This window comes from Vibrio sp. LQ2 (assembly GCF_023920125.1).
In the GTDB taxonomy this organism is placed as follows: Bacteria; Pseudomonadota; Gammaproteobacteria; order Enterobacterales; family Vibrionaceae; genus Vibrio; species Vibrio fluvialis.
In genome coordinates this window covers 1,784,527-1,899,869 of the sequence record NZ_CP085308.1, presented here as the reverse complement: position 1 = coordinate 1,899,869, position 115,343 = coordinate 1,784,527, and the positions used below count along the sequence as shown (strand labels likewise).

General features: G+C 50.1%; 109 protein-coding genes and 4 pseudogenes (1 of these 113 running past the window's edge). 58 read left to right on the top strand and 55 right to left on the bottom strand.

The genetic code is table 11. From position 1 onward, the window contains the following. The 5 genes from LGV68_RS08910 to ectA all read right to left on the bottom strand — a co-directional run. Positions 1 to 746 carry the 5' portion of a Cof-type HAD-IIB family hydrolase gene (locus tag LGV68_RS08910; protein ID WP_061055408.1) on the bottom strand. Its footprint begins 58 nt before the window's first position, so only the first 746 of its 804 coding nucleotides appear in the window; its start codon is at positions 744 to 746; the stop codon falls past the left edge of the window. A gap of 405 nt (positions 747 to 1,151) precedes the next feature. Beyond that, positions 1,152 to 2,588, bottom strand: a complete 1,437-nt coding sequence (locus tag LGV68_RS08905) for an aspartate kinase (RefSeq protein WP_202642927.1) — start codon at positions 2,586 to 2,588, stop codon at positions 1,152 to 1,154. A gap of 83 nt (positions 2,589 to 2,671) precedes the next feature. Then, positions 2,672 to 3,064, bottom strand: coding sequence for an ectoine synthase (locus LGV68_RS08900; protein ID WP_020329026.1), 393 nt, complete (start codon positions 3,062 to 3,064; stop codon positions 2,672 to 2,674). Positions 3,065 to 3,073: 9 nt separating this feature from the next. Continuing rightward, a complete protein-coding gene (ectB, locus tag LGV68_RS08895; RefSeq protein WP_252536568.1) occupies positions 3,074 to 4,339 on the bottom strand; it encodes a diaminobutyrate--2-oxoglutarate transaminase in 1,266 nt (421 codons plus the stop codon). Positions 4,340 to 4,350: 11 nt separating this feature from the next. Continuing rightward, a complete protein-coding gene (gene ectA, locus LGV68_RS08890) occupies positions 4,351 to 4,917 on the bottom strand; it encodes a diaminobutyrate acetyltransferase (RefSeq protein WP_252536566.1) in 567 nt (188 codons plus the stop codon). A gap of 591 nt (positions 4,918 to 5,508) precedes the next feature. Between ectA and LGV68_RS08885 the strand changes: the two genes are divergently transcribed. Beyond that, a complete protein-coding gene (locus LGV68_RS08885) occupies positions 5,509 to 6,408 on the top strand; it encodes an AraC family transcriptional regulator (protein ID WP_024375521.1) in 900 nt (299 codons plus the stop codon). Positions 6,409 to 6,473: 65 nt separating this feature from the next. On the opposite strand, the gene LGV68_RS08880 is transcribed toward LGV68_RS08885, so the two are convergent. Continuing rightward, a complete protein-coding gene (locus tag LGV68_RS08880; RefSeq protein ID WP_172571675.1) occupies positions 6,474 to 7,241 on the bottom strand; it encodes a TerC family protein in 768 nt (255 codons plus the stop codon). A gap of 198 nt (positions 7,242 to 7,439) precedes the next feature. Then, positions 7,440 to 8,297: an AraC family transcriptional regulator gene (locus tag LGV68_RS08875; RefSeq protein WP_061056060.1), complete on the bottom strand. Its 858-nt coding sequence runs from the start codon at positions 8,295 to 8,297 to the stop codon at positions 7,440 to 7,442. A 97-nt stretch (positions 8,298 to 8,394) separates the two neighbouring features. Between LGV68_RS08875 and LGV68_RS08870 the strand changes: the two genes are divergently transcribed. Then, positions 8,395 to 9,786 (top strand): MATE family efflux transporter, encoded by a 1,392-nt coding sequence (locus LGV68_RS08870; protein WP_061055406.1) that lies wholly within the window; start codon positions 8,395 to 8,397, stop codon positions 9,784 to 9,786. A gap of 106 nt (positions 9,787 to 9,892) precedes the next feature. Here the strand turns inward: LGV68_RS08870 and LGV68_RS08865 are convergent, their stop codons facing one another. Continuing rightward, entirely contained in the window at positions 9,893 to 10,225 is a 333-nt protein-coding gene (locus tag LGV68_RS08865) for a 4a-hydroxytetrahydrobiopterin dehydratase (protein WP_020329019.1), read from the bottom strand. Continuing rightward, on the bottom strand, positions 10,218 to 11,009 hold the full coding sequence (phhA, locus tag LGV68_RS08860; RefSeq protein ID WP_061055405.1) for a phenylalanine 4-monooxygenase: 792 nt from the start codon (positions 11,007 to 11,009) through the stop codon (positions 10,218 to 10,220). Before phhA ends, LGV68_RS08865 begins: the two co-directional genes overlap by 8 nt. 227 nt (positions 11,010 to 11,236) lie before the next feature. On the opposite strand from phhA, the gene LGV68_RS08855 reads away from it, so the two are divergent. Together LGV68_RS08855 and LGV68_RS08850 are read left to right on the top strand one after the other, a co-directional pair. Continuing rightward, on the top strand, positions 11,237 to 13,222 hold the full coding sequence (locus LGV68_RS08855; protein WP_061056059.1) for an acetoacetate--CoA ligase: 1,986 nt from the start codon (positions 11,237 to 11,239) through the stop codon (positions 13,220 to 13,222). A gap of 106 nt (positions 13,223 to 13,328) precedes the next feature. Next, positions 13,329 to 14,252, top strand: a complete 924-nt coding sequence (locus LGV68_RS08850; RefSeq protein ID WP_024375478.1) for a LysR family transcriptional regulator — start codon at positions 13,329 to 13,331, stop codon at positions 14,250 to 14,252. 246 nt (positions 14,253 to 14,498) lie between these two features. On the opposite strand, the gene LGV68_RS08845 is transcribed toward LGV68_RS08850, so the two are convergent. From LGV68_RS08845 to LGV68_RS08810, 8 genes are all read right to left on the bottom strand, one after another. Further along, positions 14,499 to 15,917: an ATP-binding protein gene (locus LGV68_RS08845; protein ID WP_020329015.1), complete on the bottom strand. Its 1,419-nt coding sequence runs from the start codon at positions 15,915 to 15,917 to the stop codon at positions 14,499 to 14,501. Continuing rightward, the gene (locus LGV68_RS08840; protein ID WP_024375479.1) at positions 15,907 to 16,563 is read right to left on the bottom strand and encodes a response regulator; all 657 of its coding nucleotides are present in this window, start codon (positions 16,561 to 16,563) and stop codon (positions 15,907 to 15,909) included. The genes LGV68_RS08845 and LGV68_RS08840 overlap by 11 nt, the downstream gene beginning before the upstream one ends. Before the next feature lie 2 nt (positions 16,564 to 16,565). Then, positions 16,566 to 17,201, bottom strand: a complete 636-nt coding sequence (locus LGV68_RS08835) for a TPR repeats containing protein (protein WP_047459868.1) — start codon at positions 17,199 to 17,201, stop codon at positions 16,566 to 16,568. Between the two features lie 11 nt (positions 17,202 to 17,212). Then, the gene (locus LGV68_RS08830) at positions 17,213 to 18,025 is read right to left on the bottom strand and encodes an SDR family oxidoreductase (RefSeq protein WP_020329012.1); all 813 of its coding nucleotides are present in this window, start codon (positions 18,023 to 18,025) and stop codon (positions 17,213 to 17,215) included. A 10-nt stretch (positions 18,026 to 18,035) separates the two neighbouring features. Continuing rightward, positions 18,036 to 18,719 (bottom strand): iron-containing redox enzyme family protein, encoded by a 684-nt coding sequence (locus LGV68_RS08825; RefSeq protein ID WP_061055404.1) that lies wholly within the window; start codon positions 18,717 to 18,719, stop codon positions 18,036 to 18,038. A 34-nt stretch (positions 18,720 to 18,753) separates the two neighbouring features. Further along, entirely contained in the window at positions 18,754 to 20,238 is a 1,485-nt protein-coding gene (locus tag LGV68_RS08820; RefSeq protein WP_222763315.1) for an AMP-binding protein, read from the bottom strand. Further along, positions 20,235 to 20,855 carry a thermostable hemolysin gene (locus LGV68_RS08815; RefSeq protein ID WP_024375483.1) on the bottom strand — a complete coding sequence of 207 codons (621 nt, stop codon included), beginning with the start codon at positions 20,853 to 20,855 and terminating at the stop codon, positions 20,235 to 20,237. The genes LGV68_RS08820 and LGV68_RS08815 overlap by 4 nt, the downstream gene beginning before the upstream one ends. Before the next feature lie 130 nt (positions 20,856 to 20,985). Beyond that, a complete protein-coding gene (locus LGV68_RS08810; protein ID WP_222752638.1) occupies positions 20,986 to 21,567 on the bottom strand; it encodes a class I SAM-dependent methyltransferase in 582 nt (193 codons plus the stop codon). Positions 21,568 to 21,846: 279 nt separating this feature from the next. Between LGV68_RS08810 and LGV68_RS08805 the strand changes: the two genes are divergently transcribed. From LGV68_RS08805 to LGV68_RS08795, 3 genes and pseudogenes are all read left to right on the top strand, one after another. Further along, entirely contained in the window at positions 21,847 to 22,725 is an 879-nt protein-coding gene (locus LGV68_RS08805) for a LysR family transcriptional regulator (RefSeq protein ID WP_252536564.1), read from the top strand. Between the two features lie 201 nt (positions 22,726 to 22,926). Then, complete coding sequence (locus LGV68_RS08800; protein ID WP_024375351.1) at positions 22,927 to 23,823, top strand: cation diffusion facilitator family transporter; 897 nt, start codon at positions 22,927 to 22,929, stop codon at positions 23,821 to 23,823. A gap of 248 nt (positions 23,824 to 24,071) precedes the next feature. After that, a pseudogene (locus LGV68_RS08795) lies at positions 24,072 to 24,590 on the top strand (adenylate kinase). Positions 24,591 to 24,632: 42 nt separating this feature from the next. Here the strand turns inward: LGV68_RS08795 and yddG are convergent. From yddG to LGV68_RS08770, 5 genes are all read right to left on the bottom strand, one after another. Then, positions 24,633 to 25,556, bottom strand: coding sequence for an aromatic amino acid DMT transporter YddG (gene yddG / locus LGV68_RS08790; protein WP_252536562.1), 924 nt, complete (start codon positions 25,554 to 25,556; stop codon positions 24,633 to 24,635). 52 nt (positions 25,557 to 25,608) lie between these two features. After that, on the bottom strand, positions 25,609 to 26,181 hold the full coding sequence (locus LGV68_RS08785) for a sugar O-acetyltransferase (protein WP_100267889.1): 573 nt from the start codon (positions 26,179 to 26,181) through the stop codon (positions 25,609 to 25,611). Between the two features lie 81 nt (positions 26,182 to 26,262). Then, on the bottom strand, positions 26,263 to 26,868 hold the full coding sequence (locus LGV68_RS08780; RefSeq protein ID WP_024375354.1) for a DUF1294 domain-containing protein: 606 nt from the start codon (positions 26,866 to 26,868) through the stop codon (positions 26,263 to 26,265). Positions 26,869 to 26,966: 98 nt separating this feature from the next. Beyond that, positions 26,967 to 27,368, bottom strand: coding sequence for an OsmC family protein (locus LGV68_RS08775; RefSeq protein ID WP_252536560.1), 402 nt, complete (start codon positions 27,366 to 27,368; stop codon positions 26,967 to 26,969). A gap of 104 nt (positions 27,369 to 27,472) precedes the next feature. After that, the gene (locus LGV68_RS08770; RefSeq protein WP_252536558.1) at positions 27,473 to 28,039 is read right to left on the bottom strand and encodes a hypothetical protein; all 567 of its coding nucleotides are present in this window, start codon (positions 28,037 to 28,039) and stop codon (positions 27,473 to 27,475) included. Positions 28,040 to 28,254: 215 nt separating this feature from the next. On the opposite strand from LGV68_RS08770, the gene LGV68_RS08765 reads away from it, so the two are divergent. From LGV68_RS08765 to LGV68_RS08750, 4 genes are all read left to right on the top strand, one after another. After that, positions 28,255 to 28,674 carry a hypothetical protein gene (locus tag LGV68_RS08765; protein ID WP_252536556.1) on the top strand — a complete coding sequence of 140 codons (420 nt, stop codon included), beginning with the start codon at positions 28,255 to 28,257 and terminating at the stop codon, positions 28,672 to 28,674. A 12-nt stretch (positions 28,675 to 28,686) separates the two neighbouring features. Beyond that, positions 28,687 to 29,403 (top strand): DUF6035 family protein, encoded by a 717-nt coding sequence (locus tag LGV68_RS08760; RefSeq protein ID WP_289781663.1) that lies wholly within the window; start codon positions 28,687 to 28,689, stop codon positions 29,401 to 29,403. 100 nt (positions 29,404 to 29,503) lie between these two features. Next, positions 29,504 to 30,364, top strand: coding sequence for a hypothetical protein (locus LGV68_RS08755; RefSeq protein ID WP_252536554.1), 861 nt, complete (start codon positions 29,504 to 29,506; stop codon positions 30,362 to 30,364). Continuing rightward, positions 30,361 to 31,464 (top strand): phosphoribosyltransferase, encoded by a 1,104-nt coding sequence (locus LGV68_RS08750; protein WP_252536548.1) that lies wholly within the window; start codon positions 30,361 to 30,363, stop codon positions 31,462 to 31,464. Before LGV68_RS08755 ends, LGV68_RS08750 begins: the two co-directional genes overlap by 4 nt. 105 nt (positions 31,465 to 31,569) lie before the next feature. Here LGV68_RS08750 and LGV68_RS08745 read toward each other — a convergent pair. Further along, positions 31,570 to 31,686, bottom strand: a pseudogene (locus LGV68_RS08745) (osmotically inducible protein OsmC); the annotation flags it as partial. Positions 31,687 to 31,717: 31 nt separating this feature from the next. Beyond that, entirely contained in the window at positions 31,718 to 32,365 is a 648-nt protein-coding gene (locus tag LGV68_RS08740) for an exopolysaccharide biosynthesis protein (protein WP_202642906.1), read from the bottom strand. An 822-nt stretch (positions 32,366 to 33,187) separates the two neighbouring features. On the opposite strand from LGV68_RS08740, the gene LGV68_RS08735 reads away from it, so the two are divergent. Together LGV68_RS08735 and LGV68_RS08730 are read left to right on the top strand one after the other, a co-directional pair. Next, the gene (locus LGV68_RS08735; RefSeq protein WP_252536546.1) at positions 33,188 to 33,652 is read left to right on the top strand and encodes a cytidine/deoxycytidylate deaminase family protein; all 465 of its coding nucleotides are present in this window, start codon (positions 33,188 to 33,190) and stop codon (positions 33,650 to 33,652) included. 255 nt (positions 33,653 to 33,907) lie between these two features. Continuing rightward, positions 33,908 to 35,722, top strand: a complete 1,815-nt coding sequence (locus tag LGV68_RS08730; RefSeq protein ID WP_202659517.1) for a bifunctional diguanylate cyclase/phosphodiesterase — start codon at positions 33,908 to 33,910, stop codon at positions 35,720 to 35,722. On the opposite strand, the gene LGV68_RS08725 is transcribed toward LGV68_RS08730, so the two are convergent. Then, a complete protein-coding gene (locus LGV68_RS08725) occupies positions 35,700 to 38,351 on the bottom strand; it encodes an ATP-binding protein (RefSeq protein ID WP_222735536.1) in 2,652 nt (883 codons plus the stop codon). The two genes, LGV68_RS08730 and LGV68_RS08725, sit on opposite strands and share 23 nt — an antisense overlap. A gap of 119 nt (positions 38,352 to 38,470) precedes the next feature. Here LGV68_RS08725 and LGV68_RS08720 point away from each other — a divergent pair, with 119 nt between their 5' ends. From LGV68_RS08720 to LGV68_RS08695, 6 genes and pseudogenes are all read left to right on the top strand, one after another. After that, positions 38,471 to 38,911 carry a hypothetical protein gene (locus tag LGV68_RS08720; RefSeq protein WP_233920973.1) on the top strand — a complete coding sequence of 147 codons (441 nt, stop codon included), beginning with the start codon at positions 38,471 to 38,473 and terminating at the stop codon, positions 38,909 to 38,911. Further along, positions 38,908 to 39,951 (top strand): hypothetical protein, encoded by a 1,044-nt coding sequence (locus LGV68_RS08715; RefSeq protein WP_044362682.1) that lies wholly within the window; start codon positions 38,908 to 38,910, stop codon positions 39,949 to 39,951. The genes LGV68_RS08720 and LGV68_RS08715 overlap by 4 nt, the downstream gene beginning before the upstream one ends. A 356-nt stretch (positions 39,952 to 40,307) precedes the next feature. After that, entirely contained in the window at positions 40,308 to 41,744 is a 1,437-nt protein-coding gene (locus tag LGV68_RS08710) for a glyceraldehyde-3-phosphate dehydrogenase (RefSeq protein ID WP_024375360.1), read from the top strand. 462 nt (positions 41,745 to 42,206) lie between these two features. After that, complete coding sequence (locus LGV68_RS08705; RefSeq protein ID WP_252536544.1) at positions 42,207 to 45,323, top strand: DUF748 domain-containing protein; 3,117 nt, start codon at positions 42,207 to 42,209, stop codon at positions 45,321 to 45,323. A gap of 331 nt (positions 45,324 to 45,654) precedes the next feature. Continuing rightward, positions 45,655 to 46,131 (top strand): annotated as a pseudogene (locus tag LGV68_RS08700) (CSS-motif domain-containing protein); the annotation flags it as partial. A 297-nt stretch (positions 46,132 to 46,428) separates the two neighbouring features. Further along, positions 46,429 to 47,244 (top strand): EAL domain-containing protein, encoded by an 816-nt coding sequence (locus tag LGV68_RS08695; RefSeq protein ID WP_229601561.1) that lies wholly within the window; start codon positions 46,429 to 46,431, stop codon positions 47,242 to 47,244. Here the strand turns inward: LGV68_RS08695 and LGV68_RS08690 are convergent. Together LGV68_RS08690 and hcp are read right to left on the bottom strand one after the other, a co-directional pair. Continuing rightward, positions 47,241 to 48,266 (bottom strand): hybrid-cluster NAD(P)-dependent oxidoreductase, encoded by a 1,026-nt coding sequence (locus LGV68_RS08690; RefSeq protein ID WP_252536543.1) that lies wholly within the window; start codon positions 48,264 to 48,266, stop codon positions 47,241 to 47,243. The genes LGV68_RS08695 and LGV68_RS08690 overlap by 4 nt on opposite strands. Before the next feature lie 49 nt (positions 48,267 to 48,315). Next, complete coding sequence (gene hcp, locus LGV68_RS08685; RefSeq protein WP_252536542.1) at positions 48,316 to 49,977, bottom strand: hydroxylamine reductase; 1,662 nt, start codon at positions 49,975 to 49,977, stop codon at positions 48,316 to 48,318. A 277-nt stretch (positions 49,978 to 50,254) separates the two neighbouring features. On the opposite strand from hcp, the gene LGV68_RS08680 reads away from it, so the two are divergent. Beyond that, positions 50,255 to 50,470 (top strand): hypothetical protein, encoded by a 216-nt coding sequence (locus tag LGV68_RS08680; protein ID WP_061055395.1) that lies wholly within the window; start codon positions 50,255 to 50,257, stop codon positions 50,468 to 50,470. Positions 50,471 to 50,577: 107 nt separating this feature from the next. Here LGV68_RS08680 and LGV68_RS08675 read toward each other — a convergent pair whose 3' ends face one another. From LGV68_RS08675 to LGV68_RS08660, 4 genes are all read right to left on the bottom strand, one after another. Next, on the bottom strand, positions 50,578 to 51,192 hold the full coding sequence (locus LGV68_RS08675) for a LysE family translocator (protein ID WP_024375202.1): 615 nt from the start codon (positions 51,190 to 51,192) through the stop codon (positions 50,578 to 50,580). A 73-nt stretch (positions 51,193 to 51,265) separates the two neighbouring features. Further along, the gene (locus LGV68_RS08670; RefSeq protein ID WP_252536541.1) at positions 51,266 to 52,192 is read right to left on the bottom strand and encodes a LysR family transcriptional regulator; all 927 of its coding nucleotides are present in this window, start codon (positions 52,190 to 52,192) and stop codon (positions 51,266 to 51,268) included. Next, positions 52,185 to 52,559 (bottom strand): nuclear transport factor 2 family protein, encoded by a 375-nt coding sequence (locus tag LGV68_RS08665; protein WP_100267897.1) that lies wholly within the window; start codon positions 52,557 to 52,559, stop codon positions 52,185 to 52,187. The genes LGV68_RS08670 and LGV68_RS08665 overlap by 8 nt, the downstream gene beginning before the upstream one ends. Then, positions 52,560 to 53,009 carry an Lrp/AsnC family transcriptional regulator gene (locus LGV68_RS08660; RefSeq protein WP_020328986.1) on the bottom strand — a complete coding sequence of 150 codons (450 nt, stop codon included), beginning with the start codon at positions 53,007 to 53,009 and terminating at the stop codon, positions 52,560 to 52,562. Between the two features lie 307 nt (positions 53,010 to 53,316). Here LGV68_RS08660 and yjeH point away from each other — a divergent pair, with 307 nt between their 5' ends. After that, positions 53,317 to 54,576: an L-methionine/branched-chain amino acid transporter gene (yjeH, locus tag LGV68_RS08655; RefSeq protein WP_252536539.1), complete on the top strand. Its 1,260-nt coding sequence runs from the start codon at positions 53,317 to 53,319 to the stop codon at positions 54,574 to 54,576. A 55-nt stretch (positions 54,577 to 54,631) separates the two neighbouring features. Here yjeH and LGV68_RS08650 read toward each other — a convergent pair whose 3' ends face one another. The 3 genes from LGV68_RS08650 to hutX form a co-directional block, all read right to left on the bottom strand. Next, positions 54,632 to 56,755 (bottom strand): methyl-accepting chemotaxis protein, encoded by a 2,124-nt coding sequence (locus tag LGV68_RS08650; protein WP_238851094.1) that lies wholly within the window; start codon positions 56,753 to 56,755, stop codon positions 54,632 to 54,634. 351 nt (positions 56,756 to 57,106) lie between these two features. Further along, positions 57,107 to 57,637, bottom strand: coding sequence for a heme utilization protein HutZ (gene hutZ / locus LGV68_RS08645; protein ID WP_047461044.1), 531 nt, complete (start codon positions 57,635 to 57,637; stop codon positions 57,107 to 57,109). A gap of 23 nt (positions 57,638 to 57,660) precedes the next feature. Further along, on the bottom strand, positions 57,661 to 58,164 hold the full coding sequence (gene hutX, locus LGV68_RS08640; protein WP_252536537.1) for a heme utilization cystosolic carrier protein HutX: 504 nt from the start codon (positions 58,162 to 58,164) through the stop codon (positions 57,661 to 57,663). 319 nt (positions 58,165 to 58,483) lie between these two features. Here hutX and LGV68_RS08635 point away from each other — a divergent pair, with 319 nt between their 5' ends. Genes LGV68_RS08635 through LGV68_RS08610 form a run of 6 tightly spaced genes read left to right on the top strand, consistent with a single transcriptional unit; the run spans position 58,484 to position 63,039 of the window. Beyond that, positions 58,484 to 59,248, top strand: a complete 765-nt coding sequence (locus LGV68_RS08635; RefSeq protein ID WP_252536536.1) for an energy transducer TonB — start codon at positions 58,484 to 58,486, stop codon at positions 59,246 to 59,248. Then, positions 59,248 to 59,940: a MotA/TolQ/ExbB proton channel family protein gene (locus LGV68_RS08630; RefSeq protein WP_055452551.1), complete on the top strand. Its 693-nt coding sequence runs from the start codon at positions 59,248 to 59,250 to the stop codon at positions 59,938 to 59,940. Before LGV68_RS08635 ends, LGV68_RS08630 begins: the two co-directional genes overlap by 1 nt. Further along, positions 59,937 to 60,353 carry a biopolymer transporter ExbD gene (locus LGV68_RS08625; RefSeq protein ID WP_024375210.1) on the top strand — a complete coding sequence of 139 codons (417 nt, stop codon included), beginning with the start codon at positions 59,937 to 59,939 and terminating at the stop codon, positions 60,351 to 60,353. Before LGV68_RS08630 ends, LGV68_RS08625 begins: the two co-directional genes overlap by 4 nt. A gap of 11 nt (positions 60,354 to 60,364) precedes the next feature. After that, a complete protein-coding gene (locus LGV68_RS08620; RefSeq protein WP_158129397.1) occupies positions 60,365 to 61,219 on the top strand; it encodes an ABC transporter substrate-binding protein in 855 nt (284 codons plus the stop codon). Next, positions 61,220 to 62,257, top strand: a complete 1,038-nt coding sequence (locus tag LGV68_RS08615) for an iron ABC transporter permease (RefSeq protein ID WP_154183183.1) — start codon at positions 61,220 to 61,222, stop codon at positions 62,255 to 62,257. Further along, on the top strand, positions 62,257 to 63,039 hold the full coding sequence (locus LGV68_RS08610; protein WP_047461025.1) for a heme ABC transporter ATP-binding protein: 783 nt from the start codon (positions 62,257 to 62,259) through the stop codon (positions 63,037 to 63,039). The genes LGV68_RS08615 and LGV68_RS08610 overlap by 1 nt, the downstream gene beginning before the upstream one ends. 64 nt (positions 63,040 to 63,103) lie before the next feature. Here LGV68_RS08610 and LGV68_RS08605 read toward each other — a convergent pair whose 3' ends face one another. Continuing rightward, complete coding sequence (locus LGV68_RS08605) at positions 63,104 to 63,565, bottom strand: TetR family transcriptional regulator (RefSeq protein ID WP_020328974.1); 462 nt, start codon at positions 63,563 to 63,565, stop codon at positions 63,104 to 63,106. 557 nt (positions 63,566 to 64,122) lie between these two features. Between LGV68_RS08605 and LGV68_RS08600 the strand changes: the two genes are divergently transcribed. Together LGV68_RS08600 and LGV68_RS08595 are read left to right on the top strand one after the other, a co-directional pair. After that, a complete protein-coding gene (locus LGV68_RS08600) occupies positions 64,123 to 64,425 on the top strand; it encodes a YfcZ/YiiS family protein (protein WP_020328973.1) in 303 nt (100 codons plus the stop codon). Between the two features lie 155 nt (positions 64,426 to 64,580). After that, entirely contained in the window at positions 64,581 to 65,180 is a 600-nt protein-coding gene (locus LGV68_RS08595) for a hypothetical protein (RefSeq protein WP_047461022.1), read from the top strand. Between the two features lie 66 nt (positions 65,181 to 65,246). Here the strand turns inward: LGV68_RS08595 and LGV68_RS08590 are convergent, their stop codons facing one another. Then, positions 65,247 to 66,353 carry a 1-acyl-sn-glycerol-3-phosphate acyltransferase gene (locus LGV68_RS08590; RefSeq protein WP_020328971.1) on the bottom strand — a complete coding sequence of 369 codons (1,107 nt, stop codon included), beginning with the start codon at positions 66,351 to 66,353 and terminating at the stop codon, positions 65,247 to 65,249. Between the two features lie 249 nt (positions 66,354 to 66,602). Between LGV68_RS08590 and LGV68_RS08585 the strand changes: the two genes are divergently transcribed. Beyond that, positions 66,603 to 67,211 carry an AraC family transcriptional regulator gene (locus LGV68_RS08585; RefSeq protein ID WP_158125885.1) on the top strand — a complete coding sequence of 203 codons (609 nt, stop codon included), beginning with the start codon at positions 66,603 to 66,605 and terminating at the stop codon, positions 67,209 to 67,211. Positions 67,212 to 67,262: 51 nt separating this feature from the next. Here the strand turns inward: LGV68_RS08585 and LGV68_RS08580 are convergent, their stop codons facing one another. Further along, positions 67,263 to 69,083, bottom strand: a complete 1,821-nt coding sequence (locus LGV68_RS08580; RefSeq protein ID WP_061055384.1) for a hybrid-cluster NAD(P)-dependent oxidoreductase — start codon at positions 69,081 to 69,083, stop codon at positions 67,263 to 67,265. A 258-nt stretch (positions 69,084 to 69,341) separates the two neighbouring features. Here LGV68_RS08580 and pyrC point away from each other — a divergent pair, with 258 nt between their 5' ends. Then, positions 69,342 to 70,370, top strand: a complete 1,029-nt coding sequence (gene pyrC / locus LGV68_RS08575; RefSeq protein ID WP_222759426.1) for a dihydroorotase — start codon at positions 69,342 to 69,344, stop codon at positions 70,368 to 70,370. Between the two features lie 97 nt (positions 70,371 to 70,467). On the opposite strand, the gene rlmC is transcribed toward pyrC, so the two are convergent. Beyond that, positions 70,468 to 71,601, bottom strand: coding sequence for a 23S rRNA (uracil(747)-C(5))-methyltransferase RlmC (rlmC, locus tag LGV68_RS08570; protein WP_252536534.1), 1,134 nt, complete (start codon positions 71,599 to 71,601; stop codon positions 70,468 to 70,470). Positions 71,602 to 71,693: 92 nt separating this feature from the next. Beyond that, a complete protein-coding gene (locus LGV68_RS08565; RefSeq protein WP_222726767.1) occupies positions 71,694 to 72,602 on the bottom strand; it encodes a DUF808 domain-containing protein in 909 nt (302 codons plus the stop codon). A gap of 183 nt (positions 72,603 to 72,785) precedes the next feature. On the opposite strand from LGV68_RS08565, the gene LGV68_RS08560 reads away from it, so the two are divergent. Beyond that, a complete protein-coding gene (locus LGV68_RS08560; RefSeq protein ID WP_020328965.1) occupies positions 72,786 to 73,703 on the top strand; it encodes a M14 family metallocarboxypeptidase in 918 nt (305 codons plus the stop codon). A 24-nt stretch (positions 73,704 to 73,727) separates the two neighbouring features. Here the strand turns inward: LGV68_RS08560 and LGV68_RS08555 are convergent, their stop codons facing one another. Then, positions 73,728 to 74,516, bottom strand: a complete 789-nt coding sequence (locus LGV68_RS08555) for a helix-turn-helix transcriptional regulator (RefSeq protein WP_020328964.1) — start codon at positions 74,514 to 74,516, stop codon at positions 73,728 to 73,730. Positions 74,517 to 74,615: 99 nt separating this feature from the next. Here LGV68_RS08555 and LGV68_RS08550 point away from each other — a divergent pair, with 99 nt between their 5' ends. The 3 genes from LGV68_RS08550 to LGV68_RS08540 all read left to right on the top strand — a co-directional run bounded on the left by LGV68_RS08550 (position 74,616) and on the right by LGV68_RS08540 (position 77,311). Further along, positions 74,616 to 75,518 (top strand): DMT family transporter, encoded by a 903-nt coding sequence (locus LGV68_RS08550; protein WP_047461010.1) that lies wholly within the window; start codon positions 74,616 to 74,618, stop codon positions 75,516 to 75,518. A 163-nt stretch (positions 75,519 to 75,681) separates the two neighbouring features. Continuing rightward, positions 75,682 to 76,443: a DeoR/GlpR family transcriptional regulator gene (locus LGV68_RS08545; protein ID WP_020328962.1), complete on the top strand. Its 762-nt coding sequence runs from the start codon at positions 75,682 to 75,684 to the stop codon at positions 76,441 to 76,443. Between the two features lie 145 nt (positions 76,444 to 76,588). Beyond that, complete coding sequence (locus LGV68_RS08540) at positions 76,589 to 77,311, top strand: LuxR family transcriptional regulator (RefSeq protein ID WP_020328961.1); 723 nt, start codon at positions 76,589 to 76,591, stop codon at positions 77,309 to 77,311. Between the two features lies 1 nt (position 77,312). Here LGV68_RS08540 and LGV68_RS08535 read toward each other — a convergent pair whose 3' ends face one another. After that, complete coding sequence (locus LGV68_RS08535; RefSeq protein WP_020328960.1) at positions 77,313 to 77,894, bottom strand: acyl-homoserine-lactone synthase; 582 nt, start codon at positions 77,892 to 77,894, stop codon at positions 77,313 to 77,315. A gap of 337 nt (positions 77,895 to 78,231) precedes the next feature. Here LGV68_RS08535 and LGV68_RS08530 point away from each other — a divergent pair, with 337 nt between their 5' ends. Together LGV68_RS08530 and LGV68_RS08525 are read left to right on the top strand one after the other, a co-directional pair. Continuing rightward, positions 78,232 to 78,723, top strand: coding sequence for an acyl-CoA thioesterase (locus LGV68_RS08530; RefSeq protein ID WP_020328959.1), 492 nt, complete (start codon positions 78,232 to 78,234; stop codon positions 78,721 to 78,723). Between the two features lie 135 nt (positions 78,724 to 78,858). Further along, positions 78,859 to 79,110 (top strand): hypothetical protein, encoded by a 252-nt coding sequence (locus LGV68_RS08525; protein ID WP_020328958.1) that lies wholly within the window; start codon positions 78,859 to 78,861, stop codon positions 79,108 to 79,110. A 338-nt stretch (positions 79,111 to 79,448) separates the two neighbouring features. Here the strand turns inward: LGV68_RS08525 and malG are convergent, their stop codons facing one another. The 3 genes from malG to malE form a co-directional block, all read right to left on the bottom strand. After that, complete coding sequence (gene malG, locus LGV68_RS08520; protein WP_020328957.1) at positions 79,449 to 80,339, bottom strand: maltose ABC transporter permease MalG; 891 nt, start codon at positions 80,337 to 80,339, stop codon at positions 79,449 to 79,451. A gap of 14 nt (positions 80,340 to 80,353) precedes the next feature. Beyond that, positions 80,354 to 81,925 carry a maltose ABC transporter permease MalF gene (gene malF / locus LGV68_RS08515; protein ID WP_024375421.1) on the bottom strand — a complete coding sequence of 524 codons (1,572 nt, stop codon included), beginning with the start codon at positions 81,923 to 81,925 and terminating at the stop codon, positions 80,354 to 80,356. Between the two features lie 79 nt (positions 81,926 to 82,004). Further along, positions 82,005 to 83,186, bottom strand: coding sequence for a maltose/maltodextrin ABC transporter substrate-binding protein MalE (malE, locus tag LGV68_RS08510; RefSeq protein ID WP_024375422.1), 1,182 nt, complete (start codon positions 83,184 to 83,186; stop codon positions 82,005 to 82,007). A gap of 745 nt (positions 83,187 to 83,931) precedes the next feature. Between malE and malK the strand changes: the two genes are divergently transcribed. Continuing rightward, the gene (malK, locus tag LGV68_RS08505) at positions 83,932 to 85,056 is read left to right on the top strand and encodes a maltose/maltodextrin ABC transporter ATP-binding protein MalK (RefSeq protein ID WP_252536532.1); all 1,125 of its coding nucleotides are present in this window, start codon (positions 83,932 to 83,934) and stop codon (positions 85,054 to 85,056) included. Between the two features lie 43 nt (positions 85,057 to 85,099). Here the strand turns inward: malK and LGV68_RS08500 are convergent, their stop codons facing one another. From LGV68_RS08500 to LGV68_RS08490, 3 genes are all read right to left on the bottom strand, one after another. Continuing rightward, positions 85,100 to 85,375, bottom strand: a complete 276-nt coding sequence (locus LGV68_RS08500) for a hypothetical protein (protein WP_055452561.1) — start codon at positions 85,373 to 85,375, stop codon at positions 85,100 to 85,102. A gap of 98 nt (positions 85,376 to 85,473) precedes the next feature. Further along, entirely contained in the window at positions 85,474 to 86,385 is a 912-nt protein-coding gene (locus tag LGV68_RS08495) for a hypothetical protein (protein ID WP_020328949.1), read from the bottom strand. Between the two features lie 69 nt (positions 86,386 to 86,454). Continuing rightward, positions 86,455 to 87,096: a curlin subunit CsgB gene (locus LGV68_RS08490; RefSeq protein WP_202659502.1), complete on the bottom strand. Its 642-nt coding sequence runs from the start codon at positions 87,094 to 87,096 to the stop codon at positions 86,455 to 86,457. A gap of 263 nt (positions 87,097 to 87,359) precedes the next feature. Here LGV68_RS08490 and LGV68_RS08485 point away from each other — a divergent pair, with 263 nt between their 5' ends. Genes LGV68_RS08485 through LGV68_RS08475 form a run of 3 tightly spaced genes read left to right on the top strand, consistent with a single transcriptional unit; the run spans position 87,360 to position 89,108 of the window. Continuing rightward, complete coding sequence (locus LGV68_RS08485) at positions 87,360 to 87,812, top strand: CsgE family curli-type amyloid fiber assembly protein (protein ID WP_075990041.1); 453 nt, start codon at positions 87,360 to 87,362, stop codon at positions 87,810 to 87,812. A 25-nt stretch (positions 87,813 to 87,837) separates the two neighbouring features. Continuing rightward, positions 87,838 to 88,248, top strand: coding sequence for a curli assembly protein CsgF (locus LGV68_RS08480; protein WP_229601532.1), 411 nt, complete (start codon positions 87,838 to 87,840; stop codon positions 88,246 to 88,248). 23 nt (positions 88,249 to 88,271) lie between these two features. After that, positions 88,272 to 89,108 carry a CsgG/HfaB family protein gene (locus LGV68_RS08475; protein WP_020328945.1) on the top strand — a complete coding sequence of 279 codons (837 nt, stop codon included), beginning with the start codon at positions 88,272 to 88,274 and terminating at the stop codon, positions 89,106 to 89,108. 48 nt (positions 89,109 to 89,156) lie between these two features. On the opposite strand, the gene LGV68_RS08470 is transcribed toward LGV68_RS08475, so the two are convergent. Next, positions 89,157 to 90,062: a DMT family transporter gene (locus LGV68_RS08470; protein ID WP_038127602.1), complete on the bottom strand. Its 906-nt coding sequence runs from the start codon at positions 90,060 to 90,062 to the stop codon at positions 89,157 to 89,159. A 97-nt stretch (positions 90,063 to 90,159) separates the two neighbouring features. Between LGV68_RS08470 and LGV68_RS08465 the strand changes: the two genes are divergently transcribed. The 4 genes and pseudogenes from LGV68_RS08465 (at position 90,160) to LGV68_RS08450 (ending at position 92,913) form a co-directional block, all read left to right on the top strand. Continuing rightward, entirely contained in the window at positions 90,160 to 91,581 is a 1,422-nt protein-coding gene (locus tag LGV68_RS08465) for a PLP-dependent aminotransferase family protein (protein ID WP_252536530.1), read from the top strand. Between the two features lie 69 nt (positions 91,582 to 91,650). Next, a pseudogene (locus tag LGV68_RS08460) lies at positions 91,651 to 92,055 on the top strand (DUF2391 family protein); the annotation flags it as partial. Positions 92,056 to 92,136: 81 nt separating this feature from the next. Continuing rightward, the gene (speG, locus tag LGV68_RS08455) at positions 92,137 to 92,658 is read left to right on the top strand and encodes a spermidine N1-acetyltransferase (protein ID WP_020328940.1); all 522 of its coding nucleotides are present in this window, start codon (positions 92,137 to 92,139) and stop codon (positions 92,656 to 92,658) included. A gap of 3 nt (positions 92,659 to 92,661) precedes the next feature. After that, positions 92,662 to 92,913, top strand: a complete 252-nt coding sequence (locus LGV68_RS08450) for a Rho-binding antiterminator (RefSeq protein WP_020328939.1) — start codon at positions 92,662 to 92,664, stop codon at positions 92,911 to 92,913. Between the two features lie 59 nt (positions 92,914 to 92,972). On the opposite strand, the gene LGV68_RS08445 is transcribed toward LGV68_RS08450, so the two are convergent. The 4 genes from LGV68_RS08445 to kdgR form a co-directional block, all read right to left on the bottom strand. Next, complete coding sequence (locus LGV68_RS08445) at positions 92,973 to 93,581, bottom strand: 2OG-Fe(II) oxygenase (protein WP_020328938.1); 609 nt, start codon at positions 93,579 to 93,581, stop codon at positions 92,973 to 92,975. Positions 93,582 to 93,696: 115 nt separating this feature from the next. Then, positions 93,697 to 94,413: an exonuclease domain-containing protein gene (locus tag LGV68_RS08440; RefSeq protein ID WP_222739569.1), complete on the bottom strand. Its 717-nt coding sequence runs from the start codon at positions 94,411 to 94,413 to the stop codon at positions 93,697 to 93,699. 3 nt (positions 94,414 to 94,416) lie between these two features. Continuing rightward, positions 94,417 to 96,291: a putative nucleotidyltransferase substrate binding domain-containing protein gene (locus LGV68_RS08435; RefSeq protein WP_238779063.1), complete on the bottom strand. Its 1,875-nt coding sequence runs from the start codon at positions 96,289 to 96,291 to the stop codon at positions 94,417 to 94,419. Between the two features lie 83 nt (positions 96,292 to 96,374). Next, on the bottom strand, positions 96,375 to 97,157 hold the full coding sequence (gene kdgR, locus LGV68_RS08430; RefSeq protein WP_032080597.1) for a DNA-binding transcriptional regulator KdgR: 783 nt from the start codon (positions 97,155 to 97,157) through the stop codon (positions 96,375 to 96,377). 260 nt (positions 97,158 to 97,417) lie between these two features. Here kdgR and kduD point away from each other — a divergent pair, with 260 nt between their 5' ends. The 7 genes from kduD (at position 97,418) to LGV68_RS08395 (ending at position 102,508) form a co-directional block, all read left to right on the top strand. After that, positions 97,418 to 98,179 (top strand): 2-dehydro-3-deoxy-D-gluconate 5-dehydrogenase KduD, encoded by a 762-nt coding sequence (gene kduD / locus LGV68_RS08425; protein WP_252536529.1) that lies wholly within the window; start codon positions 97,418 to 97,420, stop codon positions 98,177 to 98,179. 22 nt (positions 98,180 to 98,201) lie between these two features. Then, complete coding sequence (locus LGV68_RS08420; RefSeq protein WP_252536527.1) at positions 98,202 to 98,723, top strand: YgjV family protein; 522 nt, start codon at positions 98,202 to 98,204, stop codon at positions 98,721 to 98,723. Between the two features lie 14 nt (positions 98,724 to 98,737). Continuing rightward, a complete protein-coding gene (locus LGV68_RS08415; RefSeq protein WP_024374998.1) occupies positions 98,738 to 99,061 on the top strand; it encodes a cupin domain-containing protein in 324 nt (107 codons plus the stop codon). A 51-nt stretch (positions 99,062 to 99,112) separates the two neighbouring features. Then, positions 99,113 to 99,748 carry an RpiB/LacA/LacB family sugar-phosphate isomerase gene (locus LGV68_RS08410; RefSeq protein ID WP_024374999.1) on the top strand — a complete coding sequence of 212 codons (636 nt, stop codon included), beginning with the start codon at positions 99,113 to 99,115 and terminating at the stop codon, positions 99,746 to 99,748. Between the two features lie 111 nt (positions 99,749 to 99,859). Beyond that, positions 99,860 to 100,774, top strand: coding sequence for an alpha/beta hydrolase (locus LGV68_RS08405; RefSeq protein WP_252536525.1), 915 nt, complete (start codon positions 99,860 to 99,862; stop codon positions 100,772 to 100,774). Between the two features lie 173 nt (positions 100,775 to 100,947). Then, positions 100,948 to 101,874: a sugar kinase gene (locus LGV68_RS08400; RefSeq protein ID WP_061055370.1), complete on the top strand. Its 927-nt coding sequence runs from the start codon at positions 100,948 to 100,950 to the stop codon at positions 101,872 to 101,874. A gap of 10 nt (positions 101,875 to 101,884) precedes the next feature. Further along, on the top strand, positions 101,885 to 102,508 hold the full coding sequence (locus LGV68_RS08395) for a bifunctional 4-hydroxy-2-oxoglutarate aldolase/2-dehydro-3-deoxy-phosphogluconate aldolase (RefSeq protein WP_020328928.1): 624 nt from the start codon (positions 101,885 to 101,887) through the stop codon (positions 102,506 to 102,508). Positions 102,509 to 102,660: 152 nt separating this feature from the next. On the opposite strand, the gene LGV68_RS08390 is transcribed toward LGV68_RS08395, so the two are convergent. The 3 genes from LGV68_RS08390 to LGV68_RS08380 form a co-directional block, all read right to left on the bottom strand. Continuing rightward, a complete protein-coding gene (locus LGV68_RS08390) occupies positions 102,661 to 103,692 on the bottom strand; it encodes a pectinesterase family protein (RefSeq protein ID WP_252536523.1) in 1,032 nt (343 codons plus the stop codon). Between the two features lie 316 nt (positions 103,693 to 104,008). Continuing rightward, entirely contained in the window at positions 104,009 to 106,234 is a 2,226-nt protein-coding gene (locus LGV68_RS08385; RefSeq protein ID WP_252536522.1) for an exopolygalacturonate lyase, read from the bottom strand. Between the two features lie 83 nt (positions 106,235 to 106,317). After that, positions 106,318 to 107,037 (bottom strand): oligogalacturonate-specific porin KdgM family protein, encoded by a 720-nt coding sequence (locus LGV68_RS08380; RefSeq protein WP_020328924.1) that lies wholly within the window; start codon positions 107,035 to 107,037, stop codon positions 106,318 to 106,320. 653 nt (positions 107,038 to 107,690) lie between these two features. Between LGV68_RS08380 and LGV68_RS08375 the strand changes: the two genes are divergently transcribed. The 6 genes from LGV68_RS08375 (at position 107,691) to LGV68_RS08350 (ending at position 115,293) form a co-directional block, all read left to right on the top strand. Then, complete coding sequence (locus LGV68_RS08375; RefSeq protein ID WP_020328923.1) at positions 107,691 to 108,575, top strand: sugar ABC transporter permease; 885 nt, start codon at positions 107,691 to 107,693, stop codon at positions 108,573 to 108,575. A 2-nt stretch (positions 108,576 to 108,577) separates the two neighbouring features. Next, a complete protein-coding gene (locus LGV68_RS08370; RefSeq protein ID WP_020328922.1) occupies positions 108,578 to 109,489 on the top strand; it encodes a carbohydrate ABC transporter permease in 912 nt (303 codons plus the stop codon). 33 nt (positions 109,490 to 109,522) lie between these two features. Continuing rightward, entirely contained in the window at positions 109,523 to 110,665 is a 1,143-nt protein-coding gene (ugpC, locus tag LGV68_RS08365; protein ID WP_202659496.1) for a sn-glycerol-3-phosphate ABC transporter ATP-binding protein UgpC, read from the top strand. Between the two features lie 21 nt (positions 110,666 to 110,686). Beyond that, on the top strand, positions 110,687 to 111,973 hold the full coding sequence (locus LGV68_RS08360; RefSeq protein ID WP_020328920.1) for an ABC transporter substrate-binding protein: 1,287 nt from the start codon (positions 110,687 to 110,689) through the stop codon (positions 111,971 to 111,973). Between the two features lie 189 nt (positions 111,974 to 112,162). Beyond that, a complete protein-coding gene (locus LGV68_RS08355; RefSeq protein WP_252536520.1) occupies positions 112,163 to 113,800 on the top strand; it encodes a pectate lyase in 1,638 nt (545 codons plus the stop codon). 32 nt (positions 113,801 to 113,832) lie between these two features. After that, entirely contained in the window at positions 113,833 to 115,293 is a 1,461-nt protein-coding gene (locus tag LGV68_RS08350; RefSeq protein WP_143683400.1) for an EmmdR/YeeO family multidrug/toxin efflux MATE transporter, read from the top strand. Positions 115,294 to 115,343 lie beyond the last annotated feature (50 nt).

Here is a 115,343-nt window from a genome sequence, read left to right as displayed (position 1 = left end):
GGCGCGCGGAAACGGGCGTACGTTTTGACTTGTTCATGAGCATTATCAACCGCGTATGAGTAGTAGCTCGCCTGCAACATTTCAACATCGTTGAAGTAGTCGCCGAAGGTCATGGTTTCCTGCTCAGTAAAATCAAACTTCGCCTGCAACTGCTTGATGGCAGTGCCTTTCGATGCTTCTGCGTTCATCACATCCAGCCAGATTTTCGCACTCACCACCACTTTGTGGCTGTGACCAAATTTCGCGTTAATGCTCGGATTAACCCATTGCTCAGTGCCATCAAAATGGCAAATCGCGACCTTGATAAAGTCATCCTCAACCGCCAGAAGATCCGACACCGACTCGCAGCGATGGTAGTACTTCTGAATCTCTTCCATTGCCTGTGGATCCTCTGTCTCGATGTACGCCGAGCGTTTACCGCACAGCACAACATGAGTTCCGGCAATGTTTCTTGCTTCGTTGATGATCGCAGCAACCGCCGATTTATCGATGGTGCTGCTGTAGAGTTCTTCGCCTTTGTACATCACCAAAGTGCCGTTTTCGGCGATAAACATGATGCGATCCTGAATCTCGGCAAAAGTGTCGAGCAAGCTGTAGTACTGGCGACCAGACGCAGCAGCGAACAAAATGCCGCGTTCATCCAATTGCTTGTGCAGGGAGAAAAATTCTGGGTCGAGCTGGCCCTTCTCGTCGAGAAGCGTGCCGTCCATATCAGTTGCGATGAATTTGATGTTTCGTTGTGACATAAAGTGAAGACTCGTAGATTCAAAATGCGTGGGCCCGCTCATCCTACCATATTCCGTCGCGGCTTATTCAGTTTGCTGTCAGAATACCTTCGGCCGAGCGTCTGACGGCCAAGCCACTAATTCGTTGATATTTATTGAACCCTCAATTAAAACTCAAAAATATTTGTAATGAACTCAAAAAATGTTTAGTTTGTCAGCAGATTTATTTGAGGAAGTGTCATTATGAGCTTTAAACAAGCCTACCTGTTTTACCTAACTTGCGCCGCCACCATCAGCTTTGGTTTTTCGTTTCTGGTTCTTTACCTGGCGGTAAACAGCTAAGTATCACTGAACACGATAAGTATAAGAAAAGCCGCTGCAGAGATTGTCTGCGGCGGCTTCATTTTTTGGCTTGAAGATGCAATCTTATGCGGCTTTAATCGGTTTGGCGTTCGCCGCGCTTTGGCGCGTTTTCTCACTAATTAGCGCTTCGTGCAGTGCGCAAATCGCACTGTTGTAATCGCTGTCTTCAACCACAAATTGCACATTGACATTACGCATTGAAGAGTGTGCCGCCATCGGATTCACATTCAGTTCCGCCAAGGCGTGCATACCGCGCGCCAACGCTTGGTTGGTGTTGATGTTCGCACCAATGGCTGAAATCAACGCCACCATTTTTCCGGAAATCGACGCATTCGGATAACGTTTCTCCGCTTTATACAGCAACTGGTTGAGGTTATCGCTGGAACCGCTGAGGAAATAGGTCATCGAGTTGGCATTCATCTCTTTTCCAACCAGATGCACTTTGGCTTCGGCAATGATTTCCATCAGGTCATAGCTCACGTTATCCACTTTGCCGACCATGCTCTGATCAAACATGTGCAGCGCAAATACCTTGTTGCGCCCGGCAATAATCTCGACCTTGTTGTCTTCAGGCTGATGATGATTGGAGATCAGCGTGCCCGCGTGGTCCGGCTCAAAGGTATTTTTCACCCGCAGTTCAATCTCCTGATTACGCAGGCCCGCCGCCGCATTGGGGTGGATTGCTTCCATGCCAAGGTTGGCCAGTTGATCGGCCACATCAAAGTTGGTCAGCCCCATCGGGCGCACTTTCTCCGGCCCCACAACGCGTGGATCGGCTGAGCTGAGATGATACTCTTTGTGAATGATGGCCTGATCAGCATGGGTCAGCGCGGCAATGCGGCTGAACGTCATCTCGCTGTACCCACGATCATAGGTTTTCATCAGGCCTTCGTCGCAATAGGCATAACCCGTCACGATCGGCAGCTCCGTCGAGACATCTATCTCTTCGAAAGCGCGCAGAATTACCTCATCCAGATTGCCCCGAGTGCCTTCGTTCCAACCCGACAGGTCAACAAAACGGGCGTTAATGCCTAGCGTTTTCAGTTTTAGTGTCGTGTTATACGCGCTGTGCGCTTCGCCAATCGAAGAGAGAAATTCGCGGATCTGAGGCAAATAGTGACGCAGCGAAAACTGCCCGTACTGGCAGGTTTCAAGAATATTGTTGATGCAGTTCACCGCTTCAGAAATGCGGGAACGAATGAACTTATCGGCGCGAATCCGGCTCATGGGATCGGCAAATAAGTTTTCATTAGTCAGCAACATACGCTGTTCCAGCTCGTACATTGCATCCGTCCAACTGTCGTCGCGTTTCGCGATCATTTGATAGATGCCAGGCTTGCCGGTGCGTTTGCACTCCAACAGGGCATCGGTCATGCCCGAATAGGCCGAGACAACAAATACGCGGTCATACGGATTACTCGGTTTAAGCAGAATATTATCAAGGACCGCGTCAAACGCAGTCATGGAAGTACCACCGATCTTTTCTACGGTGTAAGACATGGGGTCTCCTCGTTATGTTGAATTTACAGGGTGTCGCTCAAGTAAGGTTGCGGCGTCATGTCCGCAACCTCATTCAGCCAGCACTAATCGGCGATGGGATAGACGCCGTTTTCATCGTGCACTTCCGCCCCTGTCAGCGGTGGATTGAACACGCACGCCATGACCATATCGGCGCCATCGTAGGCGCGCAGGTAATGTTCATCGTGTTTATCCAGGATGTAGAGCGTTCCCGGCTTAATCGGGTAAGTTTCACCACCAACCACGGCAATTTCGCCCTCACCGGACATGCAGTAGACCGATTCCAGATGATTTTGGTAGTGAATGTGGGTTTCAGTGCCTTTGTAGATGGTCGTGATGTGGAATGAAAAGCCCATCTGATCGTCTTTGAGCAACATACGGACACTTTCCCAAGTTCCGGTTTCAGCAACGATACGGCGTTCACTTTGGCGACATTCATCCAGGGTTCTTACGATCATGACTCTTCCTTATGAGGCTTTTTTAATGAATTGAGGTGCGATGTTTTCCACCGCGCGTTCGAAAATCTCCAGGCCTTGTTCCAGCTCGGCTTCACTGATGGTCAGCGGACAGAAAAACTTCACCACTTCATCATTTGGGCCGGCGGTTTCAATCACCATTCCCAAACGGAAACATTCGCGGGCGATTCTTTCAGCCATCTCACCACTTTGGCACTCGATACCCTGCATCAAGCCTCGCCCTTTCAGGCGTGAGAACAATTCAGGGAAACGGCGCAACGACGTTTGGATGGTGCGGGTCACCTGCTGAGCTCGCAATTGAATGTGCTGAGCAAAATCATCGTTTGCCCAATAGGTTTCCAGCGCTTTGGCAGCGGTGACAAAGGCGTGGTTGTTGCCACGGAAAGTGCCGTTGTGCTCGCCCGGTTTCCACTGATCCAACTCTGGCTTAAAGAGCACCACGGCCAAAGGCTGTCCGTATCCGCCGATCGATTTCGACAGCGTGACGATGTCGGGTTCAATGCCGGCAGGTTCAAAGCTGAAGAAGGTGCCCGTACGGCCACAGCCGGCCTGAATGTCATCAACAATCACCAGTACGCCATGTGCTTTACAGATTTTACTCAGGCGTTGCAACCACTCATTGGATGCCGCGTTCAGACCGCCTTCACCTTGCACCGTTTCAACCAGAACCGCCGCTGGCTTATCCAGACCTGACGAGTTGTCGCTCAGCATGGTTTCAAACAAAGCAAGACCATCAATATCGGCATAGCCGTCGTACGGCAGACGCGTGACGCCAGAAAGGCCAAGCCCCGCACCACCGCGATGATGCTGGTTCCCCGTCGCCGCAAGAGCGCCGTATGAGCAGCCGTGAAAACCATTCGTGAAGGCAACAATATTGCTGCGCCCGGTGACTTTACGTGCGAGCTTCATCGCCGCTTCAACGGCGTTAGTACCGGTTGGGCCAGTGAACTGCACTTTGTAATTCAGGTCGCGAGGTTCAAAGATGTAGGTTTGCAAAGCACGCAGGAATTCCGCTTTCGCTTCCGAATGCATATCCAGGCCGTGCGTGATGCCATCTTTGTCGATGTACTCAAGCAGCGCTTGTTTAAAAATGGCGTTGTTATGGCCATAGTTCAGCGAGCCAGCGCCCGCCAGAAAATCGAGGTAAGCATCACCATCTTTGGTATACAGCCAGCTTCCTTTGGCGGTGGAAAACACCACAGGGAAATGGTTGGCATAAGATTGAACGTTTGATTCTTTCTTTTTAAAGATATCCATAACGATGGGATTTATCCTTTTCGGTTAGTTCGTGGATTAAGAGGAATTCGGTACAGGTATTCGGTGTCATGCTCGCCATCAAAATGGCGGGTTTCATCGAGAAACGTCGACACTTCACCCTGTTCACCGTGGGCCCGATCCAATTTCTTAAACAGACTCCAAGAGCCATTGTTGTCTCGGGTAATCGTGGTTTCCAGCACGTCAATGTCGGCCAGGTCATCGCGGGTCAACAGTTCGTTCAGCATATGGAAAGCCAGACCCATTCCGCGTGCGCTTTCATGCACAGCGACCTGCCAAACAAACAGCTCGTTTGGCTTATCCGGCTTGCGATAGGCTGAGACGAATCCCACCATGTCGCCATTACGTTCGGCGACCACGCAAGTACTTTGAAAGTGTGTAGATTGCAGGAAGTTACAGTAGGCAGAATTCTCATCCAACGGTGAACATTGCGATACCAATTCATGTACGCGTTTGCCATCCATTCGGCTTGGAATTCGGAACGACCACTCTTCCTGAGCGTTGTGCATAATTTCTGGGTATGCAACCCATGGTGCTGCTGTAATCATTGTCGGCCACATATCAATTCAATTTGAACTCTAAACAAATTCCTTTTATAAACTAACAGCTCAAATGAATATTTCAACCCCTAAACTCGACAGAATATTACAGAAAACTCATAAATTTATTTTTTATCAATAAGTTAAGAGAGAAAACAACAGTGCACCAAAACAGACAATATATTTAGATGTGTAATCAAAATGACAATTTACTTACAATGACATGTCAGACTGGATAAATAACAAGGCTGTCACTAGCAATTTGAATGGATTTCGCAATTTGCATTCGCAGAATGCAACCATTGCGGCTGAAATAGTGCCAAAAGCAGAGAAAAACGCGCAAGATATAGTCAAAACAGTGCTCTAAAACTTGGCACATATACTGCATTATATTAGTCGACCCTTATTAAGCCGAGGGTCACCTAGCCAACTGACGTTGTTAGTGAATGCATTTTGTTCACAATCTATATCGGCCAATCGTGATTATTACGATTGGCTCTTTTTTTATCTGCCATACGCAGTTGAGAGTCATTGCACACTTCTCGACACCGCGCTTTACCTCTTTGATTTCCGCAGTAAAGTGACCACGTCAACGTTCACAGATGTGTGCCCATGAAAACGGACTACCACAAACGCTTATTACCCGTCATTCGCTTTCTCGAAACCAACTTCGATCAACCGTTTAATCTGGAAGAAGTTGCGCGCATGGCTTACCTCTCTCCTTACCATTTTCATCGTATTTTCAAAGCGGTAATGGGCGAAACGCTCAACGACTATTTACGTCGTTTGAGAATGGAAAAGGCCGCCAACCATCTGTTTTATAAAAAACTGTCGGTGGTCGATGTTGCGTTATCGATGGGATTTTCCAGTTCGCAAGCCTTTGCCAAAGCGTTCAAGCAACATTTTGGCCTGACAGCGAGTCAGGTTCGCGAATGCGATAATCTGGAGGCGTTTACTCTGCTGCTACAAAACAGCAAGATAGGACACATGCTGCGCAAGTATGGACACGATTCAGAATCAGAGGCTGCCTATAATCACCAGACGTTGATAACAAGGAGTCACCAAATGGATCTACAGACTTTCGAACCGAGCGGTTTGGCATTTGTACGCGTAACCGGACCGTATGGCGAAAACTACGAGCCCGCCGTGGGCAGTTTATATGGTTGGGCGGGGCCAGCGGGACTGGCGCACCACACCTCTATTTTCATTTATCACGACAACCCGGAACTGACACCCGCTGACAAATGCCGTACGGACATCTGCCTGCTGGTTCCATCAGGTACAGAAGTACCCGCTCACATTGAGTACACCGAGTTTTCTGGGGGCAAATACGCAACTATTCGCCGCACAGTAACCGACAAATCGCAGTATGTTCTGTATTGGGATGAGTTGATGGAAAAAGTGGTGGAACAAGGGCTCGATTCTGACGATCGTCCCTGTTTTGAGCTCTACCATGAATGCAATCCAGAAACTGGCGTTGCTGACGTCAGCTTCTGCACCGCGATTCGTTAAATACACGCATCGTCCGGAAACATTAAGGGGAAGCCATCGCTTCCCCTTTCTTTATTCATGCCGAATTAACGCAGAATCGGATGACGTCTATCCAGATGCAGTGGACGAGCACGTTTTATCGTTAACGACTGCTTTTTCTTCCACTGGATATGACACAGCTCCATTACCAGACCAAACGCCATCGCGAAGTAGACATAGCCTTTGTTGATGTGCCATTCAACGCCTTCAGCCATCAGCAGGCCGCCCAGCAGTACCAGGAACAACAGCGCCAGCGTTTTGAAACCAGGGTAACGGCTGACTAACGCGTTAATCTTGGCCGCGGTCAGGATCATGATCACCGCCGACACCAGAATCGCTGCCACCATCACTGGGATATCGTTGGTCAAACCGACAGCGGTGATCACCGAGTCCATAGAAAATACCGCGTCAACTGCGACAATTTGTAGCAGTACAACGGTCAGTCCGGCACTGACATTCGCGCTTTTCTGATGCTCGACGTGGGTCAACCAAGACCACAGTTCTTTTGCGGCTTTAATGAACAAGAATGCACCGCCACCAATCAGGATAAAGTCACGGCCTGACAGCTCGTTACCCAACAGTGTGACAATAGGGCTGGTGAGAGACATCACCCAGCTGATCGAAAACACCAAACCGATACGCGCGGTCACGGCCAGCGCAATACCCAAATTACGCGCCAGCGCTCTCTGATGCTGCGGCAAGCGTTCACACAAGACGGAGATAAATACAACGTTGTCGACACCAAGCACCACTTCCAATGCCAACAATGTGGCAAAAATGGCCCAAGTTTCCGGTTGTAGTAATAGTTCTAGCATGTGGCCTCCTTAGTCAAGGAAGCGGAGTAAAACGAAGAAAGGAATGGGATTGGTCGCCTGAAGGGGTCGTCCATTAGTGATAATAACCTCTGTTACTTAGGAGGCATAAGTAAATCATTCGGCGAGATTTACGACAAGATCTCCATTTGTAACAAGCTATGTAAATATCGTACTGACCAATATTGTTTTGCATACGATTCACAACAGAAATGTGTTTTTCTTATCGTGCCGATGTTCACGCGGTGTCTTACCGCTCCAGCGTTTAAAGCGGGTACTGAAATTCGCACTGTTTGCATAGCCCACCATTTCGCCGATGTGTTGTATCGACCAGTCTGAGCGAGCCAGCAATCGTGCCGCATATTCCATACGCAGGCGGGTCAGATGTGCTTTCGGGCTGTGGTGATAATAACTCTGACTTAAGCGATGCAGATGTGGTACCGAGCACGGCACCAAAGCGGCAATTTGATCCACCGTCCAATCTCGATGCAGCTGTTTTTGTACTTGTTCAAACGCACGGTTTAAACGCACGTGCATGCGTGATTGCGCGTTTGGTGCAGGTGAACTGAGCAAATCATTAATTTGTTCCACCGCATGCTGCGCAACACGCTGTCCTAATTCCGGTGGCAGTGTCATGGTGCGTACCAGCGTTTGAATACAGGAAAACATCACGTCGGTGATTGGCGTTAAATCGTATTGTAGGTGTGTACCGGCGACACATCGCCATTCGTGACGCGGTGTCAAAAACAACCACGCCAGCTGCCAATCTTCCTCTTCGATACCAAAGCCATTCTCACAACCCGCGGGGACGACGATCAGCGATCCGGGCTCCAATACGTAACGCTCTTGCCCACTTTGCAGCCAGCCTTTGCCTTTCACCGTAAACAGCAACATATGCTGGCCCGGAGATTTCCGATACACGCTGAACGATTCGCGACACGTCGCGAGGCCACACTGCACGATGCCACTCTGTTCCAGATGCAGTGCATGTTCCTGATCGATGATCTGATGCGTCGTTTTGTCGGAAATTCGGTAATGTTCCTGCTTATCCTGAATCATGAGAGTTTGGCAAACATTTGAGAGGGAATTGAACAATACAAAGATCCGCCCAGCCCCTACACTGGCAGCGTTAATTCCTTCGAGTGAGATCTCACCCATGATGGCCTCTTTTCGTCAGCTGGACCGTCCGTTCTGGCAAAAATTAATTCAAATCGGCGTGCCTGTCTCCCTGCAGTCAATGCTGTTTTCTCTGTTGGGCGTGGTCGATATATTTATGGTCAGTCAGCTCGGTGAAGCCGCGACCGCCGCCGTCGGTGTCGGTAACCGGATTTTCTTTTTCAATCTGATCGTCATCGTAGGTGCCAGCGGTGCGGTGAGTGTGCTGGCTTCACAATATTTTGGTGCGGGCAATCTCGACGGTGTGCGCCGTGTTCTGGCGCAATCTTGGGTGGTCGCGCTGCTGTTTACTTTGCCATTTATGATGCTGTATCTGATTGCGCCGCAGTCGGTGGTGTCTGTCATCGCATCCGATCCGCAATACGTCTCGCTGGCGACAGACTATCTATGGGTCACTGGCGCCAGCCTGTTTTGCACCGCATTGGTAGTCCCCGTTGAAGGCGCTTTACGCTCGGTTGGCGAGGCGACACTGCCTACGCGAGTCAGCATCATCGCCATCATCATTAACGCGATTCTTAATGCGCTGCTGATCTTCGGCCTGTTTGGCTTTCCGGAGCTTGGCGTGCTGGGAGCAGGGATTGGCACATCCATTTCTCGTCTATGTCAAACCGCAATGCTCTTTTACGCCTTGCGCCGTCGCTACCCGCATCTCTTGCCGACCCGCGACAACTGGCGACAAGCAAAGTCACCTCAGCATCGTGCACGCTATTACAAAGTGGCTTGGCCAATGATCGTGCACGACACTGGTTGGGCAGCGGGCATTCTGGTCTACAACGTGATTGTCGGTCAATTGGGTGTCTCGGAGCTGGCGATCATCTCCCTGCTTTCGCCAATAGAGAGTGTGCTGATTTCTGCATTCCTTGGCTTTGCCGTCGCCGCGTCAATTATTTTGGGCAACGAGATAGGCGCCCAGAACTATCAACGGGTGGAAAGTACTGCCTGGTGGTATGTGCTTACCAGCTGCGCACTGGCCTTGCTACTCGCTCTGTTGTGCTATCTCGCCAAACCTTGGCTTGCCTGGCTTATCAGCCACAGTCCGCTGGAAGACTCAGCGATGGCACTCAATGTCTGCCTGGTCATGGCGTTTGGCATGGTGCTGCGGGTGTTCAACATGGTTGGCATCGGCGGCGTACTGAAAAGCGGCGGCGATATTCGCTACAGCATTTTCATCGACCTGTTCGGTCAATGGGCCATTGGTATCCCGCTCGCTTATTTCACTGGTTTAGTCTTGGGCTGGCCGTTGCACTGGGTGTTGATGGTTATTTGGCTGGAAGAAGGGGCAAAAATTTTTCTTACCACACAACGCATTTTCTCTAAACGATGGATTAACAACCTCATCAATGACGGTGACTCACCCACTCTCACTGCCTGAAACACGATGAAAAAAGCCTGACGGACGAGGGAGGGAGTTCGCGAGTCAGGCCAGAGGGTCGTGTAACTTTATTGTTGTTGTGTTTGCAATGTGACGTCGCCGCGCGCTATTGCGCTAAGTGGTCACATTTGGCCGCACAAATAAAATCGTTCTTGTGTAGGCCTTTAATCGAATGACTCCACCATGTCACCGTCACTTTACCCCATTCGAGTAAAATACTCGGATGGTGAAATTCCTCTTCAGCTAACTGTGCAATCTGATTTGCAAACGCCCAAGCCAGCTTAAAGTTCTTAAAACGGTACACTTTTTCAAGTTGCGGAATACCATCGCGATGGATAAGCGCCCATCCTTCCAGCTCGCTCAGAAGCGTTTGCTGTTCATCTTGTGTCAAAGCGGTCGCATCGGCACTGCAAGCTTCGCAGCGTAATTCATCAAGCATGAGTTTCTTCCTTCGGTGTGAATAATGGTGGCAGTAAACCTGCCGCCATGGCTTTTTCTACATGGCTCATCAGATCGGTCTGACTAAGCTGATACAACTGGCGGATATCATCCAGTACATAATAGACCGGCTGCATGATATCGATGCGATACGGTGTCCGCAGGACATTATGTAAGTTAAAACTTTCCCGATCAGGGATGGTACTGTCGAGTGAATAGATGGTTTCGCCCGGTGAGGAAAGAATACCACCACCATAAATTTTGGTATTGCTGCCCTCTTTCACTAATCCAAACTCTACCGTGAACCAGTAGAGGCGAGCGAGATAGACCCGCTGCTGTGGAGTCGCGTTTTTCCCCAGTTGTCCATAGGTGTGAGTAAACGCGGCGAAATCCGGATGAGTGAGCATTGCGCAGTGACCGAAGATTTCATGGAAGAAATCCGGCTCTTGCAGATAATCGAACTCTTCCCGGCTACGCAGAAACGTCGCAACAGGGAATTTTTTGTCCGCCAGCAGGGCAAAAAAACGGTCAAAATTAATCAGTGCGGGGACCGGCGAAACCTGCCAGCCCGTTTCTCGCATCAGAACTTCATTAATTTCAGGTAGTTGTGGAACACGATCAACGGGAAGATTGAGCATTTCCAATCCATCAAGATAAGCCTGACAAGCCCGTGAACGAATCACAGATTGTTGGCGCTGAACCAGGTCGCGCCAGATGGCATCTTCTTGCGAATCCCAGTCGACTAATCCCTTACTATTCACTGGCTTGGAATGATACTTGGTCATCACCCCTCTCCTTAACAATTCCGTTACATTAAGCCTATCGCCTTCGAAATTGGCTGCCAATGATCTGTTCAGAATACCGCCAAAAACCAGTGTAACATTTTATTTACATTGTCAGTTTTTTTGCTTATATATCAGCAAGCTGATTATTGGGCGCAGGTTTGACTTTACTGAAAAATGGTCAAAACTTGATGCATTACAAAAAAAATCACACACTCATCGAGGATGTTATGCCACACGCCACGCCCCTTTGGACTCCCAGCCAGGACCGAATTGAATCATCCAACCTGCAGCAGTTTCTCCGCCATATCAACATGCAGGGTGAAGCCTTAGATGCCTATGAGCAGTTACATCGTTGGTCGGTCACGGATAAGAAAAAATTCTGGCTCGAAGTGTGGCAATTCTGCGACGTGATCGGGTATTGCGGTGACTGCATTCACGGAGAAGGCATTGCGCGTTGGGATGAATTTGTACCGGCTCGCGATACTATCTGGTTTCCTCAGGCACAACTCAATTACGCGGAGAATTTACTCTCCTACGCGTATCAGCAGCCCGACGGTGTGGCTATTTGGTTTAAAAACGAAAATGGCCAGAGCCGCAAACTGACTTGGCAACAACTGTGCGATCAGGTTTCTGTCGTGCAGCAATGGCTGACTCAAAATGGGGTCGGCCGCGGTGACGTGGTCGCGGGTTATCTCCCCTACTTGCCAGAAACCATCGTTGCCATGCTGGCAACCACCAGTCTCGGTGCGGTTTGGACATCCACCTCACCGGACTTTGGTGTCGACAGCGTGGTGGAGCGCTTTGGCCAAGTGCAGCCTAAAATTCTTTTCTGCTGCAATGGCTACAGCTTCAATGGCAAACCCCATGTGATGGAAGAGCGCAACGCCAGCATTGTCGCAGCGATCCCTTCCATCGAAAACACCTGCCAGATTGAGTATCTCCAACAGCGTACTTACAGTCAGGATTTCAATGACACATTTTCGGACTGGCAGGCGATTCTCGCCAGTTATCTGCCACGTGGCATCGAATTCGAGCGGGTCGGTTTTAACGATCCGCTGTTTATTCTCTATTCTTCCGGCACAACGGGTCAGCCAAAGTGCATTGCGCATTCCGTTGGCGGTATCGTGCTCAATCACCTCAAAGAACATCAGTTGCATTGTGACATTCAGCCGGGTGACCGCGTGTTTTATTACACCACCTGTGGCTGGATGATGTGGAACTGGCACGTCTCCGCACTGGCGAGCGGCGCGACTCTGGTTGTTTACGATGGCAGTCCGATGTATCCCCAACCGAGCGTATTGTGGGAACTGGCTCAGGAAACGCAGATGACGCTGTTCGGCACTTCGGCCAAATACATTGAAGCGCTGCAAAAGAGTCACTTTTCACCCAGTGATTTTTATGACTTAAGCGCGCTGAAAACGCTCTGCTCAACCGGTTCAGTGCTCTACCCTGAGCAGTTTGAATACGTCTATGCCGACATTAAGGCCGATTTACACTTGGCGTCTATTTCCGGGGGCACTGACATCTGCGGCTGCTTTGTTCTGGGCAATCCGATTTCCCCCGTCTACAGCGGTGAGTGTCAGGGAGCCGGTCTCGGAATGGACATCGCGGTGTTTGATGACGAAGGTGTGGCCGTGAGTCAGCAGCGCGGTGAGTTGGTGTGCCGAAACAGTTTTCCCAACCAACCCATCGGTTTCTGGCACGATAATGGTGAACGATACCACCACGCATACTGGGACAAATATCCTGGCGTTTGGCATCACGGCGATGAGATAGAGCTTACGGCTCACCGCGGCTACCGCTTTTACGGTCGCAGTGACACCACGCTTAATCCGGGTGGCGTGCGCATCGGAACGGCGGAAATTTATCAGCAGGTCAATCAGTTAGAAGAAGTGCTCGATTCGATTGCCGTCGGCCAAAAGCAAGGCAACGATGAAGAGATCGTCCTGTTTGTTCAGTTGCACGATAAGGCATTTTTGACCGATGAACTGAAAGACAAAATTCGCAAAACACTGCGCACCCACTGCTCGCCACGCCATGTACCAGCCCGAATTTATCCCGTCAGTGAGGTACCACGCACTAAATCAGGCAAGTTGGTCGAACTGGCGGTGAAACAGACATTGCAAGGACAACCGGTAAAGAATCTGGGCGCAATTGCCAACCCGACGGTGCTGCATGAAATCGAACAGATCTTTGAAAATGAGCAACCATAACCGGGCAAGATGAACCGGATATCATGCTGGCGTGAGTATTTTTCATTACTCTATTTTTCTTTAATAATGATATGCTTGCGCCACCGTATACTGCTTTATTTATTTTATGGATTATATTCATCTATCGAGATTCAGTTTAAAGCACCTGACGGCACTGCACGTCATGCTCAGCACTCGCAGTGTCACGCAGACCGCTGCCCGACTGTGCGTCAGCCCCTCCAGCATCAGTAAAATCCTCGCTCAGTTACGTGAACTGCTCGATGACGACTTGTTTTACCGCGACAGCAATCAGTTGATTCCAACGCCCTATGCCCTGCAAATGGGTCCTGCGGTTCACAGCATTTTATCCAGCATGAACGGTCTTCTTCATCAGGCCAACTTTGATCCCAAACTCTATAACGGCCACTATCGGCTCGCCATGCGTGAGAGCACGCTCGAGCTCTTCGCCGAAGACATCGCTAACATCATTTCCGAATGCTCACCCAATCTCTCTTTGACGATCCATTCTAAGGAGTATTACGGATTTGAAGCGCTTCAGCGCGGTGTGATTGATTTCATGATTCTGCCGCACGACATCAGCCAACCTCCGACTCACGCTCAGGATCTGGTTTGGCATATTATCGCCGACGACGAAATGGTGTGCCTGATGAATCCCAACCATCCGCTGGCTCAAGGCGAAATGACCACCGAAGACTACCTGTCTTACAAACACATCGCCATTCTCGATAAGGAGCTCAGTGAGCCCTATTTTGAGAAGAATCTCGCTCAGCGTCATAAGTCACGCCAGATTGCGGTCACCACCGCAGACTTCGGCGCAGCGGCAATCATGTGCCAACATACGGATCTGCTGTTTACCTGCTCTAAACACTGGGCAGACAGAGCTCATCAGGCGCAAGGGTTGATTTACAAGACGCTGCCGTTTGACTACGGAACGGTGGCTTACAGTTTGGTATGGAATAAGCCGAGCATGAATGATCAGGCAATGAAGTGGTTGTGTAAGCGCCTCACCAAAGGTCAGTGCGGTTGCTAATCAGCGGCAAGCGATACGGGAAAAGTAAAAAGGTCAGCACATGCTGACCTTTTTATTCTGTTTTTGCTTTTATTTATTTCAAACCCTAGCCATGAGTTGTTAGTCAATAAACAGATTCTGGTATGAAAATGGTCAGGGGAACTGCTTAATAACCAAATTCATATTTGCAGTGTATGTATTGTAGGACTTTTCCGACAGTGAAATTACGTAAATAGTCAATTTACGATTTGGAAAAACCTTGCGGCCCTAGGCTTTGGGCAACGCTACCCAGAATGTATTGAGTTCATTTTCTCGTGGCATCAGTTCAATCGTGCCGCGATGCAGCTTGGCGATGTCTTTAGTAATCGACATACCCAGTCCCGCTCCATCGCCTTTTTCGGTGTTCGCACGATAGAAGTTTTCAAACAGTTTCTCGCGGGTTTCTTCGCTTAACGCTGCGCCGCTGTCGCTCACCCACACGTTGACTGCACCGCCCGCCTCTTTCAGCGTGACTTTAATTTGCGAACCTTGGCCAGAATAACGAATGGCGTTATCGACCAAATTGGTAAACAGAATGCGCAGTAGCGACTCATCCCCCAGCACATAGATATCATCACCATCGAGCGACAGTTCTTGCTGATGACGCAGCGCAAATGGCACCAGTTCCGCCAATACACCCTGCACAAGTTTAGTCAGGTTAATGCTTGAGAACGTGAGGTCGTGAATACTCTCCACTTTAGCCAGCATCAACAGCTGTTGAATCAGGCGGTCGGTACGCTCTATACCGCGCAAAATGTTGTTCAAATCAGATTTGAGCTGATCCTCATTCTGGCTCAACAATGCGTTTTCTGCGTTGAGGCGCAGGACCGTGAGCGGCGTTTTCAGCTCATGCGCAGCCATGCGGGTAAATCGTCGCTCCCGTTGCCAGGCATGATCCAGTTCCGTCAGCAATACGTTTAAGGCATCGACCAGCGGCGATAACTCCACCGTTGGATTGGACACATAGATACTGTCGAGCTTGTTGGCATTACGCTGAGTAATGGCGCGTTTGAGTTCGGAAATCGGTTGGAAATGCTTGCCGATCAATAACGTCATCACCAGCGCCAGGCAAGGGATCATAATCAATTGCGGCAGTGCGGTTGAAAGTGCCAGTTCGCGGCTCATCTCGTTTCGAATCGACTGCTTTTCCGCCACGATCACGTATTCAGGCTTGGTGTGGTAACGATCCGGCAGTGGCAACTGGAAATAACGCCATGTCTGTCCATCAATATCAAAATAACCAAAGCCGGCATAACGTGGATCGTGGGCCGTTCGGGCGATATCAGGAATGGAGCTCCACACCAGTTCACCGCTGTGATAGAACTGAATCAGAATATTGCGTTCATACGGGTGTCCAAACGTGGTAGGTGAATCATCACTTCCAGCTTGCGCTTTGATGCGCTGCATCCAGGTATCGAGAATTTGGCTGGCTCGTCTGGCTTCCAACCCTTCTTCCTTGAACGGCATGCCGAGCAGCAGCATTTTGGCCGATTGCCCCAAGCGTGCATCGTACACTTCTTCGATTTCATGCTGGGAGGCACTGAAACTGAAAAACAGCGACAGAAGAATGAGTCCGCTGGAGAGCAGAACAACCGCAATGGTGAGGCGTTTTTTGATCGAAAACGCTTTTACGTGATTATTTTTCAATGATGTAACCCACGCCGCGAATGTTTTTGATGACATCATTGGAGACTTTTTTGCGTAGGTTATGAATGTGAACTTCGATGGCGTTATCGCTCGAGCCTTCATCCCAACCATGCAGTGATTGTTGCAACTGCTCTTTGCTCATCACTCGGCCAGCATGTGTCATCAGAGACGCCAGAAGTTTGAATTCGTTGTTGGTCAGTTTCAGTCGGTTTCCCTGATAATCGACCGACTGTTCAGAGAGCGACAGTGACAACTCTCCCACTTCAATACGCGTGTCACAGTAGCCCGATTGACGGCGAATCAGTACCCGCAGGCGCGCCATCAACTCTTCCAGTGCAAACGGCTTGATCAGGTAATCGTCCGCACCGCCATCAAGGCCTTTCACCCGATCTTCGATGTCGTCACGCGCAGTCAGAATCAGCACCGGCAAAGTAAAACCCGCGCGGCGAATGTTGCGTAGCACCACCAGACCATCAATATCCGGCAGCGTGAGATCGAGGATCACCGCGATAAACTGTTCGGTTTTGAGCACGGTTTCCACACCGGAACCGCGCTCAACCCAATCGACGGTGTATCCATGGCGACTTAACGAGGTCACCATTGAGCGTCCTAACAGGACATCATCTTCTACAAGCAACAAACGCATTACTAATTGAGTTCTCCAAGTTTTTGGGCAATTTCTTGTTGTCGGCCCTGATCAGCCAGCGGACGATCCGGACGTGGCTTCGCGTGCTGCGCTTTGGTCAGATATTGAATCGCTTCTGCTTTGCGACCATCCTGAGCCAGGAAATCACCATAAAAGTAATTCGGATCAATACCTTCCGGATTTATTTCCAACGCTTTATGCAGCATTTTTTCCGCTTTGTCATCATCACCAAAGCCGATAGGCCAGCCCGGTACCTGATAGTATAGCGAACCTAAACTGGTATACGCAGAGCCATCTAACGTTTCCGGCGCTTTTTCAATAACTTGTTCCAGCAGTACTTTCGCTTCCTTCACCAACGACAACGCCCCCAGACCACCTTTCGCTCCAGCGAGTGAGGATTTATTGATCGCCAGCCACACTTTGAGATCCTGGCGCTCCGGCTCCTGCGTCAACGCCTCTTCATTGCGTTTGATGAGGTTTTCCAGACAGTAAACCTGATGATCTTTGTCTTTGGACTGATACTGACACACGGCCCATTTTTTCTGAATAGTCAGCAGCGGATCAGCACTCGCTGCTGATACCGAAAGAGAAGTCCCCAGCGTCAGCGCAGCTGCGAACATTGCCATATTCCGTTTCATTGTTTGTTCCCTCATGATTTACCGTGAACCTGATTGATGTATTGATGAATGGTGTCCTGCTGTTTGCGAATCGATTTTGACACCACTCCGGGAATGATTTGGTTGAGGCGTGCAAACAGCTTCTCTGGCCAGCCAATCCATCTCGACGCCTGTTCATCTTCCAAAATAGAGACCACGTGTTTGGCAACCACACTTGGCGCATCGCTGTGATTACCTAACTGGCGATTCATTTCAGTCACGCGATCATCGTTAAGATCGGTTTTCGTCGCACGTGGCGCCAAATACAGCACGCGAATGCCTGCACCATCAAGTTCACGATCCAGCGCTTCACTAAAGCGCTGCACGCCCGCTTTCGCCGCGCAGTAGGTGGTGTAGCCGGGAAAACCGATGGATCCAAACGTAGAACCGATGTTGAGGATGATCCCTGGTCTTTGCAGCCAATTCAGTGCCGACTGGCTGGTCAGAATCGGCGTCATCAGATTGAGGTGAATCTCCTCTTGCAGCGATTTGGCGCTGCGCTGGGCGAGGAAACTGAACTGATTGTTGCCCGCGTTGTTGATCAGCACATCAATGCGCTGCTCGTTTTGCACCTGCTCAAGCCCGAACGCTTTGAGCTGCTCTTCACTGTCCGGTTGCTGAAAATCAATGCAGAGTGTCTGATGACGTTCAGGGTCATTCAGGCTGTTCTTCAACGCTTCCAGTTTATTGCGGTTACGCGCCACCAGCACCAGCGATGCGCCTTTCGCTTCGAGCGCGTGTGCGATCTCCTGACCGATTCCCCCGGAGGCCCCCGTCAGCAGTACGCGTTTACCTTGCAAATTCATCTCTCTCTCCTTACGCTGCGCGCTGTAACGCATCAGGCGTCAGGCCACGCAACATATCGCCATACAAGCGAAACACCATATTGGCCGAATCGATAATGGCTTGCTGATCCAGCGGATCGGTGATTTGGTTCATCAGCCCTTCAAACAGCTGAATGTGGTCCTGATCGAGCACGCTGTGCGATGTCAGATAACTCATCGCGCTGTCCGGCAAATTCAGTTTATCCTTGACCAACGCCGCCACCTGACCACCGACGCCCACACTGGTACCTTCAAGCACCCAAACCATACCGAAAAAAGCCATCGGGTTGACCCGGTCAATCTGGTGATAGAGGTAAGCCACCATCAGTTCGATCGGTGCGCCGACTCTCCCTTGAGCCTGATTCGCACGCACCATACCTGCATCTGCACCACACGCTTTGATGTCGTTGAGAATCCACTCGTGGTGGCCCTTCTCTTCTTCGATGTACTCACCAATCGCCTGACGCAACCATTCATATTTCTCCGGCAAGCGCCCACCACAAGCCATCAAGAGTGGTACCGTGTGTTTCACGTGATGGTATGCTTGGGTCAGAAACGCAACGTAGGTTTCGCGGTCGATATCCCCTTTTGCACACTGGGCAAAAATCGGTGCCTGCAACATGGTTTGCTGCGCCGCTAAGGTCTGCTGTTTCAATGTCTGAAAAAATTCACTCATCCTGTATTCCTCTTTAATGCTTCAATTCAATGCGTTAACAAGATTGCTGGAGCTGGGTCGTGACGATTTTGTTGTCACTTTCTGGCAGTGTTGCCAGCCAGTTTTCAAACTGTTGACGTACCGGACGCCCATTACTGGTGAACAGCCCCGGCTGCTGCTTGAGCCCGGCGACCGTCACCACTTTACCGATGCGGGCATAATCCGGCAGTGTGTTGTTCAGTTTGTGGATGCTCTGCACCACGATTTCAGGTTGATTGCCATCCACGACCGCTGTCAGCGAAGACTGTCCTTCGCCAACCACGACCATACTTTGCAGAGCAGGCAGCAATTGCGCTTCCGATTCCAGCCACTCCGGTGAGATATTGCGTCCGTAGGCAGTGATGATTTGATTCTTTTTACGCCCGTTGATGGTCAGAAAACCTTGTTCATCTAACTCACCGAGATCCCCGGTTGCCAGCCAAGGCTGAGCGAAGGGTTCGCCGATGTAGCCCAACGCCACGTTGCCGCGCACCAGCACTTCGCCGTCTTGCGCGATTTTAACTTCCACATGGGGAAGCACCCGGCCACTGGTTCCCGGCTTTTGAGCACTTGGCGTGTTGAGACTGACGACCGATGCGCACTCAGACAAACCGTAACCTTCAAAGGCCGGAATGCCCAACGACTGCGCCTTTTGCAGTAAGGCAGGCGTCACACGTGCACCACCGACGGCCACGAACTTGAGCGAACGTGACAGCATTGGATTGAGCGTCACAATGTGGATAAGCGCCATCAGTAACGCCGGAGTCAGAACCAGACTATTTGGCTGATACTGGCTCAGGGCTACCGCGAACTGATTCGGATTGAAATGGCTTGAACCCGACAATCCCACCGCTTGTCCCGGAACCACGACTGAGGTGGCACCCAGCAGAAGCGGTACATAGACGCCGGTGATGTTCTCAAGTAGCGTCGACAGCGGCAGAAGTATCAGATGTTTCTCGCAACAGGTTTCGGTTGCAATCGAATCAGCCAGCGCGGCACTCACCAGCGCCAGTTGCTCGTCGCTTAAACAGACCCCTTTCGGCTGTCCGGTTGAACCGGAGGTAAAGGTAATTTTGCTGCTGCCGGGCAACCAGTGCGCGCCATGCGCATGTTCATTACGCCACAGTGGCAAACCTTCGATTTGCCCCAAAAGCTCAGGCTGCCAACTGTGCCACTCTCCGATCAACACATCCGCACCGGATTGCTCTAACGTGTGTGCGACCTGTGCATCACTGAAAAACATCGGGACAGGCACAGACGGGATCTGCGCCTGCATCGCGGCAAGGTCAGCGATGACCCAGTCCAGGCTGTTTTCTGCTCTCAGCGCAATACAATGAGCCGCCAAACGACTAAGCTGATCCGCCGCTTCCCGCACTCTGACCAGCAAACTCAGATAACTGATCGATTCCATTTGTTGCGTGCGCTCGCTGTATCCGGTAAACGCCGTGGCATCCGGTGTCTGCTCTGCGCGTTGGACTAACGCCTGTAAAATCTTGTTCATGAAAAACCTCCGCTTAAACGATGTTTGCGGTCGGAAAACAGAGCCTGTAAATGCGCTAGGGCTCCTTTGAGATTGCCTGCAACGATGCGTGGCTGATATTGGTAGTAATTGCCCCAAATGCTGTGGGCATCAGGAATGCGGGTCGGATCGGCTTCGGCCAGAATGGTCGGATCCAAACCAAGGCGGCACATCATGGCGTACAGGGGATCTGTGGCGGTAAAAATGCACCACTCATACCCCTGCTCCACCAGCTTCTGTGTCATCAGCAGAAAATGCAGTGAAGAAAAACCTTTGGAAAATGATGCAAGCTGACCAAATTCAATCAGCTGCGCGCGATCAATCGGACGACTGAACGCCGAGGCGAGCAATTCATCGGCCGGATGATCCAGATATTGTTCGAGAAACAGTGCCTCTTCGCTGGCAACGCGGTAACCACACAGAGATTTAATGTGGTCCTTATCCATCAACGCCATGAAGGTTGGCATAAAGCAATTGAGACGTGCATCAAACGCCAGCGAATAACGCTGAGCAATGTAGTGTTCGACCTCACCCCGCTTGGGATGGTTGCGATCAATGATCGCCAGATCAAGTGCATGATCCTGAAAAAAGTCTCTCATTCAGAAGCCCTCTGTGGTGCCTTACTCACTGAGCTTAAGGAGGCAAGCTTAAGAGAAACTTAAGAGACTTAAGAAAACAAAAAAAGCCGCGACAGGAACCCTGTAGCGGCTTGGATTGATTACAAAATTTTTATTTTCTGCCGACGCCCATGACAACTGGCATGACACCTTGCGGAGTGCTGATTTCAAACACCTTGCTCACTTCGACCATCGCAAAGCCAGCCTGTGTCAGCATGGTTTCCACATCACGTTCACTTAAACCAAATTCAGGGTCGTTATCATCCACCAGCCAATCCCAGTGAACAAACAAACCACCCTCATCCAACAAGGTGTAAATGATGTCGGCAACTTCATTCTGGTTGGGTACAAAACCACACACCGAAGACGCCACGACCACATCAAATTGTTTGCGGAATGCCGGGTGCTGCGCAACCAGACCGCGTGTTAAGTGATCCACTACTGGCTCAACATTGGCCAGCTCTTTTTTATCCAGCTCTTCGATCATGGCTTCGGATGCATCCAAAGCCACAATATCTTTTGCCATTGGTGACATCAGTTGACTTAGCAAACCCGTACCGCAACCGAAATCCAGCACATGCTTGCCTTCAAGCGAAATGAGCTTATTCAGTTGCTGAAAAACGTTCTGCGCAAAAACGGTTGTCGCTTCGTCTTTTTCCCAATCCGCTGCGTATTCGTCCCAGTCGTGTGCCATCATGGCCTCCGTGTTACTTCTTGTATTCGGGCAAACTGCCCAAGTGACCTCAAAATGGCTGGCTCATGGCCGAAAATCGATAGATTTTCTGTGAACCCATCGGTTTGAGGCAACTTGAACTCCCCAAGATTAAACCAAAACGAAGTGAAGTTCATAGAGTTACAACGCAATCTTGCGTAAGAAAATCTGAATTTGGCTCAATTGGCGATTATTAGAGCAGATAGGCAGCCACACAAAAATTGTTTATGATTCCGAGACTTTCATTGAGTTGAGCACGCTATGAACCTGTCACAAATCGAAGCATTCTGCACCATTGCCAACACCGGTTCGGTTTCAGAAGCCGCCCGTCAGATGGAGTGCAATCGCACCAAACTCAGCATGGCAATCAAAGCTTTCGAAACCGAATTGGGCGTGGAACTGTTCGCACGTACCGGAAATAACCTCACCCTCTCTGAAGCTGGCAAAGCGATTTACAAAGATTGCGAGAACATCCTGATCACCGCGACGCGCATTCGCCGCACCTGTTCACAAGTGTCTGATGAGTTCGCCGCAGAAATGTGGATCGCCCGTGACGACTCTTTGCCCGATACACTGTGGCAGGATCTGGCGCATTCACTCAATAAACTGTTTCCCAATACCTCGTTTAACATCGTGCTTGCCTCAAGTGGTGACCTTGCAAGCCTGGTTGCGACTCAACAAGTGGATTTCGCATTCGGAGTTGACTACGAACGTTTGGACGATCCCCGTATCGGTTATCAGCCGCTGGGCAAAATCCGTATGATGTCGGTGTGTAGCGCAACCCACCCGCTAACCAAAATCAAACGGGTAACAGACGAAGATCTGCGAAAATCCATGCAAGCGGTGATGGTGTATCTGAATGAACAAGACAATTCGAGTCTGGAACCTTTCTCGCGCCGCTATATCGGCTTTTCCAGCTTTGAATACATGCTCAGTACCATTCTGACGGAAAGTGCTTGGGGCGTACTGCCGGAACCGCTGATTCGTCACCACTTGCGCGAGCAACGCCTTGCGGTAATTCGCCACACCTATGGTTTGACACAAGAGGATTTTTGTATGTTTAGCGTTGCGGGTAGTTCTGAAAACCCGGCGATGCTTTGGCTCGCCGATAAGATCAGCGACTACTTGTTTGATTTCTAAATTCTTGCTTTGGGGATGCCCGACTTGCCAATGAGCCAGTCAGTGTCAATAATAATGACAGCAAAAATATAAAGCAACTTATTGATTTTAAATAAATAAAACAAAACAGCTCAAACATTGACCTGTTGAATATGCAAATCGTCGTTGTAAAGCCACGCCGTTCAGCCAAAATATCCTCAGTTTCCAACAGGTAAAAATAAAATGTGTGCTCGAACAAGTTTTAACGAAAATCGTGTCTTGACCCTCTCAGCTCTTTTTGCGTCAATGTTTGCGGGTGGTGGCTTGATTGTCGGTCTGCTTGTAGGCTCACTGGTTATCATGTTTGACGGTGTCTATTCTCTCGTCAGTTTACTGTTAACATTATTGTCGCTAGTCGCTGCTCGCTACATCAGAAAACCATCTGATGCCCAATTTCCTTTTGGCCGCGCAGTGTTCGAACCGGCGGTAATCGCCGTGAAAGGTGCTGTGATTCTACTGATCGTCAGTTATTCACTGTATTCTGCTATCGGTTCCATGTTTACTGGTGGCCGCCCAGTCGATGCGTCTGTCGCGACTGCTTTTGGTGCCATCAACGTTGTAGGTTGTGGCCTGGCTTGGTGGTATATGAAATCACTGGGTAAACGTCACGCATCAGGTCTGATTGACGCTGAAGTTAAACAGTGGCAAATGGACACGATGTTGAGCGTAGCCGTAACTGCTGGTTTCGTTATCGCATGGCTGATGACTCTGACGCCAATGGCAAAATACGCGGTATACGCCGACCCGATGATGATGCTGGCAATGTCGTTCTACTTCATCAAAGTACCATTTGAGATGCTACGCTCTGCAATGCGTGAAATCTTCCTGATGGCACCGAGTAAAGAGATTTGTCAAACCGTCGACCAAAGTGTAGTTGCGGCTGGTAAAGAATCGGAACAGGACATTGAACTGGCAGGCGTGACTAAAGTCGGTCACGAGCTGTGGGTCGACGTGGATATTTACCCAGACAGCAGCGAAGTAATTCTGGTAGAAGATATCGAACAAACACGCAATACCATCGAAAAACGTTTGTCGAAACTGCCGCTGAAACTGCAGATTACCGTCAACATCGCAAGCTAATCGCAAACCCGCCCTTCGGCGGGTTTTTCATTCCCACTTTTGTGAATACCTTCTTTAGCATTGACAAGCCGCAGCACATGTATGAAATTGATTGTATGAAAGCGAATCAGAAACACCTCAACGCACGAATTATCATCATTCCTTAGGAATGGTGGGATTGTGCTGTGCTTTTGATTTCTCGAACCCACCCCCAGAGGTGGGTTTTGTGTCACTACCTCGTGGGAATTGGCAATACCACAGGAGATCACATGAATAAAATCGCCGTTTTTGGAAAGCCCGGTAGCGGAAAATCGACGCTCAGCAAAGCGCTCGCGAAGTCTACAGGTCTCCCGCTTCATCAGTTGGATTCGATTGTTTATCAGGCTGACGGAGAGCTTACGGATCGCGAAATATTTAACCAGGCGCATCAGCAAATCTTAGCGTCAGAGCATTGGATCATTGATGGTTTCGGCCCGTTGGCTTCGTTCAATGAACGGTTGGAAGCGGCAGATACGTTGGTGTACATCGATCTGCCCTATGCATTGAGCTATTGGCTGGTGACGAAACGCTGTTTGAAAGGCTTATTGGTCAAACCTGAAGGCTGGCCTGATGGCAGTTCTGTTCTTAAAGGCACTTGGCAAAGCTATAAGGTACTTAAGCTTTGTCCTAAATTCTGGAATGATGATTTTTTGAGTCGCTTACAAGTGTAGTCAAATCATAAGCAACTGCACGTCATCAGAACTCTGGAAGAGCTCAATCATTTCGTTCAGCGACATACCCATTCATAGCCACATCTGCGCCACAGAATAACTCTGCGGCGCACTGCCTTGTCAAAAAGATTCTTGCGGCGCATGGGTAGCGCTGCTCTCTGCTGCGCGTTCACGGGTCACCCACCAGCAAATCAGTGAACCCAACGTCACCATCGCCACGCCTTGCCAGAAGCTGGTCCCCAGTAGAACCCCCAATATCAGCGAAGAAAACAGGGTGGAAATCACTGGCGTAAAATACGATAAGGTCGCCAGCAACAGCATATTGCCGCGCAAAATAGCCAGATTCCAAAGCGCATAGCCGCTCCCCATGACAATACCGGTCAATAGTAAACTGATGGTGCCGGTGCCGTTAAATACCAGCGGCCCTTCATCACTGGCCGCATACTGCCCCCAAAGCACCGCCGCCGTCGCCAGAAAAAACACACAGATGGCATTCTGACCGTTGGCAATAATCTTGGTCACATTGCAGTAAACCGCCCAAATAATGGCGCCAAAGAAGGCCATCGCGTAAGTGAGCGGATTAGTCGCGACATTATCGGCGATGAGAGAGACAGACAACCCCTGTTCGCCCGTAATAGTCCAGGCAACGCCGATAAACGCCAACGCGATACTCGGATACACCCAAAGACTGACCGCTTTACGACTGGTGAGAACAGCAAACAGCACCGTTAATGCTGGCCAAAGGTAGTTGATGACGGCCATTTCCAGAGCCTGATGACGCGAGTTAGCCATACCCAGCGCCAACGCAAGACATATCTCATAGCTGACGAACAGCGTACCGCCGATCAAAACATAGCGCAGTGAGAAACCGCGAAACTTGGGAACGCCCATGACACCGAGCAAAAACAGAGACGCCACACTGTAAATCAGTGCCGCACCGCCTATTGGCCCGAATTGTTCAGCGACCGTGCGAGTCAGCCCCATTAAGCAACCCCACAACAGGATAGCTGCAACACCAAACAGGGTATAACGATGACGTGCCAAGATATGCTCCGCGAATACTAGCAGGAAGAGAAGTGCACTGTAGCGGAAAACCTCAGAAGAGAGAAGCCTCCTCACTCGACTTGAGGTAGCGAATAATCCTCGCTGGCGTGCCGCCTACCAACGTATCCGGTGGCACATCGTGATTAACGACCGAGTTCGCCGCAATCACTGAGCGAGCGCCAATCGTCACCCCCTGATTGATCACGACATTGCCGCCGATCCAGACATCGTCTTCCACCACGATTGGCTTGCATACCGTTTCCCAAAGGCGACGGCTACGATGATCCAACGAATGGGAAGCGGTATAGAACTGACAGCTTGGTCCAATCAGCACGTTGTCGCCAATGGTAATCGGAGCGTTATCCAGCATGACGATATTCATATTTAAAAAGGTATGACGACCAATTCGAATCGTCTGACCAAATTCACAATGAAAGGGTGGCTGGACAATACTTTCCGGGCCAAAAGCTCCAAACAATTGGCTTTGCAAACGGCATCGCTCTTGTGCATCGATAGATTGATTGATGCGCACTTTGAGTTCTGTCGCTCGCTGGCTGAGTTCAATAATCGAAGGATCGTTGCCGTCAAACACCTGACCAGCCATCATTTTTTCTCGTTCTGTCATTTTGTTTTCCTTTGCTAAGTTCACAAAGGGTAACGGCTTTTAGTCAGGAAAAAAGAGAAAAACCGACAGTTTGACTTTCCCCTATTTGAGAAGCAAAGACGAAATTGTTGAGATGAGAGCGTGTAGCTGCGTTATTCCCTTAGGCGTCAGCGTCCAAATAAGCCAAACAATGTGCCCTAACACAATGCACAACATGACCAATTGGAACAGCAATGACCGAGGTGAAAGGTTCAGGTGGTATTGCCCAAGCAGTGCACCCGGCCAGCCACCCAGCAAAGACAAAAAAAGCACGGCCGATGCACCTGTTCGTGGCTTGCTGCGTTTTTCTGCTCGTTTGTCTAATGCGTAAATAAACCAAACCAGAATACTGACCGATAGGTAGTAATAACCAACAACCGGCGGATATTCCCAATAGATCACACAGCCGACTAATGCGGCAAAAAACCACATGGCGGTCAGTGACGACCACGGAAACGCACGCACACCATCAAGGTGAGTGGCGCGCCGCTTCCCTTCTTCATCCTGAACAATGCGAAACCGCACTTCTTGTCCTGAGTGGCTTTTCAGATCGACTGAGTTAGACACATCCTGCTGATAAAATTTGATGCGCAACGCGTCGGCCTCCGGAGTAACGTAGCCGTAGCCTTTGTCTGCATACCACTCTGTGATTCGTCCTTTGACCGCCATGATTTGCTGGGTTTTCTATCAACGTGCTTTAAGCATAGCTAAGCAGGCAACAACAGCGAATGCCGCCCAATAAAAAACCGGGCTTTTGCCCGGCTTTTTTATTCAGTGATGATTTCCCAACTGTGGGTCATTTCGACCCCTTTGCCCAACATGAGGCACACCGAGCAATATTTCTCCAGTGAATCGGCGGTGACTCGCGCGACCACTTCTTCGCTGAGGTTTTCACCGGACACAGCAAAGTGAACGTTTACTTTGGTGAACAGACGCGGCGCCGTTTCACGACGCTCTGTCGTCAGTTTAGCCGTGCAGCTACGAACCTTCTCACCCGCAGATTTAAGACCATCCACCACGTCAACTGAGCTGCAACCACCTGCCGCCATCAGCACCATCTCCATTGGTGAAACAATTGTACTGTCGCCCGCACCAAAGATAATCTCTTGTTTTTTATCAGCTTTACCAACGAATTTTAAATCTTCGATCCACGTTACTTCTGCTTTCATAATACTTATTTCCTACTTTATGCAACAAAGCCACTCTATCGAGTGGCTTCTATCTATTTGCTCTTTACCGATGGTATTTAGTTTACCACTGTATTTGGCTAAACCTACCGTTGAACCCATTTCTTCTTTGTTTCAGCAGATCGAACGATCTTATTACTTGATGAAAGAGCGTTGATAGCCTTTGTAAAAACTTGTCGTGATAAGCGTAACTCTTTCTGCAATGCTTCATCTAAGGCTCTTGGCTTAGATAAAGCAGCGTACAACCGTTCTTCGGCATTATCTGCCTTAGATTTTTTCTGCTCAACAGGCAAAGCGACAACTTTTGAGCTTTCTTTCGTCTGAACAGATTCCGATTTAACACTAAATCTATTGCATTGATACTGAAATGCGGAGATTAAATTTAAGTCATTGCTATGAAGCTCAAACACTACTTGCGCGAGTGATTTAAGGTCATAGTGAGCCAGAAATCTCATTAGGTAGGCAATAATACAAAAATCGGCTTGGTTAGCTCCTGATGGATAATCTGAGATGTGCTGATACATTTCTTTTTCACAAAATTGCTCTATGTTATCTGATTTTGAAAAGACAAAAACTTTATCAGATACAGAAGGAGCAATCTTCTCCACACCTTTCAGGCCAACATTCTCAGCATCTACCAGTATTATCTTCATGTTTTCACCTAAGCATCCATGTTGCATATGATTATAGACTTGTTTCCCATGTCGATGAAATCAAATAACTTAGAGACATAAATCCATAAGTATCAAACCATCACAATTGTATTTGACGCAGCTCATACTCTTGAACTCTGTGCTTTCATACAATAATCAACAATGAGCATAATTAATTTTAATACTCGGTAGTATAGGAACCGTCCATGAGGAACATGACTTCTGTATTTTTGACTCAGGAAGATAAGGTAATTGATGCTAATGAGTTCTTAGATTCTTGTGAAGAACAGGAATACTTCCAATTCAGAACCGCAATCGCGAAAAACAGAAAAACAAACCCATTGGCTCTTTGTAATGTTTGTTTTCAACCCGTAGTTTTAAGAGCCACACCGCAAAGAACCACATTCTTTGCTCACGTAAAAGACTCAGAAGACTGCCCAATCAAAACTACCACGAATCTCACAATGGAAGAGATTCAAGCGATGAAATACAACGGTCAAAAAGAGGGACGACAACACAAAGAGGGTAAACAAAGGTTAGCAGAACTGCTCAGTTCAGATCCCCTATTCTCTGATGAGATTCATATAGAAAAAACATTCCGAGAAAAGAACCCTGTTGGTATAGCCAAACACTAGCGTAGACCTGATATTTCAGCACGTTTAGCCTCGGATAACCGAGAAGTCGTATTCGAACTTCAAGTATCGACAACGTTTCTTGACGTTATCATTAGTCGAGAAGAATTCTATAAAAACAACGATGCCTATATCACTTGGGTATTTCTTGACTTTGACTCTGAAAAATTCACAACTCTCGACATAGCCTATGTCAATAAAGCTAACGTATTCGTTTTGGACAATGAGGCAAACCATGAATCCGAGGTTAACGATAAACTGGTCATGAAATGCTACTTCCGACAACCTTACATGACCGAAGAATTGACCAGCGCTCACAAGTGGGTTTCAGAAATCGTGGACTTCTCTTTGCTTAGTTTTGATGAGGCTACTAAAAAAACGTACTTCGTAGATACTGAACAATTGAGAATGCAGGTAATCGAACAAATTAATGATGAAAAGCTTAGACACAAAATCGAACTGCAAGAAAGAAATCGAGCCAGAGAAACTGCCTTACAACAAGAAAGAGATGCACAAGAGCGACTTAATAAGTTAGAACGCTTGTATTCAAATTTTCATGCGCCCAAAACCTACAGAGAAAAAGCTCATCGAAACCAGAAACTATCCTCCGTACCAACGTCAGTCAAATCTGTTGGAAGCGCCTCAATCTGCCGAAAGTGCTTGAACATAGGAAAACCTCGAAAAATGGGTAGATTAACCGTTTGCAGCAGATGCGGGCATGAAATCGATTAAAAACCAACCAATTATAGCTTACCTATTCATAGTTATTCATATATAATTTTCTATAATACAAAAAATTTCATCTATAAGTATCACATTGTAAGGAAGCAACTTGAAACAAGAAAAGCAAACAAATAGTTTGGCAAATAACTCTACATCCAGAGTAAGGAAAGTGGCAAATGTATTTTCCGAAGGAATAATTAGAGAGTTAGAGATATCGGTTAGCTCTCAATGCAACCTAGACTGCATTGGTTGTGGTTTTAATGTTCCTAACCAATTATCTCCTTACAATAAATCAGGTGTAGATGAACATATATCTGCATTAGTAAATTTAAATAAGTGCGGGATAAAAATAAATAAAATTGTTATTGCTGGCGGCGAAGCAACACTGTTTAAAGATCTAAACTCTACTATTATAAAGATAAAATCGCTGAACATATCAAATGAAATTGAATTAGTAACAAATGGTTTATATCCCAAAGGTGTATCTCCTGACTTACTTAACGTCTTGGATAGCATTGTTATAAGTGACTATATCAAAACAAATGCTTTCGAATCAGCATGGATTGATTTTCTTCAAGGCCATAACTTTAAAGGTAATGTTGATTTTAGACGCAAAGATGCTTGGGATGATCTTCTTTCAGAGGTTTTTAACAGCAAAGAAGAAACCGCACGTCATTGGCAAACATGTTTTTATAGGAAGTTCGATGTCACTTTAGAACGCAGCCGTATTTTTAGTTGCTCTCGAATAGCTAAAAAAGGTTGGGATGAACAAGGCTTATTTATTGATGATAGCACTACAATAGAACAAGTTATTAACTACTTATCTGACGAAAAACCCAAAGAAGCTTGTTATTCATGTGCAACAATAAACAGAGAATCAAGTATTAGCGTTGCAGTACAAAGTTCAGGGAATTTAGAAAGAATAGCTGAAAAATCGATACAATATTTAAACGAGAACAATAAGAAATGAATAACAAGCTTTACTTCGTAGTTGGGTTAGAGGGATCTGGTAAAACCACAGCAACAAAAGTTCTTGCTGATAGTGTCGAGGGTGGTGTAGCAGTCCAAACATCATCTCGTTTAATTTCTTTCTTAGAACAAGAAAATACATCCATCAAAGAAATAAACACCCTCTCTACACAGCAACGTGAAGAAATCATTAATAGATTTCACTATCAATTATATTATGATAAAGAAATAAACATATTTTCATTTTTTGATGGACATATGTTTGTGGATAACATTGAAAAAGGAATAAGAATTAAAGCTATGGCTACTGAAAACCGTTCAGTTAGTGATGGATTGATTTTTCTTAATGCCTCATCCTTTCAAATAAACAAAAACATTACGAATGACAATATAAATCAAACACGTTGTCGAAATGTAAAAAAAATAAATAAACTTAAAGAATTATCTGAAATTGAGTTTCAAGCAGCAGAAGATTATTGCTTAAAGAACAAACTTGATTTTGGTTTTTTAAATGCTACTGATAATAACGGGGAGTTTGCAAGTAAGCGTTTCTCTGACATTACATTTTTAAACCACTATTTATTGCCTCAAAATGAGGAGTTAAGAGATAAGTACAAAGATCAGTTTGATTTCGGTCTGAAACCATCATGCCTGAGAGAACGTCACCTTGATATTGGTCGGTTAATAGAACACTCTTTCCACACAAAGATCGATATCAGTAAAGATAACTACCAAGTCATTTCAATGGATCGCTCTGGTAACTTCATTGCAAATGGTTTTGTCCATAACTTCGATGGACAATACTCTACATACCATCAGGGATGTAGTGCTATCGACTTAGTTTCTATGGATAAAGACCTTATTATCATCGACTCAGTAATTGATACTGGTGCGACAATTGAAGACATAGTGGGAAGATTTCCAAGTAACTACAACAAACAGATCCATGTTATCTGTCTATGCATCAATATCAAATCACTTCCTAAGCTACAAGCTCTTAGCAACAAAGTTACTTTCCATTGCTTGGGTTTTTCCAATAAAGAGGATAGACCTACAGGCAAGAAAGACATGGGGGCTCGTTTATATGGTACAAGCAGCTAAATAAAGGACCTTGATGCTTCGGTTGAGCCATTCTTTGGAGTGGCTCTCATCCAGTAAAGAGACTGTTCAATTACAGAATTAATCGTTAAATTTCGGACACCCAGCCATCTCCATTGGGCTTGGCGCTGTTGCACCGCCGTTTCCATCCATCACAATAGAATGGCCCGATTGTGACTGGCCGATAAACTTAAAGTCTTCAACCCACTTAACTTGTGCTTCCATTTTTACTACTCATCTATGCCAGAACTTGGCGTCATAATACCAACATCAGCGAGTTCATCGCTATACGAACCAGAATATAGCCTATCCACACCGCAAACAGGCTGATCGCGCTACCGACTATCAAGAACAGCCCATCACGCTCAATAATCCCCAGTGCAAAAAAGATAATCGCGATGTTCGGCGGGAAGTTCACAAACGGCAGCGGCAGCACTGCGACCGCCGCGAGAACACAGATAATAATACCAATGACACGACGAGCCATCTTATTCGACAGCGGTTCCCAACGCGGTTTGATGTAATGCTCAATGCGTTCAAACCAAGGCAAAAGCTCTTCAATAAAACGAATGGTTTTCTGACGGTGCAGTTTACGTTTTTGAATGATGCGAGGCAGACGTGGTGCCTGAAAACCCAGAGCCAATTGCAGGCCAAGCAGGAAAATCGCAAACCCGGCGAAAAAAGAGATACCAGGAATCAGGCCAGCTAAACTCAGCATGATCAGCAGCGCGCCATAAGAGCGTCGCTTAAGCAGCTCCAGCAAGGTGCCAATCGACAAATAAGGCTCAGGGTGATCTTTTAAAGTTTTAACCAGAAACTCAGAGGTTTTCTCCACGTAGTGATCGCTCTCTTTATTTTGTTGGCCTGACGGAATCAGGCGGATGGGCGCATTATCATTCATCATTCTCGCCTCACGCAATCGAGATTATTGTCTTTACGACAACTTGCCATAATCACTGTTGCGCTTTGTCAGCGCAGATAAAAGAAAACCCCACTAAGCTTTCGCTTAGTGGGGTTCAGTTCTTACTCGCAGCAATCCGGCTACTAATAGGTGCTCCCTGCATCTATTCCTTGATAGTCTGCTGTATCCTTCAGCGCATTCCGTTTCATCGCCGTCCTAGCGGTGTCCCTGTTTCCGTCATCCTGACAGACTTACGCCTTAATCCTTTAGGTTGTCCATCGACCTTCCGTTGTAACCATCCTAGTTAGCAAGCGTCCAGCTAATGTCCTTCGCTTTCCATGCCGACCATTCATCCTGAATAATCGAATCTTCGTCCTGAAGATGACCTGTCCTTGGGTCTTTCCTGTTCCGTGTCTGCTTCCTGCTGACAACTTGAGATTACGACATCGGCGATTTTCAGCAAGCGGCTTACAACACGATAGATATTGAGAAAGTCTCTCAAATCAAATAAAAGTAAATAATTACAATACGTTAAAGTTAAACTTCCGTTTTTGATGATAGTTACAAACGCCGATCTCTCACATCACGTGTAAGAGATCTCGCACAAAGCCAATCCTAAATCATCCCTGTCATCAAAAAGCCCCTCGAACACAAAAGTTGATGGAGCTCTCACTCTAAAAAGCATAATAAGGAAGCAGTCAGGCTGTCTTGGCGGCTGAAGGCCAGATTTTCCTAGACTCACCCTATTAAATTAAGGATATTATTACCGATCTTAATCACATAACTGACAAAACTCACCGCTAACTCTGTTGAGGAAACCACCACATGATTTCTAAATGGGCACAACGCTTTTACCAAATGGCAGAACTTGTTGGCTCGTGGAGTAAAGACCCTTCCACGCAGGTAGGAGCCGTCATTACTAAACAGAATCGCATCGTCTCGGTTGGCTTTAACGGCTATCCACACGGTATCTCTGACAGCGCCAATACTGATGATCGTGACATGAAATATCTCAAGACACTGCACGCCGAAGAGAATGCCATTCTGTTCGCGAAACGAGATCTGGATGGTTGTGAGATATACGTCACCCACTTCCCTTGTCCGAACTGCGCAGCCAAAATCATTCAAACTGGTATTTCTGCCGTGCATTGTCCGGAGCAGTCGGAAGATTTTCTGTCGCGCTGGGGCGACAAAATTAAAGTGAGTCAGGATATGTTCCTACAGGCAGGGGTTAAAGTGAACTGGCTGCCAATTAATGAGCTGCAACCTATCAGCGAAATCAAAAAATAATATGAGCCCTCCTTTTGGAGGGCTTTATTTTTCTACCTACGCTGTCTTTTCAATCTTTCGAATTAAAACAAAAGTTAAGAGCGTTTTTTGACCGTCTCTTAAATGAGACTGAGCGGTAACTTTGCCGTGTTTGTCTGTCGTTTTGACCTGAGTCTGCTTTGTGACAGAGAAACTGGGGCTACAATTCCATTCATAAACCCGATTCGCTGCAACTCGCTTTCTCTGCAGCCCGAGCGCGACTAAAACAGGATCTCTATGGCATCAACGTCAAATAAGGCTGTTTCAGGATTAGGTACGCGTTTTATCATTACGCTGTTGTATCTGCTCGCTGTTTCCGTCATCAGCTACACGCTGCTCACCCAACATCACGTCGCGGTGCACTACTACTATGGCTATCCGGTTTGTATGCTGATCGCTCTGGTTGCCCGTCCGCGGTGGCTGAAAGCATTGGCGTCCATCACTTCTATTGCCGTTATTCTGGTGGGGAGCTATTTTGAACCGCTCAATCTGGATGCGATAGAAGAAGCATTTCTTCTGATCCCCCTGACCTACATCGTGCTCTACCCCGGTTCACTGTGGCCGTTTGCTTCAGCAATCCTGCTGATCGCCAGCTACCTGCAATACCAAAAAGTGGGAACGCCAGCTTTCAGCGAATTCACTGAAGATGCGCTTGAACTGACGGCCATCGCCTTCTTTGCCACGGTCGGTGTCTATTACAAACAGAAGCTGCAGCGCCAGCTGGAACGTTATCGCCGCGACAGCCAGACCGATTTCCTGACTCAACTGGCCAATCGCAAAGCGTTTACCCACGAAACCAAAGAGCTGGAGCGTCACCGTGATCCCACGGAACATTACGCGTTACTGCAACTGGATATTGACGACTTCAAACTCATCAACGACAGCCTTGGCCACCAGCAAGGTGACAAGCTGCTGACGGAACTGGCGAAACGCCTGCGTGAGCTGGATTTTTCGCGGGTGAATCTCTATCGCATGAGCGGCGATGAATTCGCGATCATTCTCAAAGACAAGTTCGACATTCGTTTCTACGCCGATCAGGTGGCCAACTACATTCTGGAAGCGTGCAATAAAGGCTTTAGCCTTAACAACCGTACGTATCACATGACCATGAGTATCGGCATTGCCCTGTTCGAGGATGCCATGCACGACAGCGACATCTGGTGCCGCAATGTGGACATCGCTGTGCTGCGCGCCAAGCAAAAGGGCAAAAATATCATTCAGCATTTTGATGAAGAGCTGATCAGCGAAACGATCCGCAACTACCAACTGGAAAGAGAATTGAGTAACGCCGTCGACAAGCAGCAGCTTGCGCTTTACTTTCAGCCAAAAGTCGACATTGCCACAGGCCAGGTGCATAGCGCAGAAGCGTTGATTCGTTGGCAACATCCCGATTTAGGGTTGGTCAATCCGGAAGAATTTGTGGGTGTGGCTGAAAAGAGCCAGCAGATCATTCCGATTGGTCGCTGGGTGATTGAAACCGCGTGTAAACAGGCCAAAGCCTGGCAACAAGCAGGTCACGAAATCTGTATTGCCGTGAATGTTTCTACGGTGCAGTTTTTATACGATGATATTTTTCATGTGGTGACCAAAGCCCTGCGTGAAACCGGGTTAGATCCGAAACTACTGCAACTGGAGATTACCGAAACCACGTTAATGCAGCAACCGGAGAACGTGTGTGAAACCTGTCAGGATTTACGTACGCTGGGGATACGAATTGCGATCGATGATTTTGGTGTCGCATACTCGTCCCTGAACTACCTGAAACAATTGCCCGTTGATGTGTTGAAAATCGATAAATCGTTTGTTGATGACTGCGTGCACAACCACGATGACCATATGCTGGTGCGTACCATCATTCAGTTGGGCCACAACATGGGTAAAGTGGTTACGGCCGAAGGCGTGAACAACCACAACCAACTGCATTTGCTGGCCATTGAAGGCTGCGACGAATATCAGGGCTACTACTATTCAAAACCGCTCCCTGCGAATCAATTCATTGAACGCATCGAGCGCATCGAATATCCGGAGCCTACGCGACTTCAAGCTCATTAAAAATATCGAATAGCTGCTTTGACTTATACGGTTTGGGCAAATACGCATCCATCCCTGCTTCAAAGCAGTGAGCGATATCTTCATCCAGCACACTGGCCGTGAGAGCGATGATCGGTATTTTCTTCAGCCCTTTTTCGGCTTCCCACTCACGAATTTTGCGCGTGGCGGTAAATCCGTCCATGACAGGCATCATGCAATCCATCAGCACCGCAGAGAACTGGCCGCCCTGAGTAACAATGTCCACCGCTTCCTGACCATTGCTGACAATCACATATTCCAACCCTGCTTTCTCGAGAAAAAACGTCGCGATTTTCTGATTCATCAGATTGTCTTCGACAATCAGAATGCGGGAAGTGCTATCAGCATCGACCGTCAGCAAAGGGCGTTCCTGATTAAGCGACGCTTCGCTGGATACTAACGGCATGCGGATCATCCGCTCGAAACGGCTGCCCAAAAACGGCAGTGTGATTCGGCCATTCACCAGTTCAGCCACTTCTTTATTGGTGAAGAGATGGTGCTGCAACATGATGAGTTTAGCGTGTGGAAAACGCTGTTTAAGTACCGCAATATCTGCGCGGCAGCTTTGCGCCAGACTATAGCAATACAACACGTTCACCACACTGCTGGTAAAGGCTATTTCAGCCAACTGAGCAACCGTGTTGGTTTCGACCAGATCCAGCCCCAACCGTTGACACTCACGGCGAATCGCCGCGGAATAGTTGGAATTGTTGTTTACCAGCAACGTGTATTCGCCCAAGGCCGCGATAGCGGGCTGCTCCGTTGGCAAATCCACCGGAATAATGAACTCAAACTGGCTGCCCAACCCCTTGGTGGAATGAACCTGAATTGAGCCATGCATCATCTCCAGTAGTTCGTGACAAATCGCGAGCCCCAGCCCCGTGCCGCCATACCGGCGCGTAATGCTGCCATCTTCCTGAGTAAACGGCTCAAAAATCGTTGCCAGCTTACTCTTCTCAATGCCTTTGCCCGTATCTGTCACACTGCACCGAATCATCGGAGGGCTTTGGTCGAGATAGTTCACCTCTACATTGACGTAACCATCCTGGGTAAACTTCACCGCGTTAGAGAGCAGATTCATCAGGATCTGCTTCACCCGATATTCATCCGCAATCACCAATTCAGGCAACGCAGGATCGAGCTGAATATTTAACGCAATATGCTGGCTGACCGCTTTTGAGTTCACCATGTTGACGGTGTCATACACCATTTCCGAAAAATTGAAGCTGTTGGGGTTAAGCGTAAGACTGCCCGCCTCGATTTTCGACAAATCGAGAATGTCGTTGAGCAGCATCAGCAACGAGTGGGAAGAGGTATCAATATCGGCTAAGACTTCACTCTGGTTCGTGTTGAGGCCTGTGGAGGCCAGTATCTCCGTCATACCGATAATGCCGTTAAGCGGAGTGCGAATCTCATGCGACATGTTAGCCAGAAAGAAGCTCTTGGCGCGGTTCGCCGCAACCGCCTCTTCTTTGGCGTGAATCAGTTTGGCCTCATGGGCCTGCATTTCCTGCACAATATGATTCAGGCTGCGACAGAAATCTGAAAACTCATCGTTCCCGTCAATCGGGATCTGCTTTGCGCTGTCACGTTGCTCGCGCAAACGTCCCATGGTGTCGAGAATGCGGTTGAGTTTGGATGAGATGCGATAAAAGGTGCCAAGACCCAGAATCAGCAGCAGCACGAAGACCAATGCAACGCCTGCGCTAATCGTTGTGATACGCTGCGTATCGCTGGCAACACGTTGTTCAATCTGCCGCGAAAGATGGTCGGAAAAACCCATGAATAGCTTTTGCACCGCCGCCTGGCGATTCTCAATTGACTGCACGTATCCGGTCAACTCTTGCGGTGTCACCTCCTGATGCAATATTTTATCGCGCACCAGTGCCCCTTGTCTGAAATCTTGCTGCGCGAAGAGTTTGACGATTTGATCGAGCTGTGCGGTACTGGCACCGGTATCGATAAAACGCTCCAGATGTTGCTGTTCCCGTTCTGCTATCTGAAAATACTGACCCAACTGCTGCTGATCAAAATTCCCCGTTTCCGATACGCCGCGAATAAACCACACTTCACGCTGCATCCAGTAGAGAAACCAGCTCAAGTCGTCATACACCACATCCAGCGTATGAATCTCAGACGGCGCCTGATGATTACTGCGTTTTTGAATTTCCACCAACAGTTCGTAAATCAGATCAAACGACCACTGACCGTAATCTTCCATATTGGAAGCCGACGCCGAGTTAACCTCACGCGCAAGGTTTTTAAGTTCTGCTACGTTGTTTTTGATCAGCAGTCCTGAGTTACCGATCAACCCTGTGTACGTCTGCGTATCGAGCAAACCATTCACGGCATTCAGTTCCTGATCGAGTTGCGCAAGATAGGGCTGAATATCATCGCCATTGGTGCGACCAATCATGGTTTGATACATCAGATGCGTCACATTGGTGATGTGACTGAGCATGGTGATCTTTTCTGTGATCACACGATAGGACGACAATTGTGACTGAAACTGGCCGAAGAGATTCCACGTTCCCCAACCAATCACAAGCATCGGCACTAAACAAAGCAGCATCAGGCGAGTTTTTATCGAGAAGCGAGAAGCAGTGCGCATTCCTAAACCTTGATTGTGAAGAGAGCTAGCCTATGGTTAAAGAGTAGACAGTCTTCGCACCGTTTGCGTCCATAATTTCAAGAAAGTTGAGTCAGTTAGGTTAAGGAAAACCATTTTTGGTGAAGCGAGTCTGGTTTATCGTCATAGGCTTTTTTCTGCTCTGGAGCACCGCTGCGTATCCGGAGCCTTATGCTATTGTCACACTCAACCCCAACCTTCCCCCACTCAAGTCCAGTCAGGTCAAAATGCTGTATCGAGGTCGCCTGAGCCATATTGATGAATACAACATCTCATTGCTGGATCTGCCCCATAGCTCACCTTTGCGTGAGCAGTTCTATTATGGACTGCTCGGCAAAAGCCCGGCACAGATGCAAGCCATCTGGGCCAGGCAAACTTTTTCAGGGCGCAGCAAGGCACCTTTTGAAGCCAAAAGCAGCAGTATGGAAGAAATCATGGCGTGGCTAACCCACAACAAAAACGGTATCGCCTATGTCCCCGCCAGTTGGGTCAACGAGTCAGTCAACGTCATTTATGTCTTCGATAGTGAGGAAGGACTATGAAAACAACGTCTCTCATCGGCTTATTACTGTTCTCGCCATTGGCGATGAGTCAGATCAACGTCGGAGAACACGTTCGGGTCAGCGGTTTCGGCACGGTATCGGCCACTAAATCCGACACCTCCGTACCCATTTTTGTTCATCGCAATATTGATGACGAATGGTGCTTCGACTGCGACACCACACTGGGCTTGCAACTTGATTGGATCATCAACGATCAATGGCGGACATCAGTACAAACCGTCAAACGCCCGCAAGACCACTTTTCCAGCCCGGAGCTGGAATGGGCATATCTGGAATCGGCTTGGGGGGCCTATAGCGCCAAAGTAGGACGGCTGCGTTTACCCGTCTTTATGATGTCCGAATACTACTATGTATCGGTGGCCTATCCTTGGATTCGTCCACCACAAGATGTATACGACAGTTTATTGGGTATCACGCACTACGATGGTGCTTCTTTTGAGTGGAATAAAATGTTGACCGATGCGTCACAGCTGCGTATTTCAACCTTTGCCGCACTGCCGAGTGAAAACGACTACCGACTTTACAACACTCAGTACACGCTGGATGCCAGCTCCGCTTATGGCCTGACGATGGACTGGTATCAAGACGATAACGTATTCCGCATTGCTTATCTTACTGCCGAAGCGGATCTTAAAACTGGCTCGTATAACATTTCGCACTACGATATGGATCTGCTGGCGTTGGGTATCAACTACGCGCTGGGCGATTACCACCTGTTTTCTGAATATATCTATGACAACCAACTCTACTCCAACTGGTATGTCGGCCTGGCGCGCCAGTTTGGCAAATGGCAGCCCTATGCGCAGTATGGTCAGCGACGCAAGTTATACAGCAATGACTCTTACTTGTTCGGCCTGCGCTACAACGTCGTGCCAAATGTCGCCATCAACGGCGAATGGCAAGTAGTCAATAGCACAGAAAATATCATCAGTGGTCACTTCACCAGAGAGCAAAACCCGCTGACCGGGATTGAGACCAAAGCCCACATCATCTCTCTGGCTATTTCGTTTACCTTTTAAGGGGGTAATTTGATAAAGATTACAGTTTTGTGAAACAAATAATGCAAAACCTACAAATGAAATAGATATGAAACAAAATTAGCACGAAATAAGTGTGCTGCTTTGGATTTGTCAATACGCAGAAATGCGGACTGAAACCATTTACATCCACTGCACATTTACACTTTTAAAGCTGAAAATATGGCCATTATTTTTCCTAGCAGAATAACCAGTTAGCCCTTACAATCCCGCCACATAAAAATAACAAACTCCCCCTATGCCAAACGCAGTCCAAACTGCGGGCAGAAACCGCTGTTGTTCATCCCCCTACGGATGGACAAATAAGCTCAACGAAACGTGAAAGGTCCCGAGTAAAAATGAGTCCAGAGAAACATCTCCTAGAATGGCAAACTAGCCAAACGATTGCTGAAGCTATGTCTCCCCTGATCGGTCAGCTATATCGTCAAAAAGGGGTGGAAGTGATCCTGTTCGGTAAAACACTGATCAACGCTGACACCATCGACATCATCAAAACTCATCGCATTGCTCGCCGCTACACTGGCTCCTCCCTCTCTCTGCAACAAACCATGCCAATCCTTCAACAACTGTCTGAGATGGAACTGTCTCCATGTCGCGTTGACATCGGTCAGATGGCACACCAGTTCTGGCAAGCTCATGAAGAAGAACACGGCCTGAAAGATTTTCTGGCGACGGCATTGCAAGGCGCGCTGAATGGCGAAGTGATGAATGAACCGAAAGATGTGGTTCTGTACGGCTTTGGCCGCATCGGTCGTCTGCTGGCTCGTCTGTTGATTGAGAAAAGTGGTCCGGGTTACCCGCTGCGTCTGCGTGCCATCGTGGTTCGCGGCGGCAAAGAAGGCGACCTGGAAAAACGTGCCAGCCTGCTGCGTCGTGACTCGGTTCATGGCCAATTCAATGGCAGCATCATCATTGATAACGAACGTAAGGCTCTGATCGCTAACGGTAACTACATTCAGTTTATCTACGCGAACTCTCCAGCAGACGTAGACTACACCGCGTACGGTATCAACAACGCTCTCGTGGTCGACAACACTGGCGTTTGGCGTGATTCTGAAGGTCTGGGCCAACACCTAGGTTCAAAAGGCGCGGCGAAAGTGCTGCTGACCGCACCGGGCAAAGGTGACATCAAGAACGTTGTTTTCGGCGTGAACGAATCCGTGATTCAGCCAGAAGACACCATCATTTCAGCGGCAAGCTGCACCACTAACGCGATTACGCCTGTGCTGAAAGCGATGCACGACAAATATGGCGTGGTATCGGGTCACATCGAAACTGTTCACTCGTTTACTAACGACCAGAACCTTATCGATAACTTCCACAGCGGCGATCGCCGTGGCCGTTCCGCGTCTCTGAACATGGTGCTGACTTCAACAGGCGCAGCAAAAGCCGTCGCGAAAGCTCTGCCTGAACTGGCAGGTAAACTGACAGGCAACTCGATTCGCGTCCCAACGCCAAACGTTTCTATGGCCGTTGCGAACCTGAACCTAGAAAAAGAGACCGACAAAGACGAGCTGAACGCATACCTGCGTGATATGGCACTGAAGTCTAAACTGGCGGCTCAAATTGATTACACCGAATCGACTGAAATCGTCTCAACTGACCTGGTTGGCTCTCGCTATGCTGGTGTGGTTGATGGTGCTGCGACCATCGCTCAAGGCAACCGCTGCGTACTGTATGTATGGTATGACAACGAGTTTGGCTACAGCTGTCAGGTCGTTCACTGTATGGAACAGATGATGGGTGTTCGTTACAAAACTTATCCATCAGCGTAAAGATTTAGACTCCACAACATAATAAAAACCAATCCTGAAGATGAGAGTGTGACGACTTATACCTCTCGTGACACTCCCTTCTGACGGCATACACACCCCCGTGCTTGCCGCCCTTACCTGATGTGGGCGGCTTTTTTTCTTAACTTTCCCTCACTATTCCACTGGTTACCTATTTTTTTGGTTCTGGTTCTTATTCCTCAGCAGTAAATTTAGGTACACTTACCCGCAATCTTTCTAATCCGTTAGATTGACTAAAATCTGGCTCTTTTCTTAAAAGTTGCGGGTTAGGATATACACTTAATACGAAGCCTAAAGGCGCAGAAATTGTCGTGCTGCTGCGAGAACAACACCAATAAGCATATGAATGCTATGCAATAAATACAGCCATACCATCCACGACACAGAAATTTCTTCCCCGCAGGTAAAACACTGAAGTCAAAATAAAAGGGATCACCCCCTAATATGCCAAACGCCTTGTCAAATCTTGCTCAACGCTTTAAGAAAGCACCCAAATATGTGCGCTATGGAACCTATGCGCTCTCAGCTTATGGGCTGTACGCTCTCACGCTGGGACTCATCACACCCGCCGTGCTGCAAGCTAAAGTACCCGAACTGCTTGGTCAGCAACTGGGCCGAACGGTTGTACTGAACGAAGTTCGGATCAACCCGTTCCTGCTGCGCGCTCGCATCAACGGATTTGCGATTCAGGAAGCAAACGGACAGGATGCCTTTACTCAGTTTGATCAATTGGAAGTCGAAGTCAGTTTCTGGAAAAGCGTGTTCTCGCTGACGCCAACTGTCGATCATGTGACCTTAACGGGTCCGAAAATCGCGCTGCAACGTCTCAGTTCTGGTGAACAAGCGCGCTTCAATTTCAGCGATATCGTCGACACATTGCAGGCGAGTACTCAGCAAACACCGCCTGAAACGGCCGCGACCTCCGAAACTGATTCCGCCATCCCGGCATTTCGCATTGGCAACATTCAGATTGCCCAAGGCAAATTCCAATTTAAAGATAATGTCACCGGCGCCAATCTGAACTACGACGGCCTGAACCTGAACCTGTCTCAGTTTGACAGTCAGGCATACAGCCTCACGCTGCCACAATACGCGCAGGACAAAAATACCGAACTCGCCACTGCGGCCAACCACTACAACTTTGTCATTCAGGGCGTCGACAGCAGTGAGCTGTCGCTGAAAGGTCAATTCCAACTGGCGCCATTGGAAATCGAGGGCGACATCGCCCTCAAAGGACTGACACTGCCGCCATTCTGGCCATTTACCGCCGATCAAATGAAAGCAGCGGTGACTGATGGTGCGATCAACTTCTCCGCCCATTATCTTGCTGCGCACCACGCCGATACGCTGAGTTATCAGCTGAGCGATGGTCAATTCTCCATGAACAATCTTGTTGTCAGCGATGGTAAAGCAGCGAAAGTTAAACTGCCCTCTCTGTCTGTCAACGGCATTGGGCTGAAGAGCGAAACCCAGGTTGTCGACATTGCTGGTATTCAGATGAAAGGCCTGTGGGTCGATGCACAATTCACTCGTCAGGGATTGGATCTGCAAACGTTGTTCGAGCCGAAACAGGCGAAGAAAGAGCCAACCGCTGCGGCGCCGAAAACAAGCACCAATGCAACAGACAACGCTGCGCCAAGCTGGTTGGTACGTTTGAACCAATTTGCCATGACCGACACCGACATCAACGTCAAGGAGAGCGCACAAAGTGATGGCGTCTTCTGGCGCGTGTTCCCGATGTCGGTTACCACGGGTGCTGTGGTCAGCGATCTCAGCCAACCCATTGATTATGATGTCTCACTGGCCCTGAGCTCAAGTAGCCGTTCACAGCCAGAAAAGAGCCGAGGCGAAATCAAAACCTCAGGCAGCGTCGATGCGAAAGCACTGAGTGCACAAGGCAAGCTCGCGATCAGCGATCTGGACCTGAGCCAGTTGCAACCTTATCTCAAACCTTACGTGAATCTGCATTTATCAAAAGGTCAGCTTTCCACTGCGGGTAACTACAGCGGAGACAGTCAGGGTAAAGCAACATATCAAGGTACGGCATCGGTTGATAATCTGCTCATTCGGGACACATTACAGAACCAACCTTTGGTGAAATGGCAGGCGATGAACATCGATTCACTCAATTTCGATGCTCAGAAAAACGCGCTGAAAATCAACACCATCACCTTCAATGCGCCTTACGCTAAGGTAATGATAGCCAAAGATAAACGAACCAACATTGGTAACATTGTCGTTGAAAGCAAGGCGCCGGCGGCCAAACCTGCGTCAGGCAGCCAAAAACAAGCGGTCAGCGTCAAAGCCAGCACCAGCCAATCCAAAGAGCAACCACTGGCGATCGACATTGCGGCCATCAAACTGGTCAATGGCTCAGCGTATTTCGCGGACAACTCATTAACGCCAAACTTTGCGTCAGGGATTGAGTCACTGCAGGGTTCGATTCGTCACCTTTCGTCGACACCGGGAACCAAAGCTCAGGTCGACATCGCAGGTAAGATCGATAAGTACGCACCGGTCACACTCAAAGGTGAAATTAACCCGCTGATTGAAAAACCGTATCTCGATCTGGACCTAGTGTTTAAGAGCGTTGAACTGACCTCCGTTAACCCGTATTCCGGTACTTACGCAGGTTACTACATCGATAAAGGTCAGCTTTCACTGGCACTCAACTACAAACTGGACAACAACCAGCTGGAAGGTAACAACCATCTTGTGATCGACCAGCTCAAACTGGGTAAGCCGAGCGAGTCCGATCTGGCGACCAGCCTGCCACTGACACTGGCTATCGCCATCTTGCAGGACAAAGATGGAGTCATTGATCTGGGTGTGCAGGTGTCCGGCGACGTTAACGACCCGGATTTCAGTTTCGGCAGTGTCATTCTCAAGGCACTGACCAATATCATCGTCAAAGCGGTCACAGCACCATTCTCTCTGCTCGCCAACCTGGTGGGTTCCGATGAAGAACTCAACCATGTAGCCTTTGCATTTGGCGCGACAGAGCTGGATAAAGATGAGCAGGAACGTCTGACCAAGTTGGCTGAAGCTCTGGACTCACGCCCAGGACTGAAACTGAGCATCGCGGCATCGGTGTCTGAAGCGGACGACAGCAAAGCACTGGCAGAAATGCAGGTGCAGCAGGCACTGCTGGAGCAAAGTGGGCTGGATGCTCTGCCAACCGATTTCAGTGCGAGCCGAATTTCCGAATCAGCGCCACTGGCCGATGCGGTTGAATCACTGGCCAAAAAGCAGCTGGGTCTCAACATTCGTGAAGAACGCAATAAGGTTGAACAACAACTGACCGAGCGTGCAGAAGGCAAGGAAATAACCAAGGAGCAAATCCAGACGACGTTAATGCTTGGCCTTTACAACCAGTTGGTTAACGCGACCAACATCACGCCAAACCAGTTAGGCAATCTGGCAGAAGAGCGCGCCAAAGCCGTGAAAGCGTATCTGGTGGACCAAGCCAATATTGCTCCAGAGCGTGTATTCCTGCTTGATAGCAAAACGCACCTTAAAACAGAAGACAGTGGCGCAGAGCTCACGGTTGGCGCCAACTAACTCTATCTAAAACCCGCTGACGCCCCGGATAACCCGGGGCGTTTTTTATTATTTTTGTACCATTAATATTTTATTAAAACCGATTAAAGTCAGATCAATTTTCTTATTTCCATTTATATTCAATAATAGCTTTATATAAGTACTCACTGATACGCTAAAATACGGTCAGTCATTGACTCTTTTATCCATATATACGAAGATGACAGTTCGTTTAATCAGCTCTCTCGTTTGTCAAAAATTTATCAATGACAATAAGTTGACTGGTTAAACCACCTTTAAGAATATCGCGCTCTCACCGTGAGAGTGAGACAGAGGCGGAATTCACGACTGTATGTTAACAACCCAATTAACTCCTAAGTTTTTATTGCGTAAATTAAATCGCCAATCATTAATTCATCATATATTTTTGCTTGGTTTATCAATATTAATCTACGCACTTATCTGCGTATTTTACAGCAATCGATTATTTGATTATTTGGGTAACCAATCAGTCTCACAGATTGAACAGGCACTGCAGCACACCCGCCAGCAAACACAATCCCTGATTGACCAAGTTCATACAGACGTTCCATGTAGTAACGTAGCAGAGAACCTTCGAAAGTTTGTCTTCAAGTCAGACTACGCAAAAGAAATCGGTATCTTTCATGGCTCGCCATTAATTTATTGCACCAGCTCACAAGGTGAGTCTTCGGTACGTATTTATAACTCGGTATTTCAACGTGTGGTCGCCTCCCCAACCCATGAAACTCTGACGTTCACGAAAACCGCCATAACAAAAACACACTCCGTGATATATCTCTATGCCGATGATGATTTAAACGGTGTCAGTATGGTGATTCCACCGCGTTATCTGACGAGACTTGTCACCAACATGATTGGTCATCATCATCTTCCGTTTGATATAAAAATCTACGATAACCCAGTTTTAAATAAGCAAGCTGATGGGATAATTAAAACATTAGGATTTAAATCTCAAGTATTCCCTTTAGTATTAGAATTTTATTTAACCCCAAAAACTTACGTTCATTTTTTGTATAGTGAGGCGTGGATCTTACTGTGCGTCTATTTCATCATTCTTTCTGTATATCTGTATAAACGCAAAAAAGTGATACAGAAACAGAGCCTGGAAAGCTCAATATTACATGCACTGAAAGACAAACAGTTTAGTGTTCATTTTCAGCCTATTATTCAGGCTTCAACGCAGAAGGTAACTGGTTGTGAAGCGTTATTACGCTGGAATCATCCGACGCAAGGGCAGATCCCGCCAACGATTTTTATTCCGCTCGCCGAGCGCCTCGGATTTATCGAACAACTGACTGACTTTGTGATTGAGAAAGCGCTGAAGTTGATTGAACGCAACCCGGATCTGATGCAGGGAAAATACGTCAGTGTCAACATCGACCGTAGCCTGATGTGTGATGTCGCCTTTACCTATCGCATGGTGGAGCGGGTGATGACCAACTCGAAGTTTGCCCAGCACATCGCGTTTGAGATCACCGAAAACGGCGATTTCACCGACCATGAGCTGAACATGGTTGAGCGTAATTTTCAACTACTCAGTCAGGCTGGCATCCGTTTGTTAGTAGACGATTTCGGTACCGGTTATTCGGGTCTCAACTTTGTGCGTCAATTCCACTTCGATACATTAAAAATTGACCGGGTATTCGTGAAGAATCTGGGGCATGAGCCACATCTCAACAACTTGTTGATGTCGATGCTACAACTCGCGCAGAGCTTAGATATGCAGGTGATCGTGGAGGGCGTTGAAACTCAGGAACAGCTCGACATTTTGCGTGAACTTGGGGTGGATTACATTCAGGGTTATCTCTATTCGAAACCTCTGCCTGCGCGTGAATTTGTTGACTATCTAGCAGGTAATGCGCAAGAGAGTGAAGGCCAGCTGTCACTGGCCCTCAGCTAATTCAGAGCGATTTCTACATCGGATTCCAGCACTGTTGAACAGGCCAGCACATAGCCCTGCTCTATTTCGTCAGCACTCAACGTTTCCTGACTGTGGCTGCGCACTGTTCCCGAGGTGACGCGGCACTTGCACGAACCACAAATTCCACTGCGACACGCGGCGATAATTGGCAACTGCCCGGTTTCCAGCGCTTCGAGCAGCAAACTCTCGCTGGGCGCTTCTATGTCAGCGCCGAAGGCATCGACACGTACACGAACCGATTCAGCCACAGAAGCCTGCGTGTTCTCAGCCACGGTTGGAGTAAAGCTCTCCTGATAGAAGTGCTGCATATCGAAATCGAGCGCCTCAAGGTAGCGCTTCACATCCTGCATAAAACCTACTGGCCCGCACAGATACACCGTTCGCTGATGCAAATCCGGAATCAACGTATTGAGCCAGGATTGATCCAATCGCCCTTGCGCATGCTGAGTGCTGCCAGCCTCTTTGAGCAGCAGCTTTAGATGAAACTGCGGATACTGTTGACCCAGTTGCTCCAACTCGTTGGCGTAGATCGTTTCCGTTAAACTGCGCGCGACATGCAGAAAGTCGATGTCCACATTCCCCTGCTCCAGCCACGAACGCGCCATCGACATGACCGGCGTAATACCACAGCCAGCACTGATCAGCACCACTTTATCGCGCGCCGCGCAATCGACATTGTTAAATAGTCCTTGCGGCTTCATCACGCGAATCACGTCCCCCTGACTGAGCGACTCCAATACATGGCCGGACACTTTGCCGCCAGCCACACGTTTGACAGTGAATCGTAATACCGGCTGCTGTGGCATTGAACTGATGGAATAAGCGCGGTACTCGGTTTGTCCTGCAATAGCAAAACCCAGGCTGGCAAACTGCCCCGGTTTGAAGTCAAACCCAACAGACGCATCAGGTGATACCAACTCAAAGCTGACACAATCGGCGGTTTCTGCCCATTTGCGCGCACATACTAATTCGAGAATGTCTTGTTCTGCCCAGGCAGACATATATGTTTCTCCTCTTGCTCATAGGCCCTGCAAGCAGGGCCAGGTATTGTTACGCGGCGAGAATGGTCGCCAAATCGTTTTCAACCGTCGTGATACTGCGCAAATCAAACTGTTCTTGCAGAACCGCCATCAGATTTGGCGTCAGGAAAGCCGGTGCAGTCGGGCCGGTGTAAATCCCTTTCACACCCAGAGCGAGTAGAGTCAGCAAAATCACAATCGCTTTTTGCTCAAACCAGGACAGTACCAGAGTCAGCGGCAGATCGTTCACGCCACAATCAAATTCCTCAGCCAGTGCCAATGCCAGCTGAATCGCCGAGTACGCATCGTTACATTGGCCTACATCCAGCAGGCGCGGAATACCATTGATGTCACCGAACTGATTTTTGTTGAAGCGGAATTTGCCACACGCCAGAGTGAGGATCACACTGTCCTGCGGTGCCTGTGCGGTGAAGTCGGTGTAATAGCTGCGCTCCGCTTTGTCGCCATCACAACCGCCCACCAGGAAGAAGTGTTTGATGTTGCCCTGCTTAACCTGATCCACCACCGCTGGTGCGGCAGCCATCAGTGCGTTGCGGCCAAAGCCGACCGTAATGTAGTGCTCAATTTCATCGTGCTGGAAACCTGGCTGGGCAAGCGCGCACTCAATAACGGCACTGAAATCGTCCCCTTCTACATGCGCCACACCGGGCCAGCCGACAATGCTGCGGGTAAACAGGCGATCGGCATACTGGCCCACGTTCGGATTCAGCAGGCAGTTCGACGTCATCACAATCGCGCCGGGGAAATTAGCAAACTCTTTCTGCTGATTCTGCCACGCGCTGCCGTAGTTACCGACAAGGTGCGGGTATTTGTTCAGTTCAGGATAACCATGAGCTGGCAGCATCTCACCGTTGGTGTAAACGTTAATGCCTTTGCCTTGTGTCTGTTGCAGGATTTTTTCCAGATCGTGCAGGTCGTGACCTGAAACCAGAATGCATTTGCCTTTGACAGGTTTTACGTTGACCTGAGACGGCGCCGGATGGCCGAAAGTATCGGTTTCACCTTTATCCAGCATTTCCATGATGCGATAGTTCATCATGCCGATTTGCATCGCTGTCTTCAGCAACTCGCTGATGTCGGTCGGGTCGGTACCCAACCAAGCCATGATCTGATGGTATTCGGCGTAAACCGCGTCGTCGGTCTGGCTCAGAACGCGGGCATGTTCCAGGTAGGCGGCTGCGCCTTTTAGACCGTACAAACACAGCAGACGCAGGCCAATAATGTCTTCATTCAGGCTCTCTTTGCCGCGGTTAACCGCAGCGGTTGGTGCAAATGCCAGCAGCGCCACCTTATCTTGTGGCAGTTCAAACTGCGCCGCCGCCGACAAGGGCGGGATTTCAAAGCCAGTCAGCGTGGCAGCAGCACGCACCTGTTGCTCTAACTGACGTTTGTACTGATGAGACAACTGAGCAAATTCGATGATACGTTCCGGGTCGAAGTTCACATTGGTCAATGTTGCGAAAAACGCTTTCGGCGCCCACTGGTCAATCTCTTCGATGGTGACGCCGCAAGCGCGGCCCAAGTTCGCCCAAAAAGAGACACCTTGCAGTGAATACACCAGCACGTCTTGCAGATCTGAGACTTCCGCCGTTTTGCCACACATGCCTTGAGAATAGGCACAGCCTTTAGCAACCGGGGTTTGAATGGTTTGTTCACATTGAATACAGAACATATTGAAGCTCCAGAGTTATGATGCGAGTTCATCTCGCTTATTTTCTTTCCGAAGCTCTAATGGCATATTACGTGCCAGTTTTTATCCATATGAATTTATTGAAAATTATCATTTTCATTACATTTAACAAGGTCATTTGGACTTACTAAAAAACAAACCAAATAACTCAAACATGTCATTATGACTCCCACTTTAATGAACGCATGGATAATGTTGTTCATGTTTGATTCATCTTGACCCGGTTAGAGTAACCACTCATGACACAGAGGAGCAGAACATGTATCGATTTCTAGTCACCGCACTGACTCTGATCACCGGATTCTTCGCTTTGATGTTCAGCCTGTTGCTGGCGATTCCCTTGACAATCGCAGCCATCATCACAGGCAAACGTCTGGAAAAGCAACTGAAACGCCGCCCTTTCTATCAGGCACAGGGTAACCAAGGCAACGTGATTGACGGCGAGTTTGAAGAAGTCTCAGGCCAAAGCCGATAAGCCATTCCAATACGCAAAAGCCGCTGGCAACTCAGTTGTCAGCGGCTTTTCTTTGGCGATAAAAAACATGGCTTGCAGATACAGGTGGCAACAAGCCACGGAAAAGATCACACCGTCATCACGACTCGCAGTGCCAGCGCAATCAACACAACACCAGACAAACGGTCAATCAGCACCGCTCGGGCACGCAGTTTATCCAACAGTCTCGGGCTCGAGAGCAAAAAAGTGATGAAGGTATACCACAAACCATCGACCACAAACGGCGTCACGACAATCAGCGCTTTGCTCGAAAACTCGTTACCTACCGCGACAAACTGGCTGAACAGTGCGATAAAAAACAGCGCAATTTTAGGACTGAGTAGTGAAATCATCAGGCCTTCACGCGCCGACTGCCATACACTGACACTCTCGCCCGATTCCAGCTTCGCAGCCACGCCGCCTTTTGAGCGCAGTGCATTCAAACCCAGATAAGCAAGATAAAACGCCCCGGCGTAACTGATGGTTTTGAACAGCAGCGGCGACTGATGCAACACCACAGCCAGACCAATCAGCGTGATAAACGCATACACCCCGATACCAAAGGCATGCGCCCACGCCGTTGCGAGACCATTTTTGCGTCCACCAGCCAAACTGTGTTTAGCGACCATCGCCAAGCTAGGGCCAGGCGACATCGCGCCAAGAATACAAATCGTGAAAAGGGAAAGCCAAACGGTAAACGTCATACAAAACTCCTTACTGGAGCCACGACATTAACAAGCATTAACTATCAATTGAAATCAACAATTCTCATAAAAGCTATGATTTATAGTCATAACCAATCGAATACGAGGTTTCTGTCATGATGGCGTGGACAAGGTTGCGCGCCCATTGATGGAAAGCCTGATTGTCGTATTTGGCATGCCACAACAACCAGTATTTATGCAGCGGCGTCGTCACTGGCAGGCGTTTGTAGACGACGTCGTAATGATGTTGCAGATTGCTGGCAATGTGCTCCGGAACCACCATCAAATGCTGGCTCAGGCATAGGGAACGAAACGCCGCTGAGAAGAATGGAACTTTGAGCGCAATGCGGCGCTGGTGACCCAATTTAGCCAGCGCTTGATCAATATAGGTATCTTTGTCGCCGCCCCCAATCACTTTGATGTGGGCAAAATTGAGCAAATCTTCCACACTGAGCTCGGCTTGAGCGGCCAACGGGTGCTGATTGTGCATCGCGACTACCGGGTAATCAGCGCCAATCAACACGGAGGAGACGCCAACCGGCGGTTCCGGCGACATGGTAGAAGCGAGTTGAATATCGGATTCGGCCATCTGCGACAGCAAGTCCGGTTGCCAGAGACAATATTTCACCGATACCTGCGGTGACTGCACGGCCATTGCTTCGACAATCTCCGGCAAAATAAACTGCGCCACATAATCACTGGAAGCAAGGACAAACTCCCCTTTCCACTGCGCAGGCTCAAACTCAGCTTCCACCATCAGTTCGTCCAGTTCCACAAACCAGTGTTCTAATTTGGCCTGAAGCTGCAGCGCTTTCGGAGTCGGGATCAGCTGGTTACCGTCACGCACCAGCAGAGGATCTGCAAACAGTTCGCGTAATTGGCTGAGCTGGCGACTGACTGCCGACTGAGTGATGTTGAGTTTGTTGGCGGCCTGACTGACGTGACACTCATCCAGCAGCACTTTCAGTGAGCGCAGCAGATTGAGGTTAATGTTATTCATACTCGACCCAGGCTTTGCGCCACTCCGGAGCCGGATAGTCATCCGGCCAGAACTCAACCTGACGACAAATCAGCCCGTTGGCAACCGTATGGAACGTAATGGCCGTGGCTTGAATGACCCCATCGCTGACCTTGACGTGAGTGACCACTTCCTCGCCACTGCCAATCAGCTTCTCAACCGCGAATGTCCAACGTCCATGGGCAGGATATTCGCTATTGATACGAGCGAAATTATCGCGGCCATGAATGCGCTCTTTGGATTGCGGCCAATGAATCACACAATCCTCGCTCAGCCATTGGCTGGCCTTAAAGAAATCGTTGCTGGCCATCGCTTGCCAGTAGTGTTCGACGACTTGTTGTGCGTTCATTCAGACCTGCTTAGTGGTGTTAAAAAATTCTTTGAGTACCGCATGTGTCATCAGATTGCGCAGTTGAGGATTTAGCTGTAGCTCATCGCGAATGGCATTGAGTTCAGCCATGCTTTCCACTTCCACATACAGCATCAAATCCGTTTCGCCGCTGATGGCATGGCACCACTTGATGCCGGGAATTTGATACAGCTTTTCAGCATAGCGCTCACACGAGTGCAAACTGGCCGAGGTATCGAACTTGAGCGCGAAGTAAGCGCACACATTGTTGTTTTTTTCTGGCTGCGCCACCTGAGCGTGATAGCCCAGAATGACTTTATCCTGTTCGAGCTTTTTGATCCGAGCGGTCACGGCAGAACGGGAAAGACTGACTTCACGGGCGATGTCGCTAACGGACATACGGGCATCGCGCCGAAGTAAGTCGATGATCTGATTGTCAAATTTATCCATTGTTATTATTTCCACCCAAACTGGTTTTTCTGCTCTATCCCACGTCGAAAAACCACCAACTTATCCCGTTGATTCCTCGCTAATTTGACACAAATTTTCACACGAGACCACTTGTTCTCACACTATCCAATCAGTTTCACCGTCAATTTGACGGCCAAACCGAGAAAATGCGTCACTTTGACGTGAAAGCCAGCCATTTTGTCAGCTGCATCACATTGCGCTTCAGAGTATCCTTTCAGCCATTAACCCGCCGCAGGTTCAACGCCATCAAGGCCGGGAAGAAGAATAAAAATCAGGGAACAAGAACGTGCAACAACTCAGACAAGACATTACGCTGCTATCCGGTATCGGCCAGCTTTCCACGACCTTAATGGGTACCGGCTTATTTATGATTCCGGCCATCGCGGCAGGCATCGCCGGCGAGTTTTCATTGTGGGCTTGGCTTATCCTGTTTGTTGCCATCTGTCCAATTGCCCTGACTTTCGCCGCACTGGGTAAACGCTACCCCAACGCCGGCGGCACAGCCTATTTCGTCCGACAAGCGTTTAATGCCCGCCTTGAGCGCGCCGTCGCTTGGCTTTTTGTTAGCGTCATTCCTGTAGGCGTTCCCGCAGCTGTTGCTTTAGCTGCCGGGTTTTTACAGCAACTGTTACCGGCACCACTCAATCATGCACTTTTAGCACAGGGGATCACTGTTGCGTTGCTGATTGGGGTCAATCTGGCCGGTACCAAATCCTCCGGCCGTCTGCAGACGGTCATCGCGCTAAGTATCTTCGCTCTGGTTGCCTCGTTTTTCGTTATCGGCGATGTGAGACGTGACGATCTGGTGATGCCAGCACTGACTCAAACAGCTCTGTGGCCGATTGGTGCAGCATTGGGCGTGATGTTCTGGTGTTTTGTCGGCATCGAAGCCTTTGCCCACATGGGGGAAGAGTTTAAGAATCCACAGCGCGATTTTCCTATCGCGATTCTGGTGGGCTGCTTCGTTGCTGGTGCGACTTACTGGGCGTGCTCGGTGGTCATTCTCAAATTCGGCGCTTATGGCAGCCCGCAATTTGACAGCGCCTCAATTCCCTGGCTGAGTGACAAACTGTTCGGTGCCAAAGCAGCCACTCTGATCAGTCTGGTTGGCTTTTTCGCCTGCTTTGCCAGCATCAACCTTTATACCCAAAGCTTGTCTCGTATGGTATGGGCGCAGGCGCGCGAATATCGCCCACACAGCGCCGCGGCCAAACTTTCCAGCCGCGGAGTCCCGGCTCACGCCACCTGGATAGTGGGGTTCATTTTGCTGATCTCGTGCGTGTTTGGTGAGTGGTCGGGACTGGATCTGGAATTTTTCCTTAAACTGGCTAACGGCATCTTTGTGCTGGTTTACCTGCTGGCGATGTTTGCCGCATACAAGCTGCTCAGCGGTTTTGCTAAAGTGTTAGCCGCCATCGCGTTGTTGCTGTGTACGGGTGTTTTTATCTGTTTAGGTTGGTCGATGTTTTATGCTCTGGGCATCTTCACTCTGCTCGCCGTACCATGGAAGAAATCAGCCCGTTCACCACGAACGACATCCGAATAACAGAAAAGAGAAAAGGCGGGATTTCCCGCCTTTTCTCTTTTCTGAACCATCCATATTACGACGCTTTACTCACTTCAAAGCGGCCCACCAATTGATCGAGCCGTTGCAGCGAGTTTTGCATTAAGGTTGTGCGCCGCGCCAGTTGTGATGACGCTTCCTGCAATTTCACTACGGTGTGCTGAGCAGAATCCGCCGTTTGCCGATGCTCTTCACTGTTGCGGGCAATTCCCTGGATCAAAGTAAACAGACCCGTTGCCGATGACTGTAATTGCTCGCTGCGCGTGGAATCATCCACGATCTGGGTACTATTTTCGACGTTCGTGATCCCTTCCTGCATGTATTTCACCGCCAGTTCCGACTGGCTGTGCAGGGCTTTCATCAACTCGCCAATGTTGTTCGCCGCCTGCGAGGTTTTGTTCGCCAATACCCGCACTTCATCGGCCACTACGGAAAAGCCGCGACCGTGTTCTCCCGCTCGCGCCGCTTCTATCGCGGCATTGAGGGCCAAGAGATTGGTCTGCGCGGTAATTTCCGTGATAAGCGCCACTATGCCGCCAATTTTCTGCATTTCGCTGTTCACTTCGTTCACCGTTTGCGCGGAAGACTGAACGATGGTTTTGATCGACTGCGCACTTTCCGCGGCTTTTTGATACTCCAGTTGCGCGGCTTCTACGGTCTCCTGCATTAACAGGTTCATCTCATTCGCGGTATCGTTGGCGCTGTTGATCTCTTGGCTCTGAATGCCGGCCAGTGACAACATATCGGTGATGGACGTCGCCGTCGTGTCGCTGGTCGAAAGCAGTAGTTGACTGCGGCGGAACATCGATTCCGATACGCTCTGCACTTCCCGGCTGGCAAACACCAGCTCTTTAATGATGCCTTCTAAACTGTCAATGAAGCTGTTGGTCCAGCGCCCCAAATCGCCCGTTTCATCGGCTTTGAATCGGCTGGCATCCAGTCGTCGGGTCAGGTTGCCATCGCCTTCCGCCAGCACCTGCATCACCTGCGTCATGCTTTCCAAATTTTTGGCCATCGGACGCGAAGTCACGATATGGAACATTCCAACCGCAAGCGCGCCCATAATCAACGAGCAAAACAGCAGTTGCCACTCTTGCAACGGGTACCAATAGCTGACCAGAAACGGGAATAACAGCGGCGTAAAGATGCTCAGGGTAAACTGTTGATCAAGCTTTTGCGCCAGTGAACGGTGGCGATACACCTCTTCCAGATCCGATTCACACATCATGCCCCAACGATCCACCGAGCCCGGCATGGTGAAGGTCACACCTTTACCGATGACCGGAATGTGGCGATAGTCCGAATAGCCCGGATATTCCACAAATAAGTTGCTGCCGTGGTTGATCGTTTCCCGAACTCCGGGATGCAATTTGTTGGTTGCCGGATCGTTGAACACAACTTCAAATTCGGTGTGCCGCTGAACTTTGACCACTCCCCAACGCGTATTGACGCCCTCTTTGAGGTTTTCGCCGTGGGAAAAACGGTTGTCTTCAAAACGGGAGCGCGACAGAGCCACGCCCTGTTGAATTGACGGGTCAAATTGCGACTGCACCATAAACAGGTAGTTGTCGCCCGATTCGCTGTAGATATGACCTGCCTCGCGCTGGATCAGGTCGCCAATCACATCATTAGGAACACGGCCGCACAAACAGCCAATCAGCTCACCGTCATTACGGAGCGGTTGATAGAACATCAGCGTCACTTCATCGTGAAACAATGAGCTCGACGGGCCGATCGCCAACGTGACATCGTCACGATAAGGTCCATGCAGAAAAGGCTGCGTCAGCCCTGCACGCAGAGCTGGCATCGAAGCGACCGACTTACCTTGTTGGGCCGGGTAGGTGGAGTCGATGATCTGTCCTTGCGGCGACACGATAAACAGTTCAGAAAAATCGCTGCTGCGCTTGAGCAAGCGATGCAGGGTTTCGCGGTATTCATGCGTCGCTTTGGTTGCCAGATAGAGCGCCGCATCGTGTAAAAAGGACCACTCGTTTTCCGCCCAGGTTGTGAGGATCTGTACTCGCGTATTGGCAATATTTTCAAAGGTTTGTTCAAGAGAGGCTACGCGTTTACGATTCATAAAACACGCTTTGCGCATCGCCAGTTTACCGGTACTTCCCAGCCAAGGGAGCCATCCTCGCTCCGCTGCCGTTAACTGCATAAATTCACCATCCATGTGTATGATTATTCAATTAATAAATGCAAAGCCTGTTCCAAAAACCGAGAAACCATACGCTGTGCTGAATTTCATATTCTCTCAAAACAACTTCACTACTCCTTAATGAGTAATGCAGTCATATTCTCTTATGTTATTGAATTGTTTCATTTTAATTTGCACCAACTCAAAGCATGAATTGACGATTTATTGACCGTAACGCACCATTATTGTGAAGCTCAGCGCCATACTGCACAGAAATGAGCTCGAATCGCTGGAAGCGGTGAAGAGATAACGGCCCGGCGAAAGAAACAAAAAAGGGCTGCAATGCAGCCCCTGACAATCTGGTTTAAACGCTTAGCCGTTAGAGATTTTGCGATGGCCTTCCTGCAGATGAACAAAGTCCACCAGATCATCGCCGGACACCTGATACGCCTGACCAAACCCTTTCACGAACAAACCTTTCTCCGGTTTTAGGCAGTAGAGCGTAAAGTCTTCCAACTGGCTGAGTCCGTCGATGATTTCGCCAAAGCGCGCTTTCATCTGACCAATCACTTGTTGCCATAACAAACTGTCACGGGCAACGCTTTTGGCCACGGCATCAAAAGTCAGACGCTTGCGAGCAAACAACTGCTTCGCGGCACTTTCATCTTCAATCATCATGATCGACACCTGTGGATTGATGTCGAGGTTGCGAGCGTGGCGGGCAATGTGCGAGATCAGAATGAAGTAGCCTTCCTGGTTCTGCACAAACGGCGCATAGCTCACGTTTGGACGCCCATCAGCATCGACCGTCGCCAATTGCAGCGTTGAGCGCTCCTGGCGGAACTCCTGAATTTCCGGCTCCAGACGTCCTTGCAGTCTTTCCTGCTTAACTTGCTGATCCATTTACTTTCTCCTAAAACCGATCACTATTTTTGTAGTTGTTGTTGCAATGCTTTAAAGCGGATGACCTGATCCGATAACAGCTCACGCTTTTCGTCACGTCCCAGATATACCTTAAAAATGTTGTCGCCCTGGGCACTGAAAAAACCAAAGTAGTGACTTTCACGCCCCATAAACGGTTTGCTGACTAACGCAACATGCGTAATCGTATCGAGCTTTAAATGGCCATGCAGTTGACCATCACGCCCCATTAAATTGTAGTAGCCACGTGCCATTTTCCCTTTCGGCAATGGCGCTTTAACTTCGAAAATAGAACCAAACGAATGAACAATAGTGGTCACTGTGCCCCAGTCTGCGATATCGCTGAGTAACGTTTCCGCTTCGCTGCCATCCACCACAGCCACCATTTCCGTTGGCAGGGCGTTTACCACATCAAATTCGGAAACATTGAGTCGCTCAGCCATCGCGGCTGTCAGCAGTGTCGGTTCCTGTTCAAGCAGCGTTGCAACTCGTTGTTGTAGAGATTCCATAGTTATTTCCACTGTTATCTGGCTCGTAGCGCTCTGGCCACGAACTGGTGCAATCTGAATATTGTGCAGCCTGATGAGTGCTTGTTGCAGGTTTGTCACCATTTTAATGTGACTGCAACCTTGATGACTGTCGAATGATTGGAGCCGTCGATAAACCAAATAGTTCATCCGAATCCGCTGAATCATTGCCAGTGCAGTCGTTGACACAAAGTGACAAAATCATAGATACACTAAAATGAGAATGCAATTGATAATTGATCTTATTTGCATGTTGAGTGATAATTCTGAAATTAAATGGATACGGGCTTCGGAGCTGAGAGTGAATTTCCCAAGATATTTTGTCGCAGGCGGCGTTTCTCTTGCATTGCACGCTTCACTCCTGTTGGTGGCAAAACAGTCCACCGCGCTCGCCATGCCTGCGGGTAATCAATCCACTTCGGTCGCGATCAATTTTGTCGCCGCGCCGCAAGCAACGCCCCAGGTTAAAGCGGACAACATTGCGAAATCGCCAGCCAAACCCGAACCTAAAACCACAGCAGTAACACCTGAAAAGCCGAAAGAAAAGGTCGCCCAAAGCGCTGACAAACAGAAACTCACAGCGAAAACGGCGACCCAAAAACCCATTCGTTCAGCGTCCAATAAAACAGTGCAAACATCAAAACCTGTGGCTCCGCCAGTCAAGCACAAATCAGAGACAACGCAGGCAGTGACTCACACTGCACCAGCCGCTACGCCCGTTGAAACCGTAGCGAAAGCCAAGCCGGCGCCTGAGATAAGCAGCCAAGGCGCGAATGCTGCACCAATCCTGGTTGATCGCCCCTCTTTTGTGTCACGTCCGATTCGCCCCAATTACCCACGTTTGGCACAAAAGCGCGGTATTGAAGGAGTGGCCACTTATGAAGTGTGGCTCGATGCACAAGGTCACCAAATCAAACAGATTTTAATATCTTCTTCCGGTACTGAGATGTTGGACCAATCCGCGCTGGATGCCATCAAACAGTGGAAGTTTTCTCCACACATCATCAACGGTGAAGCGCTGGCTCACCGAGTGCAAATTCCCGTTCGTTTTAGGTTGGATGGATAATGGAACCACTACATCAATTGCAACAACAACTCGGTCTGATGACCTGGCCCCTGCTAATCTGCTCAGCATTGACCGTCATGATCCTGGCTGAACGCGCCTTTCAGGTGATACTCAGTTTAGGCGTCGGCAAAGGAGCCATCCGCCGTCACCTGAACCAAGTATCGCCAACCAATGCCACCGAATTGGAAGCGTTAGCCGAGTCAATGGCTGACAAGCGCCCGCTGCTCTACCGCGCAGTGGCTATGCTACTGGCCCACCATGCCTTTCCCAAAGCGCTACGCGAAGATGCAGCTGGAATCTGGCTGCAGGAAAAACGCCATCAGCTCAATGCCGGGCTGCGCCTGCTCACTCTGATTGGCGTTATCAGTCCGTTAATTGGCTTGCTCGGCACCGTACTGGGCCTGATTGAAATGTTCAAAGGTGTAGCGGCTTCGAGCGGCAATATTACGCCCAACGATCTGGCCGATGGTCTTGGCATTGCGATGCGCACCACCGCTGCAGGCCTCATGATTGCGCTGCCCGCCATCGCTGGCGCGCAGTTACTCAGCTTATGGGCCGACAAAGTGATGGCGAAACTGGAGCACACGCTCAACTACGTCAATCTGTGGCTGGAAGGTATCAGCCTTAATACCAGTGACGCGCGCCGTTCTTCGTCAGACACCGCCGCTGCGCCTGCTGTGAGTTCATCATGATCAAAAGCGCACCGCACAAAAACGAGTTTGGCTTAACGCCGGATCTGACGCCGCTGCTCGACATCATCTTTATCGTGATGGTGTTTTTGATGCTGACCGCTGCGGTCAAGCTCGATTCGCTCGATGTCACCTTACCCACCAGCGATTCCGATGTCGTTACCGCAGTGGAGTCTCAGTCGCTGACCATTAACATCACCGCGACTGAGCCTTACTGGGCAATTGACGGCCAAGCCTACCTCGACTGGCACAATTTCACTCTCGCGCTGCTTGAGGCTCATAAACATAACCAGCGCCCAATCGTCATCGGCGCCGATAAAAATGCCGAGGTGCAACATTTGGTCAAACTGCTGGCCTTTTTGCAGGAAAACGGCATTCAAGCCACTCAACTGTTAACCGAAAAACCATCGAAATAATGAGACACACCATGAAAACCACCGTTCGAGTAGCGTGGCTGGCGGCCACTGCGTTTACTGCCTTTTCCTCTTCCACTCTGGCCGCTGAACGCATCATCAGTGCAGGTAGCAGCGTGACTGAACTCATTCTGGCGCTTGGCGCGGAGCAGCAACTGGTCGGGATTGATGTCACCAGTGTGACGCCACCTTCTCTGGCATTGCCGAAGGTCGGTTATCATCGTCAACTGTCTGCCGAAGGCCTGCTTGCGCTTGAGCCGACGCAGCTACTCGGCTCCAATGAAATGGGCCCTGACACCACATTAAACCAGCTCAAATCTGCCGGGGTGGACGTTGAAGTGATCAACAGTGATTCGACCCCGCAAGGCTTACTGCAACGCATCGATCAGATTGCCAGCCTGACCCACAGCGAAACGGCCGCTGGTCCTCTGAAACAACAGGTCAACGATGCGCTTAAAGCGCTGCAAGCCCACCAACCAGACGCATCAGCACGCAAGAAAGTGTTGTTTCTGCTGATCCATGAAGGACGCGCAGCGAACGTTGCAGGCAGTGACACGGTACCGGATGCGATGATCACGCTCGCAGGCGGCGTAAACCCGGCGGCGACCCAGTTGACATCATACAAACCGTTGTCGATGGAAGCCATGGTTGAAATGCAACCCGATGTGATTCTGGTTAGCGGCCGCAGCTACGACAAAATGGGCGGCGCCGACGCTATTCTTGCGGCCATGCCAATGCTTGCCGCCACACCAGCAGGTCAGAGTAAACAGATCATCACTGTCGATGGCCACGCGTTGGTCGGTGGTTTGGGACTCAAAAGCTTAGCAGAAGCGCAGCGCCTGCAGGCGTTGCTCTATCCACAGGGTTAAATGCGCGTGTTAAGACAGGTTCCTCTTTATCTGACCACGCTGGTGTTGGGGTTGATTGTGGCGATTTCCGCCATTTACTCCATCACGGTTGGTCCCATGAACATCAGTTTCCGTGACAGCCTGAGTAGCTTGCTGCTGCAAAGTGACGATATCGCCAAGCACATTAATTTGGTGATCCATGAGATTCGTTTCCCACGCACCCTGTTATGTATGCTGGTCGGCGCGATTCTCGCGTTGTGTGGCACCGTGATGCAAGGGCTGTTTCGCAACCCATTGGCGGAGCCCGGCATCATCGGCGTCTCTGCCGGAGCGTCTTTGGGGGCCGCGCTGGCCATTGTACTGCTGGGCAACCTCAACTTTGACGCGCGTTGGATGAATGCGATCACGCTGCCACTGTGCGCTTTTCTCGGTGGCGCTCTGACCACCATTGTGGTGTATCGACTCGGCACCAATAAATTCGGGACTTCCGTCACCATCATGTTGCTGGCCGGGGTCGCGATCAGCGCCGTATCCGGCGCGGGCATTGGTTATCTGAACTACGTCGCCGACGATCAGATGCTGCGCGATCTCACCTTGTGGTCCATGGGGTCGTTTGCCGGTGCGAACTGGCAAAGCATTACGCTGTGTGGCATCACGTTACTGGGTTTGTACTTCTACTTCACCCGCCGTGCGATGGCATTGAATGCTCTGCTGCTCGGCGAGTCAGAAGCGCGCCATCTGGGGATTCCGATTCAGCGCCTCAAGCGAGCATTGATTGTGCTCAGCGCGGTCGGCGTCGGCGTTACCGTCAGTGCCGCCGGTATGATTGGCTTTGTCGGTCTGGTGGTGCCTCATCTCGGTCGAATGTTGGTCGGGCCGGATCATCGCAACCTGCTGCCCGTTTCTGCGCTGCTTGGCGCGCTCTTGCTGACCATCGCTGACATGTTTGCCCGCGTCGCGGCAGCCCCGGCTGAGCTGCCGATCGGTATCGTCACTGCCTTAGTCGGTGCGCCCTTCTTCCTCTATCTTCTGTTTCAGCAAAAGGGAAAAATATTCTGATGTCGTCTATCGCCCTTCAGGCACAGGGGTTGTCTGCCCATTTTGGCGCCCGCACCGTGCTGAATGAAATTGATATCGAAATTCGCTCGGGTGAAGTCACTGCGCTACTCGGCCCCAACGGCGCCGGGAAAAGTACCCTGCTGAAACTTCTGAGTGGTGAACTCGACAGCAGAACGCCGATCCACGTTTTTGGCAAGGCGCGGGAGATGTGGTCACCCTCTGATCTCGCCCGTCATGTTGGTCTGCTGCCACAGAGTAGCAGTCTGAGCTTTCCCTTTACCGCGCAAGAAGTGGTGGAACTGGGCGCGATTCCGCTCAATGCTTCGCAACAGGAAACACGCAGGCTCGCGCGTCATTACATGACCCAGACCGATGTGATTCACTTGGCGGATCGTTTGTATCCGGCTCTTTCCGGCGGTGAAAAGCAGCGCCTGCATTTGGCTCGCGTGTTGACGCAATTGCATCAAGGGGGAGAGCAAAAAATACTGATGTTGGATGAACCCACTTCGGCGCTCGACCTTGCCCACCAGCATAATACACTGCGAATTGCGCGCGATTTAGCCCGCAACGAAGCGTGTGCGGTGATTGTCGTGCTGCACGATCTCAACCTCGCGGCACAATATTCCGATCGTCTGGTTTTGCTGCATCAAGGCAAACTGGTGTGCGATGCGCCGCCATGGCAGGCGCTTAACAGCGAACTGATTGAACGGGTTTACGGTTATCGGGCAATCGTCGCGCCTCATCCACAGCTCGATTTTCCGATGGTTTATCCAGCGGCTTAGAGCTCTCAGATTCTGCGCATAAAAAAGGCCAACTCACGTTGGCCTTTTTATTCAATCCTGCCGGTTATTGGCTCATGGTAACCAGTGATTTACCGATCAGCCATTCCACTTGTCTGTCACTGCCATTGCCCAGCTTTTCGTCCGCCAAGCGGTACAAACGATCAATGCCGTTGGACGCAAAGCTTTCTGCTCGCTCTGCGGTCACAATGTGGTGGAACAGCAGGCGAAGAATGGCGAGAAACTCTGAATTGTCTAACGCTTTCATCCAGCTGGATGAGAACGAATCTGTGCCATTGTCGAAATCCAGATGCTCGACAAACATTTTAAAAATGCGGCTATCCAGCGCTGAAGCAAAATCCGTTTTCTTCGGGAAATGGTGACTAATCCCGGTTCGTGATACACCCGTTTGCTGACTTAACGTCGTGTATGACATTTTGTCGTACCCTAATCGCAACAGCTGATCAACGACGGCGTCCATGATCTTCTGAATCGTGATTTCGGTATCTTCTTTACTACGCTTTGGCATGGTTAAGGCTCTTCTTATGTAAATCCATATTGTCTATTCTGCAATGAAATGCCCGCGTTGAACTTAATGGGGTTCCACACTGTATACGCGTGGTTCAACGGGTCATCCTAGCGAACAGAAATTTCATTTTTTCTTTTTATCAATGCCTTACACTCTGCCTTCATGACAACACACAAGTGCCCTGAGTACACCCGTGTGCCAAACCGAATGCGTCATGAGAGCGACAGAAATGGCGACAATGAACGGATGAAAACACCCTACTAAACGTCGTTTAAATCACGACAAAATATTGTTACCTCGAGTAGGGATAATCTTACAATCCATAAGCTATAGCAATGAAATAGGTAGCATTATGCCAAAATAATGGCACCTTAACTCACAAAAAATTGACTCAAGTCACATCTATCCGTCAGATATTCGCCATTCCTCTCAATACCCTGCGTCTATTGATACAAAACATCAAACTGTTAATTGGCAGAAAAACAGCGGGGTCTGACTCTGGAATACGGTTGCATACAGGGTTAAAATGACCATAACTTTTGTAAGAGGATTATGAGATGAGTAACGAAAGCTACGTAGAAACCGAAGTGTGCGAAGCGTGTGGCGTGGCCGGTGAAATGGGCTACATCATTCGTGAAGGCGACGATGTGGCAGAAGTGTCCATTTTCGCAGAGAGCCTGGAGCAACTGAACGCTGAACTCGATAAATACCTGGCTGTCGCTAAACAGGTGAATGAGAATGTACAGTACGAAGTTCTGCCACTGGCTGACAATGCAAAAGAAATGCACGCGCGCTTTAAGTTTGAAGTGAGTGCTGAAAAACTGATTTTCGAACTGAAGACCCGTTCTTTGGCGCGTTAATTACGCCGTCATTCAAACGAGATTTAACGGGCTTGATTGGCCCGTTTTTTGTGACTTTCCCCCGACTCCTCCCGCCTTTCAAGCATTAGGCATTGAAGCAATACCCGATGCTGGCGATACTAACAGCGTTAACGTTTTGACTACCGGAAGCCGCTATGCCGCGCCTGCTGATTTGTTTGCTGCTGTTGTTACCTGGCGTTCAGGCCACGGCAGAGCCTTTGGACCAATACCATATCCTGAATTATCTCGATAACTACGGAAATCTGGATTTGCGTAACAAGCCCTTTACCAGCCTGCCTGATGGGCTGGAAGTCAAAGGGAATCTGAACATCGCGAAAACCGGCATTACCCGTCTGCCCAGCGGATTGAAAGTGCAGGGCAGCCTCGATGCCACCAACAGCAAATTGGAGCGCATTCAACGCGGTACCTATATCCGTGGTTACGCCAACCTGCTGGGTTCACAAATCAAAAACTGGCCTGCCGGCATCAATGTCGGCGGCTATATCAATCTTACCGACACGCCGCTGACTAAACTGCCGCCGCGCCTGACTGTCAAGGGCGATCTGAGCGTGATTCGTACTCCGCTGACTGAGCTTCCTGAAGGACTGGTCGTGCAGGGTAGTCTGTTTATCGGCGGCTCCAAAATTACCACGTTTCCCGATACGATGACGGTGAACGGCAACATCTATCTGGGCGGCAATCAAATTACCAAGTGGCCGACCAAACTGACTCTGGGCGGAGCGGTCGCTCGTTAATATCACCGCGCAGCCATAAAAAAAGAGAAGCCGAAGCTTCTCTTTTTTGTGTCCGAATGGATACCGTTACTTGCGGTTACGCACCGGGTTTGCGTAGCTATCGAGCAGATAGGCATGCGCCCCTTCTGGTAGCTGCGCGAGTTTCTCATTGAGTTTGGCACGCACAGCTGGCGTGATATCTTCACTCTCTTCGCCCGCTGCCAGCAGGTTAATTGGGTAAAGCTGGTAGTTTTCATGAATTTGGCGATCAATCTCATCGGCCAGCGCTTCCGGCGTTTCGAACGTTTGATCAATCACACTACCAAACGCGACATGAACACGGCCTTTATCACCTACGATACCTTGAATGATGCTCTCGATATCTTCAAATTCCGCTTTCTCGTATTTACCGTGTGTTGCCTTCTCGTACAGTTCACGTGCTTTTGCAATGTCACACGGGTCGTTTTCGTACGCGATAGAGACAGGCACGATTCTCAGCGACTTAACGTAGTCCGCAAACTCCATCTTTTGCTTACGACCTTCCACGTGGAACATCTTCAGAATCGCAGGATCGGTAAAATCGTTACCATCTTTCGCACGGCCCTCTTTCTGCGCAATCCAGATTGAGTTGCCCGTGTCGAGCGAATGCTTGATATAGCCAGATAAAGTGCCCAGCGCCTTCATCATTTCACGCGGGCCTTTGGCTGAACGTTTCACGATAAAGCTTTTGTTCAGTTTCATCAGCTCTGTCGCACAGGGCTTTTTCAGCAGGTTGTCGCCGATAGCAATACGCACGGTGCGGTGACCCGTAATGTGCAAGCCATAGTTAACCAGCGCCGGATCCATCGCGATGTCCCGGTGGTTGGAAACAAACAGATACGCGGTGTTCTTGTCGAGTTGGTTCAGGCCACTGTAGGTCACGCCGCGTGTGGTGTGCTCCAGTGTCTGGTCGAGATATTTCTTCACTTCCAGCTGAATGGCTTCGACGGAGGTCAGCTTGGCCCATTTGAATTTCAGATAGGCTTTAACAAAAGGTCCCATCAGAGATTTTAGCCAAGACGGCTGGCGCTCAAACCGATGCTGCAAAATGGCAGCGATAAACTCTTCGTCATTGATCAGACGATCAATGGCCGCAGGAATCTCATCGTCATTGTAAGGACGAATTTCTACAAAAGGATCAGTTGTTGATGTCATATATTTATACGTCAAATAAAAAGCAGGCCTATTCTACGCATACTCACAGAGCGTCGCAGCTATCGTTACCACATAATTTACAAGGTCAGACCAGCTTAGAACAAAAAGGTTTCCATACTCGCATAATCTACGCTTACCTCGATGCAACCCATTGAATAATGCATTGAACGTGCCTGTTTTCATCGGGATATTTGGCTTTTATCAGTGAAAGCGGTAACCTTAGCGCCCCAAATTATCACGAGGCCATCCATGAACTACGCTATTCAATCAGAAACGTGCTTATTTCCCTACTTAGAAGCCACGTCTCGCAAACGTGCGACCAAGCATAGTTTGATTCATGTAGATCAGGGACTGGTGCTGGTAAAACTCGGTAAACAGGAATACGCCGTTGAGCCTAATCAGGCGGTGTGGATCCCACTGGATTGCCTGTGCTCGCTGACTTTCTTTCCTAATACCCAAATTAGCCGCATCGATTTTTCAGTGCGTCTGCGTGACACTTTCCCGCATCAAGCAGGCCTGGTACAACATAGTGCACTCAGCCTGGCTGTGCTGGATCGTTTACGCCACAGCAAGCGCGAGGACGAAGTGTATCCGCATTTGCTGCAAGTACTAAAAACAGAAGTGCAAAACTTTGAACCCAAACTGAGAGTGACACCATTTACTCAGGCGCTGGCCAGTTGGTCTGCGACACAACACAATGGGATCAGCAAAGAACAGCATTTGGTCTTGTTGGTAAGAGAAGCGATGAAACGCCGTTTGTCCGGTGGCAAAGAAGACGCGATTGTAACGGAGCTATTTGCCGGAAATCACGTGCAGTATCAGCAAATGTGCCAACTGGTGATAGGCGACGCCCAATAAGACGATTTGATAAAAAAGCACCTCCCAGAGGGAGGTGCTTTTTTATGGCGATTAGTCCACCACTTCGATATCCGTTTCCGGAATACAACAGCAAGCCAGCACAACGCCCATATTGCGCTCATGCTCTTGCAGCGCGGGCACATCTGGCTGGTGCACCAAACCCGATTCGACAGTCACTTTACACGAACCACAGAAGCCTGCTCGGCAACTGCTCGCAATCGCGATACCTGCTGCTTCCGCCTGTTCCAGCAGCGTCGTCTGGTTGTTACCTTCAAACACATTGCCGTTGACACTAAGTTGCAGTGTCTTGAACTCTTTCGGAGCGGTTTGAGCAACCCCAAACGCCTCCTGATGATAGGCAGCTTCCGGCAGACCCTGTTTCAGCAACAGGCTTTTCGCCTTCTGCATAAAACCATCCGGGCCACACACAAATACCTGACGCGAAGCCACATCTTTGACCTGCTTAAGGTGAGAGAGTGAAAAACGGCCTTTGAGGCCAAACCAATCCAGCGGTGGCTGCGTGAGTGAGATGAACACTTTCAGGCCATCAAATTCACGGTTGAGCTGTTCCAGCTCTTCACGTACCGGAATGTCTTCCACCGAGCGGCACTGATGATAGAACACCACATCGCTGATTTGCTGATGGTCCGCCAGATAACGCAGCATTGACAGCATCGGCGTCACGCCACTGCCCGCAGAGAGCAGCAACAATGGCTGTTGGTGCTGCTCTTTTTCAAGACGGAAACTGCCGTCAGGCAACTGAGTGGAGAGCGTATCGCCCACCTGCAGATTTTGCGCCAGCCAGTTGGAAACGCGCCCGCCGTCAATACGTTTTACTGAAATCGCCAAACGCCCCGGGCGTGACGGGCTGGAAGACAAGGTGTAGCGGCGAGCAACATTTTCGCCATTCACCACCACTTCAATCGGCAGATGCTGACCCGGCTGGTAACTCGGCGCCATACCGTGCTGTGGTTCGAGCCAGAAAGTGACAAAATCACGGGCGATCTCTTCGCGTTCCACGCACGTCATCAGATAGTGGCTCTGGCCATTGTCGGCGTAGAACTCTTTTTCTTTGTATTCCAGCACTTCCACTACATCGCCAGTGCGGATCATGCCTTCATTCTTCGCCACCAAGTTCTGGCCGAAGAATACGCCGCCTCGTTCATTGGCGCGGAACTGGGACAGCGTTCTGAGCGGTTCTTTCGTCGGGCGGAATTCACCTTTCTTCACATCGACCGTAGTCAGTATGCAGCGTTCGCAAGGTTTCACCGCTTCAAACTCAACGTCACCGATACGAATGCGCTTCCAGCTGTCTTCGCCAAACGGTTCAGTCCCCGACACCACTAAGTTGGTGCGAAACTGATCCATGCTGTGCTGTTCCGGACTACGACGATTGAGTTCTTGCAGCGAGCCTTCACTGATCACCAGCAGCGGGTAACCGTCGGCAAAGCTGACATTACCACCGACTTTCTCGCGCACACGGTTGGATTGCTCGCCGCTGAACAGCAGCTCAACACGTTGCCCCAATACCGCACTGAACCAGTCATCGGCTTCATCGGTGGTGGTGTAAGCGGTGAAGTTGTCGCTCCACACCTGAGCCGGCGCTTCCTGCATTTTAAAATCTTGATAACGCAGTTTAAGCGGAGACAATCCCTCAGCGGCGAAAATCAGGCCATCTGGGGTCAATGTTGAGCGCACCTTAACCATTCCCGGATACTTACGCGCCGTCACCATGCTGCCATCAGCCAGTGCCACCATAAAACGGCGGTCAAACATCAAACCCTGTTTTTCTACCCATGCATTGGACAGGGCGATACCACCGACAGATTTGACCGGATAGACGTTAATTTGAGAAAGATGAGCTGACGACATTGCAATTCCTTACGCACAATTATTATCCAGCGATGATAAAGCAAAATTGGCCCAACGACCAATGCGAGTGCATATCCTTAGCAATCAGCGCAGAGTAAACCGGCCAAAATGGCGATTTGGGGAGAATTTCAAAGAAAAGGGTGAAATGCCCCCCCTTTTCCTCTATCATCCTGTCGCCTAAACGGAAGCGTTTGCGCAAGACAATTCGCTGGCCGTTCAGGCTCCAATCACTCAACGCATTCATGGTGGGAGCAATTCATGACAACTCTAACGATCACTCGTCCTGACGACTGGCACGTTCACCTTCGCGATGGCGAAGTTCTGACTGACACCGTGCGCGATATCAGCCGTTATAACGGACGCGCGCTAATCATGCCAAATACTGTCCCACCGGTTACCACGACGGAAATGGCGCTGGCTTACCGCGAACGCATCATGGCGGCGCAACCTCAAGGCCAGTTTGAGCCACAAATGTCGCTCTATCTGACTGACAACACCTCACCAGAAGAGATTCGCAAAGCCAAAGCTTCTGGCGCCGTTGTTGCCGCGAAACTTTACCCAGCAGGTGCCACCACCAACTCTGATTCAGGTGTGACTTCAGCGAAAAACATCTATCCGGTACTGAAGGCAATGCAGGAAGAAGGCATGTTGCTGCTGGTTCACGGTGAAGTGACCACGCACGACATCGATATTTTCGACCGTGAAAAGACGTTCCTGGAGACCGTTCTTGCGCCAATCGTCAACGATTTCCCAAGTCTGAAAATCGTGCTGGAACATATCACCACCGCAGAAGCCGTCGAATTTGTAAAAAATGCAGGCGACAACGTTGCCGCGACCATTACCGCTCACCACTTGCTGTTTAACCGCAACCACATGCTGGTTGGCGGCATTCGTCCACACTTCTACTGCTTACCCATTCTGAAACGTGCCACGCACCAGCACGCGCTGGTTGCAGCCGCGACGTCAGGTAGCAAGAAGTTCTTCCTTGGCACTGACTCTGCGCCACACGCGAAAGGCAAAAAAGAAGCGGCTTGTGGCTGTGCCGGCTCTTACACCGCGCACGCCGCACTGGAACTGTACGCTGAGGTATTTGAGCAGGAAGGTAAGTTGGATCAACTGGAAGCGTTTGCCAGCCACAACGGTCCGGATTTCTATGGTCTGCCACGCAATAGCGATACCGTTACCCTGACCAAACAAGCATGGGATGTACCAGCGTCGATGCCATTTGGCGGCGAGACTGTCGTGCCGATTCGCGCTGGCGAACAAGTGCAGTGGACAGTGAAATAATTCGCAGATCCACAATGCTATTGGCTAACTAACAACACGTTCAGCTGAATGATAAGCACAAAAAAGGAGAGGTTAACCTCTCCTTTTTTAATACTTTTCAGGCATTACGTTCAAGCAACACCAACACTTCAGCATGATCAGTATGCGGGAACATATCGAACCATTGCAGCTTCACACTGCGATAATCGCTGAGTTGTTCCATATCGCTTTTCATCGTCAGCGGATTACAGCTTGAGTAGATGATGTGTTTTGGCGCCAGCATCGCAAGCTGCTTCGTCAGCGCTTGACCTAAGCCGCGGCGAGGCGGATTGACCAGCACCAGATCAGGCGCGGCATCCTGCCCTAATGAAAACTGCGCAGAGTCGAGTGCGGCAAAGCTGAGGTTATCGATCCCCATCGCACTGGCTGAACGCTTGGCACTGGCAATGGCTTCAGGTTCAATCTCAATGCCGGTTACCGCCGTGCTGGGTGATGCACAATGCAGCGCAAAACCACCCACGCCACAAAACAGGTCCCACATGTGCGCAGGATCCAGCTCACGCACCCACTGACGTGCGGTCTCATACAACGATGCCGCCACCTGCGGGTTGGTTTGGAAAAAGCTTTTCGGACGAATCACCATCGGTACATCGTTGAACTGCTCCATCAGCACTTGCGTGTCGGTGAGAAAGATCTCTTCATCGCCCTCAAGCCTTGCCATGTGCACGGGCTGAATATTGACCGACACGACTTCAATCGCCGGAAACGCCTCCAGCAATGCAGGCAGATTGCGTTCAATACGAGGCAGAACATCCTTGCTGCGGCTGACAAAACGCAGCATAAACTGACCGCTGTGCTCGCTACGTGTGAGTAAGATGAATTTGAGTTCGCCCTTTTTCTTGGCTTTGTTGTAGGGCGGAATCCCAGCAATGCGAATCCAGTGCTGCAGATACTCCAACAGCGCTTGAGTTGGTGCCGGATAGAGTGGGCACTGAGTCAGTGACAGCGCTTCTCCGTCAAGTTGGCTTTCAATCCCCAGAATCGGCGCATGAGCCGCGCCAAGCACGACCATTTTGGCCTTATTGCGAAACGCCGTCTCTTCGCTGAGCATGGGCGACAGCCATTGCTGCGGCGCGAGATCGGCCAGCAGATTTTTGAGGTGGGTATCTTTGATCTCAACCTGAGAAACGTAGGGTGTCGCGCAGTGCCTACACGAGGTGCAGCGCTGCTGTTCAAAGAATTCACAATGCATAAATGGTGACTGCCGGAGAAAGAAAAGCGCTAGTCTATTCCTTCACTGACAAATCACCATTGAGATAATTTATTGTCACGATAATTAAAATTTTAATTTCCGCGCACTTTATGAACAACTTCCATGACCGCGACAATCACCAGTCCGGCGACGACACCGATCAAGCCGTTCAGCAACGCAGGCACCAGTGAGCTCACCAGCGACAGATTCGGTAAGTCCATCAGCACAGGCTCAATCCAGTGATGAATCACCGGAACGTTGTGAACCACAATGCCTCCGCCGACCAGGAACATCGCTGCCGTACCGACCACCGTCAGTCCTTTCATCAATTTGGGAGCAAAGCTGACCAGCGCACTGCCAAGGCGTGCGCGCGGCCCTTCACCTTTGGACTTACGTTCAAGATAGAACCCGAGATCGTCCAGTTTCACGATGCCGGCCACCAGCCCATAAACACCCGCGGTCATAATGACTGCAATCAGGCTCACGACCACAATTTGCGTCAGCATCTCTTTGCCCTGCACCGTTCCCAGCGCAATCACAATGATTTCGGCAGAAAGAATAAAGTCGGTGCGTATCGCACCTTTAATTTTCTTCTGCTCATACTCTTCCACATTGAGCTGACTGAGCTCTTCCATGGCCTCTTCCGGCTTTTTCTCGGGCTGAGAGTGAAACAATTTTTCCAGTACCTTCTCCGCGCCTTCAAAGCAGAGAAACAAGCCGCCAAGCAGCAACAGCGGCATAATCAGCCACGGAGCAATCGAACTGATGATCAGCGCCGCCGGAACCAGAATTAATTTATTGCGGAACGAGCCTTTCGCGACCGCCCAGACAACCGGGATCTCTCGCTCCGCGGCCACACCGGAAACCTGCTGCGCATTCAGAGCCAAGTCATCCCCCAGCACGCCTGCGGTTTTCTTCGCCGCCACTTTCGACATCACTGCGACATCATCAAGCACCGTCGCTATATCATCTAACAGAGTCAGTAAACTCGCACCCGCCATGAATATTCTCTTTATGTCTTATCATCAGTTCATTGAGACAAAATGTAACACTAACCCGGTGATTCCGTTAGTCATCACGAAAAGAAAAACGGCCGGAGGGATGATTTATGCTCCTGCCGCCAGTTGCGCCGGCAGCAGAGTGAGATTACCCTGCTTACTCTCTTATGCTTAACAGGGAAAGTCATGAACTCTGCTTACACCTACCCAATCGGTACTCCAGGCCAAAAATGGGGTAACGCTGAGCGCCAGGCCTGGCGCGCGCAAACCACCATCAAACGTGAATATCAACAAGAAGTGGTCCCGAAAATCCAGGCTCTTAGCCAATCATTCAATGTCGAACAGTATGGCGCGCTCTCTTACGATGCAGCCCGTTATCCGCTGTTTTGTCTTAAAACACGCGACTGGCAAGACGATAAACCGACGATTTTGATCACTGGTGGCGTACACGGCTACGAAACCAGCGGTGTCCATGGCGCACTGAAGTTCCTTGCGACGGAAGCCAAACGCTACGAAACGCATTTCAATATCGTGGCGGCGCCATGCATCAGCCCGTGGGGTTACGAGACGATCAACCGCTGGAACCCAAATGCAATTGATCCGAATCGTTCGTTTTATGCCGATACCCCAGCTGAAGAATCTGCCAATCTGATGGCGTTAGTGGCGACGTTGCCAAACGTATTGATGCACATTGACCTGCACGAAACCACTGACACTGACGAAAGTGAATTTCGTCCGGCGCTGGCAGCACGTGACGGGATTATCTTTGAAGAAGGCTCGATTCCGGACGGCTTTTATACCGTTGGTGACACCGCAAACCCACAACCAGAGTTTCAGGCGGCCATCATCGCTTCCGTGCGTAAAGTGACCCACATTGCGCCTGCCGATGACAACGGTGAAATCATCGGTTCTGAAGTGGTTCAGGATGGCGTGATTCTTTATCCGATGAAAAAGCTCGGCCTGTGTGGCGGCGTAACGGATTGCGTTTACGGTTCAACCACCGAAGTCTACCCAGACAGCCCGAAAGTCACGGCTGAAGAGTGCAATGACGCGCAAGTTGCCGCCATCATCGGCGCGCTCGACTACGTACTCGAACAGATCTGATTGCCCCAAAGCTGAAGGCTTGAACTACAGCAATCGGTTCTTATACTGCTCCGGGGTCTGCCCGGAGTATTTTTTGAACATCGCAATGTAAGGACTGGCTTGGTTATAACCCAGCGTCAGCGCCACCTCTTTCACCGAATGACCATTGCGCAGCAGATCCATCGAATAAAGATAACGCACGCGCAGCCGCCACTCGGTAAAACTCATCCCCAGCTCCGCCTGACAATGTCTGGCCAACGTTCTTTCGGTGGTATGCACCCGCTCCGCCCACTGTTGCAAACTGGTGTCATCGGTCGGGTTCTCTTCCACTGCCGCAAGAATCGGTGCCAGATACTTGTTATTGCTGGATGGCAGAAAATGGTGCTGCGTTTCGCGCGTTGCCAGTTGATCGAGCAACACCTGCACCAAACGCAGATCCTGCGGCGTTTCTGCCACACTGATTTCCCGTTGACGAAAATCATCAATGATCGCGGAGACGATCGGGGTCACCTTGATCAGGCTGGTTTTACTCGGAAACGCCGTGGTCATCGCCGCCGCGATATTGAGTGAACAATATTCGATCGGTTTGCGGTTATAGCTGCGGTGACGAATTCCCGCTGGCACCCAGATCGCCAGATGCGGCGGAGCGAGAAAACGGGTGTCTTCGGCTTCCATTTCCAGGATCCCGCCGGAAATCAGCTGTACCTGCCCCCAAGGATGGCTATGTTCGCGCGTTTCAGTATTGGAAAGAAACGCTTCGAAATTCATAAACACATCGGATGGTGCCTGCTCAATTGATAAGGATGGGTGAAGGTTTCTGGCGCGTTTTTTCAAACTTGTCTTCCTATCGCTCGCAATGTCGTTTTAGAGATATATGTAATTATATAGACCTGTCAAACTACTTTCCAACACGCAAATTGAGACGAGGCGCACATGATTTATCTCCTTCCACTGTTTACTGTGCTGATTTGGGGCGGTAACGCCATCGTCAATAAAATTGCATCGACCACCATCGAACCCAGCGCGATGAGCTTCTATCGCTGGTTTCTTGCCATGTTGCTGCTGACTCCGTTCTGCTTGCCGGCGGTCATTCGTCAGCGTCACATTATCAAACCCTATCTTGCCAAACTGGCCTTTCTGGCGTTGCTGGGCATGGTGCTGAACCAGTCATTGGGATACTACGCCGGACTGACGACCACCGCGTCCAATATGTCGCTGATCTCTTCTCTGGTACCACTGATGAGCGTCTTCATCAGCGTGCCGCTGCTTAACAAACGTATTTCCGGTTTGAGTATCGTCGGTGGCGTGATTTCACTGTCGGGACTGACATTTATGCTCGGTCAGGGCGACGTGCTGTTCTTCCTGAATCAGGATGTCACACAAGGCGATGGCCTGATGGTATTAGCGGCATTGGTTTACGCCCTGTACTGTGTGCTGCTCAAACGCTGGAAAATGCCATTGAGCAACTGGACGCTGATTTATCTGCAAGGGGTGTGCGCGGTGGTGATGCTGGTTCCGCTGTGGCTGACCAGTGAACATATTTTGCCAACCGATGGTTCGCTACCGCTGATCGCGTATGCGGGTATTGGCGCATCGCTGTTGGCGCCTTGGATGTGGGTTAAAGCGATCGACGCGATTGGGGCGGACTCGACCGCCATGTTCATGAACCTATTGCCTGTGGTGTCTGTCACTCTGGCGGCCTGGCTGCTCGATGAACGTATTCATGTTTATCATCTGATTGGTGGCTTGATGGTGATCAGCGGTGTCATATTGTCTCAGATGAAAAGCCGTCGTGTTCGAATCATGGAACCAATCGAAAAGGCACCTCAGGCGTAAGCATCGAAATGCGCATAAATGTAAACATTGGCATCCTTATATGTTCGTTTTATGTGAAACGAAGCTTAAAACGAGCAGTAATGCTGCAAAAGTCGCGCCAGTCGATTGAATTTAGTGCGCTAAACCGTACACTTGCACTACTTCAATGTATAAGGACATGCCAGTGAAAGCGGTAAAACGCCATCAAGAAATCATCGAATTAGTTCAGGCTCAGGGCTTTGTCAGCACCGATGAGTTGGTCGAACGATTCAATGTCAGTCCACAAACAATTCGACGTGATCTGAATGAACTTGCCGATGCGAACAAATTGCGCCGCAACCACGGCGGTGCGACCATCACCACCAGTTCAGAAAACTCTTCTTACCATACCCGTCAGGTCACCTCGCAAAGCGAAAAAGAGAAAGTCGCTGCCGCATTGGTGAAACACATTCCTGATGGGGCGACGCTGTTTATCGACATCGGCACCACACCAGAAGCCATCGCCCGTGCGCTGATGGACGAGCACCACAATCTGCGTATCGTCACCAACAACATTAACGTTGCAACCATTCTGATGGCGAAACCCGATTTCAGTATCATTCTTGCGGGTGGCGAAGTGCGCAATAAAGATGGCGGCGTAACCGGTGAAGCCACGCTGGATTTCATCTCTCAGTTCCGCCTCGATTTCGGTATTCTTGGTATCAGTGGCATCGATTACGATGGCTCGCTGCTTGATTTTGACTACCACGAAGTACGCGTAAAACGCGCGATCATCGAAAACAGCCGCTGTGTGTTTCTCGCTGTTGACCACAGCAAATTCGGCCGCAATGCCATGGTTAAACTGGGTACGCTTGCCGATGTGGATCTCATCATCACCGATCAACCGCCACCAAAAGAGATCGCCAGCTTTGCGAAAGAACACGAGGTGACCATTCAGGTGGCCTGATAAGAAAGCGCGAAACTCGCGCTTTCTTTCGTTTATCAGCGTTTACAGCAGGTAATCCGGACTGAAAACAAATGTCATCTTGCCTTTCACGCTTATCTGATATAAATATCACTATCTGATTGTTGTTATTAGATTATTGCCCTTTATGCAGAAAATTCTCCGTCTTATTCAAGAAAACCAACAAATTACCAGCTATGAAGGTTTGGAGAACACGCTGTCGGCGCTCAATAACATCATCGACCACGAATACTTCCTGTTTGGACTGTCGCTGCAGCCGACGCTGACCACCAACGAAACGCTCATCACCGATAACTATCCGGCCAGTTGGCGTCAGCAATACGATGAAGCTGGCTTCATGCACGTCGACCCTATTGTGCAGTACAGCATGACCAACTTTCTGCCGATTCAGTGGTCCCACCTTCCACGCCTGAGCGGCAAAGCGAATGAAATGTTTGAAGAGGCGCGGATCAATGGCCTCAAAGAAGGTTTTTCGATTCCGGTACACGGATTACGCGGTGAATTCGGAATGCTGAGCTTTGCCACCTCAGACATCCGTCACTATGAGCTGAACAGCGAAGCGATTCAGACCTCGCAGTTGATCATTCCGCTCCTGTCGCACAACATTCACAACATTGCCCGTTGCCATAAAGACGCCGCGCCGCGCGCGGAGCTGACGGCTCGTGAAACCCAATGCCTGACCTGGGCCGCAGAAGGGAAAAGTGCCTGGGAGATCGCCAAGATCATCGATACCTCAGAGCGTACAGTGAAATTCCATATTTCCAACGCATGTAAAAAGCTTGGCGCGACGAATCGCTACCAAGCTATCACTAAAGCCATTTTAGGTGGCTACATTAATCCTTACGTCTGAATCAGGCCCCCACGCTGTCTCGGTAACGTTCATTCATTGGAATAAGCAGTGCGACTGAGCGGGTATCACCCAACATGTGGACCTGCTGATCGCCGACCCGCTCACACGGAATACCCAAACGTTTGATCAGTTTTTCCACTCCGGTCGATGTCACCGTTACGTAGCGTTCAATCCCCTGACTCTGCGCATGGTGGTACAGCGACTGAAACATCTTCATCGTGACATTGCTGACCCCACCCGACTGAGCAGAAAACTCCTTATCGACCGCAAAGCGACTGAGTTCATAGATACGCTCACCTTGCGGTGCCTGAACGTCGCCCAGAAGCTCGGGAAAGGTATCTTTGAGCATGTAGCTCTGTGTGGTCGGCAGAATGCGCCAGCAGCCAATCAGGTGCCCTTCATCGCCTTTGGCATAGAGGTAGTGGGCTCTCGGGATATCGTACTCATCGCTCTCCAGCCCCTGATGGGTTTCAAGCTCCCAGTGCAAACGTTCCGAAAACACTTTGTAGCGCAGTTTCAGCAACGCTCGGTAATCCTGAGCAGGTACAGTGGTGAATTGATAACTATGGATTGAGATACTCATCGGACTTCTCCTTTTTGTTGAGGGAGAAATCACGCTAAACAATCTCTTAGGTGACGAAACCTGTCCGATCGAACAGTTACGCAGTGACTTTGATTACATTATTATCAAGCCAACTGAATTACTAGCAATCAGTTGGCTTAAAAAATCAGGTACGGCAGATTTATAAAATAATTCGTACCCTTCCGACATGACCCCTTTTGCATCACGCAAAAGGGGTTTTTTCTTGCCTGAAATACCGAATCAAAAACAAAATGAACAAAATATTGCGATTAAGTTATAGATTCGTTATTAGTACTGCTAATTCCCCTGTCCGTGTCAAACAATGAAGGAACAGCCAATGAGCAGTGGCAAACGTGATATTACTCTGCGCTTTTTAGCAGAGCCTGGTGATGTAAATTTTGGTGGTAAAGTTCATGGCGGCGCCGTGATGAAATGGATCGACCTGGCAGCCTACGCCTGTTCTGCCGCATGGAGTGGTAAATACTGCATTACGGCTTATGCTGGCGGTATTCGCTTTGTGGCGCCGATCCACGTTGGCAACCTGGTCGAAGTCAGCGCGAAGGTCATTTATACCGGTAAAACCTCAATGCACATTGCGATCGACGTGCAAGCATGCGACCCGAAAGAGCTGAAAAATCGTCTGACCACTCACTGCATCGTCATCATGGTGGCGGTAGATGAAAACGGCAAACCGACGGCCGTTCCTGAATGGATTCCGACCAGCGATGAAGACATTGCCCTGCGCAATTCTGCCGTGCGGTTGATGAATATGCGCACCGAAATCGGTGAAGAGATGGAAGCGCACGTCAAATACCTCAAAGCGAAATAACCCCTTTGCGCCGCAGTCATTCACTGCGGCGTTTTCTCTCTTCTGTCATCTTTGTCATCGAACCTTCATTTTTCTCTGCTTTAATGCCCGATTAACAGGCAAACGTGTGCCTGAAAGGACAGAGAAAACACACCAATGGCATTAACCCTCAGCGATATCACGCTCAGTGAAACTACTTTAACCAACCCAAAAGCTGTCGAGTATCAGTGGGTACGAACCATGTATGTCGAAGGCTACCAGCCAACGGAGATTAACCATTACATCAAGGCATGCTTTGGCGGCGATGAGACGTTTGCTGATCTGTTTCGTAAAGTCGCGCTGCAACAAGAGAGTCTGTATGTACTGTTGCAATACATAGGTTGTGCGCCATCCAGTCGTGAGTTCTGATTTTTCTGTATTGATAGAACGCATTGCAACAACAATTCAGATCTCGCTCGCACTCCCATGCGCCCCCCCTTTTGTCCCTGTTTGCCCGCTATATACTGGCTCGCGTTACCCAATGGCCTGCGAGTACACCTTAATTGCCATAAACGACAGACATAAAAAAACCTGAGCTATGCTCAGGTTTTGGTTACAAAAACTGTTAGTCGTTGATAGTAAGGAATAGAGCTAACAGCCAGCTATGCGTAACGCCAGAATTTGCACCCTTCTTAACTGATCGGCGGCCAAACCAAAAGTGTTAAGGGGATACAAAATGGGCGACCTCTCGGTCGCCCTTATCGTTGTTATCCTTTGACACCGCCAGCCGTCAGTCCTCCGACCAACCAGCGCTGCGCAAGCAGGAATACGATAGTGATAGGTAATGCAGACAAGACTGCCGCTGCCGCGAAGTCGCCCCACAAGTAGTTTTGAGGGTATAAATACTGCTGCATACCAACCGCAAGTGTGTACGAGTTTACATCAGAAAGTAGCAAAGATGCTACAGGAACTTCACCCACCACCATGATAAACGACAGGATAAATACCACCGCCAGAATTGGCACAGACAGCGGTAACAATACCAGTTTGAACGCTTGCCATGGGGTTGCGCCATCCAGCGCTGCCGCTTCTTCCAACGAGTTATCGATGGTTTCGAAGTAACCTTTGATCGTCCATACATGCAGTGCGATACCGCCCAGGTAAGAGAAGATCAAACCGCCATGCGTGTTCAGCCCCAGGAACGGAATGTACTGCCCCAGTTTGTCAAACAGCGCATAGATAGCCACCAGTGCCAGAACCGCAGGGAACATCTGGAAAATCATCATCGCTTTCAGGATGGTCTCTTTGCCTTTGAAACGCATACGGGCGAAAGCATAAGCCGATGTGGTCGACAGCGACACGATCAGCACCGATGAAATCGCCGCGATCTTGACTGAGTTCCACAGCCAGGTCAGTACCGGGAACGGCGGTGGCGTCACGCTACCATCGGCGTTCGTGACCGAGAAGCCCAGCGCCAGTTTCCAGTGTTCCAGAGACGGATTATCCGGAATGATGCTGCCCGTTGCGAAGTTACCTTCACGGAATGAGATAGCGACAATCATCAGTAACGGGAAGATGATGAGCGCCAAAAATGTGCACAGTGCGATGTGTGATGCCCACACACGGTATTTGAGCGATTTGCCTTGAACCATTGCCATCGTCTTCGCTCCTCTTAATTCTGACTGACTTTAGTGAAACGTAGGTTGAGCAGCGCCAGAGCGCCCACCAACAAGAAGATCAGGGTTGCGATAGCACTTGCCAGACCAAAGTCCTGACCACCAGCACCTTCAAACGCGATACGGTAGGTGTAGCTCACCAATAGGTCGGTGTAACCCGCTGGCTCAGACGTACCAATCATGTTCGGACCACCCGCTGTCAACAACTGAATCATAACGAAGTTATTGAAGTTAAAGGCAAAGCTTGCAATCAACAGCGGCGTCAACGGTTTGATCATCAGTGGCAGAGTGATCTTAGTGAAGTTCTGTACGAAGTTGGCGCCGTCAATCGCGGAGGCTTCATATAAGTCATCCGGAATGGCTTTCAGCAGACCCATACACAGAATCATCATGTAAGGGAAACCCAGCCAAGTGTTGACGATCATCACCATGCTTTTCGCCAGGAACGGATCCGAGAACCATGCCGGGCTTATACCAAACAACGCTTGCAGCACCATGTTGATTTCACCAAAGCTCTGGTTAAACAGGCCTTTAAAGATCAGAATCGAGATAAATGCCGGTACCGCGTAAGGCAGAATCAGTAGCACACGGTACACAGAACGGCCTTTCAGCTCTTCCCACTGCACCACACTTGCCAACACCAGACCGATGATCAGAGTGAAGATCACCGTCAGTACCGAGAACACCACCGTCCAGATGAAGATGCTGATGAACGGTTCTTTGATACCATCGTCTTTCCACACACGTTCAAAGTTGTGCGTACCGATGGAAACGATAAAGCCCGGAGAGACAGTGTTACCGACAAACTGACCATTCTCATCAATCGGTTGGTAGAAACCCACTTCCATGTTCGGACGCAGCGTCTCACCCGACTGGTTGTTGACCAGTGTTTCACCATCTTCCTGCAGCGTATACAGCGGAACCACCGCCGCAAATTTGCGCAGTCCGCTCATGCGAATGTCGTCACCCGACGGGAAGTGCAGATCCAGGCTGCCCAACGCATTGCGGTTACTGATGATGGTTTTGATTGGCTCTTTGTCACCGCTCATTGCGTCTACCGGAGCCAAGTCGAGATCCGAAGGCACACTGGTGATAGAGAAAGGCTGAGTCGCGTACAACGTCTCACCGTCTTCAATGGAGATACGGTAACCTTCATCGGTGCTGTAGAGATTGAATGGGTAGCTTTCCCCACTTTGGAACGTACGGTCCATAAGGACAGATTGAGCACGTTCAAAGGAAAGCTGGTTCTTCGCGCTGTAGTTGGTAAACGCCAGGTTCACCGTATAGGCTAAGGGAAACAGGATGAATAGGATCATCCCGGCGATACCTGGATAGATATAACGATGCGCGTAAGTTTTCTTACTGCCGAAAATGTAGAGAGCAAGAGCAGTAAGGATAAGGGTCAGCAAGGCAAACGCCAGCTCACCACGGGAATACATTAGAATCGTTGCATAGCCATTCACGATACCCACTGCGCCTAATACGGCCCATTTGATGAATGCGCGCTTGTTGGCCGGAAGTGTCGTTGCTGGTGCTGACATCGCCTCTGTACCTTGAATTGACTGCATAGAACAACCTGCTAGCGAAATAAAAACTTAGAAAGTAAGGAGAGGTTGCCCCCTCCTCAAAAGATAGACGAAAGTGTACTTACTTTGTCATTTGTTTTTCTGCATCTGCCAGAGCGGCATCTACAGTCTGGCGGCCATCAACGATGTTGATGATTGCGTTTTTCGCTGCACCCCAGAACGCGTTCATTTGTGGAATGTTCGGCATGATTTCGCCGTTCATTGCGTTGTCCATGGTCGCTGCGATACGAGCATCTGAATCCAGTTCACGTTGGAAAGAGTTCAGAGCAACCGCGCCCAGTGGTTTGTCGTTGTTCATCGCACGCAGACCATCGTTGGTCAGCAGGTAGTTTTCGATGAACTCTACAGCCAGATCTTTGTTTGGAGAAGCGGTGCTGATACCAGCAGTCAGTACGCCTACGAATGGTTTAGAAGACTGACCGTTGAATTTCGGCAGAGTGGTGACACCGTAGTTGATACCTGATTTATCAATGTTGCTCCAAGACCAAGGACCGTTGATGGTCATGGCTGTGTTGCCTTTGTTGAATTCAGCTTCAGACACTGAGTAGTCCATATCCGCAGAAATCACGCCTTTATCAACCAGGCCTTTCACGAAGTTCATCGCTTCTTTCACGCCTTTCTTGTCGATACCCGCGTCTTTCACGTCGTAACCGTCAGACGTGTATTTGAATGCGTAACCGCCATCAGCCGCCATCAGTGGCCAAGTGAAGTACGGTTCTTTCAGGTTCCACATGATCGCTGATTTGCCGTCTTTTTTCAGTTTTTCATTCAGAGCAGCCACCTCTTCCCAGCTTTTCGGTGGGTTTGGAACCAGGTCTTTGTTGTAAATCAGAGACAGAGATTCAACCGCGATTGGGTAACCGATCAGTTTGCCGTTGTATTTCACTGCATCCCAAGCGAAATCTACGATGCCGTCTTTTACTTTTTGTGACGGTTTGATTTCAGTCAGCAGACCCGCTTCTGCGTAACCACCAAAACGGTCATGAGCCCAGAACACGATATCAGGACCATCACCAGTGGCAGCTGTTTGAGGGAACTTGTCCTGAAGTGCATCAGGGTGAGCAACTGTCACTTTAATACCTGTGTCAGCTTCAAACTTTTTACCCACCTCAGCCAGACCGTTGTAACCTTTGTCACCGTTGATCCAGATAGTAAGTTGTCCTTCTTGAATAGCAGCGTGTGCACCAAACGAACCAAGAGCAACCAAAGTACTTAGCGCTACAGTGCTTAGGGCGTTTTTCATGTTCATATCCTTTTTATTAGTGTTGTAGGGCTCACCAGATGAGGTTTCGCCGTATTTCGCCATATATCATCAGAAAAAACGGGCACTTCCTCATCCTCCTACTCCCTACGCCCTTTGCATTATGGCGTATTTTCGTGATCTCTATCGCCCAGAGTTCGAGAGAACAGTCACAAAAAAAACATGGTTTGTGATCAACCTCAAGTTCATGGCAATCAATAATTTGAACTGGATCTAACTCGGCGTTTTTACCCCTCCTCCACCTCCTCCTTTTCTACTCCCCCTGCAAAAAAAGTGATTAGGAGGATGTATTGATAGTTCACTTTACGGAAACTAAGCACATCCAAGAGTGGATGGTAAGAACCCTTTCCAGTATGTCAGATTGTACTGGCTTGCATCGCCGAATTGGTTTGCTGTCACAGATCGTGCGTTCGTGGTAATTATTGTACGGGGGAGACGCGCATCTGTGCCGGGGGAAGCAAACCGATTCTTGGCTTTGATGGGTGATGCTTTCTTCAGACCCTTTGTCTGAAGACATCACCCTTTCTTTTCTTGCCTGCCAGCTCTTCGATAGACAAACATAAAACGGTGTGCGGCACGACCGCAGAAATCAGACACGCTCATCTGAGTGTGGATTCACCTAAAAACGTATTCCTACTGTTATTGCCTGTAAGTCATTTTTTTATAAGAAATTTCATATAATGAAGGGCAGTAATCATTAAAAAATCTTGATCCGAGGACGAGCTAGATGGCGAGTGTCACGTTAAAAAATGTATGTAAAGCTTACGGCGATGTGCTGATTTCCAAGAATGTCGATCTGGACATCAAAGAAGGCGAATTTGTGGTCTTCGTTGGCCCGTCAGGCTGTGGTAAATCAACCCTTCTGCGCTGCATTGCCGGCCTGGAAGACATCACCTCCGGCGATCTGTTCATCGGCGAAGAACGCATGAACGACATCGAACCGTCCAAACGTGGCGTCGGCATGGTGTTCCAGTCTTACGCGCTTTACCCTCACCTCAATCTGTACGATAACATGTCGTTTGGCCTGAAACTGGCCAAAGCCGACAAGAGTGAAATCAGCAAACGTGTAGAACACGCTGCCGATATTCTTCAGCTCAGCCACCTGCTGGATCGTCAACCTAAAGCGCTATCCGGCGGTCAGCGTCAGCGTGTGGCTATCGGCCGTACTCTGGTTTCTCAACCGAATGTATTCCTGCTGGACGAACCGCTGTCTAACCTTGATGCGGCGCTGCGTGTGCAGATGCGTTCTGAAATCACCAAGCTGCAACGCAAACTGGGTTGTACCATGATCTACGTTACCCACGACCAGGTGGAAGCGATGACCATGGCAGACAAGATTGTGGTGCTGGATGCCGGCTTTGTTTCGCAAGTGGGTAAACCACTTGAACTGTACCACTACCCGCAAAACCGCTTTGTGGCGGGCTTTATCGGTTCACCGAAGATGAACTTCATGAGCGTGACTGTTGATGAAGCAGAGAAAGAGCGCGTGAAAGTGCGCTTGTCCAACGGCTTCTCGTTCTGGATTCCGGTGGATGGCACAACGGTCACTCCGGGATCTCGCATGTCGCTGGGTGTTCGTCCTGAGCATTTGGTGGAAGCAGACGAAGGTGATGCACGCATCGAAGGCAAAGTGATGATCGTAGAGAAACTGGGTAACGAAACTCAGGTATACATGAACGTGAAAGGTTCGGACTCAGACATCATCTACCGCCAGCCAGATACTCTGGATATTGAAGTCAGTGATACCCTGACCATCGGTATTCCGGCGCACCGCTGCCATCTGTTCCACAGTGATGGCCGCGCATGTCAGCGTATGTTCCAAGAAAAAGGCGTTGAGTTTAGCGACGCGTAATCCGCCGCCAACCGCAAAATAACACAACGGCCTCTTAACTCAGTTAAGGGGCCGTTTTACATTGTTCGCCAAGCGCTATCGTTTCGCTTTCGCCTTTCTCATCACCCGCCGTCAGCTCGACTGGCAACTGCTCTGCGCTCAGTCCGAGATTGAGAGTGGTCCGCCCTTGCAATCGATGCAAAATGCGGCTGCCAGAGACCGACTCAACCCGCACCGAACCGGAGAAATCCGGCTGGCTGACCAACGTTAACCGCAGTTTTTGGTCATCCCCGTAGACGCAGGCAATGTGAATTTTGCCATTCAACAATGAGGTTTGCATTGCCACCTCCTTCTTTGCGGCACTTGCCGGCGGCGCAAGAAAAAAAGCGGCGCAGAGCGCCGCTGTATACAAGGTTTTCATAGCCAAACCTGATGTTGTTAGTACTGTGCAATATTCACAGTATTTGAGTTGCTGCCAACCAGGCTCACGTTCGCAACGTCACCAGAAGTTTGCAGAACAGAGATACTGTTCGCGTTACTCCAGTTAACATAAACGTTCGCTTCTGAGTTGAAGCCAGTTTGAGTTACGTAGATATCGTTGTCAGAGCTGTGCATCACGTCGATGTCAGCATCGTTGGAAACGCCAGTTTGCGCCACACCAATGGTGTTGTCGTCCGCGTACATCACATCGACATCCAGATTGTTAGCCGAACCGTTTTGAGTAAAGGTCACATCATTGCCAAAACCGCTGTCGATCAGAACATCCGCCACGTTGTTGTCGCCAACCACAGTCCCTGTCACTGTGCTGCCATCAGCCCAATCCAGCACAACATCAACATCGTTCGAATTGCCGTACGAAGCCAGCGTGACGGTGCTGTCGTCGGTGCCGTGTTTCAACGTGACATCCGTGGTGTTGTGCGCGCCATTCTGCACCACACTGACGGTGTCATTGTCGTAAGAATAAGCGTGATGGTTGAAGTTCTCAGTGCTGATGTTGGCTTCATTCGACACACCAGACTGGTCGATAGAGAAGTCTGCGTTATCAGCACCCAGTGCCGTAATGGTGCCTTCGTTACCAAAACCACGCTGAGTCACCGCTAGCGTTGAATCTTCTACCACAGCCGCATCAATTTGCGCATCGTTCTGACCGCCAAACTGATAAATCGTCAGCGTGTTGTCTGAAGAGAAGCCAGAATTGATCACCGCATCGTTACCCTGGAAAGGAGAGACCTGAGTGATCGACACATCTGAGTCATCAGTCAGGAAAAGGTTAGCGGTTGCATTATTGTTTGCCAGGGCGCTACCAGACGCCAACGCAGCTGCGATAAATAGAGCTAGTTTTGTTTTCATGACAATTTCCTTTATATCATATTGTTACATTTGAATAGACATGCATCGATATATCGTTCGCTATGATGATTAATATTGCGTAACAAATACATTGATACCTGAGCCCCCAATTATCGCAACGTAGTCATTACCATTTTGACTGATGCCATAATTAGAACCTCCATTATCGACAAGATAAGCCTGATTATTATTACCATGTTGATTAATACTCATGGAACTTCCGGAACCGTTTTGAATAATCGCGGCAATATTGTAATTACCGTTTTGATTTATCCACGCATTATTGGAATAACCATGTTGGCCAATAAATGCTTCATTTCCTGTTCCGGTTTGAGTAACCAACGCAATATTCTCAGAACCGCCTTGCCAGATTCTCGCCTCACTTCCTCGGCTGTTTTGCTGGACAACTTTGGCTTTGTTGCCTGTCAATCCACTCAACTGCTGAATTGACACTCGGCCTCCAATGGCATTTTCCATTTCCACTTCGGCATAATTATCGGCGGTCACAATGTCTTCCAATTCATTGAAAGTACTCAAATCACCAATACCGTTGCCAAAACCACCCATGGATGAATCACCATAACCGATAGCAATCAAATCATGACCCGAATGTTCTGGGCGTTGGGCCGACCAAGCGACACCAGCAGAGACGATTGCCAGAGCGATCAACATAAACAACTTCATGACGTAGGCAGTAATACGGTTGGACATATTTCCTCCCTGACGTAAAGAACTGTGTGTTCTCGAAGAAATAGATTAATAGGGATAAATGCTTTTCACCATCAACTTTAAATTAATATTGATAAGTAAATTTTTATTATTTAGTTGTCTTGTAAACAAGCATATATCCGCATTTAGTATTAGAGGAGTTTTATTCAAACTAACACTTTGGTTTATTTCAAAAACTTTTAATTAAAACTAACATTAAGCCATTGTCAGACGCTTATTTACCTATGGTAATTTCAATGAAAAATATGAGTGTCGTATATGCATTCTCTTTAAGTTTCCTGCTTACTTCAGCAAGTGTGTCCGCCAGTCAGGAAGACTCAGGAAAGCTGGAAAATAACCAACAGCTGGAGAATAACGAGCCACTGAATCTGAACGATATCGATGGGCTGATCATCGACCGCACGATGACCCGCTTTGGCAATAATTTTTACACCGAGTTTTCCCGCTACATCAACGATCAACACGAGGACCTAAAAGAGAACCTCACCGTAAAAGAGCGGGCAACGGCCTCTCAGGGCAGCATTATCAGCGTTTGGCATGCGCAGAAGCTGGTGTATCGCACCACCTTATCGCCGGGCGCCCGACAGGCGCAGGAGAAAGCCAAGGCCGCGGCGGACATAGTAAGAACTTACTTAACACGTTGGAAAATCCAACGTTTGTATTCGGATACTTTTGACCTTGCTCATGACGAGCTGTGAAAGTAGCGACAGAAAGGACACTGAGATGAATAAGCACACGAACCGAAACATCTGCTCCGCATTGAGCTTGGTCTTCGCCCTCAGCGGTGGGGGATTACTCGCCTCTCCCGCCTTGGGCTCGGCACTGGTGTATGAACCCGTCAACCCGACCTTTGGCGGCAATCCGCTCAATACCACGCACCTGTTCAACCGCGCCGAAGCGATCAACGATTATGAAGCCGATGATGACAGCAGCAGCTCCTCTTCGCTGCTTTCCTCATTAACTTCAACCCTGCAATCCAGACTGATCAGCCAACTGCTGTCATCCGGTGAGGCGGGCAGTATTGAAACCGATGATTACTCCATCATCGTGACCGATAACGACGGTTCGATGACGATTTCCATCATCGACAAATCCACCGGCGAATCGACATCCATTGAAGTATCCGGGCTATAAGCAACCAACAGGGACAACAAAAAATGAAAAAATGGATGCTGCTGACACTGGTGCTCGCCATCGGTGGTTGCTCAAACTCTATGTCTATTCCTGATGCGGACGAGGCGCCGACCCTCACGCCACGTGGCCCTACCTACAACGATCTGACCAAACTGCCTCTGCCGAAAGGCAAGATTCAGGTGTCGGTGTACGATTTTCGTGACCAGACCGGGCAATACAAATCCTCACCCAACAGTAGCTTTTCAACGGCGGTCACTCAGGGCGGCACCTCGATGCTCACCACCGCGCTGATGGACTCGGGCTGGTTTTTACCACTGGAACGGGAAGGACTACAAAACCTGCTGACTGAACGCAAAATCATTCGCGCAGCGCAGAAAAAAGATGAATCGCCCAGCAACATCGGCGACGATTTGCCCGCGCTGAAAGCGGCCAATCTGGTGATTGAAGGCGGCATTATTGGTTATGAGTCAGACATGAAATCCGGCGGCAGCGGGATCGGCTATCTAGGCATCGCGACTTATGGCGAATACCGAATGGATCAGGTCACCGTCAACCTGCGTGCTGTCGATGTGCGTACCGGCCAAATTGTATTAAGCGTCACCACTAGCAAAACCATTTTTTCCCATGAAATTTCCGCGAGTGTGTTTCGCTATATCGCCTATCAGGACTTGTTAGAACTAGAATCGGGCTACACCAATAATGAACCGGTTAACGTGGCGATTATGTCCGCCATCGATTCCGCCGTCATCCATATGGTGGTTGATGGCATCAGGCGTGGCTTATGGCAACCCGCAGATAAAGCCCAGCTGAACAACCCAGTGCTTAAGCGCTATGCGGGACAGACGATTGAAATTCTGTAATCAAAAGCCCCGCACATTGGCGGGGCTGCTTTTAATATCAGGCTTTGTTCACACTTCGCGGCTTAGCGCCGCTGATAGCTTAGGGCGGAAGAGTACTGGCTTTTTCACCACCAGATACACCGCCATGGCTGCCATCACAAAGCCCAACACACCAAGCATGTCAAACGATTCACCAAAGCAGATCCACGCCTGAATCGCCGTGGTCGGCGGCACCAAATAAAACACAGAAGCGACGCTCGACGAAGCACCGTGCTCCACCATATACAGTAGCAGCAGAATGGCGATGCACGACAACACAACCACGAGCCAAGCGAGCGTCATAATAAAGGTCGGCGTCCAATCCACCTGCATGGTTTCAAAGCTCACCGCCGCTGGCAGTAGCAACGCCGCTGCCGCCACATATTGCACGAGCGCGCCACCAATCAGATCGACACCCTGACAGAATTTCTTCTGATACAGCGTTCCCAGCGTAATACCGGCGAGAGAAATCACACACATGCCGATCGCGGCCCATTTGTGCGCATCAGATTGCCATTCGATGTTACCCAGCAGTACACAACTGATACCAGCAAAGCCCATTGCGAGTCCCAGCCACTGAGCTAAGTTAAAACGTTCGGTCGCCATACACACCAGCAGCAACGCAGTGAATATCGGCTGAATACCCACCAGAAGAGAAGTCAGGCCAGCAGGCATGCCCCAGTAAATTGCCTGATAGGTGCCGCCCAGATAGAGACCATGAATCAATAAGCCAGACACACACGAATGCCAGAACTGTTTACCCGTAGGCAGGCGGCGCTTGAGCACAGCGATCAGCACCGCAAACAGCAGCACATTGAACACCATACGCAAAGTTAAGAAAGTCATGGGCTCGGCATACGCCAGCCCAAAGCGAGCACCGACGAAGCCGGACGCCCAAAGTACAACAAACAGGAAAGGAATCATTTTGACGAGCATGGAAAAATCTCTGGCTTTCTGAGTCACGATGACGTTACTTTAATTGGGTACAGAAAAACTAAAAAGGCACAGTTTCTGCCATTTAAATGGGTACAGAATGAAGGACGATTGCAAATACAGCGAAGTCGAGGCGCAGTTGCGTCAGTCGATGGAAAATGGCTTGTTTCAGGCACACGACAAACTGCCGTCGATTCGCCAGTTGTGTGAAAGTCAGGCGGTGGGGAAAAACACCGTGATCCGCGCCTATCAGGAACTGGAAGCGCAGGGCTGGATCTATTCCGTCCCGCGCTCCGGTTATCGTGTGGCCGAGCGTCAACAGAAAGCCGAAGCGCAGGCCCACTCTCCTTCACGGGTCGACCTGCTGTCGATGTCCAAATCAATTCTTATCCAGCCCGCTGTGAAGCATCATATGCCCGCAGGTTCGGCGCATCCGAGCACAGATTCTCCGGCCATTCGCAGTTTGTATGCCGAAATCGGTCGCCACAGCCGCATGCAAACCCACATTCCCAGCCACTACCAACTGCCACCGGGTAATGATCAATTGGTGCGCCAGCTGCGCAAGATCAGCCGCGATTTGGGCATCGAGGCCAAGCTCAGCGACATCGCCATCACCCACGGCGGCCAGCAGGCGATCAGCCTGGCTTTTCGCGCGCTGACCCAGCGGGGTGACATCGTGGCCGTCGAATCCCCCTGCTATTTCGGTACTTTACTGTTGCTGGAATCACTGGGGCTGAAGGTGGTGGAGATCCCCAGCCACACCGCCACCGGCATTGATATTGATGCGGTGAAAGAAGCCGTTGAACGCTGGCCGATCAAAGCTTTGCTGGTGACGCCCAATTTCAATAACCCTACTGGCGCGCAGATGCCGCTCAGCCATCGGCAGGCGTTGCTGGACGTCACCCACAACATTCCCATTATTGAAGACGATGTATTCGGCAGCCTCGGTTTTAATGAGGCTCTGCCCAATCTGAAAGCGCTCGATACCGAGGAACGGGTCATTTACATCAACTCGCTGTCAAAGACACTCGATTCACGATTGCGCATTGGCTGGATGGTCGCCGGGCGCTATATGGATCAAATCGAAAAAGTGCTGCTGAGTGAAAACATGGGCAGTCTTAATCTGATGCAATCCGCCGTGGCGGAGTTTCTGACCTCAGGCAAATATCGCACGCATCTGGCCCGAATGCGCCGGGTCTATCAGCAGCATCAGCAACGCTTTGCCCGTCTGCTTAATCAGGCATTCAGCCACGAGCCTCAACTCGCTGGGCGTTATCACTTATCGCGACCAGAAGGCTCATTTCTGTGCTGGCTTACTTTGCCACTCGAAGTCGACACCTACCGGGTATATCAAGAGTGTCTGGAGCAAAAAATCAGTCTTCTGCCCGGCCACTTGTTCGCGACCCAAGGCCAGTTCAATCACTGCATTCGCTTCAGCGTTGCGACTCTCGACGATGAGCAGCAATGGCTGCGCAGCCTGCAAATATTGGCTGCGATCATCGTCAAGCAACTGCGCTCCTGACGCAGCGAAACTCGCCAAATCCGTTTGTGGAGCGTACAGTGAAAAGAGCAAAAGAATCAGAGAGCTGGGAAGAAATCGATGAAATTCAGTTTTAACTTGGAAGATGCGGGACAAGTTTGCGTCGGAGCATTTGCACTGGCGGTCCCCATTTCCTTTTCAGAAGAGGCGTGGCAGCTCGGCACATCTCTGCCGCTGCCCAACTTACTACTGCTGCTGACTCTCTCTCTCGGTTTTCTCGGCGTGTTCGCCTACGGCAGTGTGTTTCAGAGTAATATTCGTGCCCGTGTTCCGGTGTTTGTGTTCCGGATTCTGATTGCTTACGTCATCACTGCACTGGTGGTCGGGTTCGTACTGCTGGCACTGGATAAACTGCCGCTGCTCGCCGAACCGATCGTGTCGCTCAAACGCATCATTGTGATTGCGATGCCGGCGTCGATGGGGGCGATTGTGGTGGACAGTTTCGATAAAGAATAATTGTCGGTAACGGCTTGTTTTGCAATAAATCCGCGATATATTCATCAGCAGAAGCCACACCAAGCTTAGTCAGGAATCGTTATGAAAAATCAGTTAAGCCTCAGAGCTCTAGAACGCGGAGACCTGCGTTTTATTCATAATCTGAACAACAACCGCAACATCATGTCGTACTGGTTTGAAGAGCCTTATGAATCGTTTGATGAGCTGGAAGAGCTGTACAACAAGCACATTCACGACAACGCCGAACGCCGTTTTGTGGTCGAGAACGACGACAAAGAACTGGTGGGTCTGGTCGAGCTGATTGAAATCAACTACATCCACCGCAGTGCAGAATTTCAAATCATCATCACGCCGGATCATCAGGGTAAGGGTTTTGCCCGCACTCTGATCAACAAGGCGCTCGACTACTCGTTCACCATTCTCAACCTGCACAAAATTTACCTCCATGTCGCGATTGACAACGAAAAAGCGGTCCATTTGTATGAATCGTGCGGCTTTGTCGAGGAAGGTCATCTGGTGCAGGAGTTCTTCATTAACGGCCGCTATCGCGACGTGAAACGCATGTACATTCTGCAAAATGACTACCTGAGCAAAAGTGAGTAAAGCATGATTTCCTGCAGCCAGTATGACTACATCGAGATTGCCTGCCTCTACCGTTTGCCCGTAGCACTGACACTGCAAGACGGTTCGGTCATTCAGGGCACAGCCAAAGACACCGGGCGCAATGCGGCGCGTCAGGAGTGCATTATTGTTGAGGACAACAGCCGCGAGCATTGGATTGAAACCGCTGCGCTCGTTCGCATGCAGGCACTGAGCGACAATCCGCACTTCAGCGACATTCACTTTCAGCAACAGTAAAAAAGCCGCGCTTCTGGCTTCAGAATCGCGGCTTTTCCATCAAAAATATTTGTTCACACTCAGTTGGCGATATCGAGCTTATTCGCCGTCACACCGTTGGTACGAAACCAACCTGCGATACTGACGCGATCCGCGTGCGTTGGAAGGACTTCGTGGGGAAATTTCTCTGACAAAAACACCACTAAGCGCCCGGCAACCGGAGCGACAGTATCAATCAATTGATCGTCAAGATCGTAGATTTTCAGCTCACCGCCATCAGCGGGTTGCCACGCTTCGTTCATGTAGAACACCGTCGTCAGCTTACGGTTTTCCTGCCCGCGAAACGCATCAAGATGCTTCTTATAAAAGTCGCCCTGCTCATACTTAGCGAAATGCGCCTCGTACTCGAATAGCCCAAGGAAAAAGTCCCGGTTAACGGCCTGACGAATCTGCTCCATGCGCTCAAGATAATCCTGAACCGGCTGTGCCATATTCTGGCTGAGCCACTGAATCTTGTCGCTGCGAATCGTCGTTTCCCGCTGCAAATCGTCATTGCGGCCAATGCGAGCGCGCTTCCAGTTTTCCGGAGCACAATCTCTGAGAGACTGTACCTGCTCTGCGGTCAGGAAGTCATCCCAAATAAACCATCCCTGTTCGGCGATGGCGTCTAATAACGCGTCTAAAGCCATAATTTTCAATGCATGTTGACGAAAAAAGGCGTTATAACGGCAGGACGGCAAAGCAACAAATCTGATTATTTGTCCACAAGGTCAATAAAAATTGTTGATCGATGAGCGCGATGAATCAGGGCGCGATCAGCTTAGACAGCTTCGGCGGATGGTTCTTAAACAGCGATTTCATTTGCGCGGTAAAGAGTTCGGCCGTGGCAAGGGCATCAATCGCGGCAGAGTGCGCGGTGTATTGTGGCAGGGCGTAGCGCTGGCGTACATCATTGAGCTGAAAGCTGGTGCCCGGCGCTTTTTTACCGGCGTAGGTCATCTGCTTTTCGATGTGCAGCGTGTCTATCCACACGCAAGGAAAATGCTCGACACCGAAGCGCTCGCGCATGTACTGCGCCACAAACGCCCGTTCGATGCAGGCGCCGTGCACCAGTGCGATTTTTCCGGCCAGCTGACTGAACAACTGATCCATCGCGTCATCCAGCATGACGCCCTGTGACAACACATCGGGTGTGATGTGATTGATAACCGCAGAGTCCGCCGTCACAAACTCGGGATGACGAACAAACAGCTCTTCACTGGCGGCGACATCGATATGATCCATCGTCATTCCCACCCAGCCAATGCTCAGGATCTGATCCTGACTGGCGTTGACTCCTGACGTTTCAAAATCAAACGCCACCATATCCATCTGATACACCAAGGCTTCCGGGCTTGGCAGTGCCTGACTGAAATAGTGTTCAAGCCCTGTTGGCCAATCGCGGCGGGCGGCCAATAGCTGATGCTGTTTCACCATCTTGTGGTAGCCGCCGCCAAAGCGGCGTTTCAATGCATTAAGCATCGTTTATCCTTTTACAAACCTGAGTTTGGCTACGTCCTGTAGCTCACTGATGATTTTAAACGCGTCTTTCAGGTGTTTGCGCTCAAAGCTGCTGAAAGAGTCCGGTGAAATATGGTTGTTCGGCTCTTTGCCTTCACGCAGAGCCTGCAACTGATGCTGAAAACGAACCTGAGTAATGAATTTGTAGGCGCCGATAATGTTCTGACAGCTGTCTTCGGACATCGTGCCCTGCTGAGCCGCAAAGCGAAAACGCTCTTCGGTGCCGGTCATTGAACCGCCAGCCGCCAGACTGAATATCCGTGCCAGGTCGATAATCAGGTTCAGGGCATATTTTTTGATATTGAGCGTGTTGCTGTTGTCGCCGCCTTTCTCCAGCACCAGATTATTGAAAATCCCCAGCGGCGGCTGCGTATCAATCGCGTCGCGAACCAGAGCCGGCAAGAAATTCTGGCTGTTCTGAATGCACTGATGCAGGTGCTGTTGCAGCTCTTCCACCAGTTCGCTGTTGCCGTAAATCGAACGCACCTCAAGAAACACACTGATACTGAGCAGTTTATTGTATTCCGGACTGGCCACCCACTTGCGGTAATACTCTTTCCATACCTGAATCGGCTGACACCATTTCGGTGATGCGGCCATGTATTTGCCGTCACACAGCGGATAGCCACACGCCGCCAAGCCGTTGCATACGCGCATCGCCAGATGGGTGAAATAGAGCATATCTTCAGGCTTGGCATCCGCCGCCAATACCAGAGCGCTGTCTTGGTCGGACAACATATGCACTTCATTACGTGCATGCGAGCCCGCGACGACCCAGGCATAATCACACGGCGGCGGCCCAAGCAGTTCCTCGTTGATCTGCAACAGGCGGCGGGTAAACGCATCCATGATCATCGACATCACCCGTCCCTGAATTTCTGCGCTCACGCCGCTTTCAACCAGCGATTCAAAAATAGACTGCTTCTCCACATTAAGCGCCGCCAGCGCATTTAAGGAACTGGCGTATTTGATTTTCTCAATCAGAAACAAGGCTTGTGTGCGATGGTTGTGAACCAGATGTGACGTGGTCAGTAAGCCGACCACCTCGTTCCCCTTCACCACCGGCAGGCAACGAATGTTGTATTGCAACATGATGGAGATGGCCTGAATCACTTTGTCATCGGCCTGAATCAGTTGCGGATTTTGTGTCATCACCGTACTGATGGGCTCATGAATACCGATACCGGTCGCCACGACACTGCGGGTCATGTCGCGGTCGGTCACCACACCGACAATTTCACCATCGCGCATCACCACCGCGCACGAACTGCGGCTACGTTCTTCACCACACATGGTTTGCGCCACATCCTGAATCGGCGTGTTGACATCGACAATCGCGATATTTTCGCTGGCAATTTCCCCGACGCGGCGGAAAAACAGCCCTTTGTCCTCTTCACGACCAGCGGCATCGTTGACTGCCGACGTTAAGCGCAACTGCGCATGGGAGGCGAAGTAGTTGGCAAATTCCGGATGCTCCTGGCAAACGGTCTGCACATCGGTGTGCGGCACCAGATAAAGCAGTGAGTCCTGAATCGCTTCAGCCTGATAGCCATCTTCGGCATCTTTCAGCGGCGCGAGAAAAGTAAAACCAAACTGGTCCTCTTCTCCCAAGCGGGCACGCAACTGACCATCGCGCCTTCTCTGCTCAATCGCCCCGGTGCGAATGATGTAGAGATAACGTTCTTGGCACAATGCACTGAACTCTATTTTTTCGCCTTTTGCCAGATAGCGCACTTTGACGTGATTCGCGAGCGATTCAACAATCTCGGAGGGCAACTTATCAAACGGATCGAGCTTGATAAGAAAGTCATAAATATTAGGGGTTAATGATGAGCCCACACCGCCCTCCTCATTTCAAAACGCCGTTTCAATACAAAAAATGATACTAAAAAAAGCAGCCCGACGGCTGCTAATTTTTTTGCCTAAGCCGGGTAATTGTTATAACCAAGCTGAAGCGAGATATTGCGACCTGCCGTTTGCAGTAAGTCCACGTAGTAACCCATGCGTTGTTCATCAAAACGGATGGTTGGCAGCGACATCGACAAGCCCGCAATCACATGACCAAAGCGGTCATAGACAGGTGCAGCGATACAGCGCAGACCCGGCTCTTGTTCTTCATTGTCTTCCGCATAGTGTTGAGTGCGAACCAGCGCCAGCTCTTCCAGCAGTTGCTCAACATTTTCCAGCGTACGATCCGTGTGTTTGATGAACTCCACCCCTTCCAGAGTATCGCGTACAAACTGCTCGTCGCGTTCAGCCAGCAGCACTTTACCAATCGCGGTACTGTACAGCGGGTTGCGGCGACCAATGCGCGACTGCATGCGCAGGTTGTAGCCAGAATCGATTTTGTGGATGTAGATGATGGCGTTTTCATCCAGCGAACCTAAGTGCAACGCTTCGTTGGTCTGCTCAGAGATATAACGCATCTCTTTGTCCGCTAACTCAATCAGATCGACGTACTCAAGGGATTTTGCGCCCAGCTCAAACAGTTTCAGGGTCAGTTTGTATTTATCCGCTTCCCCTTCCTGAGCCACAAAGCCCATGGATTTCATGGTTTGCAGGAAACGATAGGTCGTGGCTTTAGACATCATGAGACGTTGAGACAGTTCCGAAACACCAATTTCTTTCTGCTCGCCCAGGGCCTGAAGAATGCTGAAGACTTTCAGAACCGAAGATACCGCTTCCGGTTGAGTTGACTTTTCCATTGTAGAACCTTTGTGTTTTCTTGTTAGCGCCTATTATAACCGCTCACTTTCTGTGTACCACAATTTTTAAAAAGCCTTTTCAAAAATTTGAAACCGCGCAAGTATTCCATCATCAAAAAAGAAGATCACCATCAATATTTTTAAAACACCTTTTCAAAAATAATTGCCTTAGATTTCTTTTTGATCCACGATACAGACATACGAACTGAGATGGCCAACTCGCCGCCACTCAAAAACCAGCTACCACTGAGGAAAACGTTATGATTCTTGATTCATTTAACCTGGAAGGCAAAGTCGCTATCGTCACGGGTTGTGACACTGGTCTTGGTCAGGGTATGGCACTTGGCCTGGCTAAAGCAGGTTGTGACATCGTGGGTGTAAACATTGTTGAACCGACTGAAACTATCGCAAAAATAGCAGAAACCGGACGTAAGTTCGTTGATATCCGAGCTAACCTGATGGTTCTGGACGACATCCCATCCATCATCGACCGCGCAGTGACTGAGCTGGGCCGCATCGATATTCTGGTCAACAACGCTGGCATCATCCGTCGTAATGACGCGATTGAATTCAGCGAAAAAGACTGGGATGACGTGATGAACATCAACATCAAGTCCGTCTTCTTCATGTCTCAAGCGGTGGCGAAACAGTTCATTGCACAAGGTGAAGGCGGCAAGATCATCAACGTAGCGTCCATGCTGTCTTATCAGGGTGGTATCCGCGTACCGTCTTACACCGCATCAAAGAGCGGCGTCATGGGCATCACTCGCCTGATGGCCAACGAGTGGGCGCAACACAACGTCAACGTGAACGCAATTGCACCGGGCTACATGGCAACCAACAACACTGCCGCGCTGCGTGCTGATGAAGATCGCAGCAAAGAGATTCTGGATCGCATCCCGGCGGGTCGTTGGGGTACACCGGAAGATCTGGCAGGCCCAGTGATCTTCCTGGCGTCGAAAGCATCAGACTACATCAACGGTTACACCGTAGCGGTTGATGGCGGCTGGTTAGCCCGTTAATTACTAAGAAGCATACGAGAAGATGATTGCAGATTTATCACTGGCTCAGGCATTAGGGTTTGTCAGCTTTGGTTTAGGAATCTCCACTTTCTACCAGAAAAACGACAGGCGGCTGAAGATCGTAATGTTCGTCTTCAATCTCAATCATCTTCTCCACTTTATTTTGCTTGGTTCGGCAGTCTCAGCGCTCAGCGCTGCCCTGTCGGCCATACGCACAGCCAGTTCCATCTACACCTCGTCGAAATATGTTGCGGCGATATTCCTGCTCGCCGGAGCGGGATTAGGCCTTTACATCGCCGACCATTGGTGGGATCTGTGGCCAGTGATTGGCACCATGATTGGTACATTTGCTATCTTCATGTTGCGCGGCATTCAAATGCGCATTGCCTTTCTGATTGGCGCCTGCTGTTGGCTGACCAACAATATTCTGGTTGGCTCCATTGGCGGCACATTGCTGGAGCTGACTGTCATTACCGTTAACAGCCTGACCATTTTCCGCATGCTGCGCGAACAAAAACGCGCGCTGGCCAGTCAGGCACTGTAAACAAAGGGGGCATCATGTTTGTCTATAACCAAGATGTAAAACTGGAAGATCTCGGCGCTGGCGTTGCTCGCAAAATCCTCGCCTACAGTGACAACATCATGAGCGTTGAAGTGCATTTTGAACAAGGCGCAATTGGCCCGATGCACAGCCACCCGCATGAACAGCTGACGTACGTGCTGTCGGGTGAATTCGAATTTACCATTGGCGATGAAACCAAAATCGTCAAAGCTGGCGACGCGCTATACAAAGAGCCGAACGTGATGCACGGCTGCGTTTGCCTTAAAGCGGGGGTGCTGCTCGATAACTTCACCCCAATGCGCAAAGATTTCATTCAATAACGAATTCGCTTTTTAACTGATTTGTTGCGGACAAACCGCGGGAGAAACTCTATGAAAATTGCACTGATGATGGAAAACAGCCAGGCTGGCAAAAACGCGATGGTTCTGAACGAACTGAACACCGTAGCGGCGCCGCTGGGTCACGATGTTTTCAACGTTGGTATGTCTGATGAAAACGACCATCACCTGACTTACATCCACTTAGGGATTATGGCCAGCATTCTGCTGAACTCAAAAGCGGCCGATTTCGTTGTCGCAGGTTGTGGTACCGGCCAGGGCGCAATGATGTCTCTGAACCTGCATCCGGGTGTTATCTGTGGTTACTGCCTGGAGCCTTCAGATGCGTTCCTGTTTAACCAAATCAACAACGGCAACGCGTTGTCTCTGGCTTTTGCGAAAGGCTTTGGCTGGGCAGGTGAACTGAACGTTCGTTACATTTTTGAAAAAGCGTTCACTGGCGAACGTGGTCAGGGTTACCCAATCGAGCGTGCGGAACCTCAGCAGCGCAACGCTGGCATTCTGTCTCAGGTGAAATTCGCGGTCGCGAAAGACGTCGTTGAGGCACTGCGCTCTATCGATCAGGAACTGGTGAAAACAGCTGTGGGCGGCGCTCGCTTCCAAGAGTGTTTCTTCAGCCACTGTCAGGTGCCGGAAATCGCAGAATACGTACAGTCTCTGCTCGACTAAGCACTGCATTACTTATTTATCGGGAACTCATCAAAAAGCCAGCCTTCGCGCTGGCTTTTTTTATTCCATCAATAGCACAATGGTTCCACCTCTTCGCTTCAAGGATTTGATATGACTGATGTTTCGTTTACTTCTCTCACGCAGTGGTTCCCCGGCCACACAGTCATTCCGCTCTGGCCATCGACTCGGCCCGTCCCCGACCTTGCGCCTCGTTTCAGCGACCGCAGCAGTGATGAAGTGGTGCGCGACCGCGAAGTTTCTCATATTACCCGGCCAGAGATGGTGGTGGTTGAACCTGAGCACCCCAACGGCATCGGTCTTTTGGTCCTACCCGGTGGCAGCTATCAGCGCGTAGCCTTTGACAAAGAAGGCATGGACACCGCCATCGCAATGAGCGAGAAAGGTTATACCGTGTTTGTCATGACCTATCGTATGCCGGGCGATGGCCATGCGGAGGGCGTGCACGCCCCGCTGGCGGATGCTCAGCGCGCGATTCGGCTCATTCGCGCCCAAGTAGCCCGTTGGGGATTACGCCATGTGGGCATCGTCGGTTTTTCGGCCGGCGGACACGCGGCGGGCACACTGGTGGTGCATCATCATCAAGCGGTTTACCCTTTACAGGATTCTGCCGATTTACTTTCACCACGCCCGGATTTTGCAGCGCTGATGTATCCGGTGATCAGCATGGATGAAGAGATCGGCCACGACGGTTCCCGTTATGAACTGATGGGCGACTATCCGGATACAACGACTCGTCAGCACTATTCGCTGCACACCCAGGTACGCCCAGATACACCCCCCTGCTTTCTGATGCACGCCAGCGATGATAACGCCGTCAAAGCCGACAACAGCCTGCTCTTCTGGCAGGCGCTCAAAGCACACCATGTCCCGACCGAACTGCACATTTTTGCCCGCGGCGGCCACGGCTTTGGCCTGCGCGGTGTCCAGAACCTGCCCGCCAAACACTGGCCACAGCTACTCGACAGTTGGGTGCAGAGCTTGTACGCCCCGGCTTCCGTTCGATAACTCCGGCATCAAGTGGCACGCAGAGTGCGTGCCGATTTTGGCTCTTTCACTTCACACGCAAAAACTCAAATAAAGACCAAATTCACAATTTAAATGAACCATCGTTTTAAATTTATTGTTTCATGGTTTTTTTATTGCCATAATGGCGTCAGATTATTTTGAGGAGTACTCCTATGAAGGTGAATCGAGTCGCGGTCATCGGCGAATGCATGGTGGAATTGCAAAAAGCCGACGATCAGCTCAAGCAGAGTTTTGGTGGCGATACACTGAATACTGCGCTCTATCTGTCTCGCCTGACGCAGCAACACGGCATCACCACCTCTTATGTGACCGGATTGGGGAAAGATCCGTTCAGCAAACAGATGTTGACCAGTTGGCAGCAGGAAGGGATCAACACCGATCTGGTTCAGATCTCCGACAGCAAACTGCCGGGCATCTACGCGATTGAAACCGCGCCGGATGGTGAACGTAGTTTCTACTACTGGCGTAACGACTCGGCGGCGAAGTACTGGCTGCGCGAAAGCCCGCTGTTGAGCCTGGCAGAAAAGCTCAGCCAACATCAGGTGGTTTACCTCAGCGGCATCAGCCTGGCGATTTTACCCGCTGATTGCCGTAAAAAATTGGTTGAGCTGCTCACACTGTGTCGCAAAGATGGCGTGACCATCGCCTTCGACAACAACTACCGTCCAGCCCTGTGGGAATCTGCCCAGGCAGCGCGCGACATGTACGCCAGTATTCTGCGCTTAACGGATATCGCATTTCTGACATTTGACGATGAAGTGATGCTTTATGGCGACAGCGCGGAACAGCAGGCGATCGAACGCACGCAAGGTTTTGGCGTCAAAGAGATCGTGGTGAAGCGTGGCGCGGACGAATGCTTTGTCGTGACGTCTGATGATTTTATCGCCGTACCGGCCATCAAAGTGAGCAAAGTGGTAGACACCACCGCCGCTGGTGACTCATTCAGCGCTGGTTATCTGGCCAAACGCCTCACCGGTGGCAGTACCGTCGACTCCGCGGTTTCTGGTCACGCTCTGGCGGGCACCGTTATTCAACATCGTGGGGCAATTATTCCACGCGATGTCATGCCTCTAATTTAAGGATGGAAAAATGAAAACTCTTAACGAGCAACTGCGCGACATTAAAGTCGTTCCGGTGATTGCAATCAAAGACGCAAACAAAGCCGTCAAACTGGCCGAAGTGCTGATTGAAAACGGCCTGCCTTGTGCGGAAGTGACCTTCCGTACTGAACAAGCAGCGCTGGCCATGAAAAACATGCGCGAAGCATTCCCGGACATGCTGATTGGCGCAGGCACCGTACTGACCACAGCTCAGGTTGATCAGGCGATTGAAGCGGGTGTCGACTTTGTGGTCAGCCCGGGCTTTAACCCGACCACAGTGAAATACTGTCAGCAGCGCGGTGTGACCATCGTCCCAGGCGTCAACAATCCAAGCCTGGTGGAACAAGCGATGGAAATGGGTCTGGATACGCTGAAATTCTTCCCGGCTGAGCCTTCAGGCGGTGTTGCTATGCTTAAAGCCCTGACGGCCGTTTACCCGGTCAGCTTTATGCCAACCGGCGGCGTGAGCCCGAGCAACGTGAAGAACTACCTCGCTATCCCAGCGGTGCTGGCGTGTGGCGGAACCTGGATGGTGCCCAACGATCTTATCGACAATGAAAAATGGGACGAACTGGCTGTGTTGGTCAAAGAAGTCGCTGGCATTATCGCTTAACGATTACCGATCCTTTTTCGAGATCAAACCTCTCGACCTTGATTTGTTATCCTGCAACAAAGACTGGTTTTGAGTCGGCAGTCCGTCCATGCCTGCCGGCCCATTGTCAGAACGCATAGGTGTTTGCCCATACTTCGGTATGGGCCTTTTTTTTATCCGCGCGCTACGCGAGTAAAGTCCCAGCCATCCAGTATGCTGATGTCATCATAACAAGCCGACTCTGCCTCGCTCAATTGCGGCCGCGCCGGAGTGATGCCAGCGCCGCAGCCCTGATTGGCGTATTCCCAAAAGCGTGAGTCTTGGGGGTGAAACCAAATCAGTTGCTGACGAATATCCCGACCACTCATCTTGTCCCAGCCATAGATATGATCGCCCATTTGGCAATGCAGAAACGCCGCGTGGCCAATGGCATTAGGATCGGCATATCGTCCATCGCCAAATGTGGTCGTCGGGTGCCAGGAGCGGCCGAGCGCGTAACTGCCCGCGGGAACACCGGGCTCTTTCTCCAGACGGCACGCTTTAAACACCAGTCCGAAGCGCTGGGTTATCGGCGTTGATGGCGCGGTGATATATCCCCATTCGCCTTCGGCGACATCGTCCCGGCGACGAGCCAATATCTGACACTGTTTGAACAGGCCGATGCCCTGACCGAAGATGAAATCCACCGTTCCGCTGATATGGCAGTGTTCAAATACGCTGCGGCCACCGCGCAGATACAGGGTGTCCTGAAAACTGCTCAGCGCCACATCCCGAAAATAGGCGCGATCGGCTGCTCGGCCAACCATCAAGGCGACCGCCTGAGTATTGATGATGCGGCTGGGATCGCCCTCGTGTTTGGCCTGATTGGCACGAAAATCAAAACTGTTTTCGATCGTCAAAGCGTGCGCGCAAAAGTCCGGCGCATCCACATACACGGTGCGGCTGCCCGCGGTACTGAAGCGAACGCCATTCGCGTCCAACATGCCATTGGCGGTGGCGGCGCGAATTACGGTACTGTCGCGCCCTTCTCCGATCAGAGTGAGATGTGGCCGACGGATCGTCAGCCGTTCGTGATACACCCCTCGGCGTACAAAGATAGTGTGCGGCGTTTTGCCGTAAGGCACCGAGTCTATCGCTTGTTGAATGGCCCCAAAGTCGCCACTGCCATCCAAGGCGACCACCGCATCATAGTGTCGGCTCAACATGATTCTCTCCTTGGTATCAGTGGAAATAGGCCACTTGCTGATCCAGCGCACGCGCTGATATTGCCATCTGTTAAATCGCCGCCTCGCCTGCGACACTGACAAAATGCGCACTGATTCGCCGACTGGTTTCACAAATCTGCCCCACCAGCGGATTGAGAGCCCGGGCCGTCTATCGGCACCTTGAATCAATGGCATCATTTCGTTGGTGGGAATGTCTCACCGCTCAGATGAACCTGAGCATGAGAGCTGAAATGAAGAGCAAATGGGAAAAGAAAAAGGGGGCTTACCCCGACAGAAGTAAGCCCCAAAAGGACAGTTAGTCCATGTTTAAGGTTTCCCGAATATGTACGATCTGAGCTTTACTCGGCGGCGCGTCTTTCTCTGCGAGTTGTACCGCTGATTTCAAAGCCTCAAGTGTTTGCAGATCCACCGCCTGTCCCTGCTCGTCCGTAGGGACACCATTGACAATGAAACGGTTTCCGCTCAGCGTTTCACCATTGACCACGTCACTGTACTGACTGGCAACAGAAAAACGGTATGACTGATTATTGATGAATGAACCTTGTTTTCCTGCCGCTTCGTAAGGGCTCTTACGGAACAGGTAGTTAAAGCGCACGTTATCAATCGCCACGTTGTTTTCCAGCGTCAGCGAGCCCGGGTTAAAGTTGTCGGTAAACCCATCCATATTGTTGCGAAACGCCAGGTTGTTTTTCACGATGTGCGCCACTGGCAAGCCTTCCCCTCCCAGTTTGAAACCGTTACCGCGCGTTCCGCCTTTGGCCGCCACGTCCATTGTCTGGCCGTTCATGTAAGAAATCGAATCCAGAATGGTGACCACGCCGTTGGCGCCATCTTCCACTTTGTTGAACAAATCCCAGCCATCATCAATGTTGTGATGCGAGATACAGCGAATGAAGGTGTTGCCATCACCAATCCGCATTTTGGCGGCGAAACCGTCAGCGTTGATCTGCGATTTATCCATGTTGTTGAAGCTTTCACTGTCCGTCACGGTGTTATAACTCGCCCACAGTGCACGGCCAATTTTCTCCGGTGACGAGATTTGGAAGCCCGTATCCGGCGCGCTATGCGTCACCATGTGTGAGAACTGGTTGTGGCTGCCGTGCACGATAACGCGGGCACCGGCGACTTCAATGTTCGACACATTCCAGTAGCTGGCTTCATGCAGGTAATCGCCCGTAAAACGCACCTTATCGCCTGCCGTTTTCAGCGTTTTCATCGCCTTTGGCGTACCGCTGGCAGAAACAGGCAGAGTCAGACCTGGGTAATCGCCATCTTCCAACACAATGGTGCCGCCCGGAGGAAGCAGTTCGACTGCCGCGTCCAGTGTCATACGCCCGTTGCTGCCGTTCGGGTTAACACGAATTTCCATCGGATTGGCGAGCGCCACTTTCTCTACCTGATATTGGTAGCTCAGCGGTTGTAGGCTCGGCCCTTCAATCGGCGTGAAGGTGACGTCAAATTGCGTGTTGGCTTGAGTCAGTGTGGTTGGAAAACCAAACATCTCGCCGGCTGATACCGCCTGTTTGTCCGCTAACCACTGACCATTTTGTGCCACACTGAATGTGCCGCTGTAGTTAGCACGCGCCTGAACGGTGTAATTCTCGATTGGCGAGCGATCCGCCGAAGCTTGCTGTAGAACTGGGTTGTCGAGTTTTGCGTGATAACGCGGAGCCTCAACCGTGTTGGCTTTAGACAGCGTCAGCTCGACATCGCTCACGGTCATTTTGGCATTGCGTGAGGCAAAAAAGCCGACGTACTGATGTTTGCCATCCTGCATTTGCACCAGGTTGGCATTGGCGCCGCTGACTTGCTGAGTTTGTTTCACCACACCATCGTCGTAGCTGACCCAATATCCGCTGTCGGTGCGGGTCAGCGTCATGTGATACGTTTTGCCCGGGCCAAACTCGACACCTTTGACAAATTCGTCGTGACTCATGCGGTTGCCCGCCGTTCCCCACGGCTGATAAATGCCTTCGCGGTACGTCGCATCGACATTGACCAGCCCATTGTGTTCTTTCTTATTGGCACGGATCAGGTTCATCACCATGTTCGAGGCAGCCGGAAACTCTTCCAGCCCTTGTGGCTGAGGGTCGAGGCGCGCTTCGCCAACAATATCACGCACCATCAGACCCGCCCCTTCCTGACGGTTAGGCGAAGATCCGGTTTCCGGGCCAAGCTGATCAATCGTCACATTGGCCGATAAAGTGAAGTTCACGTTCGTCGGTAATTGGGTGTAATAGAAAGTACCGCCTTCATGGGAGTTGGCGATCTTGCCGCCACGGCTTTCAATGGTGAACTGCGAGGCGACCAATCCCGGTTGTACCGCTTGCCCGTTGGCCACCACGTGATTGAGGCCGACTTTTTCCGGCAGGATGGTTGAGCCGAAGTTAAGATCGGTAGACTGGCCAAATGTGATCGCCTGCCATACCGCCTGACTGCCGTCGAGATGAGTAACCTGAGAAGAGCAGGCGGTCAGCGCAAACGCGGACGCCAGACACAAAGCAATGGGTGTTTTTTTCATGACAATACCTTCGAAAAGCAAAAGGCTGACTCGGATCCTTCCGGGTCAGCCTTGGAATACAGTGGACAGTGAGGACGTTGAATTTAGAAGCTGTATTTCAGACCGACACGGTAACGAGGCGCGTAATCGTCTTTACCTTCCGCGCTGCCCGCATCAACCGATACCATTGCGAACTCGGCAAATGGACGCCAACCGCTTTCCAGACCGCTGTATTCGGTCGATACACTCACCAGGTTGAGGTAGTTTTCATCGCCTTTGTAGCCAGAGCTTGAGGATTGCTCGAACTTGTATTCCACATCCAGACCGAATTTGAAGTCGCCCGCTTTGTAGCCACTGGTCAGGTTCAGCTGATGGTAATGGCTGTCTGCTTTGCCTGAATCTTCCGTTTTGTTGGCATCGCCATAACGGTAACGCAACGCCACATCCCAGTCGTCAGAGAGTTTTTGCGTCCCTTTCAGGTTGAATTTGTGAGTAATGCCGTTGGTATTGGAATCAGCGCCGTAAGCAGGTTGTAGCGTAAAGGTGTCGGTCACTTTGTAGTTGTAGCTCACCACGACTTCATGTCCGGCATCATGCAGTTCACCCAGATCAAAACCTTCGCCTTTCGGGTTTGCCCACTTCACTTCAGCGCTCAGGCCAATACCGTTCTCAAAGCGATGGTCGAGCAGCAAACGATCTTTGTGCTGAGATTCGGCTTTGCCCTTGCCATCTTGAAATTCATGACGGAGGTTAAGGCTGGTCGCCTGAGCCGCAGTGGCAGTCAGTCCGATGAGGATGGCAGAAGTTATAATTTTCACTTTCATAATTGAAACACCGTTTTGTTTTATTGGATTTACAGTTTCATTTTATGAATCAAGTTCCGATAGAAAAGCCAGAAAGAGACAAAATGTGATCAATGAAACCACGTTCCATCTAAAACCAAGAATATATGTGATCAAAGTTGAAATAGCGGTTTATTTTTATAAGCAAATAAAATGCCACTCAATTAACAACTCATAAAAAGTGAAAAAATCCGAATACGATAAAATAATAAAATCTCAAAAAATGAAGATTATATTGATTTCAATCAACGCATTTAAACTCACTTCAGGCAGAAAAAAACCACCCCAAGAAAACACACTAAGTACTTGATATTTATTGAATACCAACAACAAGTAATCATATTTATCCTTTTAAATCAGACAGTTAAATACAGCAAAAACAAACCATTCTACACAAGGATTGAACGATAACTCTGAAGTGCGCATCTGAACACTTATGCATGACAAACAAAACAAAACGCTGTTTCACATTTTTATTTTAATTTATTTAAAAATATTATCTTTTGATCACACTTATAGATTCATCGAGTGGAAGTTAACTAGTTATCTGCGTTTAATAAACTCAGAAACCGAGAAGTGACTTCGGAGCGATGCTTTCTACTTTTCGGTGAATAAAAACTAACGAGGACGAGAAAATGTATGAAAGTCGTAAGCTAGGATTGGCGTACCTGTCTCCCTACATCATAGGGTTGATTGTGTTTACCGCCTTTCCTTTTGTTTCGTCATTTTTGATGAGCTTTACCGATTATGACTTGATGACCGCACCCAAATTTGTCGGCATCGAGAACTATCGTTACATGCTCACAGAGGACGATTTATTCTGGAAATCAATGAGCGTCACCTTCGCGTACGTTTTCTTGACCATTCCAGTCAAACTGGCGTTTGCGCTGTTTATTGCCTTTATCCTGAACTTTAAGCTCAAGGGCATCGGCTTTTTCCGCACCGCTTATTATATTCCGTCGATACTCGGCAGCAGCATTGCGATCGCCGTTCTGTGGCGCGCTCTGTTTGCCATTGATGGTGTGTTAAACGGCATGCTGGGCTTTATTGGCATCGACCCGGTCAACTGGCTCGGCGAACCCTCTTTTGCTCTGTTCTCGATCACGCTGCTGCGAGCATGGCAGTTCGGATCAGCGATGGTGATCTTCCTCGCGGCGCTGCAGAACGTGCCGCAATCTCAGTATGAAGCGGCGTTGATTGACGGCGCCAGCAAGTGGCAAATGTTCATGAAAGTGACCGTGCCATTGATCACGCCGGTCATTTTCTTCAACTTCATCATGCAAACCACGCAGGCCTTCCAGGAGTTCACGGCGCCTTACGTCGTTACTGGCGGCGGCCCGATGAAGTCGACGTATCTGATCTCACTCTATATCTACGAAACCGCGTTTAAGTTCTTCGACATGGGCTACGGCAGCGCGCTGGCTTGGTCGCTGTTTATTGTCGTGGCGATTTTCACTGCCATCACATTCCGTTCATCAAAATACTGGGTGTTTTATTCCGGTGACAAGGGAGGCAAATAACCATGTCTACAACCATCACTGCTCAAAACGAGGCCAGCGAAGTCCGCGCCAGTAACGTCGAGAACGAACGCACACTGCGCCGTGAAAAGATCAACGCCACAATTCGCTACACCGTGTTGATCATCGTCGGCATTATGATGCTCTATCCCTTGCTGTGGATGTTCTCCGCCGCGATGAAACCCAACCATGAAATCTTCTCTTCCATGAGTCTGATTCCCAGCGAATGGAGCCTGGAAGGATTCATCAACGGTTGGAAAACCGGTACCGAGTTCACCTTCGGCCACTACATCATGAACACCTTCTTGTATGTGCTGCCCAAAGTGTTCTTTACCGTGGTCTCCTCCACGATCGTCGCCTACGCCTTTGCCCGCTTTGATATTCCGTGGAAGAAGTTCTGGTTCGCGACCTTGATCGCCACCATTTTGCTGCCTCAGTCGGTACTGCTGATTCCTCAATATCTGATGTTCCGTGAAATGGGTCTGCTTGACAGCTATCTGCCGCTCTATCTGCCACTGGCCTTCGCCACTCAAGGTTTCTTCGTCTTTATGTTGGTGCAGTTCCTGCGCGGCGTTCCAACGGACATGGAAGAAGCGGCGATGATTGACGGCTGTAACTCTTTCCAGGTGTTGTGGTACGTCGTGGTTCCGGTGATCCGCCCGGCCATCATCTCGGTGGCGCTGTTCCAGTTCATGTGGTCGGTGAACGACTTCCTTGGCCCATTGATCTACGTATCGAGCGTCGAGAAGTATCCGATTGCCCTGGCTCTGAAAATGTCTATCGACGTCACTGAAGGCGCGCGATGGAACGAGATTCTGGCCATGGCATCGATCGCCATCATCCCATCGATCATCGTGTTCTTCATGTCTCAGAAATATTTCGTGGAAGGCGTGACCAGCAGCGGCATTAAAGGCTGATTTTGGAATTAAACAAGTTTTGGAGTTAAAACAATGGCTGAAGTCAAATTCAACAAACTGGAAAAAGTCTATTCCAACGGATTCAAAGCCGTACACGGCATCGATCTGACCATTCGTGACGGAGAGTTTCTGGTGATCGTCGGCCCGTCGGGCTGTGCCAAATCGACCACGCTGCGCATGCTGGCTGGTCTGGAGAACATCACCGGTGGCGAAGTCACCATCGGCAACAAGATCGTCAACAACCTGCCACCGAAAGATCGTGGCATCGCGATGGTGTTTCAGAACTACGCGCTGTACCCGCACATGACGGTGCGCGAAAACCTCGGCTTTGGCCTCAAGCTGCAAAAGCTGCCGAAGACAGAAATCGACCAACGTGTGAATGAAGCCGCCAAGATCCTGGAGATCGAAGAGCTGCTTGAACGTTTGCCGCGCCAGTTGTCTGGTGGTCAGGCACAACGTGTGGCGGTGGGCCGCGCTATCGTGAAAAAGCCGGACGTCTTCCTGTTCGACGAACCGCTTTCTAACCTCGATGCCAAACTTCGTGCTTCCATGCGTGTGCGTATTTCGGATCTGCACAAACACCTGAAAGCAGAAAACCGTCCGGCGACCGCGGTGTACGTCACGCATGACCAAACCGAAGCCATGACCATGGGCGATCGCATCTGCGTGATGAAACTCGGTGAGATCATGCAAGTCGACACGCCGGAAGAGCTGTACAACAACCCGGTCAATATGTTCGTCGCTGGCTTCATCGGCGCACCAGAAATGAACCTGCGCGACGTCACGCTGGATGACATCGACGGCGAATTAGTGGTGTCGCTGGAAGGTCAACACCTCACTCTGCCTGCGGACAAAGCCGCCAGTATCAAAGCCACTGGTTATCACAAAACCGTACTCGGCATTCGCCCGGACAACATCACACTGGCGCTAACCGACGACATTCCCGAAGGCGTGCAGGCGCTGACCGGTGATGTGATTCGCATGGAAAACATGGGCCACGAAGTGTTTGTTTACTTCCGTGTCGGCAACGAAGAGTTCACCGCTCGTGTGCCGATCGACGATGTGAAGGCCAAGCTCAACATGGAATTGAAACGCGGTGTGACCTTCATGGTGGACATGAACAAAGCACACATTTTCGATAAAGAAACCGAAAAGAACATCTCGCTAAAAAAATAAAATAGCTTGGAGGCTAACCCTATGAACATGAAGAGAACACTGCTATCAACGCTGACTGCGCTCGCGCTCGGTGGCATGGCTGCCAATGCCTACGCGCAAACTGAACTGCGTATGTCCTGGTGGGGTGGCAATGCCCGCCACCAAGCTACCTTGAAAGCGCTGGAAAAATTCCACGAGAAATACCCGGACATCGTCGTCAAAGGGGAATACACCGGTTGGGATGGTCACTTGTCGCGTCTGACCACGCAAATTGCAGGTAATACTGAGCCAGATGTGATGCAAACCAACTGGAACTGGCTGCCCATCTTCTCCCGCGATGGCGGTGGCTTTTACGATATGAACCAGAACAAAGATGCGTTGCAGGTGGCTCAGTTCCCGCAGCAAGCCATCAACATGACCACCGTCGACGGCAAGATCAACGGTCTGCCGGTGAGCATGACCTCTCGCGTGTTCTACTACAACAAAGACATCTGGGCGAAAGCAGGTGTGGGCTATCCGAAAACCTGGGATGACCTGATGAAGGCGGGTCAGGCATTCCAACAAAACCTCGGCGACGGCTACTACCCACTGGTGATTGAAGCGCGTGATGTGTTCGCGATGAACCGTTCGCTGTTCATTCAGAAACATGGCAAAGACATCATCAGCCACGACACCAACCTGCTGGCGTTCAGCGACAAAGAGATGACCGAATTCTTCCAGTTGTATGTGGATCAGGTTAAAAACCACGTGTTCCCATCAACCAAAGAATTCGCTTCTTACGGCAAGGGTAACCTGTACGAAATGCGTCCTTGGATTGACGGTCGTTTTGGCGGCCTCTACATGTGGGATACCGCGGTTGAGAAATACGCCGACAACCTACAGCCACCGATGTCGCTGGAGTTAGGTCCCTACCCAATGGAAAACAATGCGGTAGAAGCTGGTCTGCTGGCTCGCCCATCGATGATGTTCTCTATCGGCCGTAACACTAAACACCCGCAAGAAGCGGCGAAACTGGTGAACTTCCTGCTCAACGATCCTGACGGTATCGAAGCACTAGGGCTGACACGCGGCATTCCAATGAGTCAGTCGGGCCTATCGACGCTGCAACAAAGCGGCCACATCGACCCAAGCAGCCTGTCGTTCCTTGGCTATGAGCAGGCGAAAGCACTGCCTCAGAAAATCATGCCAACCACCTACACCGACAACGCGCAGTTGATGGAACTGTTCAGCGAGGAGATGCAGCATCTTGACTATGGCCAGTCCAGCGTCGAAGAAGCCGCGAAAAACTTCCTGCGTCGCGGTAACCGTGTATTGAAGCGCATGAACTAAGCGTTCGCGTGATATCAGCACCCCTTTTCAGGGGTGCTTTTGCAGTTTGTGGCGCAGACGTTTTGAGTCGCCATGGGTAAGTCGCTCGCATTGCACAAGCCACTTACCCCTGTTCGATTCGCTCGAATTCATCATCCGTGGTGACAACGCGGATTCTCTTATTTCCGAACACTAAAATGGAGTGGCACTATGGCTTTCACCCGACATTCGCATCTCCCGTTACTGATGGATTACTATCAGCGCCTGTTGCAACTGGCGACCTCTCCGACCTCGCCGCTGCTGGCCGATGGACTGGATATCCACACCTTGCAGCCAGTGCACTGGACATACCCGGATGACCAGCGCGTGCCGATGAGCAATTTCGCCAGCCAGCAGAATTTTCTGCGTGGCCTGACCGCGCTCAGCATCCTCACTCAAGACCCAGGCTTTGATCAGCAGGCACGCCATATCACCGCGTATTTTCTCGATCATTATGTCGATGATGCCAGCGGCCTGTTTCACTGGGGCGGCCATCGGTTTATTCATTGGCAGAACGGCAATATTGAAGGCCCGGCCAGTAAAGAGTGCGTGCACGAACTCAAACACCATTTTCCGTTCTATGCCTTTTTACATCAGGTCAATCCGGCGAAAACCGAAACTTTTCTCAAAGGGTTCTGGGCTGCGCACGTCTCCGATTGGGAAAAGCTCGACCTCAGCCGTCACGGCGAGTACGGCCAGCCTTTTGCTCCCGATCTGTTTGCCCGCCACCAGCCGCAGCCGGTGGTTGACCCCGCGCTCTGGCCTGCCCTGCCCGAAACGGTTGGCCTGACATTTGTTAACGCCGCCACCGATCTGATTTACGCCGCCAGTCATTATTTCCACTACACGCAGGATGAACATGCCAAGCGTTGGGCAAAGCATCTTTATCAGCAGTTTGTTTTGGCGCGTCACCCGCAAACGGGCATGCCGGTGTATCAGTTCTCTTCACCATTGCAACGCCAACCGATCCCGGACGACGACACCCTGACCTACTCCTGGTTTGGCGATCGGGCGAAACGTCAGTTCGGCCCGGAATTTGGCGAGATTGCCCGTGAAGCCAATGTGCTGTTTCGCGACAGCTGGCCCGTGGTGGTCGATAATCCGCTGGCCATCCTCGAATGCGCCAAGCTGCTGGATGAGCCGCAGATGCGTCAGTGGGCGATTGACGGCATCACGGCATACTTTGCCCATGCCTGGGATGAAACCCACAACCAAATGATTCCGATGTGGAACAGCGGTGAAGACATGACTGGTTATACGTTTGTGCGCGACGGTTACTATGGTGATAAAGGCACGACGTTGGCCAGACAACCGACCGATCCCGCCTATCTGCTGACGCTGATCCGCTCCAGCCTGCAAAGTGAAGACGCCACGCTGCGTGATCTCACCGTGCGCATGTGGCAACGCTTTGGTTTGGGAGAGCTCGATGCCGCCACTTTGCATGCCACACATGTGGCTGAGCAGACCACGCTGGCGTCGGCTTATCTGCTCATGGCAATCCTTGAGCTGCACGCCGCCAGTCACGATGAAAGATTGCTGCGTTTAGCCGACGATGTCGCAGAAAATCTGCTGCGCCAGCACTATCATGCCGGCTTCTTCTTACCCGGACCGCTGCATCGTTATGTTCGACTTGATGATCCGCTGCCTTACGCGTTGCTGGCTCTTGAAGCGGCGCATCAGGGTAGGTACGCCGACATTCCTGTGATGATTTCCAAAGGTGGTTACCTGCACGGTGAGCGCCTGGTTGGTGATGCCATCAAAACGGTGTACGACCACGACGTCATTTACAATCAGACCTCAGCGGCCTGAATGCTGTTCTCTTTTATTGATGGAAGTGAATTTTGTCTGACCGTTTTTCTTCAGAAACCGAGCTGGTTGCCAGGCCTGACTCCGAACCGCCTTGCTCCCAAACGCCAGTGCGACGCTGGCGTATACGCTATCGTCACCGCGTATTAATTCAGCGTAGTATTCTGCCTTTTACCTGGCCGATTCTGGTTGAGTTGGTCTGCGTGGTGTTGATGGGGATCGTCAGCACCATTCTGGTCAGCCGGATTGGTAAAGATGCCACCGCCGCGGTGGGGATCACCGACAGCGTGACCTACATTATTCTGTCACTGCTCACGGCGATCGCACTCGGCGGCTCGGTATTGATTGCTCAGGCCTTTGGTCGCCGGGATCGGCAAAAAGCGCTGTTTGGTGCCAGTCAGGTGATGAACCTCGGCGTGTTGATCAGTGTGGTCTGCTGCGTGGCGATGTTTCTGTTTGCCGAGCCTATTCTGGCTGTGGTGGCCTACGGCGCTGAGCCAGAGGTGATAGCGCTTGCCGATCAATACCTCAAGATGATAGCGCTGAGCTATCCGGCACTGGCGATCACGCTCTCAGGCAGCGGCATTTTGCGCGCCGTGGGCAATTCACGCTCGCCCGCCACGACCAATATACTGATGAACATCCTCAATATCGTCATCAGCTACCCGTTGATTTACGGCATTGAAGCGCTGCACTGGAATGGCTTGGGGATGCTGGGCGCCGGGATTGGCATCAGTGCGGCTCGCTGGATTGGGGCGGGAATGATTCTGTTTGTGCTCACTCACAACAGTTCGCTGCGCGTGCCAGCCAATGAATTTCTCAAACCGTTCAGCCGTTCAATCCTCAAAGAAATCTTGGTCATCGGCGTGCCTGCCAGCGTCGAGTCGCTGATGTTTAACATTGGCAAACTCATTACCCAAATCATGGTCGCAGGCATGGGCACGATCGTCATGGCGGGAAACGTGGTCACGTTTTCCGTCCTGCTGTTTGTCAATATTCCCGGGAATGCGCTGGCTATGGCTGCGACGGTGCTGATTGGCAAACGCCTTGGTCAGAACCAGACCCGCACCGCGCGGCTGGAAATGCAACTGATCCTCTGGCTGGCGACCGCAGCGTTGATCGCGCTGGGCATTGTCACCGTGCCATTTGCCCATCAAATTGGTGCGATTTACACCGATGACCCGGCGGTGATTGATGTCGTAGTTAACCTTATCTATCTCAATGCGTTGATGATGCCGATTTGGGCGGCTTCCTTTGTGTTGCCTGCTGCGTTTAAAGGCGCCAAAGACGTGAAGTACAGCATGTGGACGGCAATCCTCAGCATGTGGGGATGCCGGATTGTGCTCGGCTATCTGTTGGGTATCTATGCGCAATTGGGCATCTACGGGATCTGGCTCGGTATGTTTGCCGATTGGTGGCTGCGCGGTGCCCTCTATTTATATCGTATGCTCAGTCGTCGTTGGCTCAATGTCTATCTCACCAGCCGGGATAACTGAACCCGTTCTGAGCTGACGGCGCCTCGGGACGCCGTCAGTTTTTAATCACT

What these genes read in the sequence shown, in the direction of transcription:
- LGV68_RS08585 (WP_158125885.1), top strand. Translation starts at nt 66,603, where the DNA reads ATGAACTACGCTATTCAATCAGAAACGTGCTTATTTCCCTACTTAGAA.
- LGV68_RS08565 (WP_222726767.1), bottom strand. Translation starts at nt 72,602, where the DNA reads ATGGCGGGTGCGAGTTTACTGACTCTGTTAGATGATATAGCGACGGTG.
- LGV68_RS08705 (WP_252536544.1), top strand. Translation starts at nt 42,207, where the DNA reads ATGCCAAACGCCTTGTCAAATCTTGCTCAACGCTTTAAGAAAGCACCC.
- LGV68_RS08400 (WP_061055370.1), top strand. Translation starts at nt 100,948, where the DNA reads ATGAAGGTGAATCGAGTCGCGGTCATCGGCGAATGCATGGTGGAATTG.
- speG (WP_020328940.1), top strand. Translation starts at nt 92,137, where the DNA reads ATGAAAAATCAGTTAAGCCTCAGAGCTCTAGAACGCGGAGACCTGCGT.
- phhA (WP_061055405.1), bottom strand. Translation starts at nt 11,009, where the DNA reads ATGACCAAGTATCATTCCAAGCCAGTGAATAGTAAGGGATTAGTCGAC.
- LGV68_RS08625 (WP_024375210.1), top strand. Translation starts at nt 59,937, where the DNA reads ATGATCAAAAGCGCACCGCACAAAAACGAGTTTGGCTTAACGCCGGAT.
- LGV68_RS08410 (WP_024374999.1), top strand. Translation starts at nt 99,113, where the DNA reads ATGAAAATTGCACTGATGATGGAAAACAGCCAGGCTGGCAAAAACGCG.
- kdgR (WP_032080597.1), bottom strand. Translation starts at nt 97,157, where the DNA reads ATGGAAAAGTCAACTCAACCGGAAGCGGTATCTTCGGTTCTGAAAGTC.
- LGV68_RS08375 (WP_020328923.1), top strand. Translation starts at nt 107,691, where the DNA reads ATGTATGAAAGTCGTAAGCTAGGATTGGCGTACCTGTCTCCCTACATC.
- LGV68_RS08495 (WP_020328949.1), bottom strand. Translation starts at nt 86,385, where the DNA reads ATGAAAACAAAACTAGCTCTATTTATCGCAGCTGCGTTGGCGTCTGGT.
- LGV68_RS08540 (WP_020328961.1), top strand. Translation starts at nt 76,589, where the DNA reads ATGCAGAAAATTCTCCGTCTTATTCAAGAAAACCAACAAATTACCAGC.
- ectA (WP_252536566.1), bottom strand. Translation starts at nt 4,917, where the DNA reads ATGTGGCCGACAATGATTACAGCAGCACCATGGGTTGCATACCCAGAA.
- malK (WP_252536532.1), top strand. Translation starts at nt 83,932, where the DNA reads ATGGCGAGTGTCACGTTAAAAAATGTATGTAAAGCTTACGGCGATGTG.
- LGV68_RS08880 (WP_172571675.1), bottom strand. Translation starts at nt 7,241, where the DNA reads ATGCTAGAACTATTACTACAACCGGAAACTTGGGCCATTTTTGCCACA.
- LGV68_RS08865 (WP_020329019.1), bottom strand. Translation starts at nt 10,225, where the DNA reads ATGCTTGATGAATTACGCTGCGAAGCTTGCAGTGCCGATGCGACCGCT.
- LGV68_RS08535 (WP_020328960.1), bottom strand. Translation starts at nt 77,894, where the DNA reads ATGAGTATCTCAATCCATAGTTATCAATTCACCACTGTACCTGCTCAG.
- LGV68_RS08415 (WP_024374998.1), top strand. Translation starts at nt 98,738, where the DNA reads ATGTTTGTCTATAACCAAGATGTAAAACTGGAAGATCTCGGCGCTGGC.
- ectB (WP_252536568.1), bottom strand. Translation starts at nt 4,339, where the DNA reads ATGGATATCTTTAAAAAGAAAGAATCAAACGTTCAATCTTATGCCAAC.
- hutZ (WP_047461044.1), bottom strand. Translation starts at nt 57,637, where the DNA reads ATGGATCAGCAAGTTAAGCAGGAAAGACTGCAAGGACGTCTGGAGCCG.
- LGV68_RS08605 (WP_020328974.1), bottom strand. Translation starts at nt 63,565, where the DNA reads ATGCCAAAGCGTAGTAAAGAAGATACCGAAATCACGATTCAGAAGATC.
- LGV68_RS08355 (WP_252536520.1), top strand. Translation starts at nt 112,163, where the DNA reads ATGGCTTTCACCCGACATTCGCATCTCCCGTTACTGATGGATTACTAT.
- LGV68_RS08815 (WP_024375483.1), bottom strand. Translation starts at nt 20,855, where the DNA reads ATGAGAGACTTTTTTCAGGATCATGCACTTGATCTGGCGATCATTGAT.
- malF (WP_024375421.1), bottom strand. Translation starts at nt 81,925, where the DNA reads ATGCAGTCAATTCAAGGTACAGAGGCGATGTCAGCACCAGCAACGACA.
- LGV68_RS08620 (WP_158129397.1), top strand. Translation starts at nt 60,365, where the DNA reads ATGAAAACCACCGTTCGAGTAGCGTGGCTGGCGGCCACTGCGTTTACT.
- LGV68_RS08525 (WP_020328958.1), top strand. Translation starts at nt 78,859, where the DNA reads ATGGCATTAACCCTCAGCGATATCACGCTCAGTGAAACTACTTTAACC.
- LGV68_RS08825 (WP_061055404.1), bottom strand. Translation starts at nt 18,719, where the DNA reads ATGAGTGAATTTTTTCAGACATTGAAACAGCAGACCTTAGCGGCGCAG.
- LGV68_RS08450 (WP_020328939.1), top strand. Translation starts at nt 92,662, where the DNA reads ATGATTTCCTGCAGCCAGTATGACTACATCGAGATTGCCTGCCTCTAC.
- LGV68_RS08775 (WP_252536560.1), bottom strand. Translation starts at nt 27,368, where the DNA reads ATGAAAGCAGAAGTAACGTGGATCGAAGATTTAAAATTCGTTGGTAAA.
- LGV68_RS08380 (WP_020328924.1), bottom strand. Translation starts at nt 107,037, where the DNA reads ATGAAAGTGAAAATTATAACTTCTGCCATCCTCATCGGACTGACTGCC.
- LGV68_RS08785 (WP_100267889.1), bottom strand. Translation starts at nt 26,181, where the DNA reads ATGACAGAACGAGAAAAAATGATGGCTGGTCAGGTGTTTGACGGCAAC.
- LGV68_RS08670 (WP_252536541.1), bottom strand. Translation starts at nt 52,192, where the DNA reads ATGAATAACATTAACCTCAATCTGCTGCGCTCACTGAAAGTGCTGCTG.
- LGV68_RS08440 (WP_222739569.1), bottom strand. Translation starts at nt 94,413, where the DNA reads ATGCTTAATGCATTGAAACGCCGCTTTGGCGGCGGCTACCACAAGATG.
- kduD (WP_252536529.1), top strand. Translation starts at nt 97,418, where the DNA reads ATGATTCTTGATTCATTTAACCTGGAAGGCAAAGTCGCTATCGTCACG.
- LGV68_RS08500 (WP_055452561.1), bottom strand. Translation starts at nt 85,375, where the DNA reads ATGCAAACCTCATTGTTGAATGGCAAAATTCACATTGCCTGCGTCTAC.
- LGV68_RS08370 (WP_020328922.1), top strand. Translation starts at nt 108,578, where the DNA reads ATGTCTACAACCATCACTGCTCAAAACGAGGCCAGCGAAGTCCGCGCC.
- LGV68_RS08475 (WP_020328945.1), top strand. Translation starts at nt 88,272, where the DNA reads ATGAAAAAATGGATGCTGCTGACACTGGTGCTCGCCATCGGTGGTTGC.
- pyrC (WP_222759426.1), top strand. Translation starts at nt 69,342, where the DNA reads ATGACAACTCTAACGATCACTCGTCCTGACGACTGGCACGTTCACCTT.
- LGV68_RS08770 (WP_252536558.1), bottom strand. Translation starts at nt 28,039, where the DNA reads ATGAAGATAATACTGGTAGATGCTGAGAATGTTGGCCTGAAAGGTGTG.
- LGV68_RS08550 (WP_047461010.1), top strand. Translation starts at nt 74,616, where the DNA reads ATGATTTATCTCCTTCCACTGTTTACTGTGCTGATTTGGGGCGGTAAC.
- LGV68_RS08870 (WP_061055406.1), top strand. Translation starts at nt 8,395, where the DNA reads ATGATGGCCTCTTTTCGTCAGCTGGACCGTCCGTTCTGGCAAAAATTA.
- LGV68_RS08875 (WP_061056060.1), bottom strand. Translation starts at nt 8,297, where the DNA reads ATGATTCAGGATAAGCAGGAACATTACCGAATTTCCGACAAAACGACG.
- LGV68_RS08480 (WP_229601532.1), top strand. Translation starts at nt 87,838, where the DNA reads ATGAATAAGCACACGAACCGAAACATCTGCTCCGCATTGAGCTTGGTC.
- LGV68_RS08740 (WP_202642906.1), bottom strand. Translation starts at nt 32,365, where the DNA reads ATGATGAATGATAATGCGCCCATCCGCCTGATTCCGTCAGGCCAACAA.
- hutX (WP_252536537.1), bottom strand. Translation starts at nt 58,164, where the DNA reads ATGGAATCTCTACAACAACGAGTTGCAACGCTGCTTGAACAGGAACCG.
- LGV68_RS08395 (WP_020328928.1), top strand. Translation starts at nt 101,885, where the DNA reads ATGAAAACTCTTAACGAGCAACTGCGCGACATTAAAGTCGTTCCGGTG.
- LGV68_RS08855 (WP_061056059.1), top strand. Translation starts at nt 11,237, where the DNA reads ATGCCACACGCCACGCCCCTTTGGACTCCCAGCCAGGACCGAATTGAA.
- LGV68_RS08905 (WP_202642927.1), bottom strand. Translation starts at nt 2,588, where the DNA reads ATGTCTTACACCGTAGAAAAGATCGGTGGTACTTCCATGACTGCGTTT.
- LGV68_RS08650 (WP_238851094.1), bottom strand. Translation starts at nt 56,755, where the DNA reads ATGCAGTTAACGGCAGCGGAGCGAGGATGGCTCCCTTGGCTGGGAAGT.
- LGV68_RS08405 (WP_252536525.1), top strand. Translation starts at nt 99,860, where the DNA reads ATGACTGATGTTTCGTTTACTTCTCTCACGCAGTGGTTCCCCGGCCAC.
- LGV68_RS08615 (WP_154183183.1), top strand. Translation starts at nt 61,220, where the DNA reads ATGCGCGTGTTAAGACAGGTTCCTCTTTATCTGACCACGCTGGTGTTG.
- LGV68_RS08690 (WP_252536543.1), bottom strand. Translation starts at nt 48,266, where the DNA reads ATGTCTGCCTGGGCAGAACAAGACATTCTCGAATTAGTATGTGCGCGC.
- LGV68_RS08630 (WP_055452551.1), top strand. Translation starts at nt 59,248, where the DNA reads ATGGAACCACTACATCAATTGCAACAACAACTCGGTCTGATGACCTGG.
- LGV68_RS08660 (WP_020328986.1), bottom strand. Translation starts at nt 53,009, where the DNA reads ATGGATAAATTTGACAATCAGATCATCGACTTACTTCGGCGCGATGCC.
- LGV68_RS08530 (WP_020328959.1), top strand. Translation starts at nt 78,232, where the DNA reads ATGAGCAGTGGCAAACGTGATATTACTCTGCGCTTTTTAGCAGAGCCT.
- LGV68_RS08840 (WP_024375479.1), bottom strand. Translation starts at nt 16,563, where the DNA reads ATGCGTTTGTTGCTTGTAGAAGATGATGTCCTGTTAGGACGCTCAATG.
- hcp (WP_252536542.1), bottom strand. Translation starts at nt 49,977, where the DNA reads ATGTTCTGTATTCAATGTGAACAAACCATTCAAACCCCGGTTGCTAAA.
- LGV68_RS08835 (WP_047459868.1), bottom strand. Translation starts at nt 17,201, where the DNA reads ATGAAACGGAATATGGCAATGTTCGCAGCTGCGCTGACGCTGGGGACT.
- LGV68_RS08820 (WP_222763315.1), bottom strand. Translation starts at nt 20,238, where the DNA reads ATGAACAAGATTTTACAGGCGTTAGTCCAACGCGCAGAGCAGACACCG.
- LGV68_RS08610 (WP_047461025.1), top strand. Translation starts at nt 62,257, where the DNA reads ATGTCGTCTATCGCCCTTCAGGCACAGGGGTTGTCTGCCCATTTTGGC.
- LGV68_RS08675 (WP_024375202.1), bottom strand. Translation starts at nt 51,192, where the DNA reads ATGACGTTTACCGTTTGGCTTTCCCTTTTCACGATTTGTATTCTTGGC.
- LGV68_RS08470 (WP_038127602.1), bottom strand. Translation starts at nt 90,062, where the DNA reads ATGCTCGTCAAAATGATTCCTTTCCTGTTTGTTGTACTTTGGGCGTCC.
- malE (WP_024375422.1), bottom strand. Translation starts at nt 83,186, where the DNA reads ATGAAAAACGCCCTAAGCACTGTAGCGCTAAGTACTTTGGTTGCTCTT.
- LGV68_RS08465 (WP_252536530.1), top strand. Translation starts at nt 90,160, where the DNA reads ATGAAGGACGATTGCAAATACAGCGAAGTCGAGGCGCAGTTGCGTCAG.
- LGV68_RS08680 (WP_061055395.1), top strand. Translation starts at nt 50,255, where the DNA reads ATGTATCGATTTCTAGTCACCGCACTGACTCTGATCACCGGATTCTTC.
- LGV68_RS08810 (WP_222752638.1), bottom strand. Translation starts at nt 21,567, where the DNA reads ATGGCACACGACTGGGACGAATACGCAGCGGATTGGGAAAAAGACGAA.
- LGV68_RS08595 (WP_047461022.1), top strand. Translation starts at nt 64,581, where the DNA reads ATGCCGCGCCTGCTGATTTGTTTGCTGCTGTTGTTACCTGGCGTTCAG.
- LGV68_RS08805 (WP_252536564.1), top strand. Translation starts at nt 21,847, where the DNA reads ATGAACCTGTCACAAATCGAAGCATTCTGCACCATTGCCAACACCGGT.
- LGV68_RS08445 (WP_020328938.1), bottom strand. Translation starts at nt 93,581, where the DNA reads ATGGCTTTAGACGCGTTATTAGACGCCATCGCCGAACAGGGATGGTTT.
- LGV68_RS08580 (WP_061055384.1), bottom strand. Translation starts at nt 69,083, where the DNA reads ATGTCGTCAGCTCATCTTTCTCAAATTAACGTCTATCCGGTCAAATCT.
- LGV68_RS08730 (WP_202659517.1), top strand. Translation starts at nt 33,908, where the DNA reads ATGGCATCAACGTCAAATAAGGCTGTTTCAGGATTAGGTACGCGTTTT.
- LGV68_RS08900 (WP_020329026.1), bottom strand. Translation starts at nt 3,064, where the DNA reads ATGATCGTAAGAACCCTGGATGAATGTCGCCAAAGTGAACGCCGTATC.
- LGV68_RS08735 (WP_252536546.1), top strand. Translation starts at nt 33,188, where the DNA reads ATGATTTCTAAATGGGCACAACGCTTTTACCAAATGGCAGAACTTGTT.
- LGV68_RS08780 (WP_024375354.1), bottom strand. Translation starts at nt 26,868, where the DNA reads ATGGCGGTCAAAGGACGAATCACAGAGTGGTATGCAGACAAAGGCTAC.
- LGV68_RS08765 (WP_252536556.1), top strand. Translation starts at nt 28,255, where the DNA reads ATGACTTCTGTATTTTTGACTCAGGAAGATAAGGTAATTGATGCTAAT.
- LGV68_RS08715 (WP_044362682.1), top strand. Translation starts at nt 38,908, where the DNA reads ATGAAAACAACGTCTCTCATCGGCTTATTACTGTTCTCGCCATTGGCG.
- LGV68_RS08830 (WP_020329012.1), bottom strand. Translation starts at nt 18,025, where the DNA reads ATGAATTTGCAAGGTAAACGCGTACTGCTGACGGGGGCCTCCGGGGGA.
- LGV68_RS08390 (WP_252536523.1), bottom strand. Translation starts at nt 103,692, where the DNA reads ATGTTGAGCCGACACTATGATGCGGTGGTCGCCTTGGATGGCAGTGGC.
- LGV68_RS08665 (WP_100267897.1), bottom strand. Translation starts at nt 52,559, where the DNA reads ATGAACGCACAACAAGTCGTCGAACACTACTGGCAAGCGATGGCCAGC.
- LGV68_RS08485 (WP_075990041.1), top strand. Translation starts at nt 87,360, where the DNA reads ATGAGTGTCGTATATGCATTCTCTTTAAGTTTCCTGCTTACTTCAGCA.
- rlmC (WP_252536534.1), bottom strand. Translation starts at nt 71,601, where the DNA reads ATGCATTGTGAATTCTTTGAACAGCAGCGCTGCACCTCGTGTAGGCAC.
- LGV68_RS08885 (WP_024375521.1), top strand. Translation starts at nt 5,509, where the DNA reads ATGAAAACGGACTACCACAAACGCTTATTACCCGTCATTCGCTTTCTC.
- LGV68_RS08385 (WP_252536522.1), bottom strand. Translation starts at nt 106,234, where the DNA reads ATGAAAAAAACACCCATTGCTTTGTGTCTGGCGTCCGCGTTTGCGCTG.
- LGV68_RS08490 (WP_202659502.1), bottom strand. Translation starts at nt 87,096, where the DNA reads ATGTCCAACCGTATTACTGCCTACGTCATGAAGTTGTTTATGTTGATC.
- LGV68_RS08360 (WP_020328920.1), top strand. Translation starts at nt 110,687, where the DNA reads ATGAACATGAAGAGAACACTGCTATCAACGCTGACTGCGCTCGCGCTC.
- LGV68_RS08725 (WP_222735536.1), bottom strand. Translation starts at nt 38,351, where the DNA reads ATGCGCACTGCTTCTCGCTTCTCGATAAAAACTCGCCTGATGCTGCTT.
- LGV68_RS08560 (WP_020328965.1), top strand. Translation starts at nt 72,786, where the DNA reads ATGAACTCTGCTTACACCTACCCAATCGGTACTCCAGGCCAAAAATGG.
- LGV68_RS08420 (WP_252536527.1), top strand. Translation starts at nt 98,202, where the DNA reads ATGATTGCAGATTTATCACTGGCTCAGGCATTAGGGTTTGTCAGCTTT.
- LGV68_RS08590 (WP_020328971.1), bottom strand. Translation starts at nt 66,353, where the DNA reads ATGACATCAACAACTGATCCTTTTGTAGAAATTCGTCCTTACAATGAC.
- malG (WP_020328957.1), bottom strand. Translation starts at nt 80,339, where the DNA reads ATGGCAATGGTTCAAGGCAAATCGCTCAAATACCGTGTGTGGGCATCA.
- ugpC (WP_202659496.1), top strand. Translation starts at nt 109,523, where the DNA reads ATGGCTGAAGTCAAATTCAACAAACTGGAAAAAGTCTATTCCAACGGA.
- LGV68_RS08600 (WP_020328973.1), top strand. Translation starts at nt 64,123, where the DNA reads ATGAGTAACGAAAGCTACGTAGAAACCGAAGTGTGCGAAGCGTGTGGC.
- LGV68_RS08850 (WP_024375478.1), top strand. Translation starts at nt 13,329, where the DNA reads ATGGATTATATTCATCTATCGAGATTCAGTTTAAAGCACCTGACGGCA.
- LGV68_RS08750 (WP_252536548.1), top strand. Translation starts at nt 30,361, where the DNA reads ATGAATAACAAGCTTTACTTCGTAGTTGGGTTAGAGGGATCTGGTAAA.
- LGV68_RS08800 (WP_024375351.1), top strand. Translation starts at nt 22,927, where the DNA reads ATGTGTGCTCGAACAAGTTTTAACGAAAATCGTGTCTTGACCCTCTCA.
- LGV68_RS08710 (WP_024375360.1), top strand. Translation starts at nt 40,308, where the DNA reads ATGAGTCCAGAGAAACATCTCCTAGAATGGCAAACTAGCCAAACGATT.